Annotated in this window: 73 protein-coding genes and 8 tRNA genes (1 of these 81 only partly in view); 46 read left to right on the top strand and 35 right to left on the bottom strand. The window is 68.3% G+C overall.

What is annotated here, in order from left to right:
• Window positions 1-272: 272 nt before the first annotated feature.
• The 7 genes from ACIA58_RS04030 (at window position 273) to ACIA58_RS04000 (ending at window position 7,802) form a co-directional block, all read left to right on the top strand.
• Entirely contained in the window at window positions 273-1,670 is a 1,398-nt protein-coding gene (locus tag ACIA58_RS04030) for an MFS transporter (protein ID WP_396402095.1), read from the top strand.
• Window positions 1,671-1,711: 41 nt separating this feature from the next.
• On the top strand, window positions 1,712-2,587 hold the full coding sequence (locus ACIA58_RS04025; RefSeq protein WP_396402094.1) for an inositol monophosphatase family protein: 876 nt from the start codon (window positions 1,712-1,714) through the stop codon (window positions 2,585-2,587).
• Window positions 2,584-3,534, top strand: a complete 951-nt coding sequence (locus ACIA58_RS04020) for a carbohydrate ABC transporter permease (protein WP_396402093.1) — start codon at window positions 2,584-2,586, stop codon at window positions 3,532-3,534. The genes ACIA58_RS04025 and ACIA58_RS04020 overlap by 4 nt, the downstream gene beginning before the upstream one ends.
• A complete protein-coding gene (locus ACIA58_RS04015; protein ID WP_396402092.1) occupies window positions 3,531-4,343 on the top strand; it encodes a carbohydrate ABC transporter permease in 813 nt (270 codons plus the stop codon). Before ACIA58_RS04020 ends, ACIA58_RS04015 begins: the two co-directional genes overlap by 4 nt.
• A 2-nt stretch (window positions 4,344-4,345) precedes the next feature.
• The gene (locus ACIA58_RS04010) at window positions 4,346-5,662 is read left to right on the top strand and encodes an ABC transporter substrate-binding protein (protein WP_396402091.1); all 1,317 of its coding nucleotides are present in this window, start codon (window positions 4,346-4,348) and stop codon (window positions 5,660-5,662) included.
• Window positions 5,659-6,342, top strand: a complete 684-nt coding sequence (locus ACIA58_RS04005; protein WP_396402090.1) for a glycerophosphodiester phosphodiesterase — start codon at window positions 5,659-5,661, stop codon at window positions 6,340-6,342. The genes ACIA58_RS04010 and ACIA58_RS04005 overlap by 4 nt, the downstream gene beginning before the upstream one ends.
• A gap of 263 nt (window positions 6,343-6,605) precedes the next feature.
• Entirely contained in the window at window positions 6,606-7,802 is a 1,197-nt protein-coding gene (locus ACIA58_RS04000) for a Gfo/Idh/MocA family protein (protein WP_396402089.1), read from the top strand.
• On the opposite strand, the gene ACIA58_RS03995 is transcribed toward ACIA58_RS04000, so the two are convergent.
• Entirely contained in the window at window positions 7,799-8,179 is a 381-nt protein-coding gene (locus ACIA58_RS03995) for a VOC family protein (protein ID WP_396402088.1), read from the bottom strand. The genes ACIA58_RS04000 and ACIA58_RS03995 overlap by 4 nt on opposite strands.
• 88 nt (window positions 8,180-8,267) lie before the next feature.
• Between ACIA58_RS03995 and ACIA58_RS03990 the strand changes: the two genes are divergently transcribed.
• Window positions 8,268-9,857: a phosphodiester glycosidase family protein gene (locus ACIA58_RS03990; RefSeq protein WP_396402087.1), complete on the top strand. Its 1,590-nt coding sequence runs from the start codon at window positions 8,268-8,270 to the stop codon at window positions 9,855-9,857.
• Window positions 9,858-10,097: 240 nt separating this feature from the next.
• Here the strand turns inward: ACIA58_RS03990 and ACIA58_RS03985 are convergent, their stop codons facing one another.
• Window positions 10,098-10,508, bottom strand: coding sequence for a hypothetical protein (locus ACIA58_RS03985; protein WP_396402086.1), 411 nt, complete (start codon window positions 10,506-10,508; stop codon window positions 10,098-10,100).
• A complete protein-coding gene (locus tag ACIA58_RS03980; RefSeq protein WP_396402085.1) occupies window positions 10,505-11,203 on the bottom strand; it encodes a GntR family transcriptional regulator in 699 nt (232 codons plus the stop codon). The genes ACIA58_RS03985 and ACIA58_RS03980 overlap by 4 nt, the downstream gene beginning before the upstream one ends.
• A 122-nt stretch (window positions 11,204-11,325) precedes the next feature.
• Between ACIA58_RS03980 and ACIA58_RS03975 the strand changes: the two genes are divergently transcribed.
• The 11 genes from ACIA58_RS03975 to ACIA58_RS03925 all read left to right on the top strand — a co-directional run bounded on the left by ACIA58_RS03975 (window position 11,326) and on the right by ACIA58_RS03925 (window position 25,493).
• The gene (locus tag ACIA58_RS03975) at window positions 11,326-14,040 is read left to right on the top strand and encodes a UxaA family hydrolase (RefSeq protein ID WP_396402084.1); all 2,715 of its coding nucleotides are present in this window, start codon (window positions 11,326-11,328) and stop codon (window positions 14,038-14,040) included.
• Window positions 14,041-14,069: 29 nt separating this feature from the next.
• The gene (locus tag ACIA58_RS03970; protein WP_396402083.1) at window positions 14,070-14,963 is read left to right on the top strand and encodes a fumarylacetoacetate hydrolase family protein; all 894 of its coding nucleotides are present in this window, start codon (window positions 14,070-14,072) and stop codon (window positions 14,961-14,963) included.
• Window positions 14,960-16,411: an aldehyde dehydrogenase (NADP(+)) gene (locus tag ACIA58_RS03965; protein WP_396402082.1), complete on the top strand. Its 1,452-nt coding sequence runs from the start codon at window positions 14,960-14,962 to the stop codon at window positions 16,409-16,411. The genes ACIA58_RS03970 and ACIA58_RS03965 overlap by 4 nt, the downstream gene beginning before the upstream one ends.
• Entirely contained in the window at window positions 16,408-18,228 is a 1,821-nt protein-coding gene (locus ACIA58_RS03960) for an IlvD/Edd family dehydratase (protein WP_396402081.1), read from the top strand. Before ACIA58_RS03965 ends, ACIA58_RS03960 begins: the two co-directional genes overlap by 4 nt.
• Complete coding sequence (locus ACIA58_RS03955) at window positions 18,228-19,532, top strand: DUF2088 domain-containing protein (protein ID WP_396402080.1); 1,305 nt, start codon at window positions 18,228-18,230, stop codon at window positions 19,530-19,532. Before ACIA58_RS03960 ends, ACIA58_RS03955 begins: the two co-directional genes overlap by 1 nt.
• Window positions 19,529-20,395, top strand: coding sequence for a U32 family peptidase (locus ACIA58_RS03950; RefSeq protein ID WP_396402079.1), 867 nt, complete (start codon window positions 19,529-19,531; stop codon window positions 20,393-20,395). The genes ACIA58_RS03955 and ACIA58_RS03950 overlap by 4 nt, the downstream gene beginning before the upstream one ends.
• Window positions 20,392-21,765, top strand: coding sequence for an FAD-binding oxidoreductase (locus tag ACIA58_RS03945; RefSeq protein WP_396402078.1), 1,374 nt, complete (start codon window positions 20,392-20,394; stop codon window positions 21,763-21,765). Before ACIA58_RS03950 ends, ACIA58_RS03945 begins: the two co-directional genes overlap by 4 nt.
• Window positions 21,762-23,036, top strand: coding sequence for an alpha-L-fucosidase (locus tag ACIA58_RS03940; RefSeq protein WP_396402077.1), 1,275 nt, complete (start codon window positions 21,762-21,764; stop codon window positions 23,034-23,036). The genes ACIA58_RS03945 and ACIA58_RS03940 overlap by 4 nt, the downstream gene beginning before the upstream one ends.
• Before the next feature lie 76 nt (window positions 23,037-23,112).
• A complete protein-coding gene (locus ACIA58_RS03935) occupies window positions 23,113-23,901 on the top strand; it encodes an ABC transporter ATP-binding protein (protein ID WP_396402076.1) in 789 nt (262 codons plus the stop codon).
• Window positions 23,898-24,659 (top strand): ABC transporter permease, encoded by a 762-nt coding sequence (locus ACIA58_RS03930; protein ID WP_396402075.1) that lies wholly within the window; start codon window positions 23,898-23,900, stop codon window positions 24,657-24,659. Before ACIA58_RS03935 ends, ACIA58_RS03930 begins: the two co-directional genes overlap by 4 nt.
• Window positions 24,660-24,674: 15 nt before the next feature.
• Window positions 24,675-25,493, top strand: coding sequence for a MerR family transcriptional regulator (locus ACIA58_RS03925; RefSeq protein WP_396402074.1), 819 nt, complete (start codon window positions 24,675-24,677; stop codon window positions 25,491-25,493).
• A gap of 22 nt (window positions 25,494-25,515) precedes the next feature.
• Here ACIA58_RS03925 and ACIA58_RS03920 read toward each other — a convergent pair whose 3' ends face one another.
• From ACIA58_RS03920 to ACIA58_RS03875, 10 genes are all read right to left on the bottom strand, one after another.
• On the bottom strand, window positions 25,516-27,429 hold the full coding sequence (locus ACIA58_RS03920) for a heparinase II/III family protein (protein WP_396402073.1): 1,914 nt from the start codon (window positions 27,427-27,429) through the stop codon (window positions 25,516-25,518).
• A 408-nt stretch (window positions 27,430-27,837) separates the two neighbouring features.
• Window positions 27,838-27,920 (bottom strand) — tRNA-OTHER (locus ACIA58_RS03915).
• Window positions 27,921-27,954: 34 nt separating this feature from the next.
• Window positions 27,955-28,043: transfer RNA gene (locus ACIA58_RS03910), tRNA-Ser, on the bottom strand.
• A 154-nt stretch (window positions 28,044-28,197) separates the two neighbouring features.
• On the bottom strand, window positions 28,198-29,394 hold the full coding sequence (locus tag ACIA58_RS03905) for an RtcB family protein (protein ID WP_396402072.1): 1,197 nt from the start codon (window positions 29,392-29,394) through the stop codon (window positions 28,198-28,200).
• A gap of 52 nt (window positions 29,395-29,446) precedes the next feature.
• Window positions 29,447-29,519 (bottom strand) — tRNA-Gln (locus tag ACIA58_RS03900).
• Window positions 29,520-29,553: 34 nt separating this feature from the next.
• Complete coding sequence (locus ACIA58_RS03895; protein ID WP_396402071.1) at window positions 29,554-30,000, bottom strand: HNH endonuclease; 447 nt, start codon at window positions 29,998-30,000, stop codon at window positions 29,554-29,556.
• Window positions 30,001-30,098: 98 nt separating this feature from the next.
• A tRNA-Leu gene (locus tag ACIA58_RS03890) sits at window positions 30,099-30,172 on the bottom strand.
• Between the two features lie 52 nt (window positions 30,173-30,224).
• Window positions 30,225-30,298 (bottom strand) — tRNA-His (locus ACIA58_RS03885).
• A gap of 2 nt (window positions 30,299-30,300) precedes the next feature.
• Window positions 30,301-30,374: transfer RNA gene (locus tag ACIA58_RS03880), tRNA-Arg, on the bottom strand.
• Window positions 30,375-30,633: 259 nt separating this feature from the next.
• Window positions 30,634-30,706, bottom strand: a tRNA-Pro gene (locus tag ACIA58_RS03875).
• 521 nt (window positions 30,707-31,227) lie between these two features.
• On the opposite strand from ACIA58_RS03875, the gene ACIA58_RS03870 reads away from it, so the two are divergent.
• The 7 genes from ACIA58_RS03870 (at window position 31,228) to ACIA58_RS03840 (ending at window position 43,268) form a co-directional block, all read left to right on the top strand.
• Window positions 31,228-34,170: an ATP-binding protein gene (locus tag ACIA58_RS03870; RefSeq protein ID WP_396402070.1), complete on the top strand. Its 2,943-nt coding sequence runs from the start codon at window positions 31,228-31,230 to the stop codon at window positions 34,168-34,170.
• Between the two features lie 271 nt (window positions 34,171-34,441).
• Complete coding sequence (locus ACIA58_RS03865; protein ID WP_396402069.1) at window positions 34,442-36,874, top strand: hypothetical protein; 2,433 nt, start codon at window positions 34,442-34,444, stop codon at window positions 36,872-36,874.
• A gap of 28 nt (window positions 36,875-36,902) precedes the next feature.
• Complete coding sequence (locus tag ACIA58_RS03860; protein WP_396402068.1) at window positions 36,903-38,147, top strand: S8 family serine peptidase; 1,245 nt, start codon at window positions 36,903-36,905, stop codon at window positions 38,145-38,147.
• An 8-nt stretch (window positions 38,148-38,155) separates the two neighbouring features.
• Window positions 38,156-39,340, top strand: coding sequence for a hypothetical protein (locus ACIA58_RS03855; protein ID WP_396402067.1), 1,185 nt, complete (start codon window positions 38,156-38,158; stop codon window positions 39,338-39,340).
• A 2-nt stretch (window positions 39,341-39,342) separates the two neighbouring features.
• Complete coding sequence (locus tag ACIA58_RS03850) at window positions 39,343-41,859, top strand: carboxypeptidase regulatory-like domain-containing protein (protein ID WP_396402066.1); 2,517 nt, start codon at window positions 39,343-39,345, stop codon at window positions 41,857-41,859.
• Window positions 41,860-42,013: 154 nt separating this feature from the next.
• A tRNA-Thr gene (locus ACIA58_RS03845) sits at window positions 42,014-42,089 on the top strand.
• Between the two features lie 330 nt (window positions 42,090-42,419).
• Entirely contained in the window at window positions 42,420-43,268 is an 849-nt protein-coding gene (locus tag ACIA58_RS03840) for an SDR family NAD(P)-dependent oxidoreductase (RefSeq protein ID WP_396402065.1), read from the top strand.
• 485 nt (window positions 43,269-43,753) lie between these two features.
• Here ACIA58_RS03840 and ACIA58_RS03835 read toward each other — a convergent pair whose 3' ends face one another.
• Window positions 43,754-44,170 (bottom strand): NUDIX domain-containing protein, encoded by a 417-nt coding sequence (locus ACIA58_RS03835; protein ID WP_396402064.1) that lies wholly within the window; start codon window positions 44,168-44,170, stop codon window positions 43,754-43,756.
• A gap of 155 nt (window positions 44,171-44,325) precedes the next feature.
• The gene (locus ACIA58_RS03830) at window positions 44,326-44,679 is read right to left on the bottom strand and encodes a winged helix-turn-helix transcriptional regulator (RefSeq protein ID WP_396402063.1); all 354 of its coding nucleotides are present in this window, start codon (window positions 44,677-44,679) and stop codon (window positions 44,326-44,328) included.
• Window positions 44,680-44,734: 55 nt separating this feature from the next.
• Here ACIA58_RS03830 and ACIA58_RS03825 point away from each other — a divergent pair, with 55 nt between their 5' ends.
• Entirely contained in the window at window positions 44,735-45,463 is a 729-nt protein-coding gene (locus tag ACIA58_RS03825; protein WP_396402062.1) for an SDR family oxidoreductase, read from the top strand.
• Here the strand turns inward: ACIA58_RS03825 and ACIA58_RS03820 are convergent.
• Genes ACIA58_RS03820 through ACIA58_RS03810 form a run of 3 tightly spaced genes read right to left on the bottom strand, consistent with a single transcriptional unit; the run spans window position 45,455 to window position 47,805 of the window.
• A complete protein-coding gene (locus ACIA58_RS03820) occupies window positions 45,455-46,210 on the bottom strand; it encodes an MBL fold metallo-hydrolase (protein WP_396402061.1) in 756 nt (251 codons plus the stop codon). The genes ACIA58_RS03825 and ACIA58_RS03820 overlap by 9 nt on opposite strands.
• Before the next feature lie 12 nt (window positions 46,211-46,222).
• Entirely contained in the window at window positions 46,223-46,870 is a 648-nt protein-coding gene (locus ACIA58_RS03815) for a histidine phosphatase family protein (RefSeq protein ID WP_396402060.1), read from the bottom strand.
• A complete protein-coding gene (locus ACIA58_RS03810; RefSeq protein ID WP_396402059.1) occupies window positions 46,870-47,805 on the bottom strand; it encodes a phosphotransferase enzyme family protein in 936 nt (311 codons plus the stop codon). Before ACIA58_RS03810 ends, ACIA58_RS03815 begins: the two co-directional genes overlap by 1 nt.
• Window positions 47,806-47,958: 153 nt before the next feature.
• On the opposite strand from ACIA58_RS03810, the gene ACIA58_RS03805 reads away from it, so the two are divergent.
• Entirely contained in the window at window positions 47,959-48,426 is a 468-nt protein-coding gene (locus tag ACIA58_RS03805) for a GNAT family N-acetyltransferase (protein WP_396402058.1), read from the top strand.
• 1 nt (window position 48,427) lies between these two features.
• Here ACIA58_RS03805 and ACIA58_RS03800 read toward each other — a convergent pair whose 3' ends face one another.
• Both ACIA58_RS03800 and ACIA58_RS03795 read right to left on the bottom strand, forming a co-directional pair.
• The gene (locus ACIA58_RS03800) at window positions 48,428-51,223 is read right to left on the bottom strand and encodes a glycosyltransferase (protein WP_396402057.1); all 2,796 of its coding nucleotides are present in this window, start codon (window positions 51,221-51,223) and stop codon (window positions 48,428-48,430) included.
• Between the two features lie 145 nt (window positions 51,224-51,368).
• Entirely contained in the window at window positions 51,369-51,833 is a 465-nt protein-coding gene (locus ACIA58_RS03795) for an NUDIX hydrolase (RefSeq protein ID WP_396402056.1), read from the bottom strand.
• 67 nt (window positions 51,834-51,900) lie between these two features.
• Between ACIA58_RS03795 and ACIA58_RS03790 the strand changes: the two genes are divergently transcribed.
• Window positions 51,901-52,488: a DUF664 domain-containing protein gene (locus tag ACIA58_RS03790; RefSeq protein WP_396402055.1), complete on the top strand. Its 588-nt coding sequence runs from the start codon at window positions 51,901-51,903 to the stop codon at window positions 52,486-52,488.
• Here ACIA58_RS03790 and ACIA58_RS03785 read toward each other — a convergent pair.
• The 4 genes from ACIA58_RS03785 to ACIA58_RS03770 form a co-directional block, all read right to left on the bottom strand.
• Entirely contained in the window at window positions 52,481-54,328 is a 1,848-nt protein-coding gene (locus tag ACIA58_RS03785) for a heparinase II/III family protein (RefSeq protein ID WP_396402054.1), read from the bottom strand. The two genes, ACIA58_RS03790 and ACIA58_RS03785, sit on opposite strands and share 8 nt — an antisense overlap.
• 402 nt (window positions 54,329-54,730) lie before the next feature.
• The gene (locus tag ACIA58_RS03780) at window positions 54,731-55,495 is read right to left on the bottom strand and encodes a hypothetical protein (protein ID WP_396402053.1); all 765 of its coding nucleotides are present in this window, start codon (window positions 55,493-55,495) and stop codon (window positions 54,731-54,733) included.
• A 54-nt stretch (window positions 55,496-55,549) separates the two neighbouring features.
• The gene (locus ACIA58_RS03775) at window positions 55,550-56,395 is read right to left on the bottom strand and encodes a hypothetical protein (RefSeq protein WP_396402052.1); all 846 of its coding nucleotides are present in this window, start codon (window positions 56,393-56,395) and stop codon (window positions 55,550-55,552) included.
• A 413-nt stretch (window positions 56,396-56,808) separates the two neighbouring features.
• Window positions 56,809-57,183 (bottom strand): VOC family protein, encoded by a 375-nt coding sequence (locus ACIA58_RS03770; protein WP_396402051.1) that lies wholly within the window; start codon window positions 57,181-57,183, stop codon window positions 56,809-56,811.
• Window positions 57,184-57,303: 120 nt separating this feature from the next.
• On the opposite strand from ACIA58_RS03770, the gene ACIA58_RS03765 reads away from it, so the two are divergent.
• On the top strand, window positions 57,304-57,717 hold the full coding sequence (locus tag ACIA58_RS03765) for a VOC family protein (protein WP_396402050.1): 414 nt from the start codon (window positions 57,304-57,306) through the stop codon (window positions 57,715-57,717).
• Window positions 57,718-57,792: 75 nt separating this feature from the next.
• The gene (locus tag ACIA58_RS03760; protein WP_396402049.1) at window positions 57,793-58,314 is read left to right on the top strand and encodes a DinB family protein; all 522 of its coding nucleotides are present in this window, start codon (window positions 57,793-57,795) and stop codon (window positions 58,312-58,314) included.
• Here the strand turns inward: ACIA58_RS03760 and ACIA58_RS03755 are convergent.
• Window positions 58,304-58,792 carry a carboxymuconolactone decarboxylase family protein gene (locus ACIA58_RS03755; protein WP_396402048.1) on the bottom strand — a complete coding sequence of 163 codons (489 nt, stop codon included), beginning with the start codon at window positions 58,790-58,792 and terminating at the stop codon, window positions 58,304-58,306. The genes ACIA58_RS03760 and ACIA58_RS03755 overlap by 11 nt on opposite strands.
• A gap of 165 nt (window positions 58,793-58,957) precedes the next feature.
• Between ACIA58_RS03755 and ACIA58_RS03750 the strand changes: the two genes are divergently transcribed.
• Complete coding sequence (locus ACIA58_RS03750; RefSeq protein WP_396403303.1) at window positions 58,958-59,842, top strand: RNA polymerase sigma-70 factor; 885 nt, start codon at window positions 58,958-58,960, stop codon at window positions 59,840-59,842.
• Here the strand turns inward: ACIA58_RS03750 and ACIA58_RS03745 are convergent.
• From ACIA58_RS03745 to ACIA58_RS03735, 3 genes are all read right to left on the bottom strand, one after another.
• Window positions 59,826-60,344 carry a nucleotidyltransferase domain-containing protein gene (locus tag ACIA58_RS03745; protein ID WP_396402047.1) on the bottom strand — a complete coding sequence of 173 codons (519 nt, stop codon included), beginning with the start codon at window positions 60,342-60,344 and terminating at the stop codon, window positions 59,826-59,828. The genes ACIA58_RS03750 and ACIA58_RS03745 overlap by 17 nt on opposite strands.
• 1 nt (window position 60,345) lies before the next feature.
• A complete protein-coding gene (locus tag ACIA58_RS03740; RefSeq protein ID WP_396402046.1) occupies window positions 60,346-61,506 on the bottom strand; it encodes a helix-turn-helix domain-containing protein in 1,161 nt (386 codons plus the stop codon).
• A 386-nt stretch (window positions 61,507-61,892) separates the two neighbouring features.
• Window positions 61,893-62,855, bottom strand: a complete 963-nt coding sequence (locus ACIA58_RS03735) for a 2-hydroxyacid dehydrogenase (protein WP_396402045.1) — start codon at window positions 62,853-62,855, stop codon at window positions 61,893-61,895.
• A gap of 102 nt (window positions 62,856-62,957) precedes the next feature.
• Between ACIA58_RS03735 and ACIA58_RS03730 the strand changes: the two genes are divergently transcribed.
• Window positions 62,958-63,962 (top strand): magnesium and cobalt transport protein CorA, encoded by a 1,005-nt coding sequence (locus tag ACIA58_RS03730; protein WP_396402044.1) that lies wholly within the window; start codon window positions 62,958-62,960, stop codon window positions 63,960-63,962.
• A gap of 57 nt (window positions 63,963-64,019) precedes the next feature.
• Window positions 64,020-64,355, top strand: coding sequence for a VOC family protein (locus tag ACIA58_RS03725; protein WP_396402043.1), 336 nt, complete (start codon window positions 64,020-64,022; stop codon window positions 64,353-64,355).
• 94 nt (window positions 64,356-64,449) lie between these two features.
• On the opposite strand, the gene ACIA58_RS03720 is transcribed toward ACIA58_RS03725, so the two are convergent.
• Complete coding sequence (locus tag ACIA58_RS03720; RefSeq protein WP_396402042.1) at window positions 64,450-65,766, bottom strand: Gfo/Idh/MocA family protein; 1,317 nt, start codon at window positions 65,764-65,766, stop codon at window positions 64,450-64,452.
• Window positions 65,767-65,845: 79 nt separating this feature from the next.
• Between ACIA58_RS03720 and ACIA58_RS03715 the strand changes: the two genes are divergently transcribed.
• The gene (locus tag ACIA58_RS03715; protein ID WP_396402041.1) at window positions 65,846-66,811 is read left to right on the top strand and encodes a LacI family DNA-binding transcriptional regulator; all 966 of its coding nucleotides are present in this window, start codon (window positions 65,846-65,848) and stop codon (window positions 66,809-66,811) included.
• 38 nt (window positions 66,812-66,849) lie between these two features.
• On the opposite strand, the gene ACIA58_RS03710 is transcribed toward ACIA58_RS03715, so the two are convergent.
• Window positions 66,850-67,338: an Lrp/AsnC family transcriptional regulator gene (locus tag ACIA58_RS03710; protein WP_396402040.1), complete on the bottom strand. Its 489-nt coding sequence runs from the start codon at window positions 67,336-67,338 to the stop codon at window positions 66,850-66,852.
• Between the two features lie 118 nt (window positions 67,339-67,456).
• On the opposite strand from ACIA58_RS03710, the gene ACIA58_RS03705 reads away from it, so the two are divergent.
• Genes ACIA58_RS03705 through ACIA58_RS03695 form a run of 3 tightly spaced genes read left to right on the top strand, consistent with a single transcriptional unit; the run spans window position 67,457 to window position 70,843 of the window.
• Window positions 67,457-68,545 carry a thiamine pyrophosphate-dependent dehydrogenase E1 component subunit alpha gene (locus ACIA58_RS03705; RefSeq protein ID WP_396402039.1) on the top strand — a complete coding sequence of 363 codons (1,089 nt, stop codon included), beginning with the start codon at window positions 67,457-67,459 and terminating at the stop codon, window positions 68,543-68,545.
• A 4-nt stretch (window positions 68,546-68,549) separates the two neighbouring features.
• On the top strand, window positions 68,550-69,536 hold the full coding sequence (locus tag ACIA58_RS03700) for an alpha-ketoacid dehydrogenase subunit beta (protein WP_396402038.1): 987 nt from the start codon (window positions 68,550-68,552) through the stop codon (window positions 69,534-69,536).
• Window positions 69,533-70,843, top strand: coding sequence for a dihydrolipoamide acetyltransferase family protein (locus ACIA58_RS03695; protein ID WP_396402037.1), 1,311 nt, complete (start codon window positions 69,533-69,535; stop codon window positions 70,841-70,843). Before ACIA58_RS03700 ends, ACIA58_RS03695 begins: the two co-directional genes overlap by 4 nt.
• Here ACIA58_RS03695 and ACIA58_RS03690 read toward each other — a convergent pair.
• On the bottom strand, window positions 70,840-71,547 hold the full coding sequence (locus ACIA58_RS03690; protein ID WP_396402036.1) for a TetR/AcrR family transcriptional regulator: 708 nt from the start codon (window positions 71,545-71,547) through the stop codon (window positions 70,840-70,842). The two genes, ACIA58_RS03695 and ACIA58_RS03690, sit on opposite strands and share 4 nt — an antisense overlap.
• Before the next feature lie 107 nt (window positions 71,548-71,654).
• Here ACIA58_RS03690 and ACIA58_RS03685 point away from each other — a divergent pair, with 107 nt between their 5' ends.
• Both ACIA58_RS03685 and ACIA58_RS03680 read left to right on the top strand, forming a co-directional pair.
• Window positions 71,655-72,773 carry a hypothetical protein gene (locus ACIA58_RS03685; protein ID WP_396402035.1) on the top strand — a complete coding sequence of 373 codons (1,119 nt, stop codon included), beginning with the start codon at window positions 71,655-71,657 and terminating at the stop codon, window positions 72,771-72,773.
• Between the two features lie 12 nt (window positions 72,774-72,785).
• Complete coding sequence (locus tag ACIA58_RS03680) at window positions 72,786-73,886, top strand: dienelactone hydrolase family protein (RefSeq protein ID WP_396402034.1); 1,101 nt, start codon at window positions 72,786-72,788, stop codon at window positions 73,884-73,886.
• On the opposite strand, the gene ACIA58_RS03675 is transcribed toward ACIA58_RS03680, so the two are convergent.
• A complete protein-coding gene (locus tag ACIA58_RS03675) occupies window positions 73,782-75,011 on the bottom strand; it encodes an MFS transporter (protein ID WP_396402033.1) in 1,230 nt (409 codons plus the stop codon). The genes ACIA58_RS03680 and ACIA58_RS03675 overlap by 105 nt on opposite strands.
• A 123-nt stretch (window positions 75,012-75,134) precedes the next feature.
• Between ACIA58_RS03675 and ACIA58_RS03670 the strand changes: the two genes are divergently transcribed.
• Together ACIA58_RS03670 and ACIA58_RS03665 are read left to right on the top strand one after the other, a co-directional pair.
• Window positions 75,135-75,584 (top strand): MarR family winged helix-turn-helix transcriptional regulator, encoded by a 450-nt coding sequence (locus tag ACIA58_RS03670; protein WP_396402032.1) that lies wholly within the window; start codon window positions 75,135-75,137, stop codon window positions 75,582-75,584.
• Between the two features lies 1 nt (window position 75,585).
• Window positions 75,586-75,774, top strand: a complete 189-nt coding sequence (locus ACIA58_RS03665; protein WP_329003994.1) for a DUF3099 domain-containing protein — start codon at window positions 75,586-75,588, stop codon at window positions 75,772-75,774.
• Here the strand turns inward: ACIA58_RS03665 and ACIA58_RS03660 are convergent.
• Both ACIA58_RS03660 and ACIA58_RS03655 read right to left on the bottom strand, forming a co-directional pair.
• Window positions 75,740-76,693 (bottom strand): cation diffusion facilitator family transporter, encoded by a 954-nt coding sequence (locus tag ACIA58_RS03660; protein WP_396402031.1) that lies wholly within the window; start codon window positions 76,691-76,693, stop codon window positions 75,740-75,742. The genes ACIA58_RS03665 and ACIA58_RS03660 overlap by 35 nt on opposite strands.
• Window positions 76,693-77,586: a LysR family transcriptional regulator gene (locus ACIA58_RS03655; RefSeq protein WP_396402030.1), complete on the bottom strand. Its 894-nt coding sequence runs from the start codon at window positions 77,584-77,586 to the stop codon at window positions 76,693-76,695. The genes ACIA58_RS03660 and ACIA58_RS03655 overlap by 1 nt, the downstream gene beginning before the upstream one ends.
• A 71-nt stretch (window positions 77,587-77,657) precedes the next feature.
• Here ACIA58_RS03655 and ACIA58_RS03650 point away from each other — a divergent pair, with 71 nt between their 5' ends.
• A complete protein-coding gene (locus ACIA58_RS03650) occupies window positions 77,658-78,710 on the top strand; it encodes an SDR family oxidoreductase (RefSeq protein WP_396402029.1) in 1,053 nt (350 codons plus the stop codon).
• On the opposite strand, the gene ACIA58_RS03645 is transcribed toward ACIA58_RS03650, so the two are convergent.
• A complete protein-coding gene (locus ACIA58_RS03645) occupies window positions 78,711-79,583 on the bottom strand; it encodes a hypothetical protein (RefSeq protein ID WP_396402028.1) in 873 nt (290 codons plus the stop codon).
• 68 nt (window positions 79,584-79,651) lie between these two features.
• On the opposite strand from ACIA58_RS03645, the gene ACIA58_RS03640 reads away from it, so the two are divergent.
• From ACIA58_RS03640 to ACIA58_RS03630, 3 genes are all read left to right on the top strand, one after another.
• On the top strand, window positions 79,652-80,257 hold the full coding sequence (locus ACIA58_RS03640) for a helix-turn-helix domain-containing protein (RefSeq protein WP_396402027.1): 606 nt from the start codon (window positions 79,652-79,654) through the stop codon (window positions 80,255-80,257).
• 110 nt (window positions 80,258-80,367) lie between these two features.
• A complete protein-coding gene (locus ACIA58_RS03635) occupies window positions 80,368-81,528 on the top strand; it encodes an NAD(P)/FAD-dependent oxidoreductase (protein ID WP_396402026.1) in 1,161 nt (386 codons plus the stop codon).
• Window positions 81,525-83,295 carry the 5' portion of an FAD-dependent oxidoreductase gene (locus tag ACIA58_RS03630; RefSeq protein ID WP_396402025.1) on the top strand. It continues 35 nt past the right edge of the window, so only the first 1,771 of its 1,806 coding nucleotides appear in the window; it begins with the start codon at window positions 81,525-81,527; its stop codon lies off the right edge, out of view. Before ACIA58_RS03635 ends, ACIA58_RS03630 begins: the two co-directional genes overlap by 4 nt.

Below are 83,295 nucleotides of genomic sequence, written 5' to 3'. Positions count from 1 at the left end.
CCATCCGCGCTGCCCGCGCTGCCCGCGCCACCCGCGCCACCCGCGCTGCCCGCGCTGCCCGCGCTGCCCGCGCTGCCCGCGCCACCCGCGCCACCCGCGCTGCCCGCGCCATCCGCGCTGCCCGCGCCACCCGCGCTGGCTCAAGCCAGGTGGTCGGCATCTGAGGGGTTGACCCCTCAGATTGTGGGTTGGCCCCTGGGAGTCGGGGTTCCGAACCCACCAACTGCGGGGTCAACCCCTCAGATGCGTTGGGGCTGCCGGGGGGTGGTCGCGTGACCAAGGTGGCCGAGGAGCGGGCGGCCGGGGACGGCGCTGCTCAGCCAGGACTGCCGGCGCGGTACGCCTCGTCAGTTGGTCTCGGCACGTTGTTGCAGCCGTTGAACTCGTCGATGATCGCCGTTGCCCTGGTCGCGATCGGCGCGGACTTCCACGCGGGGACCGAGACGCAGTGGCTGGTCTCCGGCCTCTACCTCGCGACTGCAGTCTCGGCTCCGACGGCCGGTCGACTGGCTGACCTGGTCGGCGCCCGGCGAGTGTTTCTCGCGGGCCTTGCTCTCGTGGCGGTCGTGTCCGCGCTGGCTCCGCTCGCGCCGAGCCTCGGGTGGCTGATCGTCGCGCGGGTGCTGCTCGGCATCGGGACCGGCGCGCAGTTCCCTTCGGGTGTCGCGATGATCCGGCGGATCGCCGACCGGCGGAAGGCCTCCGCGGTCGGCGCGCTGGGGCTGCTGTCCGTCTTCGCGCAAACCTCGGCTGCGCTCGGACCGAGTGTCGGCGGTTTCCTCGTCGGCACCTTCGACTGGCAGGCGATCTTCCTCGTCAACCTCCCGGTCGCCGCCGTCGCGGGCATCGCCGTACTCCGCCTCGTGCCCAAGGATCCGCCCCGGCCGGCAGACGACGATCGCAAGCTGTGGCGGGAGATCGACCTCGCGGGACTGGTCCTGTTCACGCTCGCGATGACTGCGCTGATGCTCGTCCTGCTTTCGCTGACGACCCATCCGAACTGGTGGTTGCTCGCGGCAGCGGTCCCGCTGACCGCTCTGTTCATTCTCTGGGAGCGCCGCTCCGCGACCCCGTTCGTCGACGTACGGCTGCTTGCCCGGAGCGCGCCGCTCTCCCTCGGCTACCTCCGCACGATGCTCACGTACGTCGCCTTCTACGCCATCTTCTACGGACTCCCCGGCTGGCTCGAGCAGGCCCGCGGCCTCGACCCGACGCGGGTCGGCCTGGTCGTCCTCCCGATCGCCACCCTCGGCGCGATCACCGTCGCGATCGCGACCAAACTCGCTCGCCACCACGGCCCGCGGCTGTTGCTGATGATCGGTTCGGCCGGCCTGCTGGGCGGGGGTGCGGCGCTGGCCTTCGGAGTTCACGCGGGTACGCCGATCGTCGTCCTCGTGCTGATCAGCGCGGTCCTCGGCGTACCGAACGGCTTCAACGGACTCGGCAACCAGCTGGCCGTCTACCGTGCCGCCCCGCCCGAGGTAGCCGGCGCGGCGGCCGGGCTGTTCCGGACCTCGCAGTACGTCGGGGCAAACCTCGCCGCGGCCGCGATCGCACTCGTCTTCGCGGGGCCGGCGACCGACGCCGGGCTGCACCGGCTCGGGCTGCTGGTCGGCGGGATTGCAACGATTCTGCTTCTGGATGTGATCTTCGTGAGAAAATCACAGTGATTCTCTATACGTAACCATCGAACGGTGATAATTTCACCGGCATGTCCGCCTCCCCGACACCCGCTGACCTGCGTGAACTGGCCATTCAGTTGGCGGTCGCGGCGGGCGAGGAGCTCCTGGCCCGTCAGCAGAGTCTCTCGATCGACGCCGCCGGTGTCGAAACCAAAACCTCGGTCAACGACCCGGTCAGCGCGGCCGACCGCGCCTCCGAGAAGCTCATCACCGACGGTCTCACGCAGGCCCGTCCCGGCGACGGACTGCTCGGTGAGGAAGGTGCTTCCCGCCCCTCGACCACCGGTCTGACCTGGGTGATCGATCCTCTCGACGGCACGGTCAACTATCTGTACGGCCGCGTCGACTGGTGCGTCTCGATCGCCGTCGAGGACGAACACGGCGCCGTCGCGGGCGTAGTCCACCAGCCCCGCACCGGCAGCACCTGGTCCGCCACCCGCGACGGAGGCGCTCACCGCCGCGACACCCCGCCATACCAAACGGTTTGGTATGCCCGCGACGACGCGCCATACCAAACGGTTTGGTATGGCGGTCGGCGGTTGGGTCCGATGCGGGAGGTCGGGTTGGAGAGCGCCCTGGTGTGCACGGGCTTCTCGTACCTGCCGGATCGTCGGGCCGAGCAGGCCGCGCTGCTGCAGGACCTGCTTCCCGCCGTACGGGACATCCGGCGCGGCGGGTCCGCGGCCCTCGACCTGTGCTCGGTCGCGGACGGTACGGCGGACGCGTACTACGAGCACCTCATCCAGCCGTGGGACGTCGCCGCCGGCGCGCTGATCGCTCGCGAGGCGGGCGCTACGGTGGTCCGCGGACCCGGAACGGCTTTCCCGCAAGGCATCCTGGCGGCCGCCCCCTCTCTGGCCGTGCCGCTTCTCGACCTGCTCACAACCCCAAGGAGGTCGGTGTGACGGTAGTAGACCTGCCGGCCCGGACGCATCCGGACGAACGAACAATTGCTGACGGCAACGATCAGCTGAAACGCCGGCGCCGGCGCGAGTACGGGCTGTTCGCCCTGCTGGTCGCGCCGAACCTGCTGGTGATCGCGGTCTTCGCGTACTGGCCGATCATCTACAACGCGTTCCTCAGCCTGACCGACTGGAACATGATCGCCGCCCGGCCGAAGTTCATCGGCCTCGCGAACTACGGCCGGACGCTGACCGACCCGGCGTTCCACAAGACCCTGTGGATCACCGTCGTCTTCACCGGCCTGATCGTGGTCGGCAGCCTGATCATCGGCCTCGCTCTGGCGTTCCTGTTCAACCTGCCGCTGAAGGGCCGGGGCGCGGTCCGGACGATCGCGTTCGCGCCGCACATCCTGTCCGGTGCCGCGGTCGCCACCATCTGGGCGTTCATCTTCGACCCGGGGTACGGCCTGATGCGGGCGCTGATCGAGCCGTTCGGCGCGGAGCCGCCGGACTGGATGAACAACTCCGACTGGGCGCTGCCCGGCCTCGTCATCGTCTACCTGTGGAAGAACGTCGGCTTCGCCGCGCTGATCTACCTGGCCGGTCTGCAGGGCCTGCCCAAGGAGCTCGACGAGGCGGCCGCGATCGACGGCGCGTCGACCTGGACGCGGTTCCGGGCGATCAAGCTGCCGTTGCTTGCCCCGATCACCTTCTTCCTGCTGATCACCACGGTGATCGGCACGTTCCAGGCCTTCGACGTGATCGCGGTGATGACCGGTGGTGGCCCTGGTGATGCCACCACCACGCTGAGCTGGTCGATCTACAACGAGGGTTTCCAGGCGTTCAACGCGGGCCGCGCGGCGACGCTGTCGATCATCATGTTCGTGATCCTGCTGGTCGTCACCACGGTGCAGGCCAAGGTGATGGAGAGGCGGGTGCATTACCGATGAAGGCGCGCGCGATTCAGTACGTCGTACTGATCGGTGTGGCGGCCGTGTTCCTCGGACCGCTGTACTGGTTGCTGTCCACGGCGTTCAAGCAGCCGAGTGAGATCTACCAATGGCCGCCGGCGTGGTGGCCGCATCTGACCTGGGAGAACTTCAGCCTGGCCTGGAAGGCCGCGCCGTTCGACCGGTTCTTCCTGAACTCCACGATCATCACCGTGGTGGGTACGGCGTTGAAGGTGATCAACGCGGTGCTGACGGCGTACGCCTTCGCCTACTTGCGATTCCCGTTCAAGAAGATCCTGTTCTTCGCGGTGCTCGGCGCGATGATGGTGCCCGGGCACGTGACGCTGCTGCCGAACTACCTGACGGTCGCGTCGCTCGGCTGGATCAACACGTACGCCGGGCTGATCATCCCCGGCATCGGGTCCGCGTTCGCGACGTTCCTGATGCGCCAGCACTTCCTCACGTTGCCGACCGAGGTGACGGACGCGGCCGCGGTCGACGGCGCCGGGCACCTGCGCACCTTGTGGCGCGTCGTCCTGCCGATGTCGCAGCCGATGCTGATCACGGTCGTGGTCATCACCGCGGTGGAGGAGTGGAACAACTTCGTCTGGCCGCTGATCGTCACCAACACCGCGTCGATGCGGACGCTGCCGGTCGGGCTGCTGATCCTCAAGGACGAGGAGGGGCTCGCCGCCTGGGGCACGATCATGGCCGGCACGTTGCTGGTGCTCGCGCCGATGCTGCTGATCTTCCTGATCGCCCAGCGCTACATCGTCGGTGGTATCACCCAGGGAGCTCTGAAGGGATGAGCATGCGACGCAGGACTTTCCTCGGAGTGACAGCCGGTCTGACGCTCGCGGGCTGCGGTTACCGGTCGGTGGATGCGGTCTATTCGCAGCCGGCCGGGACGATTCCGAAGCAGTACGCCAACCGCACGCGGGTCGTCTTCTGGTCGCCGTACGGCGGGGCGAACGGCAAGGCGGTCGACAAACTCGTTGCCAAGTTCAACGACTCGCAGGACGCCGTGTACGTCGAGACGCAGTTCCAGGGCAGCTACGACGACGTGGCGCAGAAGGTCGCGGCCGCGCTCGTCGCGAAGCAGGCGCCGGATCTCGCCGTACTGTCCGATGTCACCTGGGAGCGGTTCTTCCTGAACGACGCGCTCGAACCGCTGAACGGCTACTTCAACGACGGCTTCGGGCCTGGCGTCTACCAGGCGAAGCTGTTCGGGGAGTACGTCGTGAAGGGGCAGAGCTGGGCGGTTCCGTTCGCGCGCAGTACGCCGATCCTCTATTACAACCGCGACGCGTTCGAGAAGGCGGGGCTGCCGGACCGGGCGCCGCGGACCTGGAGCGAGCTGCGGTCGTGGGTGCCATCGCTGGCGAAGGTGCAGTCCGGCGGGCGGTCGCTCCGGACTATCGCCTTCGCGAAGATCGACGGCGACTGGCAGTTCCAGGGCAACGTGTGGCAGTTCGGCGGCGCGTATTCGCGCGGGCTGGACGTGACGATCGACGAGGCCGGCGCGGTCGCGGCGGGTGAGTGGCAGCGGTCGATGGTGCACGATCTCGGCGCGGCGTACATGGCGAGCAGCCCGAGTACGGACTTCGCCAACGGGCTGGTCGCGGTGATCCAGGAATCGACCGGCGGCATGAAATCCATCAGCAGCAAGGCGAAGTTCAAGGTCGGGGCCGGGTTCATCCCGTCCGAGGTCGCGACCGGGCTGGCGACCGGCGGTGGTGGGATCGGGATGCTGCGGAACATCTCGGACGAGCGCAAACAGGCCGCGGCGGCGTTCCTGCAGTTCCTGGCGCATCCGGAAAACTCGGCCTGGTGGACCACGCAGACCGGATACCTTCCCGTGGTGAACAAGGCCCGCGAAGACACCGAGCTGAAGAAGCTCATCGCCGACCAGCCGAACTACGGTGTCGCGATCGCGCAGCTGGAGAACGCGCGGCAGCAGGACGCGATCCGGCTCTACGGGCGGAACGCGAACGTGCAGATCTACACCGGGCTGCAGCAGATCTACGCGGACAATGCCAAACCGCAGAAGGTGTTCGGGTCGGTCGCCAAGCGGCTCGAGGCGATCGGTACCGAGGTCAAGCGGCAATACGAGGAGAAGGTGCTGTGATCATCACCGGCCACCGGGGCGCGCTCGGGACCGAACCGGAGAACACCCTGCGATCGTTCCGCCGGGCGGTCGCGGACGGTTGCGACGAGATCGAGCTCGATCTGCGGGTGACGGCCGACGGGGAGCTGGTGATCATGCACGACGCCACCGTCGACCGGACCACCTCCGGGTCGGGCGAGGTCGCTTCGCTGACGCTCGCCGAGCTCCGCGCGCTGGATGCGGGCCTCGGCGAGCAGATTCCGACCTGGTCCGAGGTGGTCGCCGCGATCGACGTCCGCTTCCAGGCGGAGGTGAAGGCCGAGGCCGCCGTACCGCTGCTGGCGCAGTCGCTGAAGGCGGACCCGTCGCTCGCGGCCCGGACGCTGGTCACGTCCTTCCACCCGGAGATCCTGCTGGCGGTCCGTGAGGCGTTCCCGGACGTGACGACCGGCCACATCTTCGGCCGTACGCCGGAGATCCCGGACGTCATCGCCCGTACCCGAGCCGCCCAGGCCAGCTGGTCCCTGTGCGGCATCGCCGGCCTGACCGCCGAGGGCGTCGCCGACCTCCACGCCGCCGGCCTGTCCGTCACCGCCTGGCCCGTCCCCGACGCCGACACCCTCACCCAGGCCGCCGCCCTCGACGTCGAAGGCATCACCACCGACAACCCCCACCTGCTCACCCCATCCCACATTCGCTGACCCTCGCCCCTGCCACACCCCGCGAGTCCCGACGCAGCGAGGTCCGCCTGGACCCCGTCCCGACTGCACCTTGAGCACCCGCCAACCGTTTCGCCTCGTCGAGGATGGTTGGCGGGTGCCCAAGGTGCAATTGGTCCGCAGGACACGACGCGATCCGGCCCCGGCGGCGCCCGGCAGTGGAGGTGTGGCGTGTGGGACTCCGCATATTCCAACGTCTGAATTTGTTCTTCCGTAGAACATAAATGTGTGATTGCCTGTCCCGCATGGGAATCAGCATCGGTGTGGCCGGCGCCGGCCAGTTCGCTCCTTCGTTCCTGCGGCTGTGGTCCGCGCACCCGGACGTGTCCGAGGTGCGGCTGACCGACGTCATCCCGGAGCGGACCGCGGAGATGGCCGCCAAACAGGGCATCGCAGTCACGCACGCGTCGTTCGAGGAGATGCTCGACTCGGACCTGGACGCGGTCGCGATCTTCACGCAGCGCTGGCTGCACGGGGAGATGGCGATCAAGGCGCTCGAGGCCGGCAAGCACGTGTACTCGACGGTCCCGATGGCGATCGAGGCGGACCAGATCGCGCGCATCATCGAGCTGGTCAAGGAGACCGGCCTGACGTACATGATGGGCGAGACCAGTTTCTACTACCCGTCCTCGGTCTACTGCCGGCAGAAGCTCGCCGAGGGCGCCTTCGGCCGGGTGTTCTACTCCGAGGGCGACTACGTCCACGACATGGACCTCGGGTTCTACGCGGCGTACCAGTACTCCGGCGGCGACGAGTGGAAGAAGACCGCGTCGTTCCCGCCGCTGCTCTACCCGACGCATGCCGTCGGCAACGTTCTCTCGGTGACCGGTCAGCACGCCACCCACGTGTCGGCGATCGGCGTCAAGGACGACCGCGGCGACGGCGTCTTCGACCAGGAGATCAGCCAGTTCGACAACGACTTCTCGAACGCGACCGCCCTGTTCAAGCTCGCCGACGGCGGGATCATGCGGACCAACGAGATGCGCCGCGTCGGGTACCCGTCGCACATCCGCGAGTCGCGGCTGCGCGTGTTCGGCACGGAGGGCAGCTTCGAGCAGCTCGCCACCACGACGCTCTGGCAGAACAAGGAAGGCGTCGAGGACGTCTCGCACCTGATGGAGACCAAGCCGAGCAGCTCACTCGACGACGCGGACCTCGCGAACGTCGACCCGGCGCTGCGCGACGCGTTCCGCTCCGGTCTGTCCCCGGTGCACGACCGCAGCCGCCTGCCGGAGGAGTTCGCCGGCATGCACAACGGTCACGAGGGCTCGCACCACTTCCTCGCCGACGACTTCGTTCGCGCGGTCGCCGACAAGACCCTCCCGCCGGTCAACGCCTGGGTCTCGGCGCGCTACACCCTCCCCGGCATCTACGCGCACCAGTCCGCCCTGCAAGGCGGCGTACAGCTCGAGATCCCCGACCACGGCGACGCGCCTGCCTAGAGGTAGTTGCTGAGCTCGATCAGGTTCCGGTCGGGGTCGCGCAAGTACACGCTGAGGATCGGTCCGGTCGCGCCGGTACGCCCGACCGGACCTTCCTCGATCTCGACGCCGTGCGCGACCAGCTCGGCTCGGACCTGGTCGATCGGCTCGTCGACGATGAAGCACAGGTCCGCCGTGCCCGGCCCGGGTCGCTCGGCCTTGGGTTCGAACTCGTGCCCGGCCTGGTGCAGGTTGATCTTGCTGCTGCCGAAGGCCAGCGCCTGCCGGCCGCCCTTGAAGGTGACCGGCGTCATCCCCAGCACCCGCCGGTAGAAGTCGACGGTCGTGTCCACATCCGCAACCGTCAGAACAAGATGATCCAGCCGATCGATGCGCACCTCACCGAGGCTACGTGACGTTTGTTGTTCAAGAACGCGACGCTCCGCTCAGGTTGCGACAGGGTAGGGCGGAACGTAGGAACGTCCTATGAGCCTGCGACGCCTGGGCCTGTCCGCCCTCTGCCTGTCCCTGACCCTCGGTGGTACGACCGCGGTCGCCACCCCGCCGGCGCAGCATCTCCCGCTCGGCCCGGACAACCTCACCGAGACCCGTGACACCCGCACCCTGCAGCCGGGTGTCACGCTGACGACGATCGTCCGCGGCCAGTCCGACGCCAACGCCGGGTGGACCGTCGAGATCGCCATCCCATCTTCTTCGCCCGATCCTGACGCTCCCGCTGCCGCGATCTCCGACCAGGCGGGCGCGAACAAGGCCGCCGGCAAGCTGCGCGCCGCCGGCCTCGACCCGCGGGTCGAGGATGTGCCGACGCCGCGGCTCGCGGACGCCGGCGGGGGCAGCCTCGGGTACCGCGTCCGGCTCGGACTGTTCGCCACCAAGGCCGAGGCCGACGCCCTGCGTACCAAGGTGATCGCGGCCGGCCTCAGCGGATCGAGCATCTACACCGGCTGGGACGGTGAGCCCGACGACATCGCCGGCTCGACCGGTCCGTGGCACGTCCAGGTCCTCACGATCGACCCGAAGACGTTCCGCGGCACGCTCGACGCGACGTACGGCTCGGACATCGAGCAGCGCGAGACCACCAGCACGCTCGCGACCCTGAGCGGTGCGACCGCCGCGATCAACGCCGGCTTCTTCGTCCTCGACCCGAAGTCCGGAGCGCCCGGCGACCCGGCCGGGATCGGCGTGTACGAGGGCCGGCTGGTCAGCGAACCCACGAACGGCCGCCCAGCCCTCGTACTCGGCCCGCGCGGTACCTCCGTCGACCGTTTCACCTGGCGCGGCGAGGTCCGCGGCGTCGGCAAGCCCCTGCCCTTGGACGGCCTGAATCGCGTACCCGGGCTGATCCGCAACTGCGGCGGTACGGCGGACGACGTACCGACCGCGAAGCCGATGCACGACACGACCTGCACCGACGCCGACGAACTGATCGCGTTCGACCCGTCGTACGGCGTCGCCACGCCGAGCGGGCCCGGCGCCGAGGTGCTCCTCGACCGCCGCGGCATCGTCACCGCGATCCGCCCGACGACCCGCGGCGGCGCGATCCCCGAAGGCGGGCGCACCGTCCAGGCGATCGGCAACCTTGTCGCGCCGTTGCTGGCTGTCTCGAAGGTCGGTCGTCCGCTGTCGGTCCGGTCGACGCTGCTCGACGATCGAGGGCGTCCGGTCGCACTGTCCCGCCGTACGACGATCGTCAACGGCGGACCGGAGCTCGTCCGCGACGGGCAGCTCCACGCGACCGCTGCCGCCGACGGGATGGTGCAGGACACCCCGAGCTTCTACTACGGCTGGGTCCACAAGCGAAACCCCCGCACCATCGCCGGCGTCGACGACCACGGCCGCACCGTCCTGATCACCGCCGACGGCCGCAACGTCAACAGCCTCGGCCTGTCCATCTCCGAGGCCGCCGCAGTAGCCAAGTCCTTCCACCTGACCGAAGCCATCAATCTCGACGGCGGCGGCTCCACCACAATGGTTGCCAACAGCAAAGTTCTGAACACCCCATCCGACGCCACCGGCGAACGCCCGGTCGGAGACGCCCTGGTAATCACGAAGTAGCCGCCGAGGGTGGGTGGGATCCTCCCCGCGTGCTACGCAGGTTCACACGCTCCCACCCCCGGCTATCGCCGGGCGACAGCTAGCTGGTTGTCCAGCGTGGAGCGGAGGTGGTGCTAGGGAGTGTCTAGGCGACGTGCAGTGGACATCTGCTGGAGACCTTGAACAAGCTATGCCGTGTCCGAGGTCTCCATCGCTTGTTCACAGTCACCTTGGAGTCGGCTGCGCAGCGCGCGGGGGGTCTCACTCGCGAACGGCGATGCGGTCCAGGTCGGTCCATGGCAGGACGCGTGCGGCGACGACGGCTCGGCCGTCGAGTTCGGCTTGGAGGAGGCGATGGATGCCGTCGAGGATGGTGAGGCGGTTGTCGGGGTGGCGTACGGCGTCCAGGGGGTGGCGGAGATCGGCAGCCACAGTGCGTTCGTACTGGGCGTGGTAGGTGACCGGATCGGCGGCGACCTGGTGTGGCGTGACCTGGAAAGGGCGGCCGTCGTACGCCCAGAACGGCAGGTCGAGGTGGTCGGCGAAAACCGCCAAGGGGAGCTCGACGACGGGCAGAGGGAGGGCGTGCAGGAGCGAGAGATCCCAATGGAAGTCGAGGATGTACGCCGTCAGCTCCGGCGGCACCGCTAGCGGGAACGGCCGGCGCGTCACTCGTAGATGCGACGCAGCCGTAGCGTCATCGAGTTCTCGATGTGTTGGGTCATCGCCTTCTCGGCACCGGCCGGATCGCCGGACGTGATCGCCTCGACCAGGGTGCGGTGTTCGGTGAGGACCTCGGGGCCGATGTCGCGGTTGTAGTGCAGCCGGAAGATGTGCAGGTGGCAGTGGGTACGCTCGAACGCGAGTCGCACCTGCTCGCTGCCGGACAGCGACGTGATCAGCGAGTGGAACCGGTTGTCGTGCGCGGTCAGCGACTTGTACCCGGCGTAGTCGATCGATGTCGGTTCGACCGCGTTCGCCAGCTCGGCCCGCAACAGCTCCCGTCCCTCGAGCGAGATCAGCTCAGCCGCCCGGCGCGCGGCCCACGGCTCCAGCAGCAGACGGAACCGGTACAGGTCGTCGAACTCCTCCAGCGTCAGCAGCGGCGTCGCGCGGTACCCCTTGAGCGGCTCCTTGACCGCCAGACCCTCCGACTCCAGCCGCGCCAGCGCCTCCCGGACCGGCGTCGACGACACCTGGAACTCCCGCGCCAGCCCGTCGATCGAGATTCGTGCGCCGGGGCGGATGACGTGGTCCATCAGCATCGTCTTGATGGCTTCGTAGACGTCGTCGGCGAGCATCTGCCGCCGCAGCACTCGCCGGTCCACCGGCGCTATCGGCTCCATCGGCCCCAACGCGTCAGCCATCAGCTGTCTCCGGAATCTGGTCGCGCCCTTGACCCCACCGGTCAGGTTTCGGCAGGGTAACACTAGTAATCATGCATCATGCACGATTCTGGCTCGAGGTAGCTACGGGAAGGCGCGAACGTATGGCGAGGTTCGAAGAGATCGGCGTTCTGCCCGAGCCCGGTGACAACGTCGCGATCGCCTCCCGGCGGCTGGAGGCCGGCACCGAGGTCGAGCTCGGCGGTACGACGGTGACGCTGCCGCACACCGTGCTCGAAGGACACCGCTTCGTGGTCGCCCCCACGAGCAGCGCCGACGCCCTGACCTCGTGGAACACCCCCTTCGCCCGCGCATCCCGCGACCTGGTCCCCGGAGACTATGTGTGTACGCCGACCAGCCTCGCCGCGGTGACTGCCCGTGGCGTGGACGGTCTGCCCGAGGTACCGAGCGCGACCAACGAGCCGCTCGACCCGTACGAGCTGGACGAGTCCGCGCTGAACTTCGGCGCGCAGGTGACCAGCGTCGAGCAGCCCGGCACGTTCCTCGGCTACCCCCGGGAGCAGGGGCCGGCCGGCACGCGCAACCACGTCGTACTGATGGCGACCAGTTCGCGCAGCAGCGGATTCGTCACCGAGCTCGCGCGGCGCTTCGACGGCGCGGCGGCCGGCGACGGCGTCGTACCGGTCGCGCACACCGAGGGCGGCGAGGACGAGGTCCCGAACAACCTGCACTTCCTGCTCGCGACCCTGGCCGGCTTCACGCTGAACCCGAACGTCGGCGCCGTACTGGTCGTCGACACCGAGGGCGACGTCGTCTCGGGCGAGGCGATCAAGAACTTCATGGCCGAGCACGACTACCCGTCGCTCAAGGTGCCGCACGCGTTCTTCAGCCGCAAGGCCGGCTTCGAGCACGACCTGACGACAGCCGGCGCGCTGATCGAGCCCTGGCTTCCGATCGTCGACGCGCAACAGCGCGAAGAGGTCCCGCTGGCGGACCTGAAGATCGCGTTGCAGTGCGGCGGGTCGGACGCGTTCTCCGGGATCTCGGCGAACCCACTGGCCGGTCAGGTCAGCGCCGAGCTGATCCGGCACGGAGGTACGGCGGTGCTCGCGGAGACCGACGAGCTGATCGGCGCCGAGCCGTACGTGCTGAACAACGTCCGCGACCTCGCGACCGCCCGCCGCTTCCTGTCGATCATCAAGTCCTTCAAGGAGCGCGTCGGCTGGCACGGCCACACCGCCGAGGGCAACCCGTCCGGCGGCAACGTGTACCGCGGGCTGTACAACATCGTGCTCAAGTCGATCGGCGCCGCCCGCAAGCTCCCGCGCGAGGTCCGCCTCGACCACGTCATCGAGTACGGCGAACCGCTGCCGGGCAGCGGCTACATCTTCATGGACAGCCCCGGCAACGATCTCGAGTCGGTAGCCGGCCAGATCGGCAGCGGCTGCAACCTGATCTTCTTCACCACCGGCAACGGCTCGATCACCAACTTCCCGTTCGTGCCCACGCTCAAGTTCGTCACGACGAGTGCCCGGTACGAGCGGTTGCACGCCGAGATGGACGTCGACGCCGGCAAGTACCTGACCGGTACGCCGATGGCCGATCTGACCGCGGAGACGTTCGACCTCACGATCCGGGTCGCGTCCGGCGAGAAGAGCGCGGGCGAACGGGCCGGCCACAGCCAGGTGTCGATCTGGCGGAACTGGAAGCAGGTCGGCCCGGTCGAGGGAATCTCGATCACCACCGACGGCCGGATGAGCCGCAAGCTGACAGACCTCCCGGTCGAGGACCGCGATGCTCCGCTCGACGGCCTGCCGCACCGCGGCCTGACGTCCGCCGAGCGCACTCCGGCTGAGCTCCTCCGGGTCGACGATCGGCTGGTGCCCGAGGCGGTCGGCCTGATCCTGCCGACCAGCCTCTGCTCCGGCCAGATCGCGCTACGCCTCGCGGCGCAGGCGGAGCTGGAGAAATGGGCCGGCGACTCGGTCACCTGGATGGTCGCCCTTCCGCACACCGAGGGCTGTGGCAGCAGTGGTGGCGCGTCCGAGGAGACGTTCGCTCGGACCATGCTCGGGTACCTCCTGCATCCGAATACCCGGATGGCGCTGTTGCTGGAGCACGGCTGCGAGAAGACCCACAACGACTACTTCCGCTCGCGGCTGGTCGAGGCCGGTGCCGATCCGTCCCGGTTCGGCTGGGCCAGCATCCAGGCGGACGGCGGTCTCGATGCCGTCGGTAACAAGGTGAAGGACTGGTTCGGCAGCTTCCAGCTGGCCGCTCCGGTCGAGGAGCGTGGGGATCTCGGCGCGCTGACCGTCGGACTCGAAGCGCGGGGTCCGCTGTCGGCGGCGACGGCCGAGGCGTTCGCGTTGATCGGCCGCGAGATCGTCGGCTCCGGCGGGTCCGTCGTACTGTCGTCGCGCGGCGCCCTGCTTGCGAACGACGGCTTCCGTACGGCGGCGTTCGGGTCGGCCGATGCGGCCGGACCGACCGTCGCGCACGGGCAGCGGTTCGCCGAGCCGGGCTGGCACGTGATGCGGATGCCGGGCACCGACTGGATGGAGACCGCGACCGGGTTCGGTGCGACCGGGGTCCAGCAGATCCTCGCGCATGTTGCCGGCGGCACCTTGTCGGCCCAGCGGTTCGTCCCGGTGGTTGAGTTCAGCAACGACCCGGAGACGGTCGCGACGTACGGCGACGACCTCGACGCGGTCGCCACCGGCGACGCGGCCGAGCAGGCGCGGATCGGGCTCGACACCGTCGCCGCGGTCGCCGGCCGCCGGCTCGTCCCCAAAGCTGTTGCCTCCGGCAATGTTGGTTTCCAGATCACCCGTGGTCTGCTCGGCACCTCGATGTAACTGTGCGTTCAGAAATGAAAGGCTCGTCAATGCACCTCGTCCGTTATCTGTCCCCGGTCGACGGCCGTCCGATCGCCGGTGTCCGCACCGGTGACACCGTGGCGTCGCTCCCCGGAATCAACACCTTCGCGGAGCTGCTGCAGCTCTCGCTCGACGACCTGCGGGCGGCAGTCGGCAAGCTGGGGGAGGCTGAGCCGGCCGAAGGGCTGAAGTTCCTGCCGCCGCTCGACGGCCGTGGCGAGGTGTGGTGCGCGGGCGTGACGTACGAGCGGTCGCGCGGCGCCCGGATGGAGGAGAGCTCCGAGCAGTCGGTGTACGACAAGGTCTACAGCGCCGACCGTCCGGAGCTGTTCCAGAAGGCGCCGGCCTGGCGGGTCGTGGTGAACGGTGAGCCGGTCGGGATCCGGTCGGATTCCGGCCACGACGTACCGGAGCCGGAGCTGGCGGTCGTTGCCAACAGCCACGGTGAGATCGTGGGGTTCACGGTCTGCAACGACATGAGTTCGCGCTCGATCGAGGGCGTCAACCCGCTGTACGTACCGCAGGCGAAGCTGTTCGCTGGTGGATGCTCGCTGGCGTCGGGGATCCGGCCGGTGTGGGAGGTCTCCGATCCGAAGAACCTCGGGATCCGGCTGGTGATCGAGCGTGACGGCGCGGAGGTCTTCTCGGACACCACGACGACGGCGAAGCTGGTGCGGGAGCTGCAGGACCTGGTCGACGTGCTGTTCCTGCCGAACGACTTTCCCGACGGCGTCATCCTCGCGACCGGCACCGGCATCGTCCCGGAGCTCGACTTCGCGCTGGCCCCGGGCGACGTCATCACGATCACCATCGACGAGGTCGGCACCCTCACGAATACCGTGGCAGTAGGCCGGGAACCGTTCGCGTTCCTCGCAACCGACAACCTGGAGGGAATCCGATGACGCACGACACCACGCCCGCCGAGCTCGAGCAGGCGCTGGCGGCCGCGGCGGCCGCCGCTCCCGCGTTCGGTGCGTCCGAGCCGGCCGTCCGGGCCGGGTGGATCCGCGCTGTCGCGGACGCGTTGGATGCGGCGTCCGACGAGCTGGTGCCGATTGCGATCCGTGAGAGTTCGTTGCCGCAGGCCCGGTTGACCGGTGAGGTTGCCCGTAGCACCGGACAGCTGCGGATGTTCGCCGACGTGCTCGAAGAAGGCTCGTTGCTCGAGGTCGTCATCGACACCGCCGACGCGCAGGCCAAGCCGGTACCTCGACCGGACCTCCGCCGTGTGCTGGTCCCGCTCGGGCCGGTCCTGGTGTTCGCTGCCAGCAACTTCCCGTTCGCGTTCAGCGTGTGCGGCGGCGACACCGCCTCCGCACTCGCGGCCGGCTGCCCGGTCATTGTCAAGGCGCACCCGGGGCACCCGGAGCTGTCCGCGCGGACCGCCGAGGTGATGATCGAGGCACTCAAGGCCGCCGGAGCACCGGATGGAGCGTTCGGCCTGATCGCGGGCTTCGACGTGGGCGTCACGGCGCTGAAGGACCCGCGCATCACCGCGGCCGGCTTCACCGGTTCGGTCCCGGCCGGCAAGGCGTTGCACGAGATCGCGGTCACCCGTCCGGAGCCGATCCCGTTCTACGGCGAGCTCGGCAGCCTGAACCCGGTCTTCGTCACCCAGGCCGCGATCGATGCCCGCGGCAAGGACATCGCCACCGGGTACGTCGGCTCGTTCACCCTCGGCGTCGGGCAGTTCTGCACCAAGCCCGGGTTGCTCTTCCTGCCGGCCGGCCACGGTCTGCGGGAGCAGCTCGCCGAGGCGGTCGGCGGGGTCGCCGAGGCTCCGATGCTCAACGACCGCATCAAGGGCGGCTTCAGCTCCGGCCTCGACCGACTCGAGAAGGTCGACGGCCTTCGCGTCTGGTCGACCGGCGCCGCGACGTTGCTGCAGACAACGGTCACCGAGCTGCTCGCCCGCCGTGACGAGATCCTCGAGGAGTGCTTCGGGCCCGTCTCCATCGTCGTCGAGTACGACGGCGTCGACCAGCTGACAACGGCTGTCGAAGCGTTCGAAGGCAATCTGACCGCGACCCTGCACGCCGAGGACGAAGACGCCGGCCTGGCCCGCGAACTCCTCCCGCTGCTGACCGCCCGCGCAGGTCGCGTCCTCTGGAACGGCTGGCCCACGGGCGTCGCCGTCTCCTGGGCGCAGCACCACGGCGGCCCCTTCCCGTCAACGGTCGGCTCGATCCACACCAGCGTCGGCGTGACCGCCGCGCGGCGGTTCCAGCGGCCGGTGGCGTACCAGGACGCTCCGGATGCGGTGCTCCCCGGCGTACTGAAGGACTCGAACCCGGCCGGCATCAGCCGCCGGGTGAACGGAACCGTGACCACAGGTGAGGTGTCGCGATGACTGATGTACCTCCGACCAACGACCCGGCCGAGGGCGAAGTCCTGGCCGGTGAATCGGCGCCGGCTTCGAGCGGGCGACGGAGTTTCGACCACTGGTTCGGGGAGCACGGCCGCAACGGGTTCATCCACCGGTCGTGGATGAAGTCGCAGGGCTTCTCCGAGGAGGCCTTCGACGGCCGCCCGGTGATCGGGATCTGCAACACCTGGTCCGAGCTCACGCCGTGCAATTCGCACCTGCGCCGGCTCGCCGACTCGGTCAAACGCGGCGTCTGGCAGGCCGGCGGGTTCCCGCTGGAGTTCCCGGTCATGTCGCTCGGCGAGACGTTGCTGCGGCCGACCGCCATGCTGTTCCGCAACCTGCTCAGCATGGACGTCGAGGAATCGCTGCGCGGCAACCCGCTCGACGGTGTGGTGCTGCTGACCGGCTGCGACAAGACGACGCCCGGCTCGATCATGGGCGCCGCCAGCGTCGACCTGCCGACGATCGTCGTCACCGGCGGTCCGATGTTGAACGGTAAATTCCGCGGCTGCGACATCGGCTCCGGTACGGCGGTCTGGCGCTTCACCCAGGACCTCAACGCGGGCCGGATGTCAGCTGAGGACTTCGCCGCGGCCGAGGCCGGCCAGTCGCGCAGCAACGGCCACTGCATGACCATGGGCACGGCGTCGACGATGGCCTGTATGGCCGAGGCGCTCGGTCTGCAGCTGACCGGCGGCGCGGCCATCCCCGCCGTCGACTCCCGCCGGTACGTGGTCGCCCAGAAGTCCGGGCAGCGGATCGTCGAGATGGTGAAGGAAGACCTCAAGATCAGCGACATCCTCACCCGGGACGCCTTCGCGAACGCCGTCCGGTCGAACGCCGCGATCGGCGGCTCGACGAACTTCGTCATCCACCTGCTCGCGATCGCCGGCCGGGTCGGCGTCGACGTGACGCTGGACGACATCGACGAGTGGGCGCGCGGCGTCCCGTGGCTGGTCGACCTGCAGCCGTCGGGCAAGTACCTGATGGAGGACTTCTACTACGCAGGCGGTCTGCCGGCGGTACTGAAGGAGATCCTGCCGCTGCTCAAGACCGACTCGATCACGGTCACCGGCAAGACCATCGGCGAGAACGTCGCGAACGCCGAACGGATCGAGGCGACGTACCCCGGCGGTGCTCCGGGCAGTCCGACGTACGCCGTGATCCGGCCGGTCGGCGATCCGCTCGGCAGCGGCGCGGGGACCGCCGTACTGAAGGGGAATCTCGCGCCGGACGGGGCGGTCATCAAGCAGTCGGCCGCGTCCGAGCGGCTGTCGCGGCACCGCGGCAAGGCGCTGGTGTTCAGCAGCATCGAGGACTACGACAAGGCGGTCGAAGACCCGGATCTGGACGTCGACGAGGACACCGTGCTGGTGCTGCAGAACGCCGGCCCGCGCGGGTATCCGGGGATGCCCGAGGTCGGCAACATGACGATCCCGCGCAAGCTCGCCGAGATCGGCGTCGACGACATGGTGCGGATCTCGGACGCCAGGATGAGCGGTACGGCGTACGGGACCGTCGTCCTGCACGTGACGCCGGAGGCGGCCGTCGGTGGGCCGCTGGCGTTGGTGCGGACCGGTGACTGGATCGAGCTCGACGTACCGGCTCGACGCCTGCATCTGGACGTGCCGGACGAGGAGCTGGAGAAGCGGCGAGCCGACTGGCAGCCGCCTACGCCGCCGACAGACCGCGGCTGGGCCCGCCTGTACGTGGACCACGTGACCCAGGCCAACCAGGGCTGCGACCTCGACTTCCTGGTCGGGCGCACCGGGTCGGCCGTCGCGCGACAGAGTCACTGATGAACTGGGGACCATTCGAAGCGGTCCGCGGGCTTCGGCCGGACGGCGTTCTTCCGCAGGTGACGCCGATCCGGCGGATCCTGTCGGAGTTGCAGACCTCGGCCGATCCGTACGCCGACGCGCAGTCCGCGCTCGAGCCGCTCCGGGCCCGGATCCAGCCCGACGCCCGGATTGCAGTGACGGCCGGCAGCCGGGGCATTCGCGATCTGGTGCCGGTGGTCAAGGCGGCCGTGGACTGGTTGAAGTCGGTCGGGGCCGCGCCGTTCGTGATCCCGGCGATGGGGTCGCACGGCGGCGCGACCGCGGACGGGCAGCGTGAGATGCTCGCCGGGCTCGGTATCACGCCGGAGTCCGTCGGCTGCCCAATCGAGGCGACGATGGAGACCCTGGTCGTCGGCACCTTGGACGACGGCACCGAGATCCACCACGACGCGATCGCGGCGAAGGCCGACGGTGTACTGCTGGTGAACCGCGTCAAACCGCACACCGACTTCCACGGACAGATCGAGAGCGGGATCGCGAAGATCCTCGCGATCGGCCTCGGCAACCATCGGGGCGCGGCCTCGCTGCACGCCGGCGGCATCCCGTCCCTCGGCGGCAACATCGAGGCGGCGGCCCGGATGGTCGTTGCACAGGGCAAGATCCTCGGCGGTCTCGCGATCCTGGAGAATTCCCTCGACCAGACCGCGTCGGTCGAGCTCGTCGAGGCCGACGGAATCGCCGGCGCGGCCGAGAATGCCTTGCTGCAAAGGGCTTCCAGCATGCTTGGCCGGCTGCCCTTCGAGAAGCTCGACGTACTGGTGATCGACGAGCTGGGCAAGGACAAGTCCGGCGCCGGGATGGATACCAACGTGATCGGCCGGTGCTGGGTGCACGGGATCCCGGAGTTCGAATCGCCGTCGATCGCCGCGATCAGCGTGCATTCGTTGACGCCGGCCTCGCACGGCAACGCGTCCGGGCTCGGCCTGGCCGACGTCGTCCCGGCCCGGCTGCTGGAGCAGATCGACCTGCGGGCGAGCTACGTGAACGCGCTCACCTCCGGGGCCGGCGGTGCGCGTCGTTCCCGGCTGCCGATGGTGATGGAGGACGACGAGGCCGCCGTACTCGCGGCCGTGACGATGTGCGGGCGACGGCACTGGTCCGAGCTGCGGCTGGCGCGGATCAAGGACACCCTGTCGCCGCACGAACTGATGGTGACGCCGGCTCTGCTGGACGAGGCGGCCGAGCGTTTCGACCTGGAGATCACCGGTACGGCGCGGGAACTGACGTCGGCCGGGCGCCTCGGACCATGGAGCGAGAGATGAACCTTCGCGAAGCACGTGCCCTGCTCGCCGATCGGGGCTTCGGGCCGGGGGACACCTCGGCCCGGACGTTCCCGGACGGTTCGCCGTACAAGGTGGAGATCCCGTCCTGCGAAGGGCCGCGGGTGATGACCGCGGTGCTGGAGGAGGCGAAGTCGCGCGGCATCACGATCGACCGGGTGTCGCAGGGCAGCGGCGTGATGATGCTGACCGACGGCGAGATCGAGGAGATGCTCTCGCTCGGCGCGTCCTCGGGGGTCGAGGTCTGCCTGTTCCTCGGGCCGCGCGGTTCGTGGGACATCGGCGGTCAGGCCAAGGTCTCGGCCGCGGTCGGCGGTGTTGCGCGGGGCAACGACCAGGTCGCGGCCTCGCTGTGCGACGCGTTCCGGGCGGTCGAGCTCGGCGTCCGCAGTCTGCTCGTCGGCGACATCGGTGTGCTGGAGATCATGGGCCGCTTGAAGGTTGAGGGCGAGCTGCCTGCGGATCTGGTGTTGAAGACCTCGGTGCTGATGCCGTTGCCGAACGCACCGACCGCGCAGCTGTACGAGCGTCTCGGGGCGACCAGCCTGAACGTGTCCACGGACCTGCCGGTGCCGGTACTTGCGGAGATCCGCTCGGTCACGACGGTGCCGATCGACATGTACATCGAGGTCCCCGACGACCAGGGCGGCCACGTCCGTTTCTACGACGTACCGGAGATCGTCCGCGTCGCGGCCCCCGTCTACCTGAAGATGGGCCTGCGCAACGCGCCGAACATCTATCCGGTCGGTGCCCACCTGGCCGGCACGGCGGAAGCGCTCGGCCGTGAGCGTGTCCGGCGGGCGGAGTTGATCCTGCGGCTGCTCGCCGAGCAGGATGAGGCATGAGCGATGCGCTGGTAGCCCGGCTCCGGTCAGCGCTGGGTGACAGCGCGGTCGTCGACGATCCCGATGTGCTGGACAGTCATCGACACGACCACGCGACGTTCTCGCCGGCCGGAGTGCCGCGCCTGCTCGTGCGACCCGCGTCGACGTCCGAGGTTGTCGAGGTCCTGCAGGCCGCCGGAGCTTCCGGAGTGCCGGTTGTCACCCAAGGTGCGCGGACCGGGCTGTCCGGGGCGGCCAACGCCATCGACGGGTGTCTGTTGCTGTCGACCGCGCGGATGAACCGGATCCTCGAGGTCTCGGTCGAGGACCAGGTCGCGGTGGTGCAGCCAGGTGTCGTGAACGCCGATCTCTCGCGGGCAGTGCTGGAGCAGGATCTCTTCTATCCGCCGGACCCGTCGTCGTGGGAGATGTCCACGATCGGCGGCAACATCGCGACCAATGCGGGCGGACTGTGCTGTGTGAAGTACGGCGTCACGTCGGACTTCGTGCGCGCCGTCGAGGTGGTGCTGGCGTCGGGCGAGGTCGTTCGCACCGGCCGGCGGGCGGCGAAGGGTGTCGCCGGGTACGACCTGACGCGGTTGATCGTGGGGTCGGAGGGCACGCTGGGCGTCGTGACCGAGGCGACACTGGCGTTGCGTCCGGCGCCGGAGGCCGCGCTGACCGCGGCGGCCACGTTCCGCTCGATCGAGGACGGGATCGCGGCCGCGGCGGCGGTGATGGCGTCGGGGCTGCGGCCTTCGTTGCTGGAGTTCCTGGATCAGCCGACGCTGCGGGCGATCCAGAACTATCGCGACATGGGTCTCCCGGAGGATGTCGGCTCGATGCTGCTCGCGCAGTCCGATCGCGGGCCGCGCGCAGCCGATGACGTGGCGCGGATCGCCGCGATCTGTGCCGAGCACGGCGCGATCGAGGTCGCGGAAGCCTCGGACGTCGAGGAGTCGCGGATGCTGCTCGAGGCGCGCCGGCTGGTGAACTCCGCGCTCGAGCCGCTCGGGACGACGTTGATCGACGACGTCTCCGTACCACGTTCGCAGTTGGTCGCCTTGCTGCGAGGGATCGCCGAGATCGGTGCGAAGTACCAGGTGCTGATTTGTTGCCCAGGGCACGTAGGTGACGGGAACATGCATCCGACGGTGGTCTTCGACCGCAATGACCCGGCGGCGGAGGCGCGAGCGCTGGAGGCGTTCAGCGCCGTGATGGAGCTGGGTCTTCGCCTCGGCGGCACGATCACCGGCGAGCACGGCATCGGCACTCTCAAGGCCAGCTGGCTGGAGACCGAACTAGGGCCGGTCGGCCTCGAGCTCCACCGGCGGATCAAGCGCGCCTTCGACCCGGACAACCTCCTCAACCCAGGGAAGGTCCTGCTGTGATCGATCCGTCCGACGTGCGCCCGTCGCCCCGGCAGGTCGCCTGGCAGCGGCAGGAGCTGACCGCCTTCGTGCATTTCGGTCCGAACACCTTCACGGATCTGGAGTGGGGGACCGGTGTGGACGATCCGGCGGTGTTCGACCCGTCGGAGCTGGATTGCGCTCAGTGGGTCGAGACCTTGGTTGCCGCTGGGTTCAAGAGTGTGATTCTGACGGCCAAGCACCACGACGGCTTCTGTCTGTGGCCGAGCAAGTACCTCCCGCATACCGTTGCCGCGAGCCCGTATTCCGGCGATGTCGTGGCGGAGCTGTCGGCTGCCTGTCAGTCGGCGGGCCTTGGTTTCGGGGTCTATCTGTCGCCGGCGGATCTGTACCAGGAGAAGGCGCCGGGCGGGTACTACGGCAATGGCAGCCCCGCGATCGAGTCGCGCATCGGGGAGCTCACCTACACCGTCGACGACTACAACCGCTTCTACCTGAACCAGTTGCACGAGCTGCTGACTTCCTACGGGCCGATCGCCGAAGTATGGCTCGACGGGGCGAATCCGACGAGCAGCGCGCAGACCTACGCGTACGACGCCTGGTTCGATCTGATTCGGCGGCTCGCGCCCGATGCGACCATCGCGATCGGTGGGCCGGATGTGCGATGGGTCGGCAACGAGGAGGGGTTCGCGCGGGAGACCGAGTGGAGCGTCGTTCCGTTCGCGGGCGGGGAGATGGTGGCCGCGCAGACGTCGCCTTCTGTTGCCGGGCCCGATGAGTTGGCGCGGGCCGACGAGCTGCGGTGGTACCCGGCCGAGGTCGACGTGTCGATCCGGCCGGGGTGGTTCTATCACGCGTCCGAGGACGCGGCGGTGAAGTCGGTGCCGGAGCTGCTGGACATCTATCGCAAGTCGGTCGGTCGCAACGCCGTACTGCTGCTGAACATTCCGCCGGATCGGCGTGGGCTGTTCGCGCCGCCGGATGTCGCTGCGCTGCTGGAGTTCGGGGAGGCGGTACGCGAGTACTACGGGACCGATCTGGTGCTGCCGGCAACGATCAACGTGCTGGACCTCCGCGAGAACATCGAGGCCGGGCAGCAGGTGGAGTCCTTCGCCGTCGACGCGCTGCTCGACGGGTCGTGGACCGAGATCGCCCGCGGTACGACGATCGGCCATCGCCGTCTGCTGACGCTGCCCGCCCCGATCGTGCCCACCGACGTACGCGTCCGAATCCTGTCCAGCCGGGCCGAAGTGCCGGTCTCGCTGTCCGTGCACTTCGACCCGACGCTGTGAGTTTCCCCGGACCCGGAGTCTTGCTGGGTTCGATCGCTTGACCTTGACCTAGGGTCAACCCTTCAGGCTGTCGGACATGAGAGCTGATGCAGCCGCCGGTCCGGCGATTCACGTGCAGGGTCTGGAGAAGTCCTACGGGCAGCGGGAAGTGCTGCGCGGCGTGGACTTCGACGTGGGGCGGGGCAGCATCTTCGCGCTGCTCGGCTCCAACGGCGCCGGCAAGACCACGACCATCAGGATTCTCGCCACGCTCCTGCGAGCCGATGCGGGCACGGTCACGGTCAACGACTTCGACGTCGCGACGCAGGCTGCCGACGTCCGGCAGTCCATCAGCCTGACCGGCCAGTTCGCGGCTGTCGACGAGATCCTCAGCGGCCGGGAGAACCTCGTGCTCGTCGCCAGGCTGCGGCATCTCGAGAACCCGGGCGCGACCGCTGACGAGCTGCTGGCGCGCTTCGCGCTCACGGACGCGGCCACGCGCAGGGTGTCGACGTACTCCGGAGGTATGCGCCGGCGTCTCGACATCGCGATGAGCCTGATCGGGAGTTCGGCTGTGATCTTCCTGGACGAGCCGACCGCCGGACTCGACCCCGAGGCGCGCATCGAGGTGTGGCAGCTGGTCAAGGAGCTTGCCGGATCCGGTACGTCGGTGTTGCTGACCACGCAGTACCTGGAAGAGGCCGAGCAGCTGGCCGACAGGATCGCGATCCTGCACCAGGGCCGGATCATCGCGAACGGCACCCTCGCCGAGCTCAAGCAGCTCCTCCCACCCGCCCAGGTCCAGTACGTCGAGAAGCAGCCGACCCTCGAGGAGATCTTCCTCGCGGTCATCGGTGATCCGATCCACACCCAAGGGGAACGATGAGCACGCGATTCTTCGCCGACACCGGTGCCCTGACCGCCCGGACCCTGCGCCATGTCACCCGCAGCCCGGACACCATCGTCACGACCGTTCTCACGCCGATCGCGATGATGCTGATGTTCGTCTACGTCTTCGGTGGCGCGATCGACACCGGCTCCACGGCCTACGTGAACTACATGCTGCCCGGCATCCTGCTCATCACGGTCGCGTCCGGCATCGCCTATACGGCGTTCCGGCTGTTCATGGATCTGCAGACCGGGATCTTCGAGCGGTTCCAGTCGATGCCGATCGCCCGGTCCGGCGTGCTGTGGGCGCACGTCGTCACGTCGCTGGTCGCGAACCTGCTCGCGCTCCTGGTCGTGATCGGTGTCGCGCTGCTGATGGGTTTCCGCTCCGGAGCCGGCGTGCTGAACTGGCTCGCGATCGCGGGCATCCTGATGCTGTTCACGTTGGCGCTGACCTGGCTCGCCGTGATTCCCGGGCTCACCGCGTCGTCTGTCGAGGCCGCGGGCGCGTTCGGCTATCCGCTGCTTTTCCTGCCGTTCGTCAGCTCGGCGTTCGTGCCGACACAGACCATGCCGGGGCCGGTGCGGTGGTTCGCCGAGAACCAGCCGGTGACGTCGATCGTCGACACGATTCGCAACCTGACGGCCGGGCAACCAGTCGGCTCCGGGGTATGGACCGCGCTGGCGTGGTGTGCCGGCATTCTCGTGGTGGCGTACGCCCTCGCGATGGTCGCCTACCGTCGCAAGATCGCCTGAGGCAAGCTGGTACCCATGCTCACCATCAGCCGGCTGGCGGCGTACGCCGGGGTGACAGTGCGGGCCGTGCGCCATTACCACAAGATCGGACTGCTGCCCGAGCCCAGGCGCGACCATTCCGGATACCGCGTGTACGACGCGGCGTCCGTCGTACGGCTGATCCGGATCCACACGCTCGCGGAGGCCGGCGTACCACTGGACCACGTGCAGGAACTCCTCGACGCCGGTACCGAGGAGTTCGCCGAGGGCGTCCAGGAGATCGACAAGAAGCTGCGCACCGAGATCCGGCGATTGCAGAGCAGCCGCGGACGGCTCGCCAGACTCGCCGCGGGAGAGCACCTTGCGCTGCCGCAGAGCGTCGTGGACTATCTCGACCGGCTGCGTGGTCTCGGCATCCAGGAGCGTTACATCGAGATGGAGCGCGACGCCTGGATCATGGTCGCCGCCCAGGTGCCGGACCTGATCGACTCGGTGATCGCCCAGAAGCACGAGGGACTCCAGCATCCCGACATGCTGCGGCTGTACCGTCTGGTCGACGAAGCGCTCGATGCGCCGCCGGACGACCCACGGATCGTCGAGGTCGCCGACATCGTGGAACGCCTGATCATCGCGGCCGCCGAGGCCGGTGCGACCGGCGCCCACGAGCTCGACGACCAGTTGGTCGCCCTCCTGGACACCGCCATGCTCGAGTCCGCCCCGAACGCCGGCCGACTGCTCGAGATCCTGGAACAACGAGGCTGGAAAGGCTGGACCCGCGTCGAACGCGTGCCGCCCGCTATCGTCCCCCTGCCTGGAGTCGAACCAGGAGCCGAGCCTTCGGAGGGCCCGATGTGATTCCGTCACCAGGGGGGCCTGGTCAGGTCAGGCGGACGAGTGAGCCGCCCGCGGTGATGCCGATCGACGTGTGTACGCCCCCAACGCTCAGGTCGACCACGTACGTCGTACCGGACCAGCGGGTCGCGTACGTGACGGCGCCGGACGCCCTGACGGGTGCGATGAACGACAGGATCGACGCCGTCGTGCCGGACCGCGCGAACATCAGGGTCGGCGCCGACAGACGCGTGTTGATGTTCGGGTAGGTCCAGCCCTGGATCGGCTTCGTCTGCGCCTGCTTGAGCAGGATCGCGCCGGGCGGCAACGCCTGCCGGTACGGCACCTGGAACAGGATCGTCCGGGTGTTCTCACCCGGCTTCGCCGCCAGGGCGGTGGTCCGCGAGTACACGGTTGCCTTCTGATCCGCTGGCAGGTGCCACAGTGTCTGGAACTGCTGCGCGGTCTTGGACGAGGCGCGGTCGAGCGTGACGACCAGGTCGGGATTGCTGAGCACCAGGACGGCGCGGACGCGGCTGATGCCCGGCCCGGGTACGTCGGAGAACTCGAAGAAGTCGGCGTTCGGCTTGACCTGGGACCGGGTCAGCTTGGTCGCCGGGAGCGTGTCGGCCGACAGCGGCGTCGTCATCGCACTGCTGGCGAACGGGCTCTTCGCCCACGTCCGCCAGACGTCGTTCTGATAGCCGGCGTGTCCGCCGTCGATCAGAATGTCCCGCCCGCGAGCGGTATACGTGAGCGACGTGTGGTCGCTGTGACCGTGCAGCTGGCGCGTCGGCCCGTACCTGATGCTGTACGACGACTGGTCCGCGAACTTGCCCCATCCGGATCGGCCGAAGACATAGCCCGCGGAGAACATGCCGACACGTTCGGTCGGTGCGACCCCGGTCGCGCCGAGGCTGCCGGCGAACTCCAGCGGCGTTCCGGCGACAGCCGCAGTACGGACGACCTCGGAGTCGCCGATCTGGTGCAGGTTGCCGAGGGAGTTCGTTGCCAGGGCCAACCAGTTCGCCAGGAGCGCGCGGCGCGCGGTGATCGTCGTACCGGGGTCGGCGCCGCAGGCTCGCAGTACGTCGACGGCACGGCCCCAGAGCGAGTAGTTGAACTGTGCGTAGGCGGTCGACTGCTCGTTGGTCGAACCCTCGGCGTCGATCGAGGTCGTGATGCCCGCGTTCAGGCGTTGCTGGGCGAGCGTCGTGTAGTCCGTGCGGTCGAGCGTGCAGCCGACGCCGAACAGGGCGATGCTCTCGTCGGTGCCGTGGTTCCAGGCGCCGCTCCAGTTGTTGACCAGGAATTTGGCGTGATCGAGCAGCGCGGCGTCGAGCCAGCTGTACTGCGACGGGAGCGTGGTGACGTTCAGGCCGGCGAGAACTGCTTGCCGGGTGCAAATGATCACGTTGGTGCGGTGCATCGTCGACTCCCAGGCGCCGACGTCACCCTTCCATGAGTACGGATTGTCGCGGACCCAGTCGTGGACGATCGCCGTCACATGGGCGAGCGCTGCGGTGTCGCCCTGGCCGGCCGCGGTGATCCCTTGGCCCAGCCAACGAAGTGAGTGGAGCCACATGTACCAGCTGGGGTTGTTGTACGGATTGAGCTTCCAGTTGATGTTTCCGTTGCCGTCACCAACTTTGTACGGCTTGAAACCGCCCCAGGAGTAGGTGTCCTGGAGTATGGACGACAGCGGCGTCGCGTCGTCGACCGTGCTGAAACCGGGGCAGGTGTAGGTGCCACCTGTCGCGGCGGTGATCGCTTGGGCACTCTTCGCGGTCACGCCCGTGGCCGGGACCACGTTTGTTGCCCCCGGCACGAACTGCGCCGCCTCCGGCTCCGGCAGATCCGCGGCGATCGCGATCCCCGGCCCGGTCTTGGCCGCGGCGATCCCGCTGGTGCCCGCCAGCCCTCCGGCGACCAGGCCAAGCACCAACAACCATCTGATCATGTATTTCCCCACCCACTCGCCCGCGGCCCCCCAGCCGGCGGTGACAACCTGTACAACCGCCACGATGGTCAGTTGGCGGAAAAAGTTGCGGTGAGTTCGGGGTGTTCTTGATGTGCCGCCCGCCGTCTCCCCTGACGACGGCGGGCGGCGTGATCGAGTGACTACTCTTCGACAGAGACGACGCGGATCCAGTCGGAGCAGTCGGCTTCACACCACACGTGATCACCGGCATGGGCGATCCGGTCCCGCTGCACATGTCCGCAGGCAAGCCGCACCCGCCGCAACGCATGACCCTGCTTCACTGGAGCACCGGTCCTACCGCCTGGCACTCGCTTCCTGTTCCTGAGGTCGGCCACAGCCGGTCCTCCTCTCCTTCTTGTTGCCCGGGGCCCGTTGTGCCCCGGTTCGTACAGGAGGCAGGATTCGAACCTGCTCAGCCCGAAGGCAACGGGTTACAGCCCGCCCCGCCTCTCCTCCGACGGTGCTCCTGCATGGCAGGGCGACCGGTCCATCCCGGCCGCCCAGCGGTGAGAGTGAGATTCGAACTCACGAGCCGGGCACACCCGACCGACGGTTCAGCAAACCGCTGCCTCTACCCACAGGCGGACCTCACCTTGTTGCGTACGTAAGAACGGGTAGTGGTCCTCGATCCCTGCCGACGAGTCACTCCCGCCACGCCTGACCGAGCGGTCGTCGCCCCACCACTACCCGTCCGTCGGTACACGCGCCGCCCGCCGTCTCCCCTGACGACGACGGGCGGCGTACTTCTCAGCCCTTTACGCAGATGACCTGCTTGAGGTGGGCTACTACCTCGACCAGGTCGGACTGTGCGGCGATGACCGAGTCGATGTCCTTGTAGGCGGCTGGGATCTCGTCGATGACGCCGGCGTCCTTGCGGGACTCGACGCCCGTGGTCTGGGCGACCAGGTCGTCGATCGTGTAGCGGCGCTTCGCCTCGTTGCGGCTCATCCGGCGGCCTGCCCCGTGTGAGGCCGAGTAGAACGAGCGCTGCGAGCCGAGACCGCGAACGACGTACGAACCGGTGCCCATCGACCCCGGGATCAGCCCGAGGTCCCCGAGCCCCGCCCGGATCGCGCCCTTGCGGGTGACGAGCAGGTCGAGCCCGTCGATGTGCTCCTCGGCCACGTAGTTGTGGTGGCACGAGATCGGCTGCTCGAACCGTACGTCGACCTCGAACGACTCCCGCACCGCCTGCATCACCAGTGCGAGCATCACGGCACGGTTCCGCGCGGCGTACTCCTGGGCCCACGTGAGGTCCCGGCGGTACGCGTCCATCTCCGGCGTACCGGAAAGGAACACCGCCAGGTCGCGGTCCGGAAGGTCCGCGTTGTGCGGCAGCTCCCGGGCAATCCGCATGTGCCGCTCCGCGAGCTCCTTGCCGATGTTGCGGCTGCCCGAGTGCAACATCAGCCACACGCGGTCCTCGTCGTCGAGGCACACCTCGATGAAGTGGTTGCCTCCACCAAGCGATCCCATCTGCTGCTTGGCCTTGCGCTCGCGGTCCTGCACCCCGTCGTGCAGACTCGTGAACCCGCCCCACAGCCGATCCCACGGACGCGGATCCAGCCCGAGCCGGCGTACGCCGACCGCATCCTTGTGCGCCCGGAACCCGACCGGTACGGCGGCCTCGATCCGCGAGCGAATCCGGGACAGGTCGTCCGGCAGGTCCGCGGCCGTCAGCGAGGTCAGGACACCTTCCATCCCGCAGCCGATGTCGACGCCGACCGCGGCCGGCGACACAGCCTGGTTCATCGCGATCACGGACCCGACGGTCGCGCCCTTGCCGAGGTGCACATCCGGCATCACCCGAACGCCGTGCACCCACGGCAGCGCCGCGATGTTCCGCAGCTGCTGCAGCGCTCGCGCGCCGACCTCATGCTCCTCGGCCCACATGAGCGTGGAGTTCTTGGCCCCACTCAGCTCAACCGGAAACGCCACGTTCATCTCCTCACCCTCCCTAGATCGTGTGCATACAGCTGCGATCGTGTGCATGCAGCTGCCAGGGCAGGAGTCGAACCTGCGGGGCCTCGGGTCAGAACCGAGGGTGGGTCGCCGTCGCCCACCTGGCATCGCGCTCCGCCGCGACACCGGATGGGTGTCGTGTCAGAGCGCTAACTCGGCACGGGAAGGGATCCACGGCTGCCACAGCAGTGGCATGCCGGCCTCTTCCGGTGTTCGCGAGCCCTTCTTCTCGTTGCATTCGGAGTGCGCGGCGACGGCGTTCAGCCACTCGCCGCGTCCGCCCCGTGACCGTGGAACGACGTGGTCCATGGTCCCGGCGCCGGGCTTGCCGCAGTACGCGCAGAGGTACTTGTCGCGCTTCAGTACGCCGGCGCGCGTGTACTGCAGTCGCCCCGAGGCGTAGCGCCACTTCATCACGACGTACCGGACGAGACGGAGCACGCGGGGGAGGGGGAACGGTCCGATGCTGGCGCCGTCGTGGGCTTCCTCGACGACGGCGACCTCGCGGACGAGCATCCGGATGGCGTGCGGGATCGACACGACGTGCAGCTGCTCGTACGAGGCGTTCAGGACGATCACACCGCTCATCAGGTACCTCCTCCCCTCCAGTGTGCCCGACCCGGCGTCCCCAGGTCGGCGATCTCAAGTGTTCTCGGTGTCGGTGCGTGTCGGTGCTTGTCGGTGCGTGCGGCCCCAGGGATTCGAACCCTGAACCTCCTGGTCCTAAGCCAGGCGCCTCTACCAGTTGGGCCAGGGCCGCGTGGGGTGCTGCGTTGTGTCGCCATACGGCGACCGTGTGTGAGTACTCCGAGGGTGTCCGGCGGGGCTCGAACCCGCTTCCTCCGGGGTCACGTCCCGGCGCATCGCCCGCTTCTGCCTCGGACACAGCACGCCCGGCAGGATTCGAACCTGCACCCCCCGGCTTCGTAGGCCGGTGCTCTCTCCAGTTGAGCCACGGGCGTTCGGTGCCCTGCGCCGGATGTACTGCGGATTTCCGTCGCAGGGCACGTTCGCGGCGCCCGCTCGGCCGGTAGCAAGCATCCTGCGGGCGCCTAGGGGGTGGCTGACGGCTCCGCGCCTATTGCGCGGCACTCGGCACGGCACCTCGCCGCACGGGACCGAAGGCCACGATGCTCCGCATCGAGACCTCCGCTCCCGCGCGCCGATGCACCGCACCGAGCACCTGCTCGCTACGGCGCTGAGCCGTCAGCCACCCCCTAGTCCAGCTGGAAGGACTCGAACCTTCGATCTCCTCAACCCAAATGAGGTGGCCTGGCCGCTGGCCTACAGCTGGAAATTGCGATAGCTGTGCAGTTGTCAATTGTTCGTGCCGGTATTCGTAAATACCGGAGATAATGCGCAGGTGAATATGACCCGGATTCCGGGCAAAAGAAAAGAGCCGCCTGCTGCCGGTGCCCGGCTCAGACGGCTCCTGGAGGTATCTCCACGAGGAGATCACCCAGGCGGGCCGCCCGTACGCGGGCTCAGCTCGATCGCGAGCTGGTGGTAGAAGGTGGTGTCGCTGACGGGTCGCCGGCACACCGACAAAGCCATGCGGCTGGGCCGCCAGGCTTTTCTCGGGTTGCATGCGCCGTACACGATGTCTCCTCAGGTTTCAGGTCCTTGCGGGAAATAGTGTCACCCATCCCGACGGATGAAGTCAACGCATTTCCCACACCATTTATTCCACCGCTGTCCCGCAATCGTCCGACGTGGGCCGGGTCCCGGAGGTTCCGGCCGATCAGGAGAAACGACTGGTCACGGACGCCGTGTCGGCGCAACAATGCCGTCGACCGATCCCGACGGGAGTCGACAGTGGCCGGCGAGACAGTGAGATCCGGGAGCCCGGAACGGACTGGCACGATCCTGTCGCCGGGCCTCATCGACAGGTCTCGCGAGCTGACCGCCCTCGTCGCGGCCCTCGGCCGGCCACCGGCCCTGGTTCTGGTCGAAGGTGAGGCCGGGATCGGCAAGAGCAGGCTGCTGCACGAGGCCCTCACCCGAGAATGCCGGCCGAACGCCGTGGCCGCGTGCCCACCGTTCCGTGAGCCGTACACACTCGGACCAGTGGTCGACGCCTTGCGGCAGGCCACCAGTGACATAACCGGGCTGGGACTGAGTGCGCTGGCCGGCGCTCTGCGGCCGTTGTTCCCGGAATGGGCTGCCGACCTGCCCCCGATGCCGGACGCCGCCGAGGACGCGACCGCGGCGCGGCACCGTCTCTTCCGTGCCCTCGTCGAGTTGCTCGAACGACTTGGACTGACGGTGCTGGTGCTGGAGGACCTGCACTGGGCCGACGACGCGACCGTCGAGTTCGTGCTTTACCTCGTGTCGCGGCAGCCCGCGTCACTCAGCCTGATCCTGACCTACCGCCCTGAAGACCTGCCCGAGGGGTCGCTGGTGCCGCGGCTCTCGTCGCGAGCGGCGAGAGGCTGGACCCAGGTACGCATAACCCTGGCCGCACTGGACGTCGGCGGTACCGCCGAACTCGTCTCGTCCATGGTCGGTGGGGAGAGCGTCTCCGCGGAGTTCGCGTCGTTTCTCCACGATCGGACCGAGGGCGTCCCCCTGGTCGTGGAGGAGGTGGTCCGGCTGATGCACGCCCGCTCCGACCTGTCGCGCCGCGCAGGAAGCTGGGTACGGCGCCACCTCGTCGACATCGACGTCCCACCCACCGTCCGGGACGCAGTACTGGAGCGCGCCGGCCGGCTGGACGAGGATGCCCGCGTCGTACTGCGAGCAGCCGCCGTCATCGGTGGACCCGTCGACGAGCGGACCCTGCTCGCGATCGCGGCACTGCCGCCGGACCGGTGGACCGCAGCTCTGACCGCGGCCCTGGGCTCCCGACTGCTGCACGAGGACGACGGCCGGCTGATCGCCTACCGGCACATCCTGGCGTGCCGCGCCGTCTACGAGGCGATCCCGGCACCCGAGCGGCGGGCGCTCCACCTGCTCGTCGGCCGGGCGCTCGAGTGTCGTGCTCCACAGCCGGTCAACCAGTTGGCTCGGCACTACCGGGAGGCCGGGCTGACCGAGTTGTGGTGCCGGTACGCCGAGTCCGCCGCCGATCTCGCACTGGCTTCGGGCGACGAATCGGCCGCGGTGGTGCTTCTGTACGACCTGGTCACCACCGCGGACCTGTCCGCGCGGGCCCTGATCCGGCTGGCCTCGAAGATCCCGTTCGGCTCGATGACCGGCGACGATCGGCTCGGGGAGCTGGTTCGCGTTCTGCGGGCCATGCTGGACACCGCGGGACCGACCCGGGCCGAGCAGGGTGAGATCCGGAACCTGCTCGGTCGGGTACTGGTCCTGATGGAGGAACACGACGCCGCACGGATCGAGATCGAGCGTGCGATCCCCGATCTGACTCACGCGCCGGCACTGGCGGCGCGCGCGATGACACTGCTGGGGCTGCCCCGCGGCTCCTCGTGGACGGCTGCGCAGCATCAGCACTGGCTACGCCGGGCAGCGGCGACGACAGCCGACTCGATGGAGCCCGTCGACCAGGAGAAATTCCTCGTGGACCGGGTCACCGGGCTGTTGATGCTCGGGTCAGAGGCGGGCTGGGCAGAGGTGGACCGGATGCTCTCTGACGGGAGCCTCGGCCACCACGCGCAGACCACCACAGCCTTCCACCTGAACGTCGGGGACCTGTCCATGATGTGGGGCCGGTACGGCGACGCCCGCCGGCGACTGGACTGCGCACTGGAGTTGGCCGAACAGCACGACTATCGGCGGCTCCGGGACCTGGTCCTGGTGACCAGGACGACGCTGGACTGGTTGACCGGCGCCTGGAGCGGACTTGCGGAGCGCGTGGACGCGCTGCTGGCCGAGAGCGACATCCAGTCGCCGTGCCGGCTCGAAGCCACCCTGGTCCGCGGCCTGCTGTTGTCGGCGACCGGCGATCGCGCCCGGGCCAAGGACGATCTGCACGCTGTGCTGCGAGAGACCCGGCGGCGTGGAGCGGTGTCGACGTCGATGACTCCGGCGGCCGAACTGGCGCGACTGGCACTGCGTGAGGACGACGTCGTGACTGCCCTGGAGCTGACCGAAGAACCGATCGACGTGATCATGCGCAAGCGCATCTGGGTCTGGGCGGCCGATATCGCGCCGATGCGGATCCAGGCCCTGGTGAACGCCGGTCGCTTCGATGAGGCCGCCCGTACCGTCGACGCGTTCGCGCTGGGTCTGCGCCGTCGGCGCGCCCCAGCGTCCGCCGCGGCGCTCCTGGTATGCCGGGGGATGCTGGCCGAGGGACTGGCCGAGCATGGCCGGGCGGCGGCCCTGTTCGGCAGATCCGCCGACGTGTGGCGCACTCTGCCCCGGCCTTACGACGCTCTGCTGGCCGAGCAGCGGCATGCGCGCTGTCTGCTTGCGCTCGGCGAAGAGCCCGCGCTTGCGGCCCTGTCGAAGGCGTTCGACGAATTGTCCGGTCTGGGGGCCGGCCACGCGGCCGACATCGTGCAGCGCATCCTCCGCGATCACGGGGTGGCGACGCGCAAGCCGGGGCGAGGTGGCCGGCCGAGCTACGGCGATCAGCTGTCGCCGCGCGAGTTGGACGTCGTCGCCCTCGTCGTCGACGGCCTGACCAACCGCCAGATCGCGGACGCGTTGGTGCTGTCGACCCAGACTGTTGCCAGCCATCTGCACTCCGCGATGCGCAAACTCCAGGTCTCCTCACGAACCGCTCTGGCCGTCAGCGTGGTCGAGCGCGGTGTCATCGCGGGTCGGGGCGGCACCGCCGACCGGCAGCGGTAAAAACCGGGGCACCCGAGCAGTTAATTCCATCATCTGACCAATCGTCAGTGTGGCCTCGGTCGATCGAGACTTCGGGTTCAAGCGACATGCCTGGAGCAGAGCCGATGACCGCACCGCCCACCCTCTCGCCGGACGAGCCCGCCCGGACCCCCGATCCCCGCACGCGCAGACCCGCGCCCGGCGGGACGGAGGACGCACCTGTGCATGACGACGGTCCCGGCCCGGAATCTCCCGACGAGTACGAATCCCTCTAGGACGAGTGAGGAGATCCATGAAGACCCGGATAGCAATAGTCACACTGGCCGCCGCGCTGACGGTCGTCGCAAGCTCCGACGTCCTCGCGAGCACCGGTTCACCAGGACCCGTGTCACCGGGTCCCGGCTCGGTGCGAGCACCGAGTGCGACCGACGATCCCGGTGGACCGTCGAAGTACGTGCGACCTGCCTCGCACGTCGAATTGCCCGACAGTTCGAACGTCGTGCTGGTCACTGGAGACCGCGTCCGTCTCGACGTCGACCAGACCGGCGCGCAGAGTGTGGTTGCCGGAGGCAAGGGGGAGAACCTGGTCCACTTCAACTGGTCGGGCGACGAGTATGCCGTCCCCGCGGCGGCCGTGCCGTACCTGGACTCGACCCTCGATCCACGGCTGTTCGATGTGAGCTACCTCGCCCGGGCCGGCCTCGACCAAGCCCACAGCGCCGTTGTTCCGATCAAGATCACCTACACCGGCAGTGGGCAGGCACCGGCACTGCCCGGCGTCCGAACAACCTCTCGGACCGGCGCCACCGCGACGGCGACGGTGGCCGGGTCAGACGCACCGAAGCTAGGGCGGTTACTCGCCGATCAGACCCGTCTCAGCCGGACAGGGAAGTCCACGGTCCCGCCCGGACATCTACAGGGCATTGAGCGGATCGAGCTCGCGCCGGCGGTGTCTGCTCCGGCCCTGCCTGCAGCGCTTCCGTCGGCGTCGGCGCTACAGACGCATCCGCACGCGGCGGGCGTCCGCTACCGCACCGTCACGCTGAACCTGATCGACCTGGACGGCAATCCCGGGACCGCGGCGGGCTGGCTGCAGAACGTCGGCGACGGGAACTCCGGGTTCGCCGCGTTCGGGAACTCGGTCGGCGGCGACTCCGGACCCGTCAGCTTCAGCATCCCGGAAGGCACGTACAGCATCGCGTTCAGCATCTTCACTCCGCACGCCGCCGACGACGCTTACGACACCGCCCTGGTGGTGAAGCCGCAGATCGAGGTCACGTCCGACCAGACCATCACCCTCGACGCGCGCACGGCGGAACCGGTGCGGGTGGTCCTGGACCGCGCGGTCACTCCGGCGTTGCGAATGGATCGCTTGGATCTGAGCCGCGTCAGCGTGACCGGCCCTGGGTTCGGCGGCGCCGACCTGTTCAACCTGACGATGGGGCTGATCACCGAGAGCGCGCCGGACTGGCCGTTCACTAAGCTCCTCGTCACGCCGACCAGCACGCCCGTGACCATGGGGTCGCTCGGCTTCGCCGCGACCACATCCCTGTTGCAGGCGCGGCCGGACAACGAGCCGTCGGCGCAACCCGCCAGCTACTACCTGAACTTTCCGCACACCGGCACCGTGCCTTCCACACTGAACTACCAGGTGCGGACCGCGGACCTGACCACGATCCACCAGCACGTCTACGATCACTTCGGCCAGGCGGCGCCCTGTGAGTACGGCCACTCGTCGCTGTACCCGGCCATCATGATGCCGTGGGGCTCGAGTCTGTCCCCGACTCTGGAGCCGTACGACGAGGTCCGGACCGGCGACTACACGGAGTACCGCTACTCGAGCGATCCCGCCCTGGACCGCTGGCAGTCCGTGTTCAACGACGAGAACGGCTGCATGCGGATCTGGGGCGACCGGCTCGCCATCGCACCCGGACGGCAGGTCGAGGAGAACTGGAGCCGGGCGCCGTACGTGCCTGCGCCGGGAGCCGAACCGGCCCAGATGCAAGGAACGGGATCGGGCCTCCACGACATGGCCACCACGGTGTGCCCGGCCTGTCGGCAGGGTGACATCGCCTTCCTCTTCCTGCAGCCGTTCGGCGACTCGGATCCGGATCACTACGGCGATCCGCAGCGGGCGGCCGGCGCAAGTTTGCGCTTCGTTCGTAACGGCACCACGGCGTTCAGCATCGAGCAGAACCCGACCAACCTGCCATTGCCGATGCTGGCCGGTCCGGCGACCTACGAGCTGGACTGGACCGCGGGTCCCAGGCGGAACCTGGCCGAGCACAGCGAGACGCAGTGGACCTTCCACTCCGCCCGTACGGACATCTCCGAGCTGCCCACGACCGAGACCTGCCCGCCGGACAAGTCGCAGAGTTGCTCGTTCCTGCCCTTGCTCTTCGTCACCTACGACCTGGCGCTGGACATCCACTCCCGGGCGAAGGCCGGCACGCCGTTCAGGATCGCCTTCAAGGTCGGTAGCCAGCAGAACGCACCGGCCCCGAAGGGTGTGACGGCAACGGTCTCGGCATCGTTCGACGACGGGCAGACCTGGGCGCCGGAGCAGCCCGCCACGGTCGGGGCCGACGGGACATTCAGCACCACGATCACCCACCCCGCCCTGGTGAACGGTAAAGGTTCCGTCTCGCTCCGGGTGACCGCGCACGACGCCGCCGGCAACTCGGTGCGGCAGACGAACATCCACGCCTACGAGCTGACCGACTGACCGTTCCGGCCCCGAAGGGAGCGTTCTGATGCCTCGCATCATCCATCTCCGAAACCGCAGGCCACGCCGGCTGGGCCGTGGCATGCTCACCGCAGCCGTCCTCTGCCTGGCGATCGCCGGTGGCGCTGCCACTGCCTCGCCCCAACTCGCCTCCGCTCGTACGGAATCCGCTCAGGCGGGCGCGATCAGACCTGAGCGGGTCTGTTCGACGCCGGCCGCTCATCATGCCGCGTGCCTGGCGATCATCGACCAGGACGCGAACGGGAACGCGCTGACGCCGGCCACGGCCGAAGCGATGGATCTGCATCCGTTCCAGGCGGCCGATCTGCAGTCCGCCTACCGGCTGCCGTCCGCGTTGCTCGGCGGTCGGCAGACCATCGCGATCGTCGACGCCTACGACGACCCGTTCGCCGAGTCCGACCTGGCCGCCTACCGGGCGGCGAACAACCTGCCCCCGTGCGACGCCGCCTCCGCCTGTTTCCGGAAGGTGAACCAGCGGGGAGGGAGCACGCCGCCGGGCGCGAACGTGGGGTGGGCCACCGAGATCTCCCTGGACCTCGACATGGCCTCGGCGGCCTGCCCGAACTGTCGCCTGCTCCTGGTCGAGGCCGACGACAACGACACCTCCAACCTGGGCGAAGCCGTCGACGAGGCGGTGCGGCTCGGGGCGACGATCATCTCGAACAGCTATGGCGCGTCGGAGTACCCGGCAGAGCTGGCCGATGCAGGTAGTCACTACAACCACCCCGGCACGACCATTCTGGCTTCGACCGGCGACTCCGGCTTCGGGGTCGCGGTACCGGCGGCTCTGTCGACCGTTGTCGCCGTCGGCGGCACGACCCTTTACGAGGACTCCAATGCCCGCGGCTGGAGCGAGGTTGCCTGGTTGGGTTCAGGGTCCGGATGTTCGGCGTACGTCGCCAAGCCGTCGTGGCAGAAGGACCGGCTGTGCGGCAAGCGCACGGTGGCCGACGTGGCTGCCGTCGCCGACCCGCACACCCCGGTCGCGGTGTACGACACGTTCGGCTACAACGGCTGGATCTCGCTCGGTGGAACGAGTGCGGCCGCGCCGTTGCTCGCCGGTGTCTATGCGTTGGCCGGAAACGCCGCGGTCGTGAACGCGGGCTCACGTCTCTACGCGCACAGCAGCGCGCTGTACGACGTCACGAGCGGTTCGACCGGCAGTTGTGGCGGCAGCTACCTCTGCACGGCGGTCCGGAAATACGACGGCCCCACCGGTCTTGGCACCCCCAACGGCATCGGCGCCTTCTAGGAGAAGTGATGCAGACCAGCAGAATTACCGCCGCGCTCGCGCTCACCGCGCTGCTCGCCGCCGGCACCGGTACTCCGTCCGCGGACGCACAGCCGGCAGCTAAGACTTGCACCCCGACGTGGAAGCTCGTCGACTCACCTGTAGGCGAGACCGAGTACCTCAACCAACCAGCCGTCTTCTCCCCCACGAAGGCGTTGCTGTCCGGAACGCTGGCGATCGCCAGCGTACCCACCCAGCTGGAATGGAACGGCCAGCGGCTCGATCCGTCGGCTCATCAGGTTCCGTTGAGCCCGCTGTCGCAGGCCTTTGCCGTCAGCGCCGCCTTCACTTCGGCCGACGACGGCTGGAACATCCTCGAGATGGGCGCTGCGCATATGCAGGTGGCCGACCGATGGCACGGCGGCAGGTGGTCGATGCTGCCATTGCCGGTGTCCCCGGACCCGTCGGTGAAGCACCTGCGTCTGTACGGCGCCGCGGCGGTGTCCGCGCGGAACGCATGGGCCGTGGGCGGCTACATCGACAACACCAACGACTTGTGGTCGCTCGGCGCGCTGCTCGAGCACTGGGACGGAACGAGCTGGCAGATCGTCGACAACCCCGCGATGGAACGAGACGGCGCCTACTTGCAGTCGGTCAGGGCACTGTCCGCCTCGAACATCTGGGCGGTCGGCCGGCAGTTCGACAGCGACGGCACGGTGTTGCCGTTCGCCGAACATTTCGACGGCACCCGGTGGCGGGTGATCGATGTGCCGTCCGGCGCGGCGCCGTCCGCCTTCTACGGCATCTCCGGATCCGGTGACGACGTCTGGGCGGTCGGCAGCCAGCAGTTGCCGGGCAGTCCCGGACTGGCCGCCCCGCTGGTTGAGCACTGGGACGGCAACACCTGGACGGTCCAGGATCTGCCCGACGTCGGCAACGCACGGGCCAGCAGCGTCTTCGCCGCGTCGCCGACGGATGTCTGGGTCACCGCGGATTACGGACTGCCTCACCCGCAGAGCGACGGCTTCCTGCATTGGGACGGCAAGTCCTGGACGAAGGTCCCGGTCCCCGGTCCCCAGGGGGTCGGTATCGGCCACGCGTACGACGCGATCGGCGGGAGCGGACCGACGGACGTCTGGGCCACCGGCGTCACTTTCGACCTCGCGTCGTACAGCGCCACCCAAATAGCGCACCTGAGCTGCGGAGGACGGTAATCGTGATCAGCAGAACCATCTCCCGAGCATCCGGCCTGGTCATGCTCACGCTGGCGATCGTGATCGCCGGCGTGGGGTTGGCACGTCTACCTGCTGCCGCGCAGCCGGCTCACGCAGGTCCCGCGATTCATCCGTCGGTCGAGGCCTGTCCACGGGCGACGAAGCCCGGCGTGGCAACCTGCCTCGCGCTGCGGCGTACCGACGTACCGGCGAAGAAGGGCCTGGTGGCCGACGGCCCGGCCGGTTATGGTCCAGAGGCATTGCAAAGCGCCTACTCGCTTCCCAGCCGCGACCAGGGCAGTGGCCAGACGATCGCTGTCGTCGACGCATACGACGACGCCACCGCCGAGGCGGACCTGGCGACGTACCGGTCCCAGTTCGGGTTGCCTGCCTGCACGAGCGCTTCGGGCTGTTTTCGCAAGGTGGATCAGCGTGGAGGCACCGACTATCCGCAGGCTGACACAGGTTGGTCCCAGGAGATCTCGCTCGACCTCGACATGGTCTCCGCGGCTTGTCCTAACTGTTCGATCCTGCTGGTCGAAGCCGACGATCCCGAGCTGGAGAGCCTGGGGCTGGCTGTCGACGAAGCAGTGGCACTGGGTGCGAAGTACGTGTCGAACAGCTATGGCGCACCGGAGGACCCGAGCGAGACCAGCGTCGACCCGCACTTCAATCACCCGGGGGTCGCGGTGACTGCCAGCACCGGGGACTCCGGCTTCGGCACGTCCTACCCGGCGGCATCTCCGTACGTCACCGCGGTCGGCGGCACGTCGCTCGTCGTAGACAGCGGCCCGCGCACCTATCGCGAGACCGCATGGTCCGGTGCCGGCAGCGGATGCTCGATCGTGGAGCCGAAACCGGCCTGGCAGACCGACACCGGTTGTCCTCGCCGTAGCGCCGCCGACGTCTCCGCGGTCGCGGATCCGAACACCGGAGTCGCGGTCTACACGAGCACGCTGGGTGGCTGGACCGTGTTCGGTGGTACGAGCGCATCAGCCCCGCTGATCGCCGCGACGTACGCGCTCGCCGGCCCACCGGTCGCCGGTACGACACCGACGTCGTACCTGTACGAAACGGCCGCGGTGGATCAGACGAGCTTCTACGACGTGACTTCGGGAGCCAACGGAAGCTGCACAGTCGTGTACGAGTGTGTGGCCGGCACAGGCTATGACGGGCCGACCGGGATCGGTACGCCGAGGAGCGAGTACGCGTTCAAGCACCATCCGCACGGCCAGATCACGGGCACCGTCACGGATGCGAGCGGGGTCCCCCTGGCCGGCGCCGACGTGACAGTGGCCGCAGCAGTCGCGCATACCAATGCCGACGGACACTACAGCCTCAACGTTCCGGTGGGCTCGTTCCAGGTCACTGCGACGAAGTACCCGTACCAACCGCTGACCGCGACTGTGGCTGTTCCCGAAGGGACGGTGACCCAGGACTTCAGTCTGACTCTGAGGCCGAAGGCAACGATCAGTGGCGTGGTCAGTGACGGGTCCGGACACGGCTGGCCGCTGTACGCGAAGGTGACCGCGTCGGACGGCACGGTTGCATTCACCGACCCGAGTACTGGTCGCTACCAGATGCTGCTCCCGCAGGAAGGGGACTACACGCTGACGATCGGCGCGGTAAGTGCGGGCTACTCGCTCCGCGAGGAGAAGGTCACACTGGGCAACTCCGACCTGACTCGGGACTCGAGGCTGACGGTGGAAGTCGGTTGTGCCGCGCCCGGCTACCAGGCCAAGTACGCCGGTACGACGCAGGCGTTCTCCGGAAAGGCCGCACCGACCGGCTGGACCGTCACCAACCTGAACCCGGGTCTGCCCGGGTACGCGCACCAGCCAGGGTGGCAGTTCACCAACCCGGGGCAGCGACCGAATCGCACCGGCGGCACCGGCAACTACGCCATCGTCGACTCGGATCGCAGCGGCCCGGCACATGTCCAGGACACCCTGCTCACCGGCCCGACCACCGATCTGACGAGCAGTGCCGCCCCGGCGGTGCAATTCGCCACTGAGCTGGTCCCGGCAGTGAACTCGACCGCCACCGTCGAGCTCAGCACGGATGCGGGCCAGACTTGGACGACCATCTGGCGGCGGGCCGGTATGTCCGCGGCTTCCGGCGTACAGATCGTGCCAGTGCCGCAGGCTGCCCACCAGAAAGCGGTCCGGGTCCGCTTCCACTACCTGGGTAGCTGGTCGCAGTGGTGGGGCGTGGACGACGTTTTCCTCGGCAACCGGATCTGTACTGCTCCCGCCGGCGGACTGCTCGTCGGTCAGGTCACCGGCCCGTCGGGCGGTATCAACGGCGCGACCGTGGGGAGCGTCACCAAGCCGGAGCAGTACACCGCCACGATGTCGACACCCGACGACCCGAACGTCGGTGACGGCTTCTACCAGCTGTTCACTACGGCCACCGGCGCACAAAAGATCGCGGCGACCGCAACAGGCCACCCCGCTGTCACGATGACGACTACCGTCGCGGTGGACCGCACGACGCGACTCGACTTCACCCTGAAGTAGCCCCTCCCAGGACCGGGCGGCGCGCCCTCCCGCGCCGCCCGGTCCCCACTCCCACCAGCCCGCGGCCGCCATCTGATCCGCCCACACACCGGGGGCCCCAGTATCCGATTCGGAATCACCCCCCGACTCCCGCTACACTCTTGCCTCGGCACCCGCCGCCTTAGCTCAGTCGGCAGAGCGTCTCACTCGTAATGAGAAGGTCGTCGGTTCGATTCCGACAGGCGGCTCCACCTGAAGTACGCGCTGACCTGCGCAAACCCGGTTCGACACGGAACCGGGAAGCCAGCCCGGTTGCAGTTCGAGTTGCACTGCAGTCACTCTCGCTGCGTACCGCCCCAGAGAGCACGGCCCAGCCAACGCGTGGGTCTGCCGAAGAGCGGTCCGGCCTCGGATCGGCCAGCTGATGGTTGACACCTCGTCTGCGAGAGACCGAGGGTACGGCGCTCGTCCGCTCATGCCGAGTGTCGATCCGCGACAGCAGCAACTTCATCCGGCGCAGGTGAGGATTCCTTGCGCCAGCTCGTGCTGATGATGGAGGCGACTCTACGTGGGAGGTCCGGATGAGGCTCGAGAACAAGGTCGCTTTGATCACGGGTGGCTACGGCGGCATGGGCAGGGCGTCGGCGCGTCTGTTCGCGCAGGAGGGAGCGACGGTCTTCGTCGCCGGCCGTAACGAGGAACGCGGCTCTGCGTTTGTCGAGGAGCTCAACGGCGCTGGAGGAACGGCGCACTTCGTGGAACTCGACGTGGTCAACCAAGACCAGTGGGACGCCGCGGTCACTCAGGTCATGGAGCAGGCCGGATCCCTGCACGTGCTCATGAACATCGTGGGTTCGAACGCGCTGGTCAGGTTCCCCGAGGTCGACATCGACGAGTTCAACAAGATCTTCGAGATCAACGTCACCGGCACGCTGCGCGGCATCCAGACTTGCGCTCCGCTGATGAAGGACTCCGGCGGTGGCTCAATCGTGAACATCGGCTCGGTGGCCGGCATAACCGGCAACTTCGGTACCGGCTACTCCTCCTCGAAGTGGGCCCTTGAGGGGCTGTCCCGGTCCGCCGCGTACGTCTACGCCGACTGGGGCATCCGGTGCAACGTCATCCAGCCCGGCTGGATCGAGACCGATCTGACGGCGTCGATGAACTCGAATCCGCTGATGAAGAAGATGCAGAAAAGCGCGATGAACAATACTGTCCTGCTGCGTCGCGGAGGCAAGGCCGAGGAGATCGGGTACACCGCGCTGTTCCTTGCCAGCGACGAGTCCTCCTACATCACCGGGACCGACATCGTGGTCGATGGCGGCTGGTTCTCCTCGGCTCCCTATCTCGCCAACGAGCGGTCCCACCACATGCTGAGCATCCTGGACAAAAAGGAGCGCGTCGAGGAGATGATCCACCGCTTCCACTGACGCCTCGTGCTGATGATGAACGCACTCGTACGCCGCGTTCCGCGCGGTCATGCCGATGACAACCATCAACTGGCACACGACCTGCGGCCGACGCCCTCCAGCGCGCGCACCATCTACGGACGACGGATCCCTCAACCGTTCACTCCGCCAAATAGGGCACCGGTAGCGGCGTCAGCGAAGTCCTGCGGTTTGGCCTCGTCCCTCTAGCCGCTCGATGCTTCGGTGTGGCCGCACGAGGCTCCAGCGCAGACGAAGATGATGCACTTCGAGATTCGGGTGAACGACGTCCAAGCCGCGGTTGCCCGGGCAGCGTCATTCGGTGCTCGTGAGGCTGTCAGCAGCCAGCGGACCGCGACCCGCGCACATTGCGGATGCTGCATGGTTGCCCGCAGCAACGGAACCGCGGTCAGAGAAGGTGTCGGTTCCACCCGAAGCCCCAGGTCAGAGGTCAGTCTCAGACGCCCGCGGCGCTGTGATTTGCTCGGTCAGTTTGTGGGCAGCGTGCCAGAGGTTTGGATGGCGTTCAGGATGGTTGCGAGGCTGGTCGAGTGGGCCAGCTTCAGGTCTGCGAGTTCGGTGGGGCGGAACCAGCGGAGATCGTCGTGCTCGTCGGGTTCGGCGTTCACGGGTTCTCCTTCCCAGCGGGTGACGAGGAAGGCGTGCATCTTGAGGGTCGGGTCGCTGATCGTCATCGGGATCGGCCGGGGGTCGTGGACGTGGACACCGAGTTCTTCGAGGCATTCCCGGCGGATGGCTTGCTGAGGTAGCTCGCCCGCTTCGACATGACCGCCGACGAGGTCCCAGCAGTCGGGGTACCACCGACGCGACGGATGGCGATGCACCAGGAGCACAAGACCATCGCGCACGAGTGCAGCGACTGCGATCGGAATCGGGGCGACCATGCCGACACCCTAGGTGTGAACGCCCGCTGCATGCCGCGTACTCCGTTTCTGGCGCGTGGCCACATTAGGCGGCTGCGCTCGTGGACGGCGGGGAGGGTCTCGTGCCAGCTCACGCCCTCGGGCAGCCTCACGATCCTTCATGGTGTACTCCGAGCTCAGCGCCTGGCGGCGCGGGCGGCTTCGATGTCGGGGACGTGTTCTTCGGCCCAGCGGCGTACGGCGCGGAGGGGGACGAGGAGGGATTGGCCCAGCGGTGTGAGGGTGTACTCGACGCGCGGCGGGTTCTCGTCGTATTCGTGCCGGCTGATCAGGCCGTCCAGCTCGAGTGAACGCAGCGTCTCGGTCAGCACCTTGGGGGTGATGCCCTGGATGTGCGCCTTCAGTTCGGTGAACCGGCGCGGGCCGTCGGCGAGCGCGTTGACCACGAAGACGGTCCATCGCGCGCCGATCCGGTGCAGCACGGTGCGACTGGGGCAGGTCGCCGCCATCACGTTGTACGCCTTGCCCATAGGTGCTCCCAGTTCCGTTGAAGATACCGGTATCAAAACCATACCGTCGTACCTGTTGAATCCTACCGAAGGGACGGACATGGAGCGGATCCTGGTCATCGGCGGCGCGCGGGCACTCGGGGCGGCGGTTGCGCGGCGGGCGGTGCAGGAGGGGTACGACGTGACGATCGGCGCGCGTGACCTGGTCGCGGCGCGGGTACTCGCGGACGAGCTCGGAGCGGATGCGATGCGCATCGATCTGCAGGACGAAACGACGATCGCGGCCGCCGCCGAGAAGCTGTCGGACGGCATCGATCACATCGTCACGACGGGCTCGGCGCCGCACGACGTACGTGCCGCCGAGCTGGACCGGGACAAGCTGGTTGCGGCGTTCACGGCGAAGGTGATCGGGCCGATGCTGATCGCCAAGCACCTTGGGCCGCGGCTGCGACCGACGGGGTCGATCGTGCTGTTCTCGGGTGTCGTCGGCTGGCGCCCGGGTCCGGGATCGCTGGTCAAAGGGGTCACCAACGGCGCGGTCGAGTACGCCGCTCGCCACCTCGCGGCGGAGCTCGCACCGGTCCGGGTCAACGCGATCTCGCCCGGCATCGTCGACTCCGGCGCATGGGACCGGCTCGGTGACGCCAAGGCAAGTCTGCTGACGAAGAGCGCCGCGAACACGTTGGTCGGACGCCACGGCCAGAGCGACGACGTCGTGGACACGGTGATGTGGCTGCTCCGCGCAGGCTTCATCACGGGCGAGACGATCCACCTCGAAGGCGGCGCCCGCCACAAGTCAGCCTGAGGGGCGGGCCTGCTTCAGGTTCGACTGGTGCGGGCCGGCGAGCCAGTCTTGCTCCAGGCGTACGTCGGCCGGGTCCTCGCCTCGGCGCAGCGCGTCGACGTACGCACGATCGGCGGCAAGCCGGGCCGCCAGTTCGGGGCCCTCGGCAACGGCACCGTGGCCGGGGACGAGGACATTGGCGTGCTGGGCCGCCTCGGTGAGTCGGTCGAGCGCCGTCTCGTAGGCGTCCAGCTGATCGGTACGGCGAGGGTCGAAAAGCGGGATCAGTACGTCGGAGAGCATGTCGCCGGCGAGCAGCACGCCGCGGTCCGCGAGGAGGATCGCGGCGTGGCCGACGGCGTGCGCCTCGTGCTCGACGATCTGGCCCGGCACGGGTACTCCGTCCGCCGGCAATGGGGTGAGGAGCCCGATCAGCTCGAGCGGGATGCCCGACGCGCTCTCCGCCGCCATCGCCTGCGCCCGCTCCCGGGCTGCAGTAGCAGTCTGCACACAGCCCGGCGTGGCGTACCGCGGTACGTCGCCGAACCGGGAATGCCAGAGCAGATGGTCCCAATGCGGATGCGTGCAGAACCCGGCCACCACCGGAACACCGAGCTGCTCCACGTCATCAGCAAGCTGGCCCAGATCGGACCCGTCGATCCCTGGATCGACTAGGATCAACCCGTCCTCGCCGAGCACCACGGTCGCGTTGCTCCAGACCCATTCGCTCTGCCGCACCCAAACGCCATCAGCCACCTGCTTCAGCATCTGCTCACCTTGTCAGGTGCCTCCGTCCGAGGCGAGGGCTTGCAGGTGCTGGGTCTCGTTCAGACAGACGACTTGATGGCTGAAGTGGCTGTCGTTGCGGCGGAGGGTGGTGATGCTCCCCGAAGTCAGCGGGAAGAAGACCCGGTCCGTCGATGTCATCGGCATGCCGATCCAGGCGGCAATCAGATAGCTCGAGGCGGACCCGTGGGACACCACGATCTGGTTCTCGACCGGTTGACGGACGATCTCGTCGAGTGCGGGGTACAGGCGTTCGACCAGGGCCATCCATGTCTCCGCGCCGGCCGGTCCGTCGTGGTGACCGAGCCGGTCGCCGTACTCCGGCAAGGGGATGCGCCGCTCGGCGAGCCACGCCTGGGGACGCCCGTCGGCCTCACCGTTGGAGCGCTCGCGAAGGCGCGCATCCGTCTGAACGCCGACGGAGAACCGCCGGGCAATTCGCTCCGCCGCCTGGCTGGCCCGACGCAGATCGGACGAGTAGACCTCGACCGGCTCGAGCCCGATTCGGCCGGCTAGAACGTCGGCGATCTGTTCTGCCTGCAGGTGCCCGCGGGCTGTCAGCTCGGAGTCGTACCAGCCTCCGACGAGGCCGTCGACATGATGCTGCGCCTCGGGGTGCGTGACCAAGTAGATGTGTCTCATCAGCGGCAGAGGTCCAGGTAGAAGAGCATGGAGTAGCTGGCTCGGGGGTCTTCGACGTGTGAGCCCGCGCGGAGCATGTTGGTGAGCACGTCGACTCCAGTTGCTGCTGCGTAGGTGGCGATCAGGTCGAGGGCGAGTTCGGCTTCGCGGTCGGTCAGGGGGCGGGTTGCGTTGTAGGCCTCGATCAGTTCGTTGATGCGGCTGAGGTCGGCGTGACGGTCGGCGGTGCGGCCCCAGGTTTCTGCGATGCGGCCGAGGTCGTAGAGCTGGAACGAAGTCATGCAGTCGTCGAAATCGATCAAGGCAGTGATGTCGCCGGCCTGGTCGAGCAGAAGGTTCACGGCGCTGATGTCGTTGTGGAGCAGGCCCTGGCGGAGGCCTGCCGGGTCGGCGTACACGGCCGCCATCTTCTCCTGCAGGGCGATCAAGCGGTGCGACGTCTCGCGGAGTACAGGGAGATCGGCGTACGGCGACCGCAGGAAGGTCTGGATGCGACGGAGCGGATCAAGCCGCGCTGTCCGTCCGCCGGGGAAGCTTCGATCTGCACAAAGCTCATGGAGCTGGGCGGCCAGCCCTGCAGCGCGCCGGCCGAGCTGACGGTCGGCCGAGAAGTAGTCGTCGGTCAGATCAGTCGGGTGCTCTCCGGCCGCGTACGTGAAGAGTGCCGCCGGGCGATCGTCGATCAAGCCCCGGAGCGATCCGTCCTCAGCCGCGATCGGAGCAGGCGTCGGGAAGCCGCGATCGGCGACGAACTTGGCCGCGTGGAGCTCGTACTCCACCTCGGCACGCGTGCTGGTGCTGTAGCTCTTGGCAACAAACCTCGAACCCCCCGCGCCGTCGACCAGCCAGCTGCGGTTCTTCTCACCGCCGAGCAGCGGTACGACGTTGACGGGTTCAACGCCGCGCTCCCGAAGAAAGCTGGTCAGGTCGCTCATGGCCCCCGACGATTCCATGGACGCGCGCCCGAGTGCGAACCAATTCCGCCGATGGTTGAATGCGCGAATGGAGGTTCACCCGGTCGACCACGCGCGGTGGGACGACCTGGTCGACTCTTCGGTCCCAACGGCGGGACGCGCGGGTGCTGGTGCATGGCCCGGCGGCTGCCGAGCGCCCAGGTCGCGCACAACGGCAGCGAGGAGAACCGAGCAGCACTCGAGGGGTTCGTCCAGGCAAGCATGCCAGTTGGCCTCATCGGGTACGTCGACGCGCGGCCGGCTGCCTGGTGTGCGGTGGCGCAGCGGCCGGAGTACTACGCGATCGTCCACTCGCGGACGCTGCCGATCGACCACCCGGACGACGAGTCCGTCTGGGCGATCAACTGCCTGTTCGTGAAGAGCGGCTACCGCGGCCGGGGGCTGACGCTGCCGATGGTCGAGGCGGCGGTCGAGTACGCGCGTACGTCGGGGGCACGCCTCGTCGAGGCCTACCCGGTGAAGGCGATGCCGGGCGACCCGGGTCGCGGCGTACTGGGCACGTTCCTCGACGCCGGCTTCACGCCGTACGAAGAGGACCGCACTCGCGCCAAGCGCAACGTCGTCGTCCGCCGCAGCCTGTGAGTCAGACCGCCTCTGACCTGGGGGTCTCGCCGTCCTGCCCCCTAGCCGCCCGGAAGGCGTGCCAGGCCGTCTCCGGCAGCTTCGGCGGCCCCGGGAGGAGCTGACGGACGATGGTGGCGTCGGGGGCCCAGGCGGCGTCGGGCAGCTGCCCCATGACCTCGGCGTACACCGAGCGGATGACCTCGGCCTGCGCGGACCAGGCGAACCGGTGCCGCAGCTCGGAGTCACCGGTGATCCGCTTCGCGATGCGGTCGCGGTCGGCGAGCACCGTGCAGACCGCGCGGACGAGTCCGTCCACGTCGCCCGCGGGGTAGACCGCGCCAAGGTCGAGCTCGTTCACCAGGTCGGCCTGCGCCGGAGTGTCGCTGGTGATGATGGGCAGCCCCGCAGCGATGTACTCGCAGAACTTGTTCGTGACCGCGATGTCGTGGTTGGGCGCGTGCAGCAGCGGGCTGAGACCGATGCTGGCCGAGCGCAGGTAGAGCGGCACGACCTCGGCATCGACGAACGGCGCGAGGTGCACGCGATCTGCTACGCCCAGCTCGACGGCCCTGGCCAGCAGCTCCGCGGTGACGGAGTTGGCGCGCGCGACGATCGCGAGATGAACCTCGGGCAGTTGCGGCAGTGCCTCGACGACCGTCCCGACACCGCGGGCGCGGTTGACGCCGCCGCCGTACACCAGCAACGGCACCTGCTCCGACAGCCGCAGCAGCTCGCGCAGACCCTTGACCTCCGCGCCCGCGGGCGGCTCGACCGGCGCGTTGAGGACGACGTCGGGCAGGGCGGCCAGCTTGTGGTCACGCCGCAGCCACTGGGCCAGCGGCTCGGAGACCGTGATGACGCGGTCGGTGTCGGGGATGAACTCGCGCTCGAGATCGCAGTACGCCGCAACCCGGCGCGGAGCCACCACCGGTATGCCGGGGATGTACTCGTGGGCGTCGTAGATGATCTTGATCGTCCGCCCGTCCAGCGCCGCCCGGTGCGCGGCGCGCGCCGCGATGCCGAGCATGAAGACGTCGTGCACGTGGATGACCTCGATCAGCAGGCGATCGAGCAGCGGACCCAGCGTCAGCTCCTGGTCGACCAGCTCCGGCATCACCCGCCGCCAACGGCCCGACGGCAGGTGGCGGTAGAGGGCGAGCAGCCGCTCGCGGCGCTTGCCGATGCCGAGGTCGCTAAGGTCGGCCGTCCGCTTGGCTCGCCGGGCGAAGTACGCGCGGACGTTGAGGATCGCGCGGTGCAGCCGCAGCGACCGCCAACGCGCCGCCCGCCGCAGCCGGTCGCGGACCGACCGCCGGGCCGAGCCGGACTCGGCGCCGGTGCGCTCGCGGTCGCGCTCATCCCGGCCACGGTCGCCGCGCAGCTCGCGGCTCGCGTACTGCCAGCGACCGTAGGCGAGCATGTACTCCGCCTCGGTGCGGAACCACGGAGTGAGGTTGGCCTTGACGTTGGCCAGCCGCCTGCGCCACCCCGTCACCAGCACCTTCGACGGGATGATCGGGCACAACACCTGTACCTTGCCGAACTGGCGGACGCCTCTGAGCCTGCGTCCGGGGATGCCGATACAGGTGACGTCGAGGTCCCAGTTCGCCACGGTCTGGGCGTACTTCAGTACGCGGGCGTCGCTGACGATGTCGTTGCCGGCCATCATCACGACCTTGGGCCGGATCCAGGACGGCTTCCAATCGGCCCGCACCGGGCTCGGGTGCTCGACGAACGCGGCCAGCGCCTCGGCCGACGAGTGACCGTCGTGCACCTGCTCGACGTACGCCGGCCCGCGCGCGGCGACCTCGCGGCCCCGCTGCGGGTTCGCGATGAGGTCGAGCACGACCTGCTCGACGGTGTCGGGCGTCGCGTCGACGATCGGCAGGTCGAGGCCGGTGACAGCGGCCACGCGATCGCGGACGTGCTGCGCGATATGGCCCACCACGATCCGGCCTGCCGCCATGGCCTCGCACGCGGCGACGCCGTAGCTGCCGATGCGGAACTGGTCGAGGACGATGTCGGCGTCGCGGTAGACGGCCGGCATGTCCGCCGGGTCGACGCCCTCGACCCGGCGATAGGTGATGAGGCCACGCTTGGCGAGCCTCTTCATGATCGGGTCGATGAGCTCGGAGCCCTTCATCGCCGACTTGCTGGGCGCGTGGGCCACCACCGGCAGCTTGTGCTGGAGCACCGGGGCGTTGCTGCGCCACGCGCCGACGTCGACGACCACCGGACACCAGGTCGCGTTGGGGACGTAGTCGAGGAGGTCGGGGGTCGATACGTAGACAGAGCCCGGGTACGACGTGAACAGGTCGACGGCGCGGGTGGCGTTGCGTTCCAGCAGCTCGACGGTCTCGTCGTCGATGTCGGGGAACGGTGACCAGGGCTCGGTCTCGGCGTGCCGGCTGGGGATGCGTACGTCGGAGCCGTGGGCAATGAGTCCCACCTGCAAGCCCTTGGAGAGCAGGTGCGGGATCTCGTACGATCCGTCGGGCCCGTGCAAGGGACCGAAGATCGGCCGGGCCGCCTCGAGCAGCACATGTGTGTAGTTGCCTACGACATGGTTGTAGAAGTTCAGACGCCATCGGTGGTTGCGCCGGTACGTACGCGCCGGGACGCCGTAGTCGACCGGGTAGTCGAGGACCCCTTTGAAGAAGGCGAACGAGGTCGCCTTCGTGCTCGGCACCCGCTCCTCGAGCGCCCGTGCCCAGCGGGTGCCCTGCCCCGCGAAGTTGGCCGGGCCAACAAGTAGCCGGACCGGCGCGTCGAGGCGCGCCGGCATTCCGCTCTGGACGTCTGTGTGCTGATCCACAGTGTCGCTTCCCCCCAGAAGATCGCTTCGCCATGGTCTTGACAATTAAGGTCTAGACCGGTAATAGGACAGACCTACCCCCAGGACTGTTCTCTCTTATAGACGCGGCGAGACTCTCAGTTTGTTGCCAGGAAAGCGAAAACTTTTACCAGGACCAGTCCTCGCCGGCGCGCGTGAAGGTCCACTCCTGGCGTCGAGCGCCGTACGTCAGGTGGTCGACAGCAGGCGCCGAGAGCGGCGGGTAGGGCAGCTTGCTGAGCTGCCGTACGGCGTCCTCGACCGAGAACCACCGCGCGTCCGTCACAGTCCCGTCCGGATCGTCGATCGCGAACGTCGGATCCTGCACCTCCACGACGAAGTTCCACGACCGCGAGGTAACCCGACCATCCACCAGAACCGCCGTCGTCCACACGAGCGCAAGGTCTTCCTCGGCGGCGCGCAACCCCGACTCCTCCCGAAGCTCCCGAACCGCCCCGGCCCCCGGCGTCTCACCCTCCTCGACGGCACCGCTCGGAAGATTCCAGTACGGCGCGTCCCATGCCTCGTACTGATCCCGCACAAGCGCCACCAGCCCGCCGTACCGCGCGATCACACCCGCATACCGTGCCATCCGCCGAACCCTAGTCAGGAGAAGGTTCCGGAAGGGGAGTGTCCGGAATGGGGATTACGGTGCTGGCATGGCCGAGAACGAGTGGGTCTCTCCGTGGTGGGAGCCGCCGCTGGCGGGGAGTGATGCTGAGCATCTGGTGGGGGCGTTGGACCGGTTGCGTACGACGTTCCGGTTCAAGGTGGACGAGCTGGACGCGGACGGGCTGAACACCCGGATCGGGGCGTCGTCGATGACGCTCGGTGGGTTGATGAAGCACCTTGCGGCGAACGAGGACTACATGTTCAACGTGAAGTTCCGCGGGTTGCCGATGGACGGGCCGTGGGTGCAGAACGGCTGGCGGGACGACAACGACTGGGAGTTCAACTCCGCCGTCGACAACACCCCGGAGGAGCTGTACGCCCTGTGGGACGGCGCGGTCGCGCGTTCCCGCGAGACACTCGCCGCGGCCATCGCGGACGGCGGGCTCGACCAGCCGGCGGACATCAGCTGGCCGGACGGGCAGCACGCGAGCCTCCGCCGCCTCGTCTGCGACCTGATCGAGGAGTATGGCCGCCACACCGGCCACGCGGACCTCATCCGCGAGGCCGTCGACGGCCGGGTCGGCGAAGACCCGGCCCCCGACTGGACGCCCGTCGGCCCGAAGGCCACTACTTGATCCGCTGCATGGTTCCGTCCGCGGAGACGGCGACGACCGTGGTCACGCCGTCGACCTTCAGGTTGACCAGCATCCGGGAGCCCTGCCACGTGGTGGTGTAGCTGACGACCGCGTTGGTGCGGGTCGGCGCGATGACCGACAGGATCTTCGCGCTGTTCCCGGAGCGGTTGAACTCGACCACCGGCGCCGCCGCCCGCTTGTCGATCGTCGCGTAGTGCCACCCCTGGATCGGGTCCTGCGAACCGGAGACAACCTCGATCGGCGTCGCCTCCTGCTGGAACGGGATCTGCAGCAGCGTCGTCTTCACCCGATCACCCGGCCGGGCGGCCACTGCCTGGTCATTGCCGCTGACAACCACCTTCTGGTCCGACGGCAGGTGCCAGAGCGTCGAGTAGTCCTCGTCGGAGTTCGACGTACCGCGGTCCAGCACGACCATCAGGTCCGGGTCCTTCAGCACCAGCACGCCGCGGGTCCGGTCGATGCCGGCGCCGGGGGAGTCGTGCAGTTCGTAGAACTCCGACGTGTCCTTGATCGACGACCGCACCAACTTGGTCTCCGGGTGCCCGGTCGCGGACTTCACCGTCATCTCGTTGTGCGCGAACTGGCCCTTCGCCCAGAATCGCCAGTCGTCCACCTTGTATCCGGCGTGTCCGCCGTCGATCAGGATGTCGCGCCCGTGCGACGTGTACGTGACCGAGGTGTGGTCGTTGTGCCCGTGCAGCTTCTGCGCCGGCCCGAACCGGATGCTGTACGTCGACTCCTGCGTGAACGGCCGCTTCTCGCCCCACCCGGTGCGCCCGAAGATGTACCCGGCGTCGAAGATCCCGATCCGCTGCGTCGGCCGGATCCCTTGCCGGCCGAGCGTACCGGCGTACTCGAGCACCGTCCCGGGAACGGGCGCCGTGCGCACGACCTCCGAGTCGCCGAGCTGCGGCAGGTTCCCGAGCGAGTTGGTGGCGAGCGCGAGCCATTTCGCCAGCTCCCGGCGCCGCGCGACGATCGTCGTACCGGGATCGACCCCGCACTTGCGCAGTACGTCGATCGCCCGGCCCCAGAGCGCGTAGTTGAACTGCGCGTACGCCGTCGACTGCTCGTTGGTCGACCCCTGCGTGTCGATCGAGGTCTTGATCGCACTCGTCAGCCGGTCGGAGGCGACCTTCTTCAGATCGTTGCGCTTCAGCGTGCAACCGATCCCGAACAGCGCCAGGCTCTCGTCGGTGCCGTGATTCCAGTCACCGCTGTAGTTCTTCTGCAGGAACCACGCGTGTTCCATCAGCGCATCGTCCAGCCAGGTGTACGTCAGCGGCAGCTTGGCCACGTGCAGGCCGGACAGCACCGCCTGCCGCAGGCAGATCAGCACATTCGTGCGGTGCATGGTCGACTCGTACGCGCCGACGTCGGACTTCCACGAGTACGGGTTGTCGTTGATCCAGTCGCGGGCGATCGTGCTGACCCGCTGCAGCGCACGCTTGTCGCCCTTCGCGCCGGCGGTGATCCCTTGCCCGAGCCAACGAAGCGAGTGCAGCCACATGTACCAGCTCGGGTTCTTGTCCGGGTTCATCCGCCAGTTGATGTTCCCCTTGCCGTCGCCGACCTTCGTCGCTGGCGTCGTACCCCAGGTGAACGTGTCCTGGTACAGGTTGCTGACCGGGTTCGTGTGGTCGATCCCGCTGTACGCCGGGCAGGTGTAGGTGTCCTGCTTCGCGGGGGTTGGCGGCGCAGTCGGCGGTTCCGGCGTGTAGCTGACGGTCGGGTCGGGCGCCGCTTCCGGCTCGGACCCGCCCCACGGGATCACCAGCACGCTCGCCAGCACGGCGGCGCTCACGATCAGCGGAATCATGAGCCGGAGCGTCGTTCTGGTCGTTCGCAGATGTCTCGCGGGCATCATCGGTCCTCCCCCGCATGCTTTTGGGCATGCCTGTTCTGGCCTAGACCTGAATTCGGGTGGGGCGATCCCCGGGAAATGGTCAGGGTGTTTTTCGTTGCTACGTCGCTGCTACTTCAGAGACGCCTGTCGTTCGGAAACGCTGTACTCGAGAACGCTGTACTCAAGAAACGGCCGGCGGACCGCCGAAGGTTGCTTCCGGCATCGAGTTCGCTGCCGGTCAGACTCCGGTCAGGTATGTCGCCATCGGTTCCCCCCGAGGTGCTGATTGGTTCCTCTGCCTTATAGATGTCGCGAGTGGGTCAAAAAGTTGCTTCGGATCGTCCACTCCGGTTACAAATGCCCGGAAGGGCAGCGTCAACCCCGCCGGATCGCCTGCAGGATCAGGGCATTCCGCGCGCTCTGCCCGGCCGGCACGGTGGTGTGCCGTCCGTCCCGCAGGTCCGTACGCATCCGCTCCGGCTGCGCCGCGAGGAACTCGGCCCACGGCACGATCCGCAGGTTCGGGTGATCTGATACGGCCTGCTCCAGTTGCAGGTTGATCCATTCGCTGTTGCGTTGGTCCGCGACCTGCACCGAGGCCGGCTCGTCGGTCCGCGCGACCTGCACGTTCACCCAGTACACGGTCCGGCCCGGGCCGGCGATCCGGAGCGCGCGCTCGACCTGGGCGGCGAACGCGGGTGGATCGAAGATGTCGTTCGACCCGACCGCCATCACGATCCGCTTCGGCAGGCCGTACGCGCGCGCCCAGGAAGCCATCGCGTCGACCGCGGCCGCCGTCGGCTGACCGGACCAGCTGTACTCCGCGAACGTCGTACCCAGCTGCTGCCCGAGCAGCCGGCCGAGCGCTTCGCCGTCCTGTACGGCGATGCTGTCGCCGAACAGGACCACTCCGTTCGTCGCGACAACGTGGCGGACGTGTGCGCCGCTGGAGATCACCCGGCTGTTCCGCTGCCAGGAACCGAGCGTGCCGGACCCGTAGCTTCCTGTGCCGGCGACCGGGGCTGTCGACTTCGCGCGCGCGGCCGGAGCCTCGAAATGCAGGAGCGCCAGAAGGAAGGCCGTCAGGACCACGATGATGGCGGCCGAGGTGGACCAACCCCGGATGATCTTGCGTGACATGGCTCGTCCTCCCGTGCTCAACCCGTTCACGCGGAAGGTCGGCCGGAGGTTGGCCTAGCGGCTGGTTCTGAGCGCCCCGGCGATCAGCTCGTTGCGAGCGGTACCGCCGAGCGGCTCGCTGGTGTGCACGCCGTCGCGCAGGTACGGCGCGGTGCCGCCCGGCCGGGAGGACAGGAAGCCGGACCAGTCGATGATCCGCAGGTTCGGGTGAGCCAGCGAGGCGTCGTACAGCTGCCGGTTGATCCAGGCGCTGTTGTCGACGTCCGCGTCCCGTACGGCGGCAGGCTGCTTGGTGCGACTGGCGTACACGTTCACCCAGTACACCGTCCGCCCCGGCCCGGCGATCTTCATCGCGCGCTCGACCTGCGCGGCGAATGCGGGCGGGTCGAAGATGTCGTTCGTACCGACGGCCATCACGATCCGCCGGGGCAGACCGTAGTCACGCGCCCACTCTGCGAGTGCGTCGACCGCTGCCGAGGCGGGCTGACCGGACCAGTCGTGGAAGGCGATCGAGTCGCCGGTGCGATCGGCCAGTGCCCGCTCGAGGGAGACGCTGTTCTGTACGGCGATGCTGTCGCCGAACAGGAAGATGCCGTCGAACATGAGGGTGTCGCGGATCTGGTCCTCGGGGGAGATGCGCCGGACCAGGTTCTGCCACGGGCCGAGCGTGCCCGATCCGTACTGCCCCGGGCCTTTCGTCGGAACGCTGTACGAGCCGGTGCCGTCGGCCGTCGTGTCGGCGTCGGTCGTCCGCGGCTCGAGGACGACGAGCACACCGGCGAGCAACGCGAGTACCAGCAGCGTGACGACGATCGAGACAACCGACCCGAGGAACGCTCGCAGCGCGGAAACCGGTGCCTGGGTGGTGTTGCCGGGGCGGTCCCGGGCCTGCTGCAGCACCCTGACACCCCCTAGCTTCAGTCGTCGTCTCCGCGCCGCGACATGCCGCGCGGCAACGTAACGCCCGGCGACATGACGCGGTGCCCCCCGAACCTGGTGCATCCCCCGGCCCCCACTTACTAAATGCTCCGGGCCGCCCGTTTGGTTGCATCGAGCGGTCAGTGCTTCAGGGTGTACCCCTCACCCGTCAGACGGGCACGCAGGTCCTTGACCTCGTCCCGCCGCAACCCCCGCCGCCGAGGTTCCCCGTCCTCAGCAGACTGCTTCTTCTTCCGACGCCACCACTTCACTGTCCAAGCATCCACGAAGACCCGACCCAGGGATAGGTTCCCGGCTATGCCGGAACCGTCGCAGCTGATCGCGACCGACGGAGCGTGGGCGTTCGACCACGACGGGTGGACACCTGAAGCCGATCAGCCGGCGCGCTCGGCCTCGCTGCGCTCGACGCAGAACTCGTTGCCTTCGGGATCCTTCATCGTCACCCAGCCGCGGCCGTCGGGGACCCGATGGTCCTCGTGGATCGTGCCGCCGAGGGACAGGATCCGCTCGACCTCTTCGTTGCGGGTCCGCTCGGTCGGACCCCAGTCGAGGTGTACCCGGTTCTTCACCGACTTGCCCTCCGGCACCGCGATGAACAGCAGCCCGGGAACCGGCGCAGGCGCCACCACCAGTACCTCGTCGTCGCCCGGCACATCGCCGTCCGCGACCGGCCAGCCGGTGACTGTACTCCAGAACTGCGCGAGCTCGTAGGGATTGCCGGCATCGATGGTGATGTGTCGCAGGATCATCCCGGGACCTTAACCGGACAGCCGGGTTCGAGGTGTCGCGGACTGTCGGCGGCCGGGTTTACTGTGCGGGCATAAGCGCCGTACCAGAGGGTTCGGCCTGTTGGGGGAAGGAACGATTCGATGGCATCCCGGCTCAATCCGTACATTCAGTTCAAGAGTGAAGCGCGCCCGGCGATGGAGTTCTACCAGGGGGTCTTCGGCGGTGAGGTAGCCAAGAACACCTTCAAGGAGTTCGGTGCGAGCCACGGCCCGGAGGACGACGAACTGCTGATGCACGCGCAGCTCGAGACGCCGAGCGGGTTCACGCTGATGGCGTCCGACACCCCGCAGGGCATGCCGTACAACCCGGGCGACAACATCTCGATCAGCCTCAGCGGCGACGGCGACGAGCTGCGCGGGTACTACGAGAAGCTGTCCGCCGACGGCGGCAAGGTCACGGTCCCGCTCGAGAAGCAGATGTGGGGCGACGAGTTCGGCATGGTGACCGACAAGTTCGGCATCAACTGGATGGTCAACATCGCGGCCGACAGCTGATCTCCTTTCGCGTGCGCCGCGCCCGGGGCGAAATCCGGTACCCCGGGCGGGGCGGGCGCGGCTAGCTTGGCCTGTATGGGACTCAACGACCTGCTGTACGACCCCATCCGGCACAACAACTGGGCCACGGGCAGCCTGATCCGGTTCTGCCGGGATCAGGACCTCGCGCCCGAGCAGCTGGAGATCACCGGCGTCGGCACGTACGGCGGCATTCTCGCGACCCTCGACCACATCGTCCGGTGCGACGGCAGCTACCTGCGCCGGCTCGCCGACCGCCCGCTCGAGTACGTCGACAGCGAGCCGGCGGCCGACCTGGAGACGCTGGGCCGCTGGAACGCCGAGGCCGGCGCGCTGTGGGAGGTGTTCCTGACCCAGCCGATCGACGTCGAACGCGTGATCATCGTCGACAACGACACCCGCGGTACCCGGGTCGGCATCTTCATCGCCCAGGCGATCAACCACGCCAACCACCACCGTGAGCAGGTCTGCGCCGTCCTCACCGGCCTCGGCATCGAGCCGCCGGACATCCAGGCGTGGGAGTACGCCTGGGAGTCCGAGCGGATCTGGGACCTGCCCGCCACCGGCGTTACTCGCTGATCGTGGCCGCCATCAGCCCGGGCTCGTAGGAGCCGCCGAGCTGGTTGAAGGTGACGGCCATCCGGTTGGTGGCGTTGATCATCGCGATCAGCGTCACCAGCGCGATCAGCTGGTCCTCGTCGTAGTACTTGGCGGCCCGCGCCCAGGTCTCGTCCGAGACACCTTCGGAGGCGTCGGCGAGCCGGGTCGCCTCCTCGGTGAGCGCCAGTGCGGCCTGCTCCGCCTCGGTGAAGACGGTCGAGTGCCGCCAGCCGGCGACCAGGTTGAGGCGGGTCGTCGTCTCGCCCCCGGCCGTGGCCTCCTTCGAGTGGATGTCGATGCAGTGCCCGCAGCCGTTGATCTGGCTGGCGCGCAGCATCACCAGGTTCTGCGTCGCCTGCGGCAGCGCCGTCTGCTGCAACAGTCCGTGGACGGCGAACAGCCGCTTCGCCAGTTTGACGCCGAACGGGTTCTGCATGACGTCGATACGGGGTTCCATCGTCTTCATCCCTACTTGTGAGATCTACTGGATGAACACGAGATGCCGCCGGCCAGGTCGCCGTGACGGTTCCAGAACGTGACGAGCGCCATACTGGACTTCGTGTCACAGATCTCCGGCGAGCGGCATCTGATGGGTGACACCCGCGCGTACAAGGAGTCCAGCATGACCGGTACCGACAAGGCCACCGAGGCTTTCGTTGCCCATCGCAACCTCCTGTTCACGGTCGCCTACGAGCTCCTCGGCTCGGCCGCCGACGCGGAGGACGTGCTGCAGGAGACGTGGCTGCGCTGGGTCGGGGTCGACCTCGACACGGTGCTGGACCAACGCGCGTACCTGGTCCGGATCGCCAGCCGCCAGGCCCTCCAACGCCTGCGCACCCTGGGTCGCCGCAAGGAGTCGTACGTCGGCCCGTGGCTACCCGAGCCGCTCCTCACCGCACCCGATGTCGCCGAGGACGTGGAGCTCGCGGACAGCGTCTCGATGGCGATGATGTTGGTGCTCGAGACCCTCAAGCCGACCGAGCGGGCCGTCTTCGTCCTCCGCGAGGTCTTCGGCCTCGAGTACGACGAGATCGCCGAGGCCGTCGACAAGAAGCCGGACGCCGTCCGCCAGATCGCCCACCGCGCCCGCTCCCACGTCGCCGCCCGTCGTCCCGCCGGCCCCGTCAGCCCCGCCGAAACCCGTGACGCCCTGGCGGCGTTCCAGCACGCGATCACCACCGGCGACCTCCAGGGGCTGCTCGACATCCTCGCCCCGGACGTCGTCTTCCTCGGCGACGGCGGCGGCGTGGTCCAGGCCGTTCAGCGCCCGGTCGTCGGCGCCGACAAGGTGGCCCGCCTCCTCGCGGCCGCTGTCGAGGGTCTCGCCGAAGCCACGCTGGACCTGACCGAGATCAATGGTCAACCTGCCCTGATCCTGCGTTTCAACGGCGAGATCGACACCGTCACCGCCCTACGAATCGACCAAGGCCAGATCACCGGCCTCTACGCCGTCCGCAACCCCTCGAAACTCTCCCACCTCACCAAGCAGATCAGGCTGACCCGCTGAACCAGCTCTCGTGCTCCGCGAGCCACTCCTCCACCGTCACCCGCTCGCCATCCACAGTCGGAACCCGCTTGTCGAACGTCGCCTCGTAGTCCAGCAGCGCCAACGCACTAGCCACCCGCAGCCCACCAGCCTCGACCTCAAGCACATTCGCCGGCCACTCATGCCGCGTGACACCCCAGTAGTCGGTGAACGGCGCGCCCGCCGGCCCCTGCACCAAGAACAACTCAACCAGGACGCCGTCCATCTCGAAGGCCCGCTTGTGCGGCAACCGCTTAGCCACAACCTCATCCACTTCGCCACGCGCAAACAACGCATCCGCCGCAGCAAAGCTCTCACCTGGATACAGCAGATCCACATCATGGTGCGTCCGCGGCAACTCCAGCCCCAGCAACTCCGCAGCCCAGCCCCCGAACAACCAGGTCTTCACCCCGGCAGACTCCAACCACCCAACGACGTGCCTGACAAAGGCAAGGTCGTTGGTGCCGCTCCGGTGAGATCCCATGTCAGACGCCGTGAAGGGCGTCTTCGAACTCGACAATCAGGCTCTCACCCGGGAAGTGACGACGGAGCTCTTGGTCGAGTTCGGCGGCGATCATCCGTAGATGGACCTTGCTCTGCCGGCCGTCCTTCAGACCTTCCACTCCGCGGTCCACCGCCTGTTCCAGATCGCCTCGACGACCGGCCACAAACCCGAGGGTGATGCGGCACTCGGAGATCCGCATCGGGCTCAGCTCCGTGCCGTCGGGCGCGGTGTTGTCGCGGATCACCGTCTCGGCGTACTCGGTGGCTTGCTCGTTGTCGCCTGCCATCCGGTGGATATCCATCGAGTAGTAGTCCCACTTGGACGGGTCCACCTTGAAGTGGTTGTCCGGTCGGTCCGGGTACGGCAGGTGATGCAGCATCTCCCGGCCTGATTCCAACAGAGCGGTCAGCCCGCTCTCCCCGAGCCGTGCCTTTGCCTTCGCCTCCTGGGCAAGCAATTGCACGGTCACAGACGAATTCGGCGCCGCCGCCTGGCCTCGCTGCGATGCGGCTACGGCTTGCCGGAACCGGCCCTGCGTCAACGCGAACCATGCGGTCATCTCGTGTCCCCAACCGGTGATCTCCGGATGACCAGCCTCTAATCCCAGTTGGAGAGCAGCCACCCGAGTCGACTCGGCGGCGGTAGCCATCCCCAAGTCGTATTCGACGCATCCCGCCAGCAGAGCGAGCCAGCCGCCTGCGACCAGCAGATCGCCGTGTGCCTTCAACCCGACCGGCCGGCGAAGCATGGCAGCGACGTGCTGAAGCCACTCGTGGGTCTCCTCGCGAAGCTCCAAGGCATCGCGCCGGTTGTATTGGCAGCACAACTCTTCGACGGTTGAGTGAAGCTGTTCCAGCGTCGCGCTGGTGATGTCCGAGGCTTGCATCTTCTGGACCAGTTCGGCGGTCTGCCAAGGCGTCTCGTTCAGTTTCGCAGCAGCATCGTGCCGAGCAGCGGCGATCAGTTCCCCCTTCGCCTTCAACGCCAGATCGCAAGCACTTGCCAGTTCCTCCGACGGCGGCTTGCGCCCATTCTCGACATTGCTCAGATACCCGCGGCTGTAGTGCGTGGCCCGGCACAGATCACCCAGCGACCACCCACGGTGATCCCGGTACTCCCGCAGCCGACTCCCGAACGACACCCCACAAGTGTTACCCACCGTCTGTATCCCTGTCTCCCTACGTCACGGGATACACAGAAACGAGCGACAGCCCCGAAGGCCGCCCTCAAGCTTGACCCATGAGCGACACATGCGAGGAGGCCCAACGGATCACCACAGACCAATGCGACGGCACCCACCCAGCAACAGGCCACCCCTGCGTCCTCCCCCACCACCGCGGCCCCCACCAAACCGCCAACGGCACCAAGTGGCTGGACGACTAACTCCAATCGCCGCCGCCCTCCTTCCGCAAGACGCCATCCCCCAGCCGCACAGACGGCTCCAACAAACGGCGGGGCGTGTTCGCCGATCCCTGCATCCGTACACGCCCCGCTCACCAACCGGCTCCTGATGCAGACCAGTGAGGGCTACTGCATCAGGTTGGTGGATTCGGGGACGGGGGTGAGGGGGGTGCCGTCTGCGAGCCAGTGGCGGATGTTGTTGACGACGAGGTTGGCCATGGCGTTGCGGGTGGGGATGGTGGCGGAGCCTACGTGGGGGAGGAGGACGGCGTTGGGAAGGGTCAGGAGGTCGGGGTGGACCTTGGGTTCGTGTTCGAAGACGTCCAGGCCGGCGGACAGGATCGTGTTGGTGCGGAGGGCGTCGACGAGGGCTTGTTCGTCGACGACGGTGCCGCGGGCGACGTTGATGACGATGCCGTCGGGACCCAGGGCCTTCAACACGGCGGCATCGACGAGGTGGCGGGTGTCGTCGCCGCCGGGGATGACGATCATCAGGATGTCCACGTCGGCGGCCATTTCGGCCAGCGACGAGTAGTAGGGATAGGAGACGTCCTTCGGGTGGCGGTTGTGGTAGGCAACGGAGACGCCGAAGGGCTGGACGCGGTCGGCGATGGCCTGGCCGATGCGGCCGAGGCCGAGGATGCCCATCCGGCGGCCGTGCAACGTTGCCCTGGTCAACGGGTACGCATGCCCTGCGGCCCACTTGCCGTCGCGGAGGTGCCGCTCGGCCTGCCCCAGCTCGCGGACCGTCATCAGCAGCAGACCGAGGGCCGTGTCGGCGACCTCGTCGTCCAGGACGCCGGGCGTGTTCGTGACCACGACGCCGCGCGAGGCCGCGGCTCCAGCATCAATGCGGTCGTACCCGACGCCGAAGCTCGCGACCAGGCGGACGGCGGGGAGGCGATCGAGAAAGGCGCCGTCGATCGTCGTACCACCGGTGGCGACGGCAACGATCTCGTCCCGGCGGGCCGCGAGTACGGCGTCGGGGTCGGTCTCCTCCCAGAGCCGGATCAGTTCGCAGTGGTCGGCGAGGCCCTCGGCCACGGCCGGGTGCATCGCGCCGGGCATCAGTACGACTGGCAGTCCCACAGCATCTCCCTCACGGATACGTCATCGATGTTCACCACCGCGTTCCCGGCCAACCCTATTTCCTCTCGGCGCCGAGTACGACGATCGGGGGAGGAGGTCACCATGATCATCGACTGCGCTTACTACCGGGACGGACGCCGCCAGCACGTCGAGGCGATGTCGGTCGAGGATGCCGCCGCCCATTGCCAGCAGGGCGGGTTCGTCTGGCTGGGCATGTTCGAGCCCACCATCGAGGAACTCGCCCAGGCCAGGCAGAGCTTCGGCCTGCACGAGCTGGCCGTCGAGGACGCGCAGACCTTCCATCTCCGGCCCAAGGTCGAGCCGTACGCCGGTGACGTGGAGCTGGTCATCCTCCGCACCGCGCGGTACGACGACGAGCGCAAGGAGGTGGACTTCGGCGAGGTGAGCGTCTTCGTCGGGCCGTCGTTCGTGATCACTGTCCGTCAGGGCGTGGCCAGCGACCTGCACGGCGCCCGGATCCGGCTCGAGCAACGCCCCGAGCTGCTGGAGTGCGGCACGAGCTCGGTGCTTTGGGCAATCCTCGACCAAGTCGTCGACAGCTATGGACCGGTCGTCGCCGAGCTCGAGCGCGACATCGAGCGGGTCGAGCAGACCGTGTTCGCCGGCTCGGTGGCGCCGACCGAGCAGATCTACTTCCTCCGTCGCGAGGTGACCGACTTCTACCGCGCGGTCCACCCGCTGCTCGCCGTACTCGCCACGATCGAACGCGGCGCCCGCGACACCCCGCTCCTGCCGTACTTCCGCGACGTGCGCGACCACCTCGTCCTGGTGAACGAGGAAGTCGCCGCCCAGCGCGACCTGCTCGCCACCGTCCTCGAGGCGAACATGGCGGTGATCGGCGTCGAGCAGACCAAGGTCAGCGTCCGGCAGAACGCGTCCATGGAGCAGCTCACCAAGCTGGCCACGGTCTTCCTGCCGCTGACTTTCCTGACCGGGTTCTTCGGACAGAACTTCGGCTGGCTGATCGACCACATCAACGCCGAGTGGGACTTCCTGGTGCTGGGCATCGGCGGGCTTGTGGTGCCCTGCATCGCGCTGGCGATCTGGTTCCGCCGCCAGCGAACAGCCCGGCGGCAAGCTGCCTGAAGTCATCTTCGGAGGTAGCGGACGGCCCCTGTCCGCTACCTCCGAAATGCTGGAGGCATGACGAACACGGCAACGTTCCCTGCGTACTTCGGCTACCGCGACGCGCCAGGCGCCCTGCGCTGGCTGGGGAAGGCGTTCACGCTCTTCACCGACGAAGCGCAGTACGACCGGCCGGCCCGCAAGGGCGACACCGTCGGCCACGGGATGTACGTCGCGTTCGACTCGCAGGACGAGGTCGATGCGTTGTACGCGACCGCGATCGCGGCCGGCGCCGAGTCGGTCTGGATCCCCGAACTGTCGGAGTGGGGCAACTACCGCTGCCGCGTCGCGGACCCCGAAGGGTACGAGTGGACCTTCGGCACGCACCGCCCCGGTCAGCCCGCAAATTGGTAGACATGATTGGCTCCGGCCGACGGATCTGCTGGAGCAGCCGCACGAGACGAGTTCGCTCGACGCGGCGGTCCAGCAGATCCCTCGGGAGACGGGGCTAGGCCGACCAGCCGCCTAGGTTCAGGTCGGTGATCGTCACGGGCTGACCGCTCGCAAGGGACTGGTTCGCAGCGATGCCGACGGCAACGGCCCGGACGCCGTCGTTGACGTCGGCGGCGCGGGCGAGCGGGTCGTTGGTCGGGCCCACGAAGAGGTCGGTGTAGAGGAGGCGGTCGCCACCGCCGTGACCGCCTTCGCCGCGAGGGATCTCCACCTCGACGGCGGTGGCCCAGTGCTTCTGCAGGATCAGTCGCTCACCGTTGGTACGAACGTCGCCGGCGATCACGCGGTCGGACGGGTAGCTCGGGTCGATCTGATCGTCGACGACCGCGGCGCGCTCGACCACTTCCAGCTCGGCGCGGCCCTCAGTGCCGTTGACCGACACCTTGTAGCCCTCCCACGGCGAGTGGGCGTTGAGCGAGTAGCTCAGCCGCGCGCCGTTCGCGTACTCCGCGATCACGGACATGTTGTCCTCGATCGTGATCCCGGGACCGAACACGTCTTGATCGCGGCGGTACCCGTCGTACTGCTCGCTCTCGTAGTACAGCTGACGGTTCGTGTCGTCGTTGCGGAGGTCGAGCAACCACGGATCGTTGGCCGAACCATCGATCGTGCCGCGCTCCGGTCGTTGCCCGAGGCCTCGAGCGGTCGCGTTCTCGTCGCCGTAGAAGAACAGTCCGCCGGACGCGAACACCCGCGTCGGCGAGGAGGCGATCCACCAGTTCACCAGGTCGAAGTGGTGTGACGCCTTGTGGACCAGCAGACCACCGGAGTTCAGCTTCTCGCGGTGCCAGCGGCGGAAGTAGTCCGCGCCGTGCCGCGTGTCGAGCACCCACTGGAACTCGACGCTGGTCACCTTCCCGATCTCGCCGTCCGCGATCACCTGGCGGAGCGCGCTGTTGCGCGGCGAGTACCGGTAGTTGAACGTGACGACGACGGACTTGCCCGACTCGTTCATCGCGTCGACGATCTGCCGCGTCCCGTCCGCGTTGATCGTCAGCGGCTTCTCCACGATCACGTCCGCGCCGGCCCGCAGCAGCCGCGACACGACGGCGGCGTGCGTGTAGTCGGGGCTCGTCACGACCACGCGGTCGACCGACTGCTCCTTGACCATCCGCTCCAGGTCGTCGGCGCCGTACTGCGGGAGCTCCGGGCCGCCGAGCTTCGTGACGAGCCGCTGGTGGAATGCGAGCCGGCCCGGGTTCGGGTCGAGCAGGGCGACGAGCTCGGCTTCCTCGGGATGCGCCTGGAACATCGCGCGGATGTACGACTGCGCCCGCGATCCGGTTCCGGCGACGGCATAGCGTCTGGCCACGACGGTCTCCTTCTACTCGTGTAGACGACACACGCTAGCAACCGCTTTCCGCGGCGGTCAACCGTCGTACCATCGCTGCATGCCGAAGGAACCGGTCACGCGGAACGACGTGGCGGAGTACGCCGGGGTCAGCACGGCGGTGGTCAGCTACGTCGTGAACGAGGGTCCGCGGAAGGTCGCGCCGGAGACGCGCGAGCGGGTGCTGGAGGCGATCCGCGCGCTCGGCTACCGCCCGAACGCGACCGCGCGGGCGCTGCGGATGGGTACGACGCGGACCTTCGGGCTGATCACGCCGGACGGCGGGAACCCGTTGTTCGCCGAGCTCGCGAAGGCGATCGACAAGGCGGCGGGGTCGCGCGGGTACGTCGTACTGCAGACGAGCACGGATGGCGATCCCGCGACCGAACGCGCCAAGATCGCGGAGCTGCTCACGCGCCGGGTCAGCGGGCTGCTGCTGGTCGCGCCGACCGAGGACCCGTCGCTCGACGACGCGCAGATCCCGGTGATCGCGATCAACCGGGTGCTGCCGACCGTGAGCTCCGTCCGTCCGGCGTACCGCGAGGGCGCCCGGCGCGGCGTCGAGCACCTGGTGCAGCACGGCCACCGCGTCGTCGGCCTGATCATCGGCGGCGGCGGCCATCCAGAGCGCGAGCTGGGCTGGCAAGACGCCCTCTCGGCAGCCGGTTTGCCTCTCGGTCCGATCGCCAGGGCGTCGTTCTCCCGGGAGGGCGGTTACACAGCCGCCCGCCGCCTGCTCGAGGCAACCCCTCGCCCCACAGCCATCTTCGCCAGCTCAGACCTACAAGCCATCGGCGTCCTACGCGCCCTCCACGAGTCGGGGGTCCGCGTCCCCGAAGACATAGCTGTGGTCGCCTTCGACGGCACCCCCGAAACCGAATACACCTGGCCCCCACTGACCGTCGTCCGCCAACCCCTAGAAGACCTTGCCCAACAAGCAGTCCACCGCCTGATCGAAGGCGAGCCGGCCATCGAGGCCCTCACCTTCCCCACGGACCTGATCCTCCGCAGGTCCTGCGGCTGCTGAACCCTGCTTCGGGACGGACCCGGCGCGCGGGGCCTGCTCTACAGCGTTCCTACGTCTTCGAAGATCAGGGCTGTGCGGGTGGCTAACACCTCGGGGATGGCTTGGAGTTTTTCTAGGACCAGGCGGCGGAGGCCTTCGTTGTCGGCGGCTCGGACCAGCAGGATGGCGTCGAAGTCGCCGCCTACTAGCGCCATGTGTTTGATCTCGGGGATCGCCTGCAGTTGTTTCCGGAGGGTTCGCCACGAGCTCTGGCGGAGACTCAGCGTCACGTACGCCGAGGTCGCCAGCCCGAGTCGCAGCGGGTCGACCGTCACCGTGAAGCCGGTGATGACGCCGGTGTTCGTCAGCCGTTCGACCCGGGCATAGGCGTTGGCCCGCGAGATGTGTACCTCGTCCGCGAGAGCCCGGATCGAGAGCCGGCCGTCCCGGCCGAGCGCCTCGATGATCTCCCGGTCGATCTCGTCCAGCGCGGGGGCGACGACAATCTGTCCAGGACCGGCCCGGTGGACCATCACCTCGTCGGACATTGTGCGACCTCCTCGCGGCAGGCTGGGCCAAACGTCTCTCAATTCTTCCAGCTATAGATCCACTTGGCCAGAAGGCAGGACGATGTGGCTACCGTCCGTCTCCTGCGCTGGAGGGTCCATGACTACCGTCGAGGAGCATTTGCTCCCCTCCGCGGAACCCGTCTGTCTGATCGATCAGCACGGCGTACCGCACGAACACCCGTCCTACGGGCTGCCCACCAAGGAAGCCCTCCTCGACGGCTACACAGAGTTGATCCGGGGTCGTCGCTTCAACGACCAGGCGAGTGCGCTCGTCCGCCAGGGCCGGCTTGCGGTCTACCCGTCCTCGCACGGGCAGGAGGCCTGTCAGGTCGCAGCGACGATGGTCCTCAAAGAGGGCGACTGGCTGTTCCCGACGTACCGCGACTCGGTGTCGATCGCGAGCCGCGGCGTCGACCCGATCGAGACGCTGACGCTGCTCCGCGGCGACTGGCACTCGGGCTACGACCCGTACGAGCACAAGGTCGCGCCGCAGTCGACCCCGCTCGCGACCCAGCTGCCGCACGCCGTCGGTGTCGCGCACGCGGCTCGGCTGAAGGGCGAGGACACGGTGGTGATGGCGCTCGTCGGCGACGGTGGGACGAGCGAGGGCGACTTCCACGAGGCACTGAACTTCGCGGCGGTGTTCCATGCGCCGGTCGTGTTCTTCGTCCAGAACAACGAATACGCGATCTCCGTCCCGCTCGCCCGTCAGAGCGCCGCGCCGTCCCTTGCGCACAAGGGGATCGGGTACGGCGTACCGGGTGAACGGGCCGACGGCAACGACCTCGCCGGCCTGCTCGCCGTACTGGGGCAGGCCGTGGACAAGGCCCGCGCAGGTGAAGGCCCGCAGCTGATCGAGGCGCACACGTACCGCGTGCAGGCACACACCAATGCCGACGACGCGACCCGCTACCGGCAGGACGACGAGGTCGCCCCCTGGCTCGACCGCGACCCCATCCAGCGACTGACGACGTACCTCGAGCAGCAGGACTGGCTGGACGATTCCACCCGCCAGCGGGCTGAGGCGGCCGCGGTCAAGGTCGCAGGGCAGTTGCGCGACGGCCTGATGCCGGAGCCCGAGGTGGATCCGGCGGACCTGTTCTCGTACCTGTACGCCGAGGAGACCCAGCAGTTGCGCGAGCAGGCGGCGTTCCTGCGCGACGAGCTGGCGCGAGAGGAGGCCTGACGCCATGACCCACACGAAGATCTCGATGGCCCAGGCGCTCAACCAGGCACTGCGGGACGCGATGCACGCGGACGACACGGTCGTCATGTTCGGCGAGGATGTCGGCGCACTCGGCGGCGTCTTCCGGATCACCGACGGACTGACCGCGGAGTTCGGCGAGAATCGTTGCTACGACACCCCATTGGCCGAGGCCGGCATCGTCGGCATGGCGGTCGGAATGGCGATGAACGGGATGCGTCCCGTCGTCGAGATGCAGTTCGACGCGTTCGGGTACCCGGCGTTCGAGCAGGTCGTCTCGCATGTCGCCAAGATGCGCAACCGGACCCGTGGACGCGTCCAGTTGCCGATGGTCATCCGGATCCCGTACGGCGGTGGCATCGGCGGCGTCGAGCACCACAGCGACTCGTCCGAGAGCTACTTCGCGCACACGCCCGGGCTGACCGTGGTGACACCGGCAACCGTCGCGGACGCGTACGGGTTGTTGCGTAAGGCAATTGAGTTCCCCGATCCCGTTGTGTTCATGGAGCCGAAGAAGCTCTACTGGGCCAAGGAAGAGGTCGACCTCACCGAGGACCAGCCCGGCATCGGCACGGCCGTCGTACGACGGGAGGGCGCGGACGCGACGTTGATCGCCTACGGCCCCGCGCTGCCGGTCGCGCTGGAGGCGGCCGAGGTTGCCGCGGCCGAAGGGCGGCAGCTGACGGTGGTGGATCTGCGGTCGGTGGTTCCGTTCGACGACGAGACGGTGTGCGCAGCGGTACGGCGCACCGGGCGGGCCGTCGTGGTCGCCGAGGCGAGCGGGTTCGCGAGTGTGTCGTCGGAGATCGTTGCCCGGGTCACCGAGAAGTGCTTCCACTCGCTGGCGGCACCGGTGCGGCGGGTGACCGCGTTCGACATCCCGTTCCCGCCACCGAAGCTGGAGAAGTACCAGCTGCCGAGCGTCGACCGGATCCTCGACGCGGTCGACGACCTGCAGTGGGAGGACTCGTGAACACGTTCCTTCTCCCGGACCTCGGTGAGGGGCTGACCGAGGCCGAGGTCGTTCGCTGGCTGGTGAAGGTGGGTGACGTGGTCGCCGTCGACACCCCGGTCGCGGAGGTCGAGACGGCGAAGTCGATCGTCGAGCTGCCCTCGCCGTACGCCGGTGTCATCGAGGAGCTTCACGCCGAGCCAGGTACGACGATCCCGGTCGGCAAGCCGCTCATCACGGTCGCCGATCCCGCGGGGGAGACGTATCGCGAGGAGGAGCGCGCCGGGTCGGGGAACGTCCTGGTCGGCTACGGGACCACCGAGATCTCCGGGGCCGGGCGCCGTCGCAGGCCGCGCGCGGTGGCCTCCGGAAGAGTCGAGCCGAAGAACGCTCCGGAAAAGGCACCGCGGCGGGTGCCGCTGGTGGTCTCGCCGCTGGTGCGGCGCCTGGCGCGTGATGCCGAGGTGGACCTACGCACGCTGGACGGCACAGGTCCCGACGGCCTGGTCGTCCGCCGCGACGTGGAGCTGGCGATCGCACGTCGAACGCAGATGGAACCGAGCACCGCACAGACCGAGCAAGTGCCGGCAGCGGTTCAGCCGGCTGCGGCGCAGGTCGCCTCGCGGACCGGGTTGCCGGAGCTGCGGCGTACGCCGATGAGCGGCTTCCGGAAGGCGGTCGTCGCGACGCTGACCCGGAGCCGCGCCGAGATCCCCGAGGCCACTACCTGGGTCGACGTAGACGCCACCGCGCTCATCGAGCTCCGCGAATCATTGCGCTCGGCAACAGACCCGGGACCGGGCCTGCTCGCGCTGATGGCACGCTTCGTGGTCGCCGGCCTGCTCAAGTACCCCGAGCTCAACGGGTACGTCGACACCGAGCGCGAGGAGCTCGTCCAGTACGACGGCGTGAACCTGGGCCTCGCGGCGCAGACCGATCGTGGTCTCGTCGTACCGGCGGTCGCCAACGCGCACACCATGACCACCCGCGGACTCGACGCCGAGATCCGCCGGCTGACCGGATCGGCCCGGGACGGCCGGCTGACCCAGCAGGAGCTGGCGTCGGGGACGTTCACGCTCAACAATTACGGCAGCTTCGGTGTCGACGGCAGCGCGGCGATCATCAACCATCCACAGGTGGCGATCCTCGGCGTCGGCCGGATCATCGACCGTCCGTGGGTGGTGGACGGTGAGCTCGCGGTTCGCAAGCTCACCCAGCTGTCGCTCGTCTTCGACCACCGCGTCTGCGACGGCGGCACCGCAGCCGCGTTCCTCCGCTTCATCGCCGACGCCTTCGAGAACCCGGCCTCGGTCTTCGCCGATCTCTAGGACAGCTGGCGTGGGCGGAGGCCGACCAGGATGACTCGCAGGCCGGAGGTGAAGCGTGCCTCCGGACCGGCGACGCTCTCGGGGTTGAGGTAGGCGGCCAGATGCGTGGCGTCGACACCCATCCGGCTCGCCGACTCGGCGGCCCAGCGCGAGTCGTTCATCCCGCTGCGGCGTACGACGGAGAGCCAGGCCGAGTCGGTGACCGCTGATCCGATCAGGTAATGGAAGATCGCCGACACCGCGGAGTCCAGGTGCGTCCCCTTGAAGCCGGCCGTGTCCAGGATGGTTTGCACCCGCTCGGTGAGCGCGTAGTAGTTCGGCCCGAGGCCGGCGTGCGACGCGAGCAGGCGCGCGGTCCACGGATGCTCCCACAGGGCGTGGTACGCCGCCTCGATGACGACGGTGACCTGGTCCCGCCAATCACCATGGTCGGGCGGGGGTACGAGCGCGTCCGCGAAGATCTCATCGACCACGAGCTCGAGCAGGTCGTCCTTGGTCGCGATCCGCCAGTACAGCGCCGACGTCGCGGCCGCATCAAGCTCGGCGGCCATCATCCGCATCGAGAACTTATCCAGGCCCTCCCGGTCCAGGACCCGGATCGCGGTCCTGACGATGTCCTCCCGGCTCAGCCGCGCCCGGGTCGGCTCCGGCTCGTCCCGCAGCCACACCGATCCCAGCGCCGTCCGCTTGTCCGCTTCTCGCACTAAAACAGTGTGTCATACACAAACACACTGTTTCACGCGACCAAAGTCGGGCAGCGGACGACCTCGGTACGACGATCGGCGCGACGTACCGGCGAAGACTCGAAGCCATGAGCGCAATCAACCGGGCCCAGTTCCTCCGCCGTGCCGCCGCCCTCGGGCTGATCGCCACCGCGGGCATCAGCACGACCGCTGCCGCCGCGAGTCCCAGGCTCGCCCTCAGAGGCGTCGCGTACGACACGGGAGGCGGACCCGCCGACGAGGACAGCCGGGCGCGCTGGCGGAACAGCACGATGCGCGGCGAGATCCACGCCATCCGGCACCGGCTGCACGCGAACTGGGTCAGCATCTACGGCAGCGACGTACGCCGGCTGGTCGACACCGCGACCGCGGCGCTCGAGGAGGGGCTGATCGTGTCGATCCAACCGCGGTCGTTCGACGAGCCGCAGGCGGCGGAGCTCGAGAAGCTGGGCAAGGTCGCGGTCGAGGCCGAGCGGCTGCGGCGACGGTACGACCGGGAGGTGATCCTCGTCGTGGGGTGCGAATTCATGCTGTTCACGCCGGGGATCGTGCCGGGCGCGAACTTCGCCGAGCGGGTCGAGTACCTGACCAACGGCGAGTACGACCTGGCCGAGCTGCAGCGGAAGTTCCGCGCGTTCACCGCGCAGATGGTGAATGTTGCCCGCAGCAACTTTCACGGCCGGATCACGTACGGCGCCGCGTCGGATCTCGAACAGGTGAACTGGTCGATCTTCGACATCGTCGGGCTCGACTACTACTCGTACCACGAGGACCGCGCCGACCACGCGAAGGAGCTGGCGCCGTTCCGGCGGTGGGGGAAGCCGATCCTGATCCTGGAGTTCGGCTGCTGCACGTTCACCGGCGCGGCCGAGCTGGGTGGGATGGGATGGGACATCGTCGACTACAGCGGCGACGTCCCGGTCATCCCACCGCAGTACGTCCGCAACGAGCAGGAGCAGGCCGACCACTTGGCCAACATGCTGGACGTCTTCACCGGCGAGGGCGTGCTCGGCGCGTCGCCGTACACCTTCATCTCACCCGACGCCCCGCACCGCCCGCACGACCGCCCCCATGACGAGGACATGGCCGCCTTCAGCCTCTGCAAGGTCCTGCGCACGCACGACGCGGACCCGGCCTCGCCGTACCACTGGTTCCCGAAGAAGTCTTTCCATGCGGTCAGCGCGTTCTATCGGCGTCAGGGGGCGTGACAGGCTGCGGGGATGAGCTCCACACACTTGGGTGTCTACGGCGACTGGATCGAGCACGCGATCGCGCCGGCGGTGCGGGAATCCACACGGCCGGCCCCGGATCAGGTCCGTGAGGTCGTGCGGCGGGTGGTGTCGACCGCCGGTGACGATGACGGCCCGAGGGACGTTCGGGTCGAGCGGCGCTGGACGGCTGACGGGCTGGAGGGCGAGGAAATCTCGTACTCGGTCGGCTTCGGCCCGCGGACTCGTGCGCGCGTGCTGAAACCGGCCGACGCCGCCGGACCGCTGCCCGGCGTACTCGCTCTGCACGGCCACGACGGCTTCAAGTACTACGGCCGGGAGAAGATCGCCGACACCGACGAGCAGCCGGCGGCTGAAGTGCGGGCGCTGCGGGACCAGCTCTACGAGGGCCGCGCTTTCGCGAACGACCTGGCGGCGCAGGGGTATGTCGTACTCGTGCCGGATGCCTTCTCCTGGGGCAGTCGCCGCTTCCCGTTGGCGGAGATGCCGCCGCAGGTCCGAGAGGATGCGGTGGACGGAGATCCCGCCGCGTACAACGCCGCCGCCGGCCGTCACGAGCACCTGGTCGAGAAGTACTGCACCCTGCTCGGTACGACGTTTGCCGCCGTCGTCGCCCGCGAGGACCGGGTCGCCCTCGACTACCTGCGCGGCCGGGACGACACCACCGACCGGACCGCGAGCATCGGACTGTCCGGCGGCGGTTGCCGGTCCGCGTTGCTGCGGGCGAGCAGCAGTGACCTGACTGCTGCCGTCGTCATCGGGATGATGGGCACCTACAACTCGTTGCTCGACCAGAACGTCGTGTCCCACACGTGGATGCTGATGCCCCGGATGTTTCCTCCGCAGATCGACTGGTCCGACGTCGCCGCCTGTCAGGCTCCGGCGCAGCTCCTGGTGCAGTACAACCGGCAGGACGAGTTGTTCCCGCTGGACGGGGAGGAGGCGGCACATCAGCGGATCTCGGCGCACTACGCGGCCGCCGGGTCCTCAGCGTCGTACGTCGGTCAGTTCTTCGACGGGCCCCACAAGTTCGACCGGCCGATGCAGGCTGCCGCCTACACCTGGCTGCGCGACGTCCTTGCGGTCCAGTAGGCCGGAGGCGAGGGCGACCAGCAGACCGGACACTGCGAGGGCGACGCCGACCCAGTTTGGGGCGGTGTAGCCGAGGCCGTGTTGGATGGTCAGTCCGCCGAGGTAGGCACCGGCTGCATTGCCCAGGTTGAAGGCGGCGATGTTGGCCGCGGACGCCAGCGCCGGAGCGCCTTTTGCCTTGTCCATGACGCGCTTCTGCAGCGGAGCGACGGTGGCGAAGCCTGCAGCGCCGAAGAGGGCGATCGTCACGGCGGAGGGGAGTTTGGCGTGGGCAGTGAACACGAAGACGACCAGCACTGCGGCCAGGAGCGCCAGAATCAGGTAGAGACTCGGCATCAGGGACCGGTCTGCTGCCTTGCCGCCCAGCAGGTTGCCGACGACGAGTCCACCGCCGAACAGCACCAGCAACCAGGTCACCGCGCCGGCGGAGAAGCCGGCGACTTCAGTCATCATCGGTGCGATGTAGGTGAACGACGCGAATACCCCGGCGAACCCCAGTGCGGTCATCGCGAGCGCCAACCACACCTGGACGTTCTTGAACACAGCCAACTCGATCCGCAGGCCCGGTCCCCGCGCCGTCCCCTGTCGCGGCACCAGAAGCACGATGCCGAGCAGTCCGATCACGCCGAGCCCCGTCACAGCCCAGAACGTCGACCGCCAACCGAAGTGCTGTCCCAGCGCAGTCCCGCCCGGTACGCCGAGCACGTTGGCCACAGTGAGCCCGGTGAACATCAGCGCGATCGCACTCGCCTGCTTCGCCTTCGGTACGAGCGACGCCGCGACAACTGATCCGACCCCGAAGAACGCTCCGTGGGACAGCGCCGCAACGATCCGTCCGGCCATCAGGACGCCGTACGACGGAGCGAGCGCGGCGACCAGGTTCCCGGCGATGAAGACGCCCATCAGCGCGATCAGCACGGTTTTGCGGGAGACCTTGGAGCCGATCGCGGTCAGCAGCGGAGCGCCGACCACCACGCCCAGCGCGTAGCCGGAGATGAGCAGGCCGGCCGACGGGATGCTCACGCCGAAGTCGGTCGCGACCTCGGGCAACAGTCCCATGATGACGAACTCGGTGGTGCCGATCCCGAACGCACCGATAGCCAGGGCGAGCAGGGCTGCGGGCATGACTCGACGTCTCCTCGAATGTAGTCTTATGACTGTTACCGGCGTGCGCGATAGTTGCACACGCGGACTATTGCATAAGCGCTATGATTGCGCATGCAAGGGTAAAGTTCAAGTGGAGGTGTCGTGGGACTACCGGATGACGCCGCGGAGGCACGGGCGCAGGGATGGCGCACCCTGGCCGCTCTGCATGCCCGGATCGAGGACGAGCTGGAGCGGGCGCTGCAGAAGCAGCACGGGCTGTCCGTGAGTGAGTACAGCGTGCTGGACGTCCTGGCGCGCCAGGACGACTACCACCTGCGCATGAATCAGCTGTCCAGTGCTGTGGTGCTCAGCCAGTCCGCTACAACCCGCCTGGTGAACCGGCTGGAGGACCGCAAACTGCTGGAGCGGTACCTGTGCCCGACCGACCGGCGTGGCATCTACACGGAGGTCACCGAGACCGGCCGCGAGCTGTTGGACCAGGCTCAGCCGACCCACGACGCCGTCCTGACGTCCGCGCTGAAGAACGCCTCCGAGCTGCCCGAGCTCTCGCCGCTGGTCGACGCCCTCGGGAAACTGTCGCTGGCGGTGTGAAGTGGCTCGCCGGTGGGACAACCGGAAGGCCTACTACTGGCTGATGGGCAGCTGCCTGACCCTGATCGGGCTGGCGTGGTTCGTCGTCCGCCTGTTCTCGATCCCGGTGGCCATCGGGATGAGCGCTGTCGCCGCCGTGCTGCCGCCGATCGCCGTCATCGTGGCGAACTGGGGTCACGACCAGCGTTGACCCGCCCCTCGGCGGGAGTCGGATCCAGGTAGAGGTGCCGCACCATCGGGAATGCCTCCCGTACCTGTACGTCGATCTTCTCGGCGAGCTGCTCGACTGCGGCGCCGGTGGTCTCGGAGTCGTCCAGGTCGACGGTCGCCACGACCAGGACCTGGTCCGGCGCCAACTGCAGCGTCAGCAGGTCGAGCACTGCCTCGATGCCTGGCACGCTCGTGATCAGCTCACGCAGTTCGCGCTGGGTGTCGGCCGGCAGAGCGCGTCCGATGAGCATCGTCTTGTTGTCCCTGCCGAGAGTGAAAGCGACCACGATCAGCAGCAGGCCGATGGCGATCGAGGCGGCGCCGTCCCAGAAGTGCTGGCCGGTGACCACTGCCAACGTCACGCCGACAGCCGCGATGAGCAGTCCGATCAGTGCAGCGGTGTCCTCGAAGGCCACGGTCTTCACCGCAGGCTCGGCGCGCCGAAGATGCGTGAGGATCGGTACTCCGGCTTCGCGTGCCTCCCGCCGGAGCTGAAGCACCGCACGGAGCCAGGAGCTCCCCTCGAACACGAACGAGAGACCCAGCACCGGATAGATCACGGCCAGCGCGGCGATCGGCTCGGGCGCGAAGATCGAACGCAGCCCCTCGGTGATCGAGAAGCCGGCTCCGAGGACGAGGATGCCGACCGCGGCGAGCAGCGCCCAGAAGTACCGCTCCATCCCGTAGCCGAACGGGTGCCGGGCATCGGCCGGCTTGCGGCTGCGGTGCAGCGCGGCCAGCAGGAACACCTGGTTGAGTGTGTCCGCGACAGAGTGGGCCGCCTCGGCCAGCAGCGCGGTGGATCCGGACAACAGTCCGGCGACGATCTTGGCGATCGCGATCGCCAGGTTCGCCGTACCGGCCACAAGGACTGTCGCGTCCGACTCTTCTTCCGCCATCACCTCCGCGTGCCCGCGGCGTGATCACCCCAAACCAGAAGGTCGATGAACGCTGCTGCCAGCGGGTCGGGTTCGCCGCGGGTGTACGCCGTGAGTGTGCGCCGGACCGGTGGATCGGGGCGGAGGACGTGGCCGCCCCTCGGCAGGACGGTGTCCAGGATGTTGTCGGGCACCAGGGCAGGACCGAGACCGGCCGCGGCAAGCGCAGGTGCGGCGGCGGTCTGCTCCGTGCGTACGGCGATCCGCGGCTCGAAGCCTGCCAGCGCGCAGGCGCGGTCGAGGACGTCGGCCAGCCCGTGGCCGGGCGCGTAGTGAACCCAAGCGCGGTCGGCAAGCTCCTGCAGTTTCACGGTGTCACCTGTTGCGGCTGGATCGTCGGAGGCGACCACGACGACGAGCTCCTCGGTGCCGAGGGTGCGGGTGACACCGGACCAGTTGCTCGGCTCCGGACCGACCGCGAGGTCGGCCTCGCCGGCGTTCATCGCCTCGACGAGCTCGTCGGTGTGGCGGTGCTCGAAGAGCCGGATGCCGACGTCGGGATGGGTCTGCCGCCAGCGGCGCAGCGCCCCGGGGAGGACGCCGAGCGTGACGGAGTACAGAGTTGCGATCTGCAGTTCGCCGACCTCGAGCCCTGCCGCCTGGCGTGCGGCGCAGCGTGCGCGCTCGGCGTCGGCGAGGGCTGCCCGTGCGTGCGGGAGCATGGCGCGGCCGGTCGGGGTGAGCCGGACCGTGCGGGGGAGTCGCTCGAGCAGCGGTCCGCCGGCTGAGCGCTCGAGGGTGCGGATCTGGTGCGAGAGCGCCGGCTGGGTGACGTGCAGGAGGTCGGCGGCCTTGGTGAAGGAGCCTTCGTCGACGACCGTGACGAGGTACTCGAGCTGCCTGAGCGTTGCCATGAGCTGAGTTTATGGCTTCGGTGAAAACAATGCCTTGGATTTATCTTCGCAGGTCAGCGAGGCTGTTCGGCATGGAGAACGTCGCGTTGGTAGTCGGTGCCCGAGGTGTGATCGGGACGAATCTGGTCGAACATCTGTCCTCGCTGCCGGACTGGCGGGTGATCGGCCTGTCGCGTCGCGGCGGCGTCGACGTACCCGGTCGTGTCCGGCATGTCGCCGTCGATCTGCTCGATCCGGACGACACGCGGACCCAGCTCTCGGAGCTGACTGACGTGACCCATGTCTTCTACGTGGCGTACCAGGACCGGCCGACGTGGGCCGAGCTGGTGGCGCCGAACCTCGCCATGCTGGTGAACGTCGTCGACGCCATCGAGCCGGTCGCGCGCGGGCTGCGGCACGTGAGCCTGATGCAGGGCTACAAGGTGTACGGCGCGCATCTCGGACCGTTCAAGACGCCGGCCCGGGAGGACGACCCGCCGCACCTGCCGCCGGAGTTCAACGTCGACCAGCAGCGGTTCCTGGAGGACCGGCAGCAGGGCAAGGCATGGACCTGGTCGGCGCTGCGGCCGTCGGTGGTCGGTGGCGCGGCGTTGGGCAACCCGATGAATCTCGCGGTCGCGATCGCTGTGTACGCGTCGATCTCCAAGGAGCTCGGCGTACCGCTGCGCTTTCCGGGCAAGCCGGGGGCGTACGACGCGCTGCTCGAGCTGACCGATGCCGGATTGTTGGCGAAGGCAACGGTCTGGGCGGCGACCTCGCCCGCGGCGGCGAACCAGGCGTTCAACATCACGAACGGCGACCTGTTCCGGTGGAGCGAGCTCTGGCCTCGACTGGCGGCGTGGTTCGGACTTGAGGCGGCGCCGCCGTTGCAGATGTCGTTGCAGGACGTGATGGCGGACAAGGAGCCGCTGTGGAAGCAGATGCAGGCCACTCACGGACTGGCCACGACGTCCTTCGCTGAGGTGTCGTCGTGGCCGTTCGCGGACTTCGTCTTCGGATGGGACTACGACTTCTTCGCCGACTCGTCGAAGGCCCGGCGCGCCGGATTCCACGAGTACGTCGAGACCGAGCAGATGTTCTACGCCATCTTCGCCGAGCTGCGGCGGCAGGGGATCATTCCCTGATCAGTCGCCGCGCAGATCGGTGCCGTGCGTACGGAGGAAGTAGATCGGGTCGGTGTACGTGCCAGGGAGCTTGCCCAGCGATTGGATGACCGTGGACGGTCCGTTCGCGTGGCTCATCGCGTACAAGTACGCCGCGCCGGTGTCTTTGTCGACGCCGACCAGGAGCGTGCTCACCTGCCCGCAGCGCTGGGCGATGAGGTAGTCGAACGCTCCCCACGTCGACGAGCGCACCTGCTTGACCACTGGGGTCATCGTCTTGGTCAGCGGCAGCCGAATCGTGTACAGCGCTCCACCGCGGGTAGTGGCGAGGAACGTGTCGTACGTCGTGGACTGTCCGAGCAGCGCCCACGTCTTCACGGCGCTGAAGCCGCCGGTCTGGCCGGTCGGCGTCCAGCCGAAGCTGTTGATGACCCAGCGGTGGATGGTCCCGTTGCTGAGGCCGTAGAACTGGTTGCGCGCCGTCCGTCGGTCCGAGTCGACGGAGAGGCCGATCGCGGAGTACGAGCCCCAGCCGGAGCTGATCTGGGTGAAGGACGGGTCGGCGGGCTCGGCGGTGTTGGAGTTGTACGACGCTTGTCCGATGACGTTGCTGTTGGTGACGACGATGCCGGACTCGAGCGAGGGAAGGTTGCTGCTCCAGTTCCAGATCGTGCTCAACCGGGCCTGTCCCGGGCTGAAGACGGTCACTTGCCGCTGGACCGCCGAGACAGTCGCGGGCTGGGTCGCTGTGACGGTCCGGTACTGGACGACGCCCTGGCTGGTGATGGAGCCGAGGTCCATCGTGCAAGCGGTCACGGTCGGCGCTGCTTCGGCCGGGCTGGTCAGGAGCGTGAACGGGAGTGCGAGCGCCGGGAGGGCGCGCAGGAGCTTCATGTGGGTCACCAGTCCTCTCAGTGAGGTTGATGCGCGCAACGGATCCGAAGTTACCGCCTCGATGTGGCATGCTCCGGGCTGTGACGGCGATGGGTGCGGGAAAGCTGCTCGGGACGAACCTGCGGGCGCGGCGGGACGAGCAGGGCATCTCGCTGTCCGAACTGGCCCGGCGGTCCGGGATCGCGAAGGGCACGCTCTCGCAGCTCGAGTCCGGTGCGGGCAACCCCACCATCGAGACAGTGTTCAGTTTGTCGAACGCTCTCGGTGTACCGGTGTCGGCTCTGCTGGCCGAGTCGCCGGCGTCGGACCTGGTCCTCGTACGGTCCGCGGACGTCGACGTGCTGTCCGGTGAGGCGATCGATCTGCGGATGCTGCGGCGGCTCGAGCATCCGGGCGGGCTGTTCGAGATCTACAACCAGGAGATCCGGCCGGATGCCGTCCAGCACTCCGACGGACATCCGGGGACCGAGCATCACATCGTCCTGGCCGGTCGGCTGCGCGTCAGTACACATGGGCAGAGCGAGGAGCTGGGGCCGGGGGACTACCTCGCGTTCCGGGCTGCCGGGCCGCACGGCTACGAGGCCGTCGACGGTCCGGTGCGGTCGGTTCTGCTGCTCGAATATCCGCCGGATGTGTACCCGACGGCGGCCGGTGGGCCGCATTTGCCGGGATAGTTCCGGGAGAAGTCCGGGAGAGGTCCGGTTGAGTGCATTGACCGGTCGTCGGAACCCCGCGTACGCTCGATAGCGTTCATTTTAGCGAACGTCTTTCGAGGAGAGCCGTCATGCACCGGTCCGCGACACCCGACGTGGTGGTGGTCGGCGCGGGCATGGTCGGGGCGGCCTGCGCCGAGGCGCTGTCGGCGGCCGGGGTTCGGGTGCTGGTCATCGATCGCGACGGGCCGGCTGCCGGGACAACGGCGTCCGGCGAGGGCAATGTGCTGGTCTCGGACAAGGAGCCGGGGCCGGAGCTCGACCTCGCGGTCGCCTCGCGGGCGGAGTGGGATGTGGTGCGCGGTCGCCTGCCCGAGCGGGTCGCCGACGTCGAGTGGGAAGCCAAGGGCGGCGTGGTGGTCGCGACGGGCGACCCGGAGCCATTGACAGCCTTTGCAGCTAAGCAACAGGAGGCAGGGGTTGCCGCACAGGTGATCACGCCGGCTGAGGTGTTCGATCTCGAGCCGCTGATCACGCCCAGGGTGACGATCGGGGTGCACTATCCGGACGACGCGCAGGTGCAGCCGGTCTTGGCGACGACCGCCTTGCTGGCGACCGTGCGCGAGCGTGGTGGTGAGGTGCGATCGGGTGTCACCGCGCTCGGGGTGCGGCAGTCCCGCGGGCGCGTGGTGGGAGTGGACACCTCGGACGGCGACATCGCCTGCGGTGCAGTGCTCAACGCGTGCGGGCCATGGGCTGGTGCCTTCGGTGCCGCGGCGGGCGCGCCCATCGAGGTGCTGCCGCGGCGGGGGATGATCCTCGTGACCGCGCCGCTGCCGGAGTGCGTGCGCCACAAGGTGTATGACGCGGACTACGTCGGCGCGGTCGGGAGTGGCGACGCCGAGTTGCAGACGTCCACCGTGGTCGAGTCGACGCGGGCCGGGACGGTGCTGATCGGGTCGAGCCGGGAGCGGATCGGGTTCGACGAGGCGATCCGGGTGCGGGTACTGCGGGAGCTCGCGCGGAAGGCGGTCGGCCTGTTCCCGTTCCTCGGCGACGTGCCGGTGATGCGGGCGTACGGCGGCTTCCGTCCGTACGCTCCGGATCATCTGCCGGTCATCGGTGCGGATCCACGAGTGCTCGGGCTGTGGCATGCGACCGGTCACGAGGGCGCCGGCATCGGGCTCGCGCCCTCGACCGGCCGACTGATCACGGAGCTGTTCCTCGGCCTCGCGCCGCACCTCGATCCGTCGCCGTTCCGCGTCGGCCGCCCGGCGGTGATCGCGTCATGAGCGCCTACCTTCGTCCACGCTCCGGCGATCCGGCCGAGGTCGGTGCGCCGCCTGCGGTGGACGTCAGCGTCGACGGGCATCCGGTCACGGCGCATGCCGGTCAGACCGTGGCCGCCGTACTGCTTGCGAATGGTCGCGATACGTGGCGGACGACTCGCGCTCACAACCGTCCGCGGGGGACGTTCTGTGGGATCGGGGCCTGTCAGGACTGTCTCGTCACGGTCAACGGTCTCGCCGATGTGCGAGCGTGCCAGCGCACGATCGCGACCGGCGACGCGATCACTACCCAGACCGGGGCTGTCCTGCCTGCTACCTCGACGCCTGTGTCGACGGCGGTGCAGCCTGCGAGAGCGTCGGAGGTTGTTGTCGTGGGCGCCGGTCCGGCCGGAGTCGCGGCCGCGCTTGCCGCTGCGGATGGCGGAGCTGAGGTGCTGCTGGTCGACAACGGCCGGGCGATCGGTGGGCAGTACAACCGACAGCTTCCGTCGGAGTTCGGTGCGCGTCGTCCGGACCGTATTCAGCATGAGTGGAAGGCCTTCGCGGCTCAGCGGGAGGTCGTCGGCAGTCACCCGCGGATCACCTATCTGCCGGAGACCTCGGTCTGGGCGATCGAGGACCTTCGGCTGTGGGCGCAGCAAGGCCCGGCGGACGCGGCGGGTCGGCAGCCGTTCCCGATCGACGCGAAGGCTCTGGTGCTGGCGACCGGTGCTTATGACCGCGTGCTTCCCTTCCCTGGTTGGGATCTGCCCGGTGTGTACACGGCTGGTGCGGCGCAGGCGTTGGCCAAGGGACAACGCATCGCGGTCGGGAAGCGGGTGTTGGTCGCCGGTACTGGGCCGTTCCTGCTGCCGGTCGCCGAGTCGCTGCTCGGTGTGGGTGCGGATGTTGTTGCGTTGCTCGAGGCGAACTCGCTGAAGACAGTCCGCAAGGGCTGGGCGACGGATCCATTGGTTGCCCCTGGCAAGCTGAAAGAGGCGCTCGGGTACGGCGCCTTGCTCGCTCGGCACCGCGTCCCGCTCCGGCATGGTTGGACCGTGATCGCCGCGCACGGCACGTGTCACGTCGAGACCGTGACCATCGCGCGCCTCGACTCGACGTGGCGGCCCATCCCCGGTAGTGAGCAGCGGGTGGAGGTTGACGCGGTCTGTGTCGGCTTCGGCTTCACCGCCAACCTCGAGCTGGCGATCTCGGCTCGCTGCAACCTCACGACTGGTCCCGATGGCGGCCCGGCGGTCGCCGTCGACGCCAACCAGCAGACGACCACGCCCGGCATCTACGCTGCCGGCGAGCTCACCGGAATCGGCGGAGCCGCCCTCTCCACCGCAGAAGGCGCCCTGGCCGGCGCCGCAGCAGCCCAACACGTCTTTGCGCAACGGTCCAGCACTGCCGCAGCCGAGCCTGCCGTCGCGGAAGATCCGTCTTCGTTGGACGTGGCGGGATCGCCTCCCCTGGATCCGAGTGCTGTTGTTCGGGGTAGGCGGTTTGCGGTCGCGTTGGCGAAGGCTTATCCGGTGCGGGACGGGTGGAAGAGCTGGAGCGACGCGGACACGATCGTGTGCCGGTGTGAGGAAGTCACGCGGGGAGAGCTCGACGCCGTCGCCGGAGAGCGCGGTCTCGACGACGGCCGGGCAATGAAGCTCAGCAGTCGCGCGGGGCTCGGGATGTGTCAGGGGCGGGTGTGTTCGCGCACCGTCGCCGCATTGCTGGCCGCGCCGGGCGACGAAGGAAAGCCAAGCATGAAACGACCGATCGCCGTACCAGTGAGGC

Origin of the sequence: Kribbella sp. NPDC051586, from assembly GCF_044453965.1 — a bacterium.
GTDB lineage: Bacteria > Actinomycetota > Actinomycetes > Propionibacteriales > Kribbellaceae > Kribbella.
Note: the sequence above shows the minus strand (reverse complement) of the source record. Positions and strands in the feature narration are given on the sequence as shown.

Excerpts from the sequence above, each read along its gene's own strand:
- ACIA58_RS04025 (WP_396402094.1), top strand. The coding sequence starts at position 1,712 with ATGTCCGCCTCCCCGACACCCGCTGACCTGCGTGAACTGGCCATTCAG.
- ACIA58_RS04015 (WP_396402092.1), top strand. The coding sequence starts at position 3,531 with ATGAAGGCGCGCGCGATTCAGTACGTCGTACTGATCGGTGTGGCGGCC.
- ACIA58_RS04010 (WP_396402091.1), top strand. The coding sequence starts at position 4,346 with ATGCGACGCAGGACTTTCCTCGGAGTGACAGCCGGTCTGACGCTCGCG.
- ACIA58_RS04000 (WP_396402089.1), top strand. The coding sequence starts at position 6,606 with ATGGGAATCAGCATCGGTGTGGCCGGCGCCGGCCAGTTCGCTCCTTCG.
- ACIA58_RS03990 (WP_396402087.1), top strand. The coding sequence starts at position 8,268 with ATGAGCCTGCGACGCCTGGGCCTGTCCGCCCTCTGCCTGTCCCTGACC.
- ACIA58_RS03980 (WP_396402085.1), bottom strand. The coding sequence starts at position 11,203 with ATGGCTGACGCGTTGGGGCCGATGGAGCCGATAGCGCCGGTGGACCGG.
- ACIA58_RS03975 (WP_396402084.1), top strand. The coding sequence starts at position 11,326 with ATGGCGAGGTTCGAAGAGATCGGCGTTCTGCCCGAGCCCGGTGACAAC.
- ACIA58_RS03970 (WP_396402083.1), top strand. The coding sequence starts at position 14,070 with ATGCACCTCGTCCGTTATCTGTCCCCGGTCGACGGCCGTCCGATCGCC.
- ACIA58_RS03965 (WP_396402082.1), top strand. The coding sequence starts at position 14,960 with ATGACGCACGACACCACGCCCGCCGAGCTCGAGCAGGCGCTGGCGGCC.
- ACIA58_RS03960 (WP_396402081.1), top strand. The coding sequence starts at position 16,408 with ATGACTGATGTACCTCCGACCAACGACCCGGCCGAGGGCGAAGTCCTG.
- ACIA58_RS03955 (WP_396402080.1), top strand. The coding sequence starts at position 18,228 with ATGAACTGGGGACCATTCGAAGCGGTCCGCGGGCTTCGGCCGGACGGC.
- ACIA58_RS03950 (WP_396402079.1), top strand. The coding sequence starts at position 19,529 with ATGAACCTTCGCGAAGCACGTGCCCTGCTCGCCGATCGGGGCTTCGGG.
- ACIA58_RS03945 (WP_396402078.1), top strand. The coding sequence starts at position 20,392 with ATGAGCGATGCGCTGGTAGCCCGGCTCCGGTCAGCGCTGGGTGACAGC.
- ACIA58_RS03935 (WP_396402076.1), top strand. The coding sequence starts at position 23,113 with ATGAGAGCTGATGCAGCCGCCGGTCCGGCGATTCACGTGCAGGGTCTG.
- ACIA58_RS03930 (WP_396402075.1), top strand. The coding sequence starts at position 23,898 with ATGAGCACGCGATTCTTCGCCGACACCGGTGCCCTGACCGCCCGGACC.
- ACIA58_RS03925 (WP_396402074.1), top strand. The coding sequence starts at position 24,675 with ATGCTCACCATCAGCCGGCTGGCGGCGTACGCCGGGGTGACAGTGCGG.
- ACIA58_RS03920 (WP_396402073.1), bottom strand. The coding sequence starts at position 27,429 with ATGATCAGATGGTTGTTGGTGCTTGGCCTGGTCGCCGGAGGGCTGGCG.
- ACIA58_RS03905 (WP_396402072.1), bottom strand. The coding sequence starts at position 29,394 with ATGAACGTGGCGTTTCCGGTTGAGCTGAGTGGGGCCAAGAACTCCACG.
- ACIA58_RS03895 (WP_396402071.1), bottom strand. The coding sequence starts at position 30,000 with ATGAGCGGTGTGATCGTCCTGAACGCCTCGTACGAGCAGCTGCACGTC.
- ACIA58_RS03865 (WP_396402069.1), top strand. The coding sequence starts at position 34,442 with ATGAAGACCCGGATAGCAATAGTCACACTGGCCGCCGCGCTGACGGTC.
- ACIA58_RS03860 (WP_396402068.1), top strand. The coding sequence starts at position 36,903 with ATGCCTCGCATCATCCATCTCCGAAACCGCAGGCCACGCCGGCTGGGC.
- ACIA58_RS03855 (WP_396402067.1), top strand. The coding sequence starts at position 38,156 with ATGCAGACCAGCAGAATTACCGCCGCGCTCGCGCTCACCGCGCTGCTC.
- ACIA58_RS03840 (WP_396402065.1), top strand. The coding sequence starts at position 42,420 with ATGAGGCTCGAGAACAAGGTCGCTTTGATCACGGGTGGCTACGGCGGC.
- ACIA58_RS03835 (WP_396402064.1), bottom strand. The coding sequence starts at position 44,170 with ATGGTCGCCCCGATTCCGATCGCAGTCGCTGCACTCGTGCGCGATGGT.
- ACIA58_RS03830 (WP_396402063.1), bottom strand. The coding sequence starts at position 44,679 with ATGGGCAAGGCGTACAACGTGATGGCGGCGACCTGCCCCAGTCGCACC.
- ACIA58_RS03820 (WP_396402061.1), bottom strand. The coding sequence starts at position 46,210 with ATGCTGAAGCAGGTGGCTGATGGCGTTTGGGTGCGGCAGAGCGAATGG.
- ACIA58_RS03815 (WP_396402060.1), bottom strand. The coding sequence starts at position 46,870 with ATGAGACACATCTACTTGGTCACGCACCCCGAGGCGCAGCATCATGTC.
- ACIA58_RS03810 (WP_396402059.1), bottom strand. The coding sequence starts at position 47,805 with ATGAGCGACCTGACCAGCTTTCTTCGGGAGCGCGGCGTTGAACCCGTC.
- ACIA58_RS03805 (WP_396402058.1), top strand. The coding sequence starts at position 47,959 with ATGGCCCGGCGGCTGCCGAGCGCCCAGGTCGCGCACAACGGCAGCGAG.
- ACIA58_RS03795 (WP_396402056.1), bottom strand. The coding sequence starts at position 51,833 with ATGGCACGGTATGCGGGTGTGATCGCGCGGTACGGCGGGCTGGTGGCG.
- ACIA58_RS03790 (WP_396402055.1), top strand. The coding sequence starts at position 51,901 with ATGGCCGAGAACGAGTGGGTCTCTCCGTGGTGGGAGCCGCCGCTGGCG.
- ACIA58_RS03785 (WP_396402054.1), bottom strand. The coding sequence starts at position 54,328 with ATGATTCCGCTGATCGTGAGCGCCGCCGTGCTGGCGAGCGTGCTGGTG.
- ACIA58_RS03780 (WP_396402053.1), bottom strand. The coding sequence starts at position 55,495 with ATGTCACGCAAGATCATCCGGGGTTGGTCCACCTCGGCCGCCATCATC.
- ACIA58_RS03770 (WP_396402051.1), bottom strand. The coding sequence starts at position 57,183 with ATGATCCTGCGACACATCACCATCGATGCCGGCAATCCCTACGAGCTC.
- ACIA58_RS03765 (WP_396402050.1), top strand. The coding sequence starts at position 57,304 with ATGGCATCCCGGCTCAATCCGTACATTCAGTTCAAGAGTGAAGCGCGC.
- ACIA58_RS03760 (WP_396402049.1), top strand. The coding sequence starts at position 57,793 with ATGGGACTCAACGACCTGCTGTACGACCCCATCCGGCACAACAACTGG.
- ACIA58_RS03755 (WP_396402048.1), bottom strand. The coding sequence starts at position 58,792 with ATGGAACCCCGTATCGACGTCATGCAGAACCCGTTCGGCGTCAAACTG.
- ACIA58_RS03750 (WP_396403303.1), top strand. The coding sequence starts at position 58,958 with ATGACCGGTACCGACAAGGCCACCGAGGCTTTCGTTGCCCATCGCAAC.
- ACIA58_RS03745 (WP_396402047.1), bottom strand. The coding sequence starts at position 60,344 with ATGGGATCTCACCGGAGCGGCACCAACGACCTTGCCTTTGTCAGGCAC.
- ACIA58_RS03730 (WP_396402044.1), top strand. The coding sequence starts at position 62,958 with ATGATCATCGACTGCGCTTACTACCGGGACGGACGCCGCCAGCACGTC.
- ACIA58_RS03725 (WP_396402043.1), top strand. The coding sequence starts at position 64,020 with ATGACGAACACGGCAACGTTCCCTGCGTACTTCGGCTACCGCGACGCG.
- ACIA58_RS03715 (WP_396402041.1), top strand. The coding sequence starts at position 65,846 with ATGCCGAAGGAACCGGTCACGCGGAACGACGTGGCGGAGTACGCCGGG.
- ACIA58_RS03710 (WP_396402040.1), bottom strand. The coding sequence starts at position 67,338 with ATGTCCGACGAGGTGATGGTCCACCGGGCCGGTCCTGGACAGATTGTC.
- ACIA58_RS03705 (WP_396402039.1), top strand. The coding sequence starts at position 67,457 with ATGACTACCGTCGAGGAGCATTTGCTCCCCTCCGCGGAACCCGTCTGT.
- ACIA58_RS03700 (WP_396402038.1), top strand. The coding sequence starts at position 68,550 with ATGACCCACACGAAGATCTCGATGGCCCAGGCGCTCAACCAGGCACTG.
- ACIA58_RS03685 (WP_396402035.1), top strand. The coding sequence starts at position 71,655 with ATGAGCGCAATCAACCGGGCCCAGTTCCTCCGCCGTGCCGCCGCCCTC.
- ACIA58_RS03680 (WP_396402034.1), top strand. The coding sequence starts at position 72,786 with ATGAGCTCCACACACTTGGGTGTCTACGGCGACTGGATCGAGCACGCG.
- ACIA58_RS03675 (WP_396402033.1), bottom strand. The coding sequence starts at position 75,011 with ATGCCCGCAGCCCTGCTCGCCCTGGCTATCGGTGCGTTCGGGATCGGC.
- ACIA58_RS03660 (WP_396402031.1), bottom strand. The coding sequence starts at position 76,693 with ATGGCGGAAGAAGAGTCGGACGCGACAGTCCTTGTGGCCGGTACGGCG.
- ACIA58_RS03655 (WP_396402030.1), bottom strand. The coding sequence starts at position 77,586 with ATGGCAACGCTCAGGCAGCTCGAGTACCTCGTCACGGTCGTCGACGAA.
- ACIA58_RS03650 (WP_396402029.1), top strand. The coding sequence starts at position 77,658 with ATGGAGAACGTCGCGTTGGTAGTCGGTGCCCGAGGTGTGATCGGGACG.
- ACIA58_RS03645 (WP_396402028.1), bottom strand. The coding sequence starts at position 79,583 with ATGAAGCTCCTGCGCGCCCTCCCGGCGCTCGCACTCCCGTTCACGCTC.
- ACIA58_RS03640 (WP_396402027.1), top strand. The coding sequence starts at position 79,652 with ATGCTCCGGGCTGTGACGGCGATGGGTGCGGGAAAGCTGCTCGGGACG.
- ACIA58_RS03635 (WP_396402026.1), top strand. The coding sequence starts at position 80,368 with ATGCACCGGTCCGCGACACCCGACGTGGTGGTGGTCGGCGCGGGCATG.